This window comes from Burkholderia savannae, assembly GCF_001524445.2.
GTDB classification, from domain to species: domain Bacteria; phylum Pseudomonadota; class Gammaproteobacteria; order Burkholderiales; family Burkholderiaceae; genus Burkholderia; species Burkholderia savannae.
Genome location: NZ_CP013417.1, coordinates 3432163 through 3544938, shown reverse-complemented (window position 1 = coordinate 3544938; position 112776 = coordinate 3432163). Strand labels below are relative to the sequence as shown.

General features: G+C 68.6%; 106 protein-coding genes and 1 tRNA gene (1 of these 107 only partly in view). 48 read left to right on the top strand and 59 right to left on the bottom strand.

The window, feature by feature from the left end:
- Window positions 1-647, bottom strand: partial view of a S41 family peptidase gene (locus WS78_RS17375; RefSeq protein ID WP_059584361.1) — the start only. Its footprint begins 928 nt before the window's first position; only the first 647 of its 1575 coding nucleotides appear in the window; its start codon is at window positions 645-647; its stop codon lies beyond the left edge, outside the window.
- A gap of 204 nt (window positions 648-851) precedes the next feature.
- Complete coding sequence (gene gpmA, locus WS78_RS17370) at window positions 852-1604, bottom strand: 2,3-diphosphoglycerate-dependent phosphoglycerate mutase (RefSeq protein WP_038750561.1); 753 nt, start codon at window positions 1602-1604, stop codon at window positions 852-854.
- Between the two features lie 133 nt (window positions 1605-1737).
- On the opposite strand from gpmA, the gene WS78_RS17365 reads away from it, so the two are divergent.
- From WS78_RS17365 to WS78_RS17345, 5 genes are all read left to right on the top strand, one after another.
- Window positions 1738-2145 (top strand): rhodanese-like domain-containing protein, encoded by a 408-nt coding sequence (locus WS78_RS17365; protein ID WP_059584364.1) that lies wholly within the window; start codon window positions 1738-1740, stop codon window positions 2143-2145.
- An 11-nt stretch (window positions 2146-2156) separates the two neighbouring features.
- Window positions 2157-2417 (top strand): glutaredoxin 3, encoded by a 261-nt coding sequence (gene grxC / locus WS78_RS17360; RefSeq protein ID WP_038750555.1) that lies wholly within the window; start codon window positions 2157-2159, stop codon window positions 2415-2417.
- A 116-nt stretch (window positions 2418-2533) separates the two neighbouring features.
- Window positions 2534-3013: a protein-export chaperone SecB gene (secB, locus tag WS78_RS17355; protein ID WP_038750552.1), complete on the top strand. Its 480-nt coding sequence runs from the start codon at window positions 2534-2536 to the stop codon at window positions 3011-3013.
- A 25-nt stretch (window positions 3014-3038) separates the two neighbouring features.
- Window positions 3039-4037, top strand: coding sequence for an NAD(P)H-dependent glycerol-3-phosphate dehydrogenase (locus WS78_RS17350; protein WP_059584366.1), 999 nt, complete (start codon window positions 3039-3041; stop codon window positions 4035-4037).
- Window positions 4038-4185: 148 nt separating this feature from the next.
- Entirely contained in the window at window positions 4186-4719 is a 534-nt protein-coding gene (locus WS78_RS17345) for an O-acetyl-ADP-ribose deacetylase (protein ID WP_038750628.1), read from the top strand.
- Between the two features lie 343 nt (window positions 4720-5062).
- Here WS78_RS17345 and trmL read toward each other — a convergent pair whose 3' ends face one another.
- Together trmL and WS78_RS17335 are read right to left on the bottom strand one after the other, a co-directional pair.
- Window positions 5063-5533: a tRNA (uridine(34)/cytosine(34)/5-carboxymethylaminomethyluridine(34)-2'-O)-methyltransferase TrmL gene (gene trmL, locus WS78_RS17340; protein ID WP_038750547.1), complete on the bottom strand. Its 471-nt coding sequence runs from the start codon at window positions 5531-5533 to the stop codon at window positions 5063-5065.
- 54 nt (window positions 5534-5587) lie between these two features.
- Entirely contained in the window at window positions 5588-6364 is a 777-nt protein-coding gene (locus tag WS78_RS17335; protein WP_038750544.1) for a ComF family protein, read from the bottom strand.
- 84 nt (window positions 6365-6448) lie between these two features.
- Between WS78_RS17335 and WS78_RS17330 the strand changes: the two genes are divergently transcribed.
- From WS78_RS17330 to WS78_RS17295, 8 genes are all read left to right on the top strand, one after another.
- On the top strand, window positions 6449-7414 hold the full coding sequence (locus WS78_RS17330) for a methyltransferase domain-containing protein (protein WP_038750541.1): 966 nt from the start codon (window positions 6449-6451) through the stop codon (window positions 7412-7414).
- Window positions 7415-7649: 235 nt separating this feature from the next.
- Entirely contained in the window at window positions 7650-8126 is a 477-nt protein-coding gene (locus WS78_RS17325; protein WP_059584367.1) for a DUF2244 domain-containing protein, read from the top strand.
- A 49-nt stretch (window positions 8127-8175) separates the two neighbouring features.
- Window positions 8176-9753 (top strand): cytochrome c oxidase subunit II, encoded by a 1578-nt coding sequence (gene coxB / locus WS78_RS17320; protein WP_059584369.1) that lies wholly within the window; start codon window positions 8176-8178, stop codon window positions 9751-9753.
- Window positions 9754-9796: 43 nt separating this feature from the next.
- Window positions 9797-11404, top strand: a complete 1608-nt coding sequence (gene ctaD, locus WS78_RS17315) for a cytochrome c oxidase subunit I (protein ID WP_038750533.1) — start codon at window positions 9797-9799, stop codon at window positions 11402-11404.
- A gap of 71 nt (window positions 11405-11475) precedes the next feature.
- Window positions 11476-11616 (top strand): cytochrome oxidase small assembly protein, encoded by a 141-nt coding sequence (locus tag WS78_RS17310; RefSeq protein ID WP_004550920.1) that lies wholly within the window; start codon window positions 11476-11478, stop codon window positions 11614-11616.
- A gap of 21 nt (window positions 11617-11637) precedes the next feature.
- Complete coding sequence (locus tag WS78_RS17305; protein ID WP_059584372.1) at window positions 11638-12243, top strand: cytochrome c oxidase assembly protein; 606 nt, start codon at window positions 11638-11640, stop codon at window positions 12241-12243.
- 16 nt (window positions 12244-12259) lie between these two features.
- Window positions 12260-12463, top strand: a complete 204-nt coding sequence (locus tag WS78_RS17300) for a DUF2970 domain-containing protein (RefSeq protein ID WP_038750527.1) — start codon at window positions 12260-12262, stop codon at window positions 12461-12463.
- A 130-nt stretch (window positions 12464-12593) separates the two neighbouring features.
- Window positions 12594-13451, top strand: coding sequence for a cytochrome c oxidase subunit 3 (locus WS78_RS17295; RefSeq protein ID WP_006024431.1), 858 nt, complete (start codon window positions 12594-12596; stop codon window positions 13449-13451).
- 157 nt (window positions 13452-13608) lie between these two features.
- Here the strand turns inward: WS78_RS17295 and WS78_RS17290 are convergent, their stop codons facing one another.
- Window positions 13609-13818, bottom strand: a complete 210-nt coding sequence (locus tag WS78_RS17290) for a twin transmembrane helix small protein (RefSeq protein ID WP_004200193.1) — start codon at window positions 13816-13818, stop codon at window positions 13609-13611.
- A gap of 87 nt (window positions 13819-13905) precedes the next feature.
- Between WS78_RS17290 and WS78_RS17285 the strand changes: the two genes are divergently transcribed.
- The 5 genes from WS78_RS17285 (at window position 13906) to WS78_RS17265 (ending at window position 18030) form a co-directional block, all read left to right on the top strand.
- A complete protein-coding gene (locus tag WS78_RS17285) occupies window positions 13906-14619 on the top strand; it encodes an SURF1 family protein (protein ID WP_038750524.1) in 714 nt (237 codons plus the stop codon).
- A gap of 64 nt (window positions 14620-14683) precedes the next feature.
- On the top strand, window positions 14684-15325 hold the full coding sequence (locus tag WS78_RS17280; protein WP_038750625.1) for an SCO family protein: 642 nt from the start codon (window positions 14684-14686) through the stop codon (window positions 15323-15325).
- Window positions 15326-15368: 43 nt separating this feature from the next.
- Window positions 15369-16478: a COX15/CtaA family protein gene (locus WS78_RS17275; RefSeq protein ID WP_038750521.1), complete on the top strand. Its 1110-nt coding sequence runs from the start codon at window positions 15369-15371 to the stop codon at window positions 16476-16478.
- 12 nt (window positions 16479-16490) lie between these two features.
- On the top strand, window positions 16491-17393 hold the full coding sequence (gene cyoE / locus WS78_RS17270) for a heme o synthase (protein ID WP_038750518.1): 903 nt from the start codon (window positions 16491-16493) through the stop codon (window positions 17391-17393).
- A 19-nt stretch (window positions 17394-17412) separates the two neighbouring features.
- Window positions 17413-18030 (top strand): SCO family protein, encoded by a 618-nt coding sequence (locus tag WS78_RS17265; protein WP_038750515.1) that lies wholly within the window; start codon window positions 17413-17415, stop codon window positions 18028-18030.
- 232 nt (window positions 18031-18262) lie between these two features.
- Here the strand turns inward: WS78_RS17265 and WS78_RS17260 are convergent, their stop codons facing one another.
- The gene (locus tag WS78_RS17260) at window positions 18263-18553 is read right to left on the bottom strand and encodes a YciI family protein (RefSeq protein WP_038750623.1); all 291 of its coding nucleotides are present in this window, start codon (window positions 18551-18553) and stop codon (window positions 18263-18265) included.
- A 187-nt stretch (window positions 18554-18740) separates the two neighbouring features.
- Between WS78_RS17260 and WS78_RS17255 the strand changes: the two genes are divergently transcribed.
- From WS78_RS17255 to WS78_RS17205, 10 genes are all read left to right on the top strand, one after another.
- Entirely contained in the window at window positions 18741-20375 is a 1635-nt protein-coding gene (locus WS78_RS17255; protein ID WP_059584375.1) for a methyl-accepting chemotaxis protein, read from the top strand.
- Window positions 20372-20524: a permease gene (locus WS78_RS17250; protein WP_081989920.1), complete on the top strand. Its 153-nt coding sequence runs from the start codon at window positions 20372-20374 to the stop codon at window positions 20522-20524. Before WS78_RS17255 ends, WS78_RS17250 begins: the two co-directional genes overlap by 4 nt.
- Window positions 20525-21343: a MetQ/NlpA family ABC transporter substrate-binding protein gene (locus tag WS78_RS17245; RefSeq protein WP_038751611.1), complete on the top strand. Its 819-nt coding sequence runs from the start codon at window positions 20525-20527 to the stop codon at window positions 21341-21343.
- Window positions 21344-21602: 259 nt separating this feature from the next.
- Complete coding sequence (locus tag WS78_RS17240) at window positions 21603-22574, top strand: ABC transporter substrate-binding protein (RefSeq protein WP_059584377.1); 972 nt, start codon at window positions 21603-21605, stop codon at window positions 22572-22574.
- A gap of 244 nt (window positions 22575-22818) precedes the next feature.
- The gene (locus WS78_RS17235; RefSeq protein ID WP_059584381.1) at window positions 22819-23715 is read left to right on the top strand and encodes an ABC transporter permease; all 897 of its coding nucleotides are present in this window, start codon (window positions 22819-22821) and stop codon (window positions 23713-23715) included.
- Complete coding sequence (locus tag WS78_RS17230; protein ID WP_059584383.1) at window positions 23716-24510, top strand: ABC transporter ATP-binding protein; 795 nt, start codon at window positions 23716-23718, stop codon at window positions 24508-24510. It begins immediately after the preceding gene.
- Window positions 24511-25686: 1176 nt separating this feature from the next.
- The gene (gene ltrA / locus WS78_RS17220) at window positions 25687-27210 is read left to right on the top strand and encodes a group II intron reverse transcriptase/maturase (RefSeq protein WP_059582608.1); all 1524 of its coding nucleotides are present in this window, start codon (window positions 25687-25689) and stop codon (window positions 27208-27210) included.
- Between the two features lie 175 nt (window positions 27211-27385).
- Window positions 27386-28096, top strand: a complete 711-nt coding sequence (imuA, locus tag WS78_RS17215) for a translesion DNA synthesis-associated protein ImuA (protein ID WP_038751601.1) — start codon at window positions 27386-27388, stop codon at window positions 28094-28096.
- Window positions 28029-29504 carry a Y-family DNA polymerase gene (locus WS78_RS17210; protein WP_059575758.1) on the top strand — a complete coding sequence of 492 codons (1476 nt, stop codon included), beginning with the start codon at window positions 28029-28031 and terminating at the stop codon, window positions 29502-29504. Before imuA ends, WS78_RS17210 begins: the two co-directional genes overlap by 68 nt.
- 5 nt (window positions 29505-29509) lie before the next feature.
- Window positions 29510-32707 (top strand): error-prone DNA polymerase, encoded by a 3198-nt coding sequence (locus WS78_RS17205; protein ID WP_059575760.1) that lies wholly within the window; start codon window positions 29510-29512, stop codon window positions 32705-32707.
- 127 nt (window positions 32708-32834) lie between these two features.
- Here WS78_RS17205 and WS78_RS17200 read toward each other — a convergent pair whose 3' ends face one another.
- The 21 genes from WS78_RS17200 to WS78_RS17100 all read right to left on the bottom strand — a co-directional run bounded on the left by WS78_RS17200 (window position 32835) and on the right by WS78_RS17100 (window position 55607).
- On the bottom strand, window positions 32835-33656 hold the full coding sequence (locus tag WS78_RS17200) for a hypothetical protein (RefSeq protein WP_059575762.1): 822 nt from the start codon (window positions 33654-33656) through the stop codon (window positions 32835-32837).
- A gap of 43 nt (window positions 33657-33699) precedes the next feature.
- Window positions 33700-34896 (bottom strand): MFS transporter, encoded by a 1197-nt coding sequence (locus WS78_RS17195; protein ID WP_038751590.1) that lies wholly within the window; start codon window positions 34894-34896, stop codon window positions 33700-33702.
- Window positions 34897-35110: 214 nt separating this feature from the next.
- Window positions 35111-36112, bottom strand: a complete 1002-nt coding sequence (locus tag WS78_RS17190; RefSeq protein ID WP_059575885.1) for a fatty acid desaturase family protein — start codon at window positions 36110-36112, stop codon at window positions 35111-35113.
- A 74-nt stretch (window positions 36113-36186) separates the two neighbouring features.
- A complete protein-coding gene (locus tag WS78_RS17185; protein ID WP_059575764.1) occupies window positions 36187-37539 on the bottom strand; it encodes a diaminobutyrate--2-oxoglutarate transaminase family protein in 1353 nt (450 codons plus the stop codon).
- A gap of 43 nt (window positions 37540-37582) precedes the next feature.
- The gene (locus WS78_RS17180) at window positions 37583-38116 is read right to left on the bottom strand and encodes a hypothetical protein (RefSeq protein ID WP_059575766.1); all 534 of its coding nucleotides are present in this window, start codon (window positions 38114-38116) and stop codon (window positions 37583-37585) included.
- 26 nt (window positions 38117-38142) lie between these two features.
- The gene (locus WS78_RS17175) at window positions 38143-39234 is read right to left on the bottom strand and encodes an ABC transporter permease (RefSeq protein WP_059575768.1); all 1092 of its coding nucleotides are present in this window, start codon (window positions 39232-39234) and stop codon (window positions 38143-38145) included.
- Window positions 39227-40240 carry an ATP-binding cassette domain-containing protein gene (locus tag WS78_RS17170; RefSeq protein ID WP_059575887.1) on the bottom strand — a complete coding sequence of 338 codons (1014 nt, stop codon included), beginning with the start codon at window positions 40238-40240 and terminating at the stop codon, window positions 39227-39229. The genes WS78_RS17175 and WS78_RS17170 overlap by 8 nt, the downstream gene beginning before the upstream one ends.
- A 5-nt stretch (window positions 40241-40245) precedes the next feature.
- Window positions 40246-41313, bottom strand: a complete 1068-nt coding sequence (locus tag WS78_RS17165; protein ID WP_059575769.1) for a TauD/TfdA family dioxygenase — start codon at window positions 41311-41313, stop codon at window positions 40246-40248.
- Window positions 41310-41975 (bottom strand): class I SAM-dependent methyltransferase, encoded by a 666-nt coding sequence (locus WS78_RS17160; protein WP_059575771.1) that lies wholly within the window; start codon window positions 41973-41975, stop codon window positions 41310-41312. Before WS78_RS17160 ends, WS78_RS17165 begins: the two co-directional genes overlap by 4 nt.
- Before the next feature lie 40 nt (window positions 41976-42015).
- Window positions 42016-43167: a citrate/2-methylcitrate synthase gene (locus WS78_RS17155; RefSeq protein ID WP_059575773.1), complete on the bottom strand. Its 1152-nt coding sequence runs from the start codon at window positions 43165-43167 to the stop codon at window positions 42016-42018.
- A gap of 1 nt (window position 43168) precedes the next feature.
- The gene (locus WS78_RS17150; RefSeq protein ID WP_059575775.1) at window positions 43169-45040 is read right to left on the bottom strand and encodes an acyl-CoA dehydrogenase; all 1872 of its coding nucleotides are present in this window, start codon (window positions 45038-45040) and stop codon (window positions 43169-43171) included.
- Window positions 45037-46125: a 3-oxoacyl-ACP synthase gene (locus tag WS78_RS17145; RefSeq protein ID WP_038751568.1), complete on the bottom strand. Its 1089-nt coding sequence runs from the start codon at window positions 46123-46125 to the stop codon at window positions 45037-45039. Before WS78_RS17145 ends, WS78_RS17150 begins: the two co-directional genes overlap by 4 nt.
- Window positions 46126-46142: 17 nt before the next feature.
- Entirely contained in the window at window positions 46143-47702 is a 1560-nt protein-coding gene (locus tag WS78_RS17140) for an acyl-CoA ligase (AMP-forming), exosortase A system-associated (protein ID WP_059575777.1), read from the bottom strand.
- Between the two features lie 7 nt (window positions 47703-47709).
- Window positions 47710-48906, bottom strand: a complete 1197-nt coding sequence (locus tag WS78_RS17135; protein WP_038751563.1) for a PLP-dependent decarboxylase — start codon at window positions 48904-48906, stop codon at window positions 47710-47712.
- On the bottom strand, window positions 48896-49894 hold the full coding sequence (locus WS78_RS17130) for a beta-ketoacyl-[acyl-carrier-protein] synthase family protein (protein WP_038751560.1): 999 nt from the start codon (window positions 49892-49894) through the stop codon (window positions 48896-48898). Before WS78_RS17130 ends, WS78_RS17135 begins: the two co-directional genes overlap by 11 nt.
- Before the next feature lie 4 nt (window positions 49895-49898).
- Window positions 49899-50882 (bottom strand): ferritin-like domain-containing protein, encoded by a 984-nt coding sequence (locus WS78_RS17125; RefSeq protein WP_038751557.1) that lies wholly within the window; start codon window positions 50880-50882, stop codon window positions 49899-49901.
- A gap of 18 nt (window positions 50883-50900) precedes the next feature.
- Window positions 50901-51461: a hypothetical protein gene (locus WS78_RS17120; protein WP_038751553.1), complete on the bottom strand. Its 561-nt coding sequence runs from the start codon at window positions 51459-51461 to the stop codon at window positions 50901-50903.
- Entirely contained in the window at window positions 51458-52345 is an 888-nt protein-coding gene (locus WS78_RS17115; protein WP_059575779.1) for a hypothetical protein, read from the bottom strand. Before WS78_RS17115 ends, WS78_RS17120 begins: the two co-directional genes overlap by 4 nt.
- A gap of 32 nt (window positions 52346-52377) precedes the next feature.
- Window positions 52378-52626, bottom strand: a complete 249-nt coding sequence (locus tag WS78_RS17110; protein ID WP_038751547.1) for an acyl carrier protein — start codon at window positions 52624-52626, stop codon at window positions 52378-52380.
- 57 nt (window positions 52627-52683) lie between these two features.
- Window positions 52684-53760, bottom strand: coding sequence for a hypothetical protein (locus WS78_RS17105; RefSeq protein WP_059575781.1), 1077 nt, complete (start codon window positions 53758-53760; stop codon window positions 52684-52686).
- A gap of 80 nt (window positions 53761-53840) precedes the next feature.
- Window positions 53841-55607, bottom strand: coding sequence for an AMP-binding protein (locus WS78_RS17100; protein ID WP_059575783.1), 1767 nt, complete (start codon window positions 55605-55607; stop codon window positions 53841-53843).
- A 445-nt stretch (window positions 55608-56052) separates the two neighbouring features.
- Here WS78_RS17100 and WS78_RS17095 point away from each other — a divergent pair, with 445 nt between their 5' ends.
- The 6 genes from WS78_RS17095 (at window position 56053) to nagE (ending at window position 65051) form a co-directional block, all read left to right on the top strand.
- Entirely contained in the window at window positions 56053-56976 is a 924-nt protein-coding gene (locus WS78_RS17095) for a LysR substrate-binding domain-containing protein (RefSeq protein ID WP_038751542.1), read from the top strand.
- A gap of 615 nt (window positions 56977-57591) precedes the next feature.
- Complete coding sequence (locus WS78_RS17090) at window positions 57592-58326, top strand: GntR family transcriptional regulator (RefSeq protein ID WP_038751540.1); 735 nt, start codon at window positions 57592-57594, stop codon at window positions 58324-58326.
- 100 nt (window positions 58327-58426) lie between these two features.
- Entirely contained in the window at window positions 58427-59530 is a 1104-nt protein-coding gene (nagA, locus tag WS78_RS17085; protein WP_038751539.1) for an N-acetylglucosamine-6-phosphate deacetylase, read from the top strand.
- Window positions 59523-60530 carry an SIS domain-containing protein gene (locus WS78_RS17080; RefSeq protein WP_038751536.1) on the top strand — a complete coding sequence of 336 codons (1008 nt, stop codon included), beginning with the start codon at window positions 59523-59525 and terminating at the stop codon, window positions 60528-60530. The genes nagA and WS78_RS17080 overlap by 8 nt, the downstream gene beginning before the upstream one ends.
- A 25-nt stretch (window positions 60531-60555) precedes the next feature.
- A complete protein-coding gene (ptsP, locus tag WS78_RS17075; RefSeq protein ID WP_059575786.1) occupies window positions 60556-63168 on the top strand; it encodes a phosphoenolpyruvate--protein phosphotransferase in 2613 nt (870 codons plus the stop codon).
- A 104-nt stretch (window positions 63169-63272) separates the two neighbouring features.
- Window positions 63273-65051: an N-acetylglucosamine-specific PTS transporter subunit IIBC gene (gene nagE, locus WS78_RS17070; protein WP_059575788.1), complete on the top strand. Its 1779-nt coding sequence runs from the start codon at window positions 63273-63275 to the stop codon at window positions 65049-65051.
- A gap of 538 nt (window positions 65052-65589) precedes the next feature.
- On the opposite strand, the gene WS78_RS17065 is transcribed toward nagE, so the two are convergent.
- The 7 genes from WS78_RS17065 to rpoH form a co-directional block, all read right to left on the bottom strand.
- Entirely contained in the window at window positions 65590-68094 is a 2505-nt protein-coding gene (locus tag WS78_RS17065; protein WP_059575790.1) for a family 20 glycosylhydrolase, read from the bottom strand.
- 207 nt (window positions 68095-68301) lie between these two features.
- Entirely contained in the window at window positions 68302-68541 is a 240-nt protein-coding gene (locus tag WS78_RS35975; protein ID WP_152611627.1) for a hypothetical protein, read from the bottom strand.
- 702 nt (window positions 68542-69243) lie between these two features.
- A complete protein-coding gene (gene cydX / locus WS78_RS17060; protein WP_004550904.1) occupies window positions 69244-69342 on the bottom strand; it encodes a cytochrome bd-I oxidase subunit CydX in 99 nt (32 codons plus the stop codon).
- Between the two features lie 80 nt (window positions 69343-69422).
- Window positions 69423-70559, bottom strand: coding sequence for a cytochrome d ubiquinol oxidase subunit II (gene cydB / locus WS78_RS17055; RefSeq protein ID WP_038744474.1), 1137 nt, complete (start codon window positions 70557-70559; stop codon window positions 69423-69425).
- Window positions 70560-70590: 31 nt separating this feature from the next.
- Window positions 70591-72186, bottom strand: coding sequence for a cytochrome ubiquinol oxidase subunit I (locus WS78_RS17050; protein ID WP_059575792.1), 1596 nt, complete (start codon window positions 72184-72186; stop codon window positions 70591-70593).
- Entirely contained in the window at window positions 72176-72460 is a 285-nt protein-coding gene (cydP, locus tag WS78_RS17045; protein ID WP_038744485.1) for a cytochrome oxidase putative small subunit CydP, read from the bottom strand. Before cydP ends, WS78_RS17050 begins: the two co-directional genes overlap by 11 nt.
- A gap of 341 nt (window positions 72461-72801) precedes the next feature.
- On the bottom strand, window positions 72802-73737 hold the full coding sequence (gene rpoH, locus WS78_RS17040; RefSeq protein WP_038744472.1) for an RNA polymerase sigma factor RpoH: 936 nt from the start codon (window positions 73735-73737) through the stop codon (window positions 72802-72804).
- A 364-nt stretch (window positions 73738-74101) separates the two neighbouring features.
- On the opposite strand from rpoH, the gene WS78_RS17030 reads away from it, so the two are divergent.
- Window positions 74102-74671: an acyloxyacyl hydrolase gene (locus tag WS78_RS17030; RefSeq protein WP_059575794.1), complete on the top strand. Its 570-nt coding sequence runs from the start codon at window positions 74102-74104 to the stop codon at window positions 74669-74671.
- A gap of 41 nt (window positions 74672-74712) precedes the next feature.
- The gene (locus WS78_RS17025) at window positions 74713-75099 is read left to right on the top strand and encodes a nuclear transport factor 2 family protein (RefSeq protein ID WP_059575795.1); all 387 of its coding nucleotides are present in this window, start codon (window positions 74713-74715) and stop codon (window positions 75097-75099) included.
- 359 nt (window positions 75100-75458) lie between these two features.
- Here the strand turns inward: WS78_RS17025 and leuA are convergent, their stop codons facing one another.
- Entirely contained in the window at window positions 75459-77099 is a 1641-nt protein-coding gene (gene leuA / locus WS78_RS17015; RefSeq protein ID WP_038744470.1) for a 2-isopropylmalate synthase, read from the bottom strand.
- On the opposite strand from leuA, the gene WS78_RS38225 reads away from it, so the two are divergent.
- The gene (locus WS78_RS38225; protein WP_081989336.1) at window positions 76993-77256 is read left to right on the top strand and encodes a hypothetical protein; all 264 of its coding nucleotides are present in this window, start codon (window positions 76993-76995) and stop codon (window positions 77254-77256) included. The two genes, leuA and WS78_RS38225, sit on opposite strands and share 107 nt — an antisense overlap.
- Window positions 77257-77522: 266 nt before the next feature.
- Here the strand turns inward: WS78_RS38225 and ybiB are convergent, their stop codons facing one another.
- The 4 genes from ybiB to nirB are packed head-to-tail and all read right to left on the bottom strand — an operon-like array spanning window position 77523 to window position 84247.
- Entirely contained in the window at window positions 77523-78503 is a 981-nt protein-coding gene (ybiB, locus tag WS78_RS17005) for a DNA-binding protein YbiB (RefSeq protein ID WP_059575798.1), read from the bottom strand.
- The gene (locus tag WS78_RS17000; protein ID WP_059575801.1) at window positions 78500-81355 is read right to left on the bottom strand and encodes a nitrate reductase; all 2856 of its coding nucleotides are present in this window, start codon (window positions 81353-81355) and stop codon (window positions 78500-78502) included. Before WS78_RS17000 ends, ybiB begins: the two co-directional genes overlap by 4 nt.
- Window positions 81352-81747, bottom strand: coding sequence for a nitrite reductase (NAD(P)H) small subunit (locus WS78_RS16995; RefSeq protein ID WP_059575803.1), 396 nt, complete (start codon window positions 81745-81747; stop codon window positions 81352-81354). Before WS78_RS16995 ends, WS78_RS17000 begins: the two co-directional genes overlap by 4 nt.
- 55 nt (window positions 81748-81802) lie before the next feature.
- A complete protein-coding gene (gene nirB / locus WS78_RS16990) occupies window positions 81803-84247 on the bottom strand; it encodes a nitrite reductase large subunit NirB (RefSeq protein WP_038744466.1) in 2445 nt (814 codons plus the stop codon).
- 393 nt (window positions 84248-84640) lie between these two features.
- On the opposite strand from nirB, the gene maiA reads away from it, so the two are divergent.
- A complete protein-coding gene (maiA, locus tag WS78_RS16980; RefSeq protein ID WP_059575807.1) occupies window positions 84641-85285 on the top strand; it encodes a maleylacetoacetate isomerase in 645 nt (214 codons plus the stop codon).
- A gap of 111 nt (window positions 85286-85396) precedes the next feature.
- On the opposite strand, the gene ftsY is transcribed toward maiA, so the two are convergent.
- A complete protein-coding gene (gene ftsY / locus WS78_RS16975; RefSeq protein WP_059575809.1) occupies window positions 85397-86689 on the bottom strand; it encodes a signal recognition particle-docking protein FtsY in 1293 nt (430 codons plus the stop codon).
- Between the two features lie 255 nt (window positions 86690-86944).
- Between ftsY and rsmD the strand changes: the two genes are divergently transcribed.
- The 3 genes from rsmD (at window position 86945) to WS78_RS16955 (ending at window position 88510) form a co-directional block, all read left to right on the top strand.
- Complete coding sequence (gene rsmD, locus WS78_RS16970; protein WP_059575811.1) at window positions 86945-87571, top strand: 16S rRNA (guanine(966)-N(2))-methyltransferase RsmD; 627 nt, start codon at window positions 86945-86947, stop codon at window positions 87569-87571.
- Window positions 87572-87682: 111 nt separating this feature from the next.
- A complete protein-coding gene (coaD, locus tag WS78_RS16960; RefSeq protein ID WP_038744460.1) occupies window positions 87683-88183 on the top strand; it encodes a pantetheine-phosphate adenylyltransferase in 501 nt (166 codons plus the stop codon).
- A 63-nt stretch (window positions 88184-88246) separates the two neighbouring features.
- Window positions 88247-88510: a YfhL family 4Fe-4S dicluster ferredoxin gene (locus WS78_RS16955; RefSeq protein ID WP_038744459.1), complete on the top strand. Its 264-nt coding sequence runs from the start codon at window positions 88247-88249 to the stop codon at window positions 88508-88510.
- Between the two features lie 153 nt (window positions 88511-88663).
- On the opposite strand, the gene hisC is transcribed toward WS78_RS16955, so the two are convergent.
- From hisC to WS78_RS16915, 8 genes are all read right to left on the bottom strand, one after another.
- On the bottom strand, window positions 88664-89731 hold the full coding sequence (hisC, locus tag WS78_RS16950) for a histidinol-phosphate transaminase (protein ID WP_059575889.1): 1068 nt from the start codon (window positions 89729-89731) through the stop codon (window positions 88664-88666).
- Between the two features lie 78 nt (window positions 89732-89809).
- Window positions 89810-90415, bottom strand: coding sequence for an aminoacyl-tRNA hydrolase (pth, locus tag WS78_RS16945; protein WP_038744458.1), 606 nt, complete (start codon window positions 90413-90415; stop codon window positions 89810-89812).
- 123 nt (window positions 90416-90538) lie between these two features.
- Window positions 90539-91153 carry a 50S ribosomal protein L25/general stress protein Ctc gene (locus WS78_RS16940; protein WP_038744482.1) on the bottom strand — a complete coding sequence of 205 codons (615 nt, stop codon included), beginning with the start codon at window positions 91151-91153 and terminating at the stop codon, window positions 90539-90541.
- Window positions 91154-91316: 163 nt separating this feature from the next.
- The gene (locus tag WS78_RS16935) at window positions 91317-92273 is read right to left on the bottom strand and encodes a ribose-phosphate pyrophosphokinase (protein WP_038744457.1); all 957 of its coding nucleotides are present in this window, start codon (window positions 92271-92273) and stop codon (window positions 91317-91319) included.
- 46 nt (window positions 92274-92319) lie between these two features.
- A tRNA-Gln gene (locus WS78_RS16930) sits at window positions 92320-92396 on the bottom strand.
- Between the two features lie 54 nt (window positions 92397-92450).
- The gene (gene ispE, locus WS78_RS16925; protein WP_059575813.1) at window positions 92451-93332 is read right to left on the bottom strand and encodes a 4-(cytidine 5'-diphospho)-2-C-methyl-D-erythritol kinase; all 882 of its coding nucleotides are present in this window, start codon (window positions 93330-93332) and stop codon (window positions 92451-92453) included.
- Between the two features lie 34 nt (window positions 93333-93366).
- Window positions 93367-93996 carry a lipoprotein insertase outer membrane protein LolB gene (gene lolB / locus WS78_RS16920; RefSeq protein ID WP_059575815.1) on the bottom strand — a complete coding sequence of 210 codons (630 nt, stop codon included), beginning with the start codon at window positions 93994-93996 and terminating at the stop codon, window positions 93367-93369.
- Window positions 93993-95813: a tetratricopeptide repeat protein gene (locus WS78_RS16915; protein ID WP_038744454.1), complete on the bottom strand. Its 1821-nt coding sequence runs from the start codon at window positions 95811-95813 to the stop codon at window positions 93993-93995. Before WS78_RS16915 ends, lolB begins: the two co-directional genes overlap by 4 nt.
- Before the next feature lie 88 nt (window positions 95814-95901).
- Between WS78_RS16915 and mutM the strand changes: the two genes are divergently transcribed.
- Both mutM and mutY read left to right on the top strand, forming a co-directional pair.
- On the top strand, window positions 95902-96732 hold the full coding sequence (gene mutM / locus WS78_RS16910) for a bifunctional DNA-formamidopyrimidine glycosylase/DNA-(apurinic or apyrimidinic site) lyase (protein ID WP_059575816.1): 831 nt from the start codon (window positions 95902-95904) through the stop codon (window positions 96730-96732).
- Window positions 96733-96740: 8 nt separating this feature from the next.
- Window positions 96741-97847, top strand: a complete 1107-nt coding sequence (gene mutY / locus WS78_RS16905) for an A/G-specific adenine glycosylase (RefSeq protein WP_038744452.1) — start codon at window positions 96741-96743, stop codon at window positions 97845-97847.
- A 323-nt stretch (window positions 97848-98170) separates the two neighbouring features.
- On the opposite strand, the gene WS78_RS16895 is transcribed toward mutY, so the two are convergent.
- From WS78_RS16895 to kdsD, 11 genes are all read right to left on the bottom strand, one after another.
- Complete coding sequence (locus WS78_RS16895) at window positions 98171-98803, bottom strand: LON peptidase substrate-binding domain-containing protein (protein ID WP_038744451.1); 633 nt, start codon at window positions 98801-98803, stop codon at window positions 98171-98173.
- A 26-nt stretch (window positions 98804-98829) separates the two neighbouring features.
- Window positions 98830-99723 carry an RNase adapter RapZ gene (rapZ, locus tag WS78_RS16890; protein WP_006024491.1) on the bottom strand — a complete coding sequence of 298 codons (894 nt, stop codon included), beginning with the start codon at window positions 99721-99723 and terminating at the stop codon, window positions 98830-98832.
- A gap of 75 nt (window positions 99724-99798) precedes the next feature.
- Window positions 99799-100767, bottom strand: coding sequence for an HPr(Ser) kinase/phosphatase (gene hprK / locus WS78_RS16885; RefSeq protein ID WP_004195225.1), 969 nt, complete (start codon window positions 100765-100767; stop codon window positions 99799-99801).
- Between the two features lie 128 nt (window positions 100768-100895).
- The gene (ptsN, locus tag WS78_RS16880) at window positions 100896-101405 is read right to left on the bottom strand and encodes a PTS IIA-like nitrogen regulatory protein PtsN (RefSeq protein WP_059575819.1); all 510 of its coding nucleotides are present in this window, start codon (window positions 101403-101405) and stop codon (window positions 100896-100898) included.
- 233 nt (window positions 101406-101638) lie between these two features.
- Window positions 101639-101995 (bottom strand): ribosome hibernation-promoting factor, HPF/YfiA family, encoded by a 357-nt coding sequence (gene hpf, locus WS78_RS16875; protein ID WP_038744450.1) that lies wholly within the window; start codon window positions 101993-101995, stop codon window positions 101639-101641.
- Window positions 101996-102145: 150 nt separating this feature from the next.
- Window positions 102146-103654 (bottom strand): RNA polymerase factor sigma-54, encoded by a 1509-nt coding sequence (locus WS78_RS16865; protein WP_038744449.1) that lies wholly within the window; start codon window positions 103652-103654, stop codon window positions 102146-102148.
- A gap of 167 nt (window positions 103655-103821) precedes the next feature.
- Complete coding sequence (lptB, locus tag WS78_RS16860) at window positions 103822-104598, bottom strand: LPS export ABC transporter ATP-binding protein (protein ID WP_038744448.1); 777 nt, start codon at window positions 104596-104598, stop codon at window positions 103822-103824.
- Window positions 104595-105260 carry a lipopolysaccharide transport periplasmic protein LptA gene (lptA, locus tag WS78_RS16855; protein WP_059575821.1) on the bottom strand — a complete coding sequence of 222 codons (666 nt, stop codon included), beginning with the start codon at window positions 105258-105260 and terminating at the stop codon, window positions 104595-104597. The genes lptB and lptA overlap by 4 nt, the downstream gene beginning before the upstream one ends.
- A gap of 18 nt (window positions 105261-105278) precedes the next feature.
- Window positions 105279-105893: an LPS export ABC transporter periplasmic protein LptC gene (lptC, locus tag WS78_RS16850; protein WP_038744446.1), complete on the bottom strand. Its 615-nt coding sequence runs from the start codon at window positions 105891-105893 to the stop codon at window positions 105279-105281.
- 4 nt (window positions 105894-105897) lie between these two features.
- Window positions 105898-106437: a KdsC family phosphatase gene (locus tag WS78_RS16845; RefSeq protein ID WP_038744445.1), complete on the bottom strand. Its 540-nt coding sequence runs from the start codon at window positions 106435-106437 to the stop codon at window positions 105898-105900.
- Window positions 106437-107420, bottom strand: a complete 984-nt coding sequence (gene kdsD, locus WS78_RS16840) for an arabinose 5-phosphate isomerase KdsD (protein ID WP_038744444.1) — start codon at window positions 107418-107420, stop codon at window positions 106437-106439. Before kdsD ends, WS78_RS16845 begins: the two co-directional genes overlap by 1 nt.
- A gap of 126 nt (window positions 107421-107546) precedes the next feature.
- Here kdsD and WS78_RS16835 point away from each other — a divergent pair, with 126 nt between their 5' ends.
- The 5 genes from WS78_RS16835 (at window position 107547) to purU (ending at window position 112713) form a co-directional block, all read left to right on the top strand.
- Entirely contained in the window at window positions 107547-109556 is a 2010-nt protein-coding gene (locus WS78_RS16835) for a monovalent cation:proton antiporter family protein (RefSeq protein ID WP_038744443.1), read from the top strand.
- 96 nt (window positions 109557-109652) lie between these two features.
- Window positions 109653-110219, top strand: a complete 567-nt coding sequence (locus WS78_RS16830) for an adenine phosphoribosyltransferase (RefSeq protein ID WP_038744442.1) — start codon at window positions 109653-109655, stop codon at window positions 110217-110219.
- 79 nt (window positions 110220-110298) lie between these two features.
- Window positions 110299-110913 (top strand): LysE family translocator, encoded by a 615-nt coding sequence (locus tag WS78_RS16825; RefSeq protein WP_038744441.1) that lies wholly within the window; start codon window positions 110299-110301, stop codon window positions 110911-110913.
- 11 nt (window positions 110914-110924) lie between these two features.
- A complete protein-coding gene (locus WS78_RS16820) occupies window positions 110925-111776 on the top strand; it encodes an NUDIX hydrolase (protein WP_059575824.1) in 852 nt (283 codons plus the stop codon).
- A 55-nt stretch (window positions 111777-111831) separates the two neighbouring features.
- The gene (gene purU / locus WS78_RS16815) at window positions 111832-112713 is read left to right on the top strand and encodes a formyltetrahydrofolate deformylase (RefSeq protein WP_038744439.1); all 882 of its coding nucleotides are present in this window, start codon (window positions 111832-111834) and stop codon (window positions 112711-112713) included.
- Window positions 112714-112776: the final 63 nt, after the last annotated feature.

Sequence of the window (112776 nt, the reverse complement as noted above, 5' to 3'; positions counted from 1 at the left end):
GTCGTGCGCTCCTGGAAGCTCGTGATGCGGATGTACGCGTAGCCCGGATCGAGCAGCTTCATCTTCACGCTCTGCACGCGGATCACCGCGCGCGTGACCGTGACGGGGAACGTGCGGTCGTCGCTCTTGCGGAAGATCGTCAGCGTGACCTTCGTGCCGGGTTCGCCGCGCATCTGCTTGACCGCCTTGTCGAGCGTCATGCCGCGCACCGGGCGATCGTTGATGCGGGTGATCAGGTCGCCCGGACGGATGCCGGCGCGGAACGCGGGCGTATCTTCGATCGGCGAGATCACCTTGACGAGGCCGTCTTCCTGCGAGATTTCGATGCCGAGTCCGGCGAAGCGGCCCTTCGTCTGCTCCTGCAGCTCCTGGTAGTCGGTCTTGTCGAGATACGACGAATGCGGATCGAGGCTCGACACCATGCCCTTGATTGCCGCGGTCAGCAGCTTCTTGTCGTCGACGGGCTCGACGTATTCGCGCTTGATCTGCCCGAAAACTTCCGCGAAGAGGCGTAACTGGTCGAGCGGCAGCGGCGCGGCGGCCGTCGTGACGGCCTGCTGGGCCGACGCGGAGATTTGCAGCGTCGCGAAGACGCCGGTCGCGAGGCCCGCGGCAATCAGGCCGATGTTCTTCAATTTCATACGCATAGAGTCTGGTGCGGTCGGAAAGCGCGTGGCTGTCGCGGGAGCAACGGGACGGTCATAGGACGGTCAAGTATAACTGTTCGTCCGGATGCCTTGTGGATTGGGGCGAAACGGGGAACGCCAGCAAGATTCTGACAACGCCGCGCGAAACAGGTTCGCGCGGCGAGGTACGCGCACGGGCTGCCGCCCGCGCGCCGCGCGCGGCGATTACGCCGCCGACGCCTTGCCCTGCTGCGCGACGGCGGCCTGCGCTTTCGCGATCGCGTCCTGATCGCCGAGGTAGTAGTGCCGGATGGGCGTGAGGTTCTCGTCGAGCTCGTAGACGAGCGGCACGCCGTTCGGGATGTTCAGGCCGACGATGTCCGAATCGGAGATGCCGTCGAGATACTTGATCAGCGCGCGCAGCGAGTTGCCGTGCGCGGCGATCAGCACCTGCTTGCCGGCCTTCACCGCAGGCGCGATCGATTCGTTCCACAGCGGCAGCACGCGCGCGACCGTATCCTTCAGGCACTCGGTGAGCGGCAGCTGCTCGCGCGGCACCTTCGCGTAGCGCGGATCTTCGTACGGCGCGCGCTCGTCGGTCGGCTCGAGCGCGGGGGGCGGCGTGTCGTAGCTGCGGCGCCAGACCAGCACCTGCTCGTCGCCGTACTTCGCCGCGGTTTCCGCCTTGTTCAGGCCCGACAGCGCGCCGTAGTGGCGCTCGTTCAGCCGCCACGAATGGACGACGGGCACGTACATCAGGTCCATCTGGTCCTGCACGTGCCAGAGCGTGCGGATCGCGCGCTTCAACACCGAGGTGTACGCGATGTCGAACGTGTAGCCGGCTTCCTTCAGCAGGCGCCCCGCCTGCTGGGCTTCGCTGTTGCCTTGTTCGGTCAGGTCGACGTCGACCCAGCCGGTGAAGCGGTTTTCCTTGTTCCAGGTCGATTCGCCGTGGCGGATGAGAACGAGCTTGTGCATAGATGCTTGCGGTCGGTAGTGAGGAAGCGGTAGGCGCCGATGCGGACCCGGCTCGGGGGCGACATCGCGTAAAGCGGTTATTTTATAATGGCGGGATTGCCCTTTCCGATTTCTCTTTTTCGGCGGATTTTCCGTGACGTTCTTCACCGATTACACGAACCTCGCGCTCATCGCGATCCTGGTGGTTTCCGGCGGTCTTCTCGCGTGGCCCGCGCTGCGGCGCGGCGGCGGCGGGCTGTCGGCCGCCGAGGCGACCCAACTGATCAACCGCCGCAACGCGATCGTCGTCGATTTGCGCCCGTCGGCCGAGTACGGCGCGGGCCACCTGCCGTCGGCGCGCTCGATCGAATTCGGCGAGCTGCAGGCGAAGGCGGGCCAGCTCGCGAAGAACAAGGGCACGCCCGTGCTGCTCGTGTGCCAGAACGGCCAGCAGTCGCAGAAGGCGCGCAAGATCGTCGAGGAGGCGGGCTACCAGGACGTCCACGTGCTGCAGGGCGGCCTGAGCGCGTGGCAGCAAGCCGGCATGCCGGTCGTCAAATAAGGAGTGGCGAAGTGAACAAAGTGGTCATGTACAGCACGCAGGTGTGCCCGTATTGCATCCAGGCCGAGCGGCTGCTCAAGCTGCGCGGCGTCGAGCACGTCGAGAAGGTGCTGGTCGACAAGGAGCCGGAGCGTCGCGCCGAAATGATGGAGCGCACCGGCCGCCGCACCGTGCCGCAGATCTACATCGGCGACACGCACGTCGGCGGCTACGACGACCTGTCGAAGCTCGACCGCGAAGGCGGCCTGAAGCCGCTCCTCGAAGCCGCCTGACAAGGCGCAAGCCATCGCGCGGCCGCCGTCTTGCGCGCGGCGCGCGATCCACGCACGATCGCACCGGGCGTGCCGGAGGGTTCCGGCCGCCGCGAAAACATTTTTAGGGAGCCACCATGTCCGACGTCGAAAACCAACCGTTCTTCAACATCCAGCGCATCTACCTGAAGGATCTGTCGCTCGAGCAGCCGAATTCGCCCGCGATCTTCCTCGAGCAGGAGATGCCTGCCGTTGAAGTCGAAGTGGACGTGAAGGCCGAGCGCCTCGCCGACAACGTCTACGAAATCGTCGTCGCGGGCACCGTCACCGCGAAGGTGCGCGAGAAGGTCGCGTTCCTCGTCGAAGCGAAGCAGGCAGGCATCTTCGACATCCGCAACATCCCGGCCGAGCAGATCGATCCGCTTTGCGGCATCGCGTGCCCGACGATCCTGTTCCCGTACCTGCGCTCGAACATCGCCGATTCGATCACGCGCGCGGGCTTCCCGCCGATCCACCTCGCCGAGATCAACTTCCAGGCGCTGTACGAGCAGCGTCTCGCCGAAATCGCGCAGCAACAGCAGCAAGGCGGCGCGCCGAACGGCACGACGCTGAACTGAGCGTGAACGACGACCGGTGCTGAGCATGAAAGTCGCTGTCCTCGGCGCCGGCGCGTGGGGCACCGCGCTCGCGGCGCATCTCGCCGCGCGGCACGACACGCTGCTCTGGGCGCGCGACGCCGCGCTCGTCGCCGAGCTCGCCGCGCGGCGCGAGAACGCCCGCTACCTGGACGGCGTCGCGCTGCCGCCGGCATTGCGTTACGAGGCCGATCTCGTCGCGGCGCTGTCGCACGCGCAAGCGGACGACGCGCTGTGCGTGATCGCCGCGCCCGTGGCCGGATTGCGCGCGCTGTGCCGCGCGATGCGCGACACAGGCTGCGTGCCGGCTCACTTCGTCTGGGTCTGCAAGGGCTTCGAGGCCGACACGCGGCTGCTGCCGCACCAGATGGTCGGCGAAGAGCTGCCCGGGCATGCGAGCTACGGCGTGCTGTCCGGGCCGAGCTTCGCGCGCGAGGTCGCGCAGGGGCTGCCCGTCGCGCTGACGGTCGCCAGCGCGTCGGCCGCGTGCCGCGAGCGTACGCTCGCGGCGTTCCATCACGGCGCGATGCGCATCTACACGGGCGACGACGTCGCGGGCGTCGAAGTCGGCGGCGCGGTGAAGAACGTGCTCGCGATCGCAACGGGCATCGCCGACGGCCTGGGCCTGGGCCTGAACGCGCGCGCGGCGCTCATCACGCGCGGGCTCGCGGAGATGTCTCGCCTCGGCGTCGCGCTCGGCGGCCGCGCGGAAACGTTCACGGGCCTCACGGGCCTGGGCGATCTGATCCTCACGGCGACGGGCGATCTGTCGCGCAACCGGACGGTCGGCATGCAGCTCGCGGCCGGCCGCACGCTCGACGATATCCTGGCCGCGCTCGGCCACGTCGCCGAAGGCGTGCGGTGCGCGCGCGCGGTGTTGTCGATCGCGCGCGAGCGCGGGGTCGACATGCCGATCACCGAAGCGGTGTGCGCCGTGCTGTTCGACGGCGTCGCGCCGCGCGACGCGGTGAGCGGCCTGCTGCGGCGGGACGCGAAGGCCGAATAGGGCCCCGCGCGCCGAACCGAAACCAACCGCACCGAGCGAACGAGCGAACGCGGGCGCGCCGCATCGAGCGCCCGCTCTCGCTCGTCTGTGCGCTTGCGCCGCGCGGGCGTACGCTGTGCGTATCGCGATCAACTCGATGGAGGGCATCATGCCGAACATCGGTTCGACGTCGGTCGAAGCGCGCGTCGTCGACATCACGACGCTCGCGCTCGACGCGATCGTCAACGCGGCCAACGAGTCGCTGCTGGGCGGCGGCGGCGTGGACGGCGCGATCCACCGCGCGGCGGGGCCCGAGCTCGTGAACGAATGCGCGATGCTCGGCGGCTGCGCGACGGGCGACGCGAAGCTCACGCGCGGCTATCGTCTGCCCGCGAAGTACGTGATTCACACGGTCGGCCCGGTTTGGCACGGCGGCGGGCGCGGCGAGCCCGCGCTGCTCGCGTCGTGCTACCGGCGCGCGCTCGAAGTGGCGGCCGACGCCGGCTGCGCGTCGATCGCGTTTCCGGCGATCAGCTGCGGCGTGTATCGCTTTCCGCCGGACGACGCAACCGCGATCGCGGTGCGCACGGTCGCCGACGCGCTGGCCGGCGATCTGGCCGAGGCGAAATTCGAGCGCATCGTGTTCGCGTGCTTTTCCGACGCGATGCTCGATCTCTATCGCGCGGCGCTTGCGCGCGTTTGAGCGCGCGTTCGTGCGCCGCTTGCCGCCGCCGGCCGGTTTCGGCGTCGGCTTGCGGCCGACGTCCGGGCGAATCGACTGTCGAGCGGAGGCTGGCGGCGCGGCGCCGCGCAACGCGTGTCGACGACGTTCGCGCTCGGGTCATGTTCCGCGCATGAAGTATGCTCGCGCCGTCACGAAGCGACGGTCGCTGCGGCGTAGCTTCCGCCGGGCGAAAGCCGGCGAAGCGTCGCTGTCCGGCGTTTTATGCCGATCCGATCCCAATCGATCCGATTGCGCTTCGCCGTCACGACCATTCTCGCCGCCCCCGCGTTCGACAGAACGCGCCGGCCGGCCCGGCGCGCGCTCAAGCGCCGCCTTCGAACCCCGCCTGACGCCACGCCTCGAACACGACGACCGCGACCGTATTCGACAGATTGAGGCTGCGATTGCCCGGCCGCATCGGCAGCCGCACGCGCTGCCCGGCGGGAAAGCGCTCGACGAGCTCGGGCGAGAGGCCGCGCGTCTCCGAGCCGAACACGAACCAATCGCCCGGCTCGAATGCGCGATCGTGAAAGCGTCCCGCGCCGCGCGTCGTGAACGCGAACATCCGGGCGGGGTCGGGCGCTTCGGTCGCGACGAACGCTTCCCAATCCCGATGGACCCGCATCTGCGCGTACTCGTGATAGTCGAGCCCCGCGCGCCGCATCTTCGCGTCGTCGAGCGGAAAGCCGAGCGGCTCGATCAGATGCAGCCGCGCGCCCGTGTTGGCGCACAGCCGGATCACGTTGCCGGTGTTCGGCGGAATTTCGGGCTCGACGAGGACGACGTTGAACATGATTCGATCGGTGAAAAGCGTGTGAACGTTTAGCAGGCGCGATGCGGCGCGCCTTCAATCCTTCGCGGTGCGCAGCGCGACGAAGTTCGTCACGCGCCGCGCGCCCGCTTCCTTCAGTTTGCGCGCGAGCGCGTCGAGCGTCGCGCCCGACGTCATCACGTCGTCGACGACGCCGACGTGCAGCCCCGCAACCGGCCGCGCGATGTCGAACGCCGCCGCGACGTTCGCGCGCCGCGCGTCGAACGCGAGCCGCGATTGCGGCGCGGTGTTGGCGACGCGCGCGGCAAGCGTCGCGTCGGCGCGCACCTGCAGCGCGCGTGCGAGCGGCCGCGCGATCGCCCACGCCTGGTTGTAGCCGCGCTCGACGAGCCGGCGCGGCGCGAGCGGCACGGGCGCGATTACGTCGAGCGGCGGCGCGCCGTCGAGCGCGTCCGCCGCGAGCCGTGCGAGCCGCTCGCCGAATTCGCGGCCGAGCGCGAGCCGCCCGTGAAATTTCAAATCGAGCGCGAGGCCGTCGAGCGGCGCGCGGTAGTCGGCGAGCGCGAGCGTCGCGTCGAACGGCGGCGGCGTGCCGGCGCACGCGCCGCAGCGGTAGCGCATCGCGCCGCCCGGCGCGCGCGAGCCGGACAGAGGCAGCGCGCAGCGCGGGCAGCGCAGCCGCGCCTCGTTCCAATAGGCGGCGTCGCAACAGTCGCAAATCGTCCGATGTGACAAATTGCCGCACAACGCGCAGCGGTTCGGCAGCGCAGCAGCGAAAAAACGTGCCAGGACAATGCCCAGGCGCGACGCCGCCAAGCGTATGCCGCATCGCAAAACGGCCGGATTCGCCATCGTTCGGTTCCTGCGGAGGGGCCGCTTCGCTGAATGGCGCGAAGCGAGCGAGTATACTTCGGGCTCTTCGCCAGTGTGCCCGACATGTCCCCAGCTTCCGCAAAAACCAGCCGTCCGGCCTACGATCCCCGGCGCTTGCGGCGAATCTTCGACCGCCGAGCCGCCGCGTTCGACGCCGTGTCGTTCCTGCCGCGCGAAATCGCGCAGCGGATGCGCGAGCGCCTCGATTTCATCAAGGTGAATCCGGCTGGCGTGCTCGATGCGGGCTGCGGCACGGGCGACGATTTGCCGTTGTTGCGCGCGCGCTTTCCGGAGGCGCCCGTGTTCGGCGTCGACGTATCGGGCGGAATGCTCGCTCGCGCGGCCGCGCGCGACACGGCCGAGACGAGCTGGCGCCGCTTCCTGCCCGCGACGCTCACGAAGGCGCTCGGCCATCGCGGGCCGCGCGTCGCGCAAGCCGATTTTTCCGCGTTGCCGTTCGCGAGCGACGCGTTCGATTTCCTCTGGTCCAACTTCGCGCTGCATTGGCACGCGCGCCCCGATCTCGTGTTTCCCGAATGGCATCGCGTGCTGCGCGTCGACGGGCTGCTGATGTTCAGCACGCTCGGCCCCGATACGCTGCGCGAGCTGCGCGCCGCGTGCGCGGAGGCGGCGGCCGCGGCGGGCGAAGCGCGCGCCGTCGCGCGCGTGATCGATTTCGTCGACATGCACGATCTCGGCGACATGCTCGTCGAGAGCGGCTTCGAGATTCCGGTGATGGACCAGGAGACGCTGACCGTCACCTACAAGTCGCCCGATTCGCTGCTCGCGGACGTGCGCCGCCTCGGCGCGTATCCGTTCGAGCGGGGTGCGTCGGGGGGCGCGTCGCGCCGCCTGCGCGCGGCGCTGTACGACGCGCTCGAGGCGCGCCGGCGCGACGACGGCACGATTCCGTTGACGTTCGAGGTGATTTACGGGCACGCATGGAAGGCGGCGCCACGCGCGAGCGCGGAAGGCTTCAGCATCGTGCGCGTGCAGGACATCGGCAGAGGGCGGCCGAAGCGTTCGTGACGCGGTGAAGAGCGGTTTCGTTATGCCGGAAATTAACGGTCGCGGGCGGCTGGAAAAAGCCTCCTAAAATGGCCGGGAAGCTTGTCGCGCTTGGCTCGCCGGGCGATGGCCGTTTGCTTGTGGATGACTTTGAACCCGCCTATAATGCGACAGTTTGTCGTCCTGGGGGTCCTCACAATACAGGACGGCCGGCCCGATGCGGGCAAGCATCAGACGCCATTCGCGAGAGGCAGCGATGGAAGCAGCGAAGGGTTTGCACGACGCTGAACCGGTTCTCGCGGACTGGCTGATGAAGCGCAACTGTTCGGTGTCTCCGCGGCAATTCGTGGGGTTCTACGTTTCGCTCGCGGCGTTTTCGCTGTTGATCGCGATCCTGTTGTCGTGGCGCGGAGCGTGGCTCGTGCTGCCTTTCACCGGGATCGAGTTGCTGGCGGTGGGCGTCGCGTTTGCAATCTACGCGCGCCATGCGGTCGATTACGAGCGCATCCGGCTGTTTCCTCACCGGCTCGTCATCGAGCGGATGAGCGCGGAGCGGCTGACGCAGATCGAGTTGAACCCGCGCTGGGTGCGGGTCGAGCCGGGTGCGTCGCCGCGCGATCCAATCAAGTTGGTGTCGCGCGGAGAGGCCGTCGTGGTCGGGCAGCACCTCGCGCAATACCGGCGCGCGCAGTTCGCGCGCGAGCTGCGCGCTTCGCTTTCGCGCTGCGGCTGAGCGGGGCGGCCGGCTCGAGGCGGGCGGCCTGCGACGGGGGAGGGTTTGAATGGAAATTTTGGGTAAGGAAGCTATGAAAACAATCAAGCGAGCCCTCACGGGCGTGCTGGCATGCAGCGGGTTGCTCTTGTCCGGCGCCGCTCTGGCGGTCGGCGACAGCCCGGGCGGCCCCCGCGTCAACGAGATCAATCTCCAGCAGCCCGTGACGAAGATCGCAGAAGAGCTCTACGACCTCCACACGATGATGCTCATCCTCTGCACGGTGATCTTCGTCGGCGTGTTCGGCGTGATGTTCTATTCGATCTTCGCGCACCGTAAGTCGAAAGGCCACAAGGCCGCCAATTTCCACGAAAGCACCACCGTCGAAATCATCTGGACGATCGTGCCGTTCATCATCGTCGTGCTGATGGCGCTGCCCGCCACGAAGGCCGTCGTCGCGATGAAGGACACGACGAACGCCGACCTCACGGTCAAGGTGACCGGCTACCAGTGGAAGTGGGGCTACGACTACGTGAAAGGGCCGGGCGAGGGCATCAGCTTCCTGTCCACGCTGTCGACGCCGCGCAGCGAAGTGAACGGCCAGCAGCCGATCAGCGACACCTATCTGCAGGAAGTCGACAATCCGCTCGTCGTGCCGGTCAACAAGAAGATCCGCGTCATCACGACCGCGAACGACGTCGTCCACTCGTGGTACGTCCCGGCGTTCGGCGTCAAGCAGGACGCGATTCCGGGCTTCGTGCGCGACACCTGGTTCAAGGCCGAGAAGGTCGGCACCTACCGCGGCTTCTGCACGGAGCTCTGCGGCAAGGAGCACGCGTACATGCCGGTCGTCGTCGAAGTGCTGTCGGACGACGACTACGCGAAGTGGGTGAGCGCGCAGAAGGCGAAGCTCGCCGCCGGCGCGGTCGATCCGAACAAGGTGTATACGCGCGCCGAGCTGATGGCGCACGGCGAAGAAGTCTACAAGGCGAATTGCGCGGCGTGTCACCAGCCGAACGGCAAGGGCGTCGGCGCATTTCCGGCGCTCGACGGCGGCAAGATCGTCAATGGCCCGATCGCCGGCCACCTCGAGCAGGTGCTCAAGGGCAAGGGCGCGATGCCGTCGTGGGCGTCGCTGTCGGATCTCGACATCGCGGCGGTGATCACGTACGAGCGCAATTCGTGGGGCAACCATAAGGGCGATTCGCTGCAGCCGAAGCAAGTGGCCGACGCGCGCAACGGCAAGCTGCCGGAAGACGCGCAGCAGGCGGACGGCGGCGCGGCTGCGCCGGCGGCGGAAGCATCGGGCGCGGCTGCGCAGACGCAGGCCCAGGCGCTGCCGGCCGCGATCTATTTCGAGACGGGCAAGAGCGAGCTGCCGGCCGACGCGAAGGACGCGATCGCCGCGGCGGCCGAATATGTGAAGGCGCATCCGGACGCGAAGCTCGCGCTGTCGGGCTTCACCGACAAGACGGGCTCGGCCGACGCGAACACCGAGCTGGCCAAGCGCCGCGCGCAGGCCGTGCGCGATGCGCTGAAGTCGGCCGGCGTCGCGGAGGACCACATCATTCTGAAAAAGCCGGAAACGATCACGGGCGGGGCTGACGCGAAGGAAGCCCGGCGGGTCGAGATCGGCCCGGCGGCTTGACGTGTCGCTGTGTTTGTCGACGTATTCGCATTAGGAGATTCTCATGTCTAGCATCGGGCACGACGTAGCCGCGGGCCACGCGCACGACGACCACGCGCACGAAACCCCGCACGGCTGGCGGCGCTGGCTGTTCGCCACCAACCACAAGGATATCGGTACGCTGTACCTGCTGTTCTCGTTCATCATGTTCCTGTCGGGCGGCGTGATGGCGCTCGCGATTCGCGCCGAGCTGTTCGAACCGGGCCTGCAGATCATGCGGCCCGAGTTCTTCAACCAGCTGACGACGATGCACGGCCTCATCATGGTGTTCGGCGCGATCATGCCGGCCTTCGTCGGCTTCGCGAACTGGATGATTCCGCTGCAGATCGGCGCGTCGGACATGGCGTTCGCGCGGATGAACAACTTCAGCTTCTGGCTGCTGCCCGTCGCGGCGGTGCTGCTCGTCGGCTCGTTCTTCTCGCCGGGCGGCGCGACGGCGGCCGGCTGGACGCTCTACGCGCCGCTGTCGACGCAGATGGGCCCGGGCATGGACTTCGCGATCTTCGCGGTGCACATCATGGGCGCGTCGTCGATCATGGGCGGGATCAACATCGTCGTGACGATCCTGAACATGCGCGCGCCGGGCATGACGCTGATGAAGATGCCGATGTTCGCGTGGACGTGGCTCATCACGGCCTACCTGCTGATCGCGGTGATGCCGGTTCTGGCCGGCGCGATCACGATGGTGCTGTTCGACCGCCACTTCGGCACGTCGTTCTTCAACGCGGCGGGCGGCGGCGATCCGGTGATGTACCAGCACATCTTCTGGTTCTTCGGGCACCCCGAGGTGTACATCATGATTCTGCCGGCGTTCGGGATCGTGTCGCAGGTGATCCCGGCGTTCTCGCGCAAGCCGCTGTTCGGCTATAGCTCGATGGTGTACGCGACGGCGTCGATCGCGATCCTGTCGTTCATGGTCTGGGCGCACCATATGTTCGCGACCGGCATGCCGGTCACGGGCCAGCTGTTCTTCATGTACGCGACGATGCTGATCGCGGTGCCGACGGGCGTGAAGGTGTTCAACTGGACGGCCACGATGTGGCGCGGCTCGCTGACGTTCGAGACGCCGATGCTGTTCGCGATCGGCTTCCTGTTCGTGTTCACGATGGGCGGCTTCACGGGCCTGATGCTCGCGATGGCGCCGCTCGACATCCAGTACCACGGCACGTACTTCGTCGTCGCGCACTTCCACTACGTGCTCGTCGCGGGCTCGCTGTTCGCGCTCTTCGCCGGGTGGTACTACTGGGCGCCGAAGTGGACGGGCTGGATGTACAACGAGACGCGCGGGAAGATCCACTTCTGGGCGTCGATGATCACCTTCAACATCACGTTCTTCCCGATGCACTTCGTCGGCCTCGCGGGCATGCCGCGTCGCTATGCGGACTACCCGGCGCAGTTCACCGATTTCAACCAGCTTGCGACGATCGGCGCGTTCGGCTTCGGCCTCGCGCAGGTGTACTTCCTGTTCGCGGTCGTGCTGCCCGCGTATCGCGGCGGCGGCGAGCTCGAGCGCGCTTCCGACAAGCCGTGGGACGGCGCGACGGGCCTCGAATGGACGGTGCCGAGCCCGGCTCCGTTCCACACGTTCGAGCATCCGCCGACGGTCGAGTAACGGATTGACGGCGTTCGCCGCCCGCGTCGCGCGACGCGGGCGGCGGAAAACACGATCGAAGAATATTTCGCATGACCCGGAATTCACAAAAAAGACGAACGCCCGACGAGATTCGCGCGGGCAACAAGCGGCTGCTCTTGATCCTGCTCATCGTCGTCGCCGTTTTCTTTGTGGGTGCCGTCGTCCGGCAGTGGATCGCGTCCACGTCGTGACGCAGTATTGAGGAAGTCCTGATGTCGAAGTCCGACGCGAACGTCGATCGCGCGTTCAACCGGTCGATGCTCCTGAAGCTCGTCGTCGTGGCGGGGCTGATGTTCGGCTTTGGCTTCGCGCTCGTGCCGATGTACCGCGCGATTTGCCAGATCACCGGCATCAACAACTTGCTGCAGCGCGACGTCAGCGAGCGAGAGGCGAAGAATACGCAGATCGATTACACCCGGACGGTGTCGATCGAGCTCGACGCGAACGCGCGCGGCCCGCTCGGCTTCAAGCCGCAGCGCAGCAGCATCGACGTGCATCCGGGCGAGTTGACGACGGTCGTCTACGAAGTGACGAACGGGCAGGGCCGCACGGTGGTCGCGCAGGCGATCCCGAGCTATGCGCCGAAGCAGGCCACCGAGTTCTTCAAGAAGATCGAGTGCTTCTGCTTCACGCAACAGACGCTCGCGGCGAACGAGACGCGCGACATGCCGGTGGTGTTCGTGATCGATCCGAAGCTGCCGAAGGACGTGAAGACGATCACGCTGTCGTACACGTTCTTCGAGCTGAACACGCCCGCGCCCGCCGTGAAGAGCGCGGCGGGGCAGGCGGGCGGCGCCGCGGCGAAGCCTGCCGCGTGACATTGGGGAGGCGACGTTGGTGAGCGGAGCGAACAACAAGAGCACGTTCGTCCAGACGATCAAGGCGGTGATGTGGTCGTTCTTCGGCGTGCGCAGGCGGCGCGATCTCGAGGCGGACGCGACGCAGCTGAACCCGCTGCACGTGCTGGTCGCCGCGCTGATCGGGGCGGCGATCTTCGTCGGCGTGCTGATCCTGATCGTGCACGCGGTGGTCGGGTAGCAAGTGCGGATCGAAGCGGGCGCGCCGCCGTGCGCATTCGCGAGCAGAAAGCGAGGCGGCGCCGCGTGCGCCGCCTGAGAAATAAGCCGGATCGTTCCGGAACAAATTGGACTGAAGCGGAGAATCAAGCATGACCGGTCAAAACGAGAGCCCGTACTATTTCGTGCCGCACCCGTCGCAGCACCCGATCAGCGCGGCCATCGGCCTGCTGATCATGCTCGGCTCGTTCGCGCTGTGGGTCAACGGCGAGCCGTGGGCGCCCTACACGGCGCTCGTCGGCCTGCTGTGGCTGCTGTTCGTGCTGTATCACTGGTTCGGCGACGCGATCGCCGAGTCGGAAGGCGGAATGTACGGCAAGCGCGTCGACAAGTCGTACCGCTGGAGCATGAGCTGGTTCATCTTCTCCGAAGTGATGTTCTTCGGCGCGTTCTTCGGCGCGCTGTTCTATGCGCGCGAAATCGCGATGCATCAGCTCGGCAGCCTCGACTACAAGCTGATCTGGCCGGATTTCTCCGCCGTGTGGCCGAACGAAGGCCCGGGCGCGCTCGTCGGCCACTTCAAGACGATGGGCCCGTGGCCGATCCCGACCCTCAACACCGCGCTGCTGCTGTCGTCGGGCGCGACGCTGACCGTGTCGCACCACGCGCTGCGCGAAGATCACCGCGGCAAGGCGATCGCATGGCTCGCCGCGACGCTCGTGCTCGGCGTGTGCTTCCTGTTCCTGCAGGGCTTCGAATACTTCCACGCGTACAACGAGCTGAACCTGACGCTCGGCTCCGGCGTGTACGGCTCGACGTTCTTCCTGCTGACGGGCTTCCACGGCTTCCACGTGTTTCTCGGCGGCACGATGCTCGCGGTGGTGCTGGTGCGGATGATCCGCGGCCACTTCAAGCCGGATCACCATTTCGCCTTCGAAGGCGCCGCGTGGTACTGGCACTTCGTCGACGTCGTCTGGCTCGGCCTGTACGTCGTCGTCTACTGGCTGTAAAACGAAACGGCCCGCGCAGTGATGCGCGGGCCGTTTGCTTGGTTCGTCGGCGTTGCGATGCGCGCCGAAGCGCCGCGGGCCGACCAGTGCGCCGCCCCGACTTCGTCGGGCGGCGCTTTTGCTTGAATGGGCGGCATGCGTGCGGCGTTATGCCGCATCAGCGGCCGATCGGAATGCCGGTCGAATGAATCCAGCCCATCCAGTTCGCGAACAGGATGAAGAGGAACAGCGAGATCGACAGCCCGACCCGCATCGCGAGCGACCAGACCATCCGCTTCGTATGGCCGCGGTCGTGCATCATGAAATACAGCGCCGACACCATGCTGGCGATGATGAGTACGAAGGCGATCGGAACGAGAATGTGCATGAAGCAAACCGGTAACCGGCAGTTAGAGGAAGAAAAATTCATTATCGCATTTCGGTCGGGCGGCCGTCGCGCCCGGGGGGCGGCGCGATGAAGATTCGCTGGCTGCCCGCGCTGCTGATTCTCGCGGTGATCGCGGTGACGGTGCGGCTCGGTTTCTGGCAGCTCGATCGCGCGCATCAGAAGGAGGCGCTCGAGGCGCGGATCGCGCGCTACGAGCACGCGAATCCCGTCGACGTGCCGCGCGAGAGCGTCGCGCTGAAGGACATCGAGTTTCATCGCGTGCGCGCGGTCGGGCGCTTCATGCCGGAACTCGCGGTGTTTCTCGACAACCGGCCGTACAACGATCAGCCGGGCTTCTACGTCGTGATGCCGATGAAGCTCGCGAACGGCGGCTATGTGCTCGTGAATCGCGGCTGGCTGCCGCGCAATTTCGCGGACCGCACCGCGATCGAGCCGTTCGCGACGCCCGCGGGCGACGTGACGGTCGAGGGCATCGCGCGCGGCGACGCGTCGCGTGCGTTCGAGCTCGGCGAGGGCGGCTCGGCCGAGCGTCAAAAGATCCGGCAGAATCTCGACGCCGCCGCGTACGCGCACGAAACGGGCCTGCCGCTGCAGCCGTTCGTGATTCAGCAGACGAGCGACGACGGCGACAAGCTCGTGCGCGACTGGCCCGCGCCGACGACGGGCGTCGAGCGCAACTACGGCTACATGTTCCAGTGGTGGGGCATGGCGGCGGCCGCCGCCGGCTTCGGCCTGTATGCCGCGCGCCGCGCGGCGAAAAAGCAATCCGGCGACGCGTGAGCGCGGCGCAGGCGAGTCGCGCGGCGCCGCGCGACGTCCATCGTTTCAAGAGGTCTTTCTGGTGATGCAATCTTCCCGTCCGACGCAGCCGCAACGCGGCCAGCAAGCGGCACCCGCGCAGCGCGGTTCTTGGAAGCGCGGCCGCTGGGTGCTGCTCGCGCTCGCGCTCGTGTGCGCCGCGCCCGTGATCGCGTCGTATTTCACGTATTACGTGATCAAGCCGCGCGGCGGCGCAACCAACTACGGCACGCTGATCGAGCCGCAGCGGCCGATTCCGCCCGATCTGAGCGTCGTCGACGAGACGGGCAAGACGGTGCCGCTCGCGTCGCTGCGCGGCGTGTGGCTGTTCGTGATGGAAGACGGCGGCGCGTGCGGCGACGCGTGCGCGAAAAAGCTCTACTTCATGCGCCAGGTGCGCGCGACGCAGGCGGGCGAGCGGCACCGGATCACGATGGTGTGGCTCAAGAGCGACGCGGCGAACGTGCCGGCGGCGATCGCCGACGCGTATCCGGACACGCGCACGCTGCGCGCCGATCCGGCCGCGGTCGCCGCATGGCTGCCCGCCGACGCGGGCACGCAGGTTGCCGATCACCTCTATCTCGTCGATCCGAACGGCAACCTGATGATGCGTTTCCCGAAGAATCCGGACCCGAGCAAGATCAAGAGCGACGTGACGAAACTCCTCAAGTGGTCGAGCATCGGTTGAGCGCCGGCCGCGACCGGCGATAGAGGGTAAGAGAGAGATTCAGATGTATCTATTGCAACTCGGCCTGATCGGCCTCTGCATCGCGCTGCTGCCGCTGTCGTACGTGTGGGTGAAGGCCGACGACGACAAATTCCGCAAGCTCGTCTGGTTGACGACGTTCCTCACGCTCGATCTCGTGATGTTCGGCGGCTTCACGCGCCTGACCGATTCCGGCCTCGGCTGCCCGGACTGGCCGGGTTGCTACGGCACGTCGTCGCCGTTCATCGCGCACGCGGCGATCACGGCCGCGCATCAGGCGATGCCGACGGGGCCCGTCAGCATGACGAAGGCGTGGATCGAGATGATCCATCGTTATTTCGCGATGGCGATCGGCGTGCTGATCATCGCGCAGACGGTGATCGCCTGGGCCGCGCGGCTGCGCCGCAAGCCGCTTCACGTGTCGCCGTGGTGGCCGACGAGCCTGTTGCTGCTGATTCTCGTGCAGGGCGCGTTCGGCGCATGGACCGTGACGATGAAGCTGCAGCCCGTGATCGTGACGATCCACCTGCTGCTCGGCCTGGCGCTGCTCGGCACGCTCGGCTGGCTCGCCGCGCGCCAGACGCCGCTGCCCGCGCACGAGCCCGAGGCCGGGCGCCATCGCGCGGCGGCGCTCGCCGCGCTCGTGCTGCTCGTCGCGCAGATCGCGCTCGGCGGCTGGGTCAGCACGAACTACGCGGTGCTCGCGTGCACCGATTTCCCGACCTGCAACGGCGCGTGGATTCCGCCGATGGATTTCCGCAACGGCTTCCATCTGTGGCGCGCGCTCGGCATGACGAACGACGGCGACGCGATCACGCAGGACGCGCTCGTCGCGATCCACTGGACGCACCGGACGTTCGCGTTCGTCGTCGTCGCGTACCTGATCGCGTTCGCGCTGAAGATGCGCCGCTTCGCGTCGCTGCGGCGGCCGGCGAACGGCGTGCTCGCCGTCGTGGTGCTGCAGTTCGTCACGGGTTTGACGAATATCGTGCTGCAGTGGCCTTTGCCCGTCGCGGTCGCGCACAACGGGGGGGCCGCGATCCTGCTTCTCCTCGTCGTCATGCTAAACTTTCGCATCCTTTCAAGCCGTCCCGGCCGCGTCGCGCAACCCGCGCGCGACGCCGCGCCCGCGTGACGTTGACCTTACATGGACACCACACTTTCCCAAACGCCCGGTAGCCGCCTCTCCCAGTATCTGGCGCTGACGAAGCCTCGCGTCACGCAGCTCGCCGTGTTCTGCGCGGTGATCGGGATGTTCCTCGCGACGCCGGGGATGGTGCCGTGGAAAGTGCTGCTCGGCGGCACGGTCGGCATCTGGCTGCTCGCGGGCGCGGCGTTCGCGATCAATTGCCTCGTCGAGCAGAAGATCGACGCGATGATGCGGCGCACCGCGTGGCGGCCGTCCGCGCGCGGCGAGATCACGACCGCGCAGATCCTCGCGTTCTCCACCGTGCTGGGCGGCCTCGGCGCATGGACGCTCTACACGTTCACGAATCCGCTGACGATGTGGCTCACGATCGCGACGTTCGTCGGCTACGCGGTGATCTACACGCTGCTGCTCAAGCCGATGACGCCGCAGAACATCGTGATCGGCGGCGCGTCGGGCGCGATGCCGCCCGCGCTCGGCTGGGCGGCCGTCACGGGCGCGGTGCCGGGCGACGCGTGGATTCTCGTCCTCATCATCTTCGTGTGGACGCCGCCGCACTTCTGGGTGCTCGCGCTGTACCGCCGCAAGGACTACGAGAACGCGGGCCTGCCGATGCTGCCCGTCACGCACGGCGAGAAGTTCACGCGGCTGCACATCCTGCTGTACACGGTGATCCTGTTCGCCGTCACGATGATGCCGTTCATCTCCGGGATGAGCGGGGCCGTCTATCTGACGAGCGCCGTGCTGCTCGGCGCGATCTTCCTCGCGTATGCGTGGAAGATCTATCGCGACTATTCGGATGCGCTCGCGCGCCGCGCGTTCCGCTATTCGATCGTCTATCTGTCGTTGCTGTTCGCGGCGCTCCTCGTCGACCATTACGCACGTCCCGTGATCGGGATGTAACTCCAACGGTTCGATTGCAATGCTCAAATCCCTGTTCGCACGCCGCCGCGCGCAGCGCGGCTGGTTGTTCGCCTGCGCGCTCGCGGGCGCGCTGCTGATCGCGGGCTGCGACAAGCAGCCCGCATTCCAGAATCTCGACATCACCGGCAACACGCAATTCGGCAGCGACTTCGCGCTGCCGGACACGACGGGCAAGGTTCGCACGCTCGGCGAATTCAAGGGCAAGGCGGTTGTCGTGTTCTTCGGCTACACGCATTGCCCGGACGTGTGCCCGACGACGATGGCGGAGCTGTCGCAGGCGCTGCAGCAGCTCGGCCCCGACGGCAAGCGCGTGCAGGTGCTGTTCGTCACCGTCGATCCGGAGCGCGACACCGCGGCGCTTCTCGGCCAGTACGTGCCGGCGTTCAACCCGACGTTCATCGGCCTGCGGCCCGCCGACGAAGCGCAACTGAAGAAGGTGACGAAGGACTTCCGCGTGTACTACGCGAAGGTGCCGGGCAAGACGCCCGACAGCTATACGATGGACCACACCGCCGCGAGCTACGTGTTCGATCCGAACGGCAAGCTGCGCCTGTTCGTGCGCGACGGCCAGGGGCCCGGGCCGTGGGTCCACGATCTGAAGCTGCTGCTCGACTGACGCCGGAACGAGCGGCTGTCCGCCGATACGACACGCACCCCGAAGCGCCGGACGTTCCGTCCGGCCTTCGGGGTGTTCTTCATCGCGAGGGCCGCGTGCTCGCCGCGGCGGCTGCGAGCGCCGCGGCGAGCGTCGCGCGCACGGGGGTGTTCGCGCCGGGCAGCCGGTTCCGCTTTCCGGCGATTCGGCCCGCGTCGCGCATCTTCCCCGCGCTGGCCGATTCCGCGAGCGCTTACGGCAGCGCCGGCAGATTGACGCCCGGCGCGACGCGCGTCGTCCTGAATTCGGTGACGGCGTACGTGACGAGCCCCTCCGTGACGAACGGATCGGTTTCGAGGATCGCGTCGAGCTTGTCGCGGTCGATCCGCACCGCGAGGATCACGCCGCCGTCGCGCGGCACCTTCGGCCCGCACGCGACGAACACGCCGGCGTCGAATTGGCGCTGCAGATAGGCGCGGTGGCGTTCGAGCGCGTCGTCGATGCGCTCGAGCGGCGCGGTGTAGCGGATGTCGATCACGTACATGCAGACCTCGTCGAAAAGCGGCCGCGACGCGGTGCCGCGGCCGAGCCGACCTTGTAGCACAGCCTTCGCCGTCGCGCTTCCATTCAAGTTGTAAGCCGGCGTGCCGTAAATAGCGGCAGCGATCGTTCGCGGCCGGGGCCGCGGCGCGGACGGTGCGCAACGAACACGACACGGGAAGGCACACACGATGAACAGAATGAGCTTGAACCGCAAACTGTGGCTGGCGCTTGCGCTCGTATGGATCGGATTGCTGGGGGTAGGCGCGTGGAGCGCCTTCGAGACGCGCGCGACGATGCTCGCCGAGCGCAAGGAAGGGATGGCGAACCTCGTCGATTCGGCGGCGGGCGTCGTGAAGGCGTATCACGCGCTCGCGCAGAGCGGCAAGATGAGCGACGACGACGCGCGGCGCGAAGCGCTCGAGCGCTTGTCGGCGATGCGCTACGGCGATTCCGGCTATCTGTTCGTGATGGATTCGAAGCCGGTCGTGCTGATGCATCCGACGCTGCCGAAGCTCGTCGGCACGCAGGTCGGCGATTATCTGGACCCGGACGGCAAGCCGCTCTTCGTCACGATCCTGAACGCGGCGAAGGAGAGCGGGCGCGGCTTCGCCGAGTATCGCGGCCGGCTGCCGCACAGCGAGACGGCGGTGCCGAAGATCAGCTACGTGACGCGCTTCGCGCCGTGGGACTGGAACATCTCGAGCGGCGTGTTCGTGAAGGACATCGACACCGTCTACTACGAGACGCTCGTCGGCCACCTCGCGGTGGTGTTCGTGATCGGCCTCGTGATCACCGCGGCGATGCTCGTCATCATCCGCAACGTGCGCGCGAGCCTGGGCGGCGAGCCGGACGAGGCGGCCGCGCTCGCCGCGCGGATCGCGTCGGGCGATCTGAGCCGGCCCGTCGCGGTGCGCGCGGGCGACAAGTCGAGCATGATGGCCGCGATGCGCGACATGCAGGGCCGTCTGCAAGCGACGATCGGCGGAATTCGCCAGGCGGCGGAGTCGATCGCGGCGGCGAGCCACGAGATCGCCGCGGGCAACCACGATCTGTCGCAGCGCACCGAGCAGCAGGCCGCATCGCTCGAAGAAACCGCGGCGAGCATGGAAGAGCTGACCGCCACCGTCAAGCAGAACGCCGAGAACGCGCGGCAGGCGAGCGGGCTCGCGAACAGCGCGTCCGAGATCGCGCTGAAGGGCAACGACGTCGTGAGCCGCGTGATCGGCACGATGGGCGAGATCAACGACAGCTCGCAGAAGATCGCCGACATCATCGGGGTGATCGACGGCATCGCGTTCCAGACCAACATCCTCGCGCTGAACGCGGCCGTCGAGGCGGCGCGCGCGGGCGAGCAGGGGCGCGGCTTCGCGGTGGTCGCGGGCGAGGTGCGCTCGCTCGCGCAGCGGAGCGCGACGGCCGCCAAGGAGATCAAGCAGCTGATCGACGCGTCGGTCGAGCGCGTGCACAACGGCTCGGCGCTCGTCGGCCAGGCGGGCGAGACGATGACCGAGATCCTGCAGGCGGTGCGGCGCGTGACCGACATCATGGGCGAGATCGCGGCCGCGTCCGAGGAGCAGTCGAGCGGGATCTCGCAAGTCGGCCGAGCGGTCACGCAGATGGACGAAATGACGCAGCAGAACGCGGCGCTCGTCGAGGAGGCGGCGGCCGCCGCGTCGTCGCTGCAGGAGCAGGCGGCGCGGCTGCGCGAATCGGTGAGCGCGTTCCAGGTCGGCGACGGCGCGGCTGCCGGTGCGGGCGCGGCGGCGGGCGGCGGCCCGAGCGCGGCCCCATCGGCCGGCCGCGTCGAGCCGGCGCTCGCATGACGCAATCCCATACCTATATGAGCGGGATGTATTTCACAGCCTTGCGATCTTGTGACACCATCTGCGCTTTCGTCAGCGCGGCCCGGCCGGTCAGGCCGTCGCGCCCCCTCTATCGAGCCTGGATGGTTCTGCAAGCAAGCGAGACATAGATGAAGCGTCGCACTCTCCTGAAAGTTGTTTCCGCCGTCGCGGCCGGCGCGGCCGCCCTTTCCGTTTCCGTCGGCGCGCAGGCGCAGAGCAAGGTGGTCAAGGTCGGCACGGTCGCGGGCCCCGACGCGCAGGTCTGGCAGGTCGTCCAGAAGGTCGCGAAGGAGAAGCAGGGCCTCGACGTGAAGGTGATCGAGTTCAACGACTACGTGCAGCCGAACGCGGCGCTCGACGCGGGCGATCTCGACGCGAACAGCTTCCAGCACCAGCCGTACCTCGACAGTCAGGTGAAGCAGCGCGGCTACAAGATCGTGAGCGCGGGCCTCACGTACATCTCGCCGATCGGCGTCTATTCGAAGAAGTTCAAATCGCTGAAGGATCTGCCGGCGGGCGCGAAGGTCGCGCTGCCGAACGATCCGTCGAACGAGAACCGCGCGCTGCTGCTGTTGCAGACGCAAGGCGTGATCAAGCTGAAGGCGGGCGCGGGCACGGGCGGCAACAACGCGACCGTGCTCGACGTCGCCGAGAACCCGAAGAAGCTGAAGCTGACCGAGCTCGACGCCGCGCAACTGCCGCGCGTGCTGTCCGACGTCGATGCGGCGGTGATCAACACGAACTACGCGCTCGCGGGGAACCTGCAGCCGACCAAGGACGCGATCGCGCTCGAATCGCTGACGAGCCCGTACGCGAACCTGATCGCCGTGCGCGCGAAGGACAAGGATCAGCCGTGGGTGAAGAAGCTCGTGAAGGCGTATCAGTCGCCGGAAGTGAAGGAGTTCATCGCGAAGCAGTTCAAGGGCTCGATGGTCGCGTCGTTCTGAGCGCCGCCCGATAGCCTCGAATCGCCGGAAGGCCCGCGCATCGCGCGGGCCTTTTGCTTTGGCGAAGGCTCTTTGGGCGAAGCGGTGCGCGGGCCGCCGGCTCGGGCTCGTCGGTACTGTCCCGAAATATTGAATAGTCTGCGGAAATGGTATCCTCGGACGCTTGTCGCCGCGCCCGTTTTTCGGCGCGGCGGCGCGGGCCGCGCACGTTCCGGGGAGCGCGGCCCGCCTACCATTCAGAACCGGGGGAGACAGACTCATGAAACGATTCAAGATCGTTGCCGCTCATTCGATCGCGGCGGGCGTCGCGGCGTTCGCGATGCTCGGCGCGGGCGCCGCGCACGCGCAGACCGTCAAGGTGCTGTCGATCGTCGATCATCCGGCGCTCGACGCGATCCGCGACGGCGTGCGCGCCGAGCTGAAGGCCGAGGGCTACGGCGACGACAAGCTCAAGTGGGAATACCAGAGCGCGCAGGGCAACACGGGCACCGCCGCGCAGATCGCGCGCAAGTTCATCGGCGACAAGCCCGACGTGATCGTCGCGATCGCGACGCCCGCCGCGCAGGCCGTCGTCGCGTCGACGAAGAGCGTGCCCGTCGTCTATTCGGGCGTGACCGATCCCGTCGCCGCGCAGCTCGTCAAGGGCTGGGGGCCGACGGGCACCAACGTGACGGGCGTGTCCGACAAGCTGCCGCTCGACCGGCAGGTCGCGCTCATCAAGCGCGTCGTGCCGAAGGCGAAGACGGTCGGCATGGTCTACAACCCGGGCGAGGCGAACTCGGTCGTCGTCGTGACGGCGCTCAAGGAGATCCTCGCGAAGCAGGGGATGACGCTCAAGGAAGCGGCCGCGCCGCGCACCGTCGACATCGGCCCGGCCGCGAAGAGCCTGATCGGCAAGGTCGACGTGATCTACACGAACACCGACAACAACGTCGTGTCCGCGTACGAATCGCTCGTGAAGGTCGCGAACGAGGCGAAGATTCCGCTCGTCGCGGGCGACACCGACAGCGTGAAGCGCGGCGGCATCGCGGCGCTCGGCATCAACTACGGCGACCTCGGCCGGCAGACGGGCAAGGTCGTCGCGCGCATCCTGAAGGGCGAGAAGCCGGGCGCGATCGCATCGGAGACGAGCAGCAACCTCGAGCTGTTCGTGAACACCGATGCGGCCGCGAAGCAGGGCGTGACGCTCGCGCCCGATCTCGTCAAAGAGGCGCAGACGGTCATCAAGTAACGCGGGCGCGCGAGCCGTCGGAAGACGGACGACGCGGCTCGGTCGGCGCGCGCGGGCGGTCCCGACGGGCTGCGACGCGCGTCGGCGGGCCGCGACGAAGCGCGCAACGCGCGCGGCGGGCGGTCCGGGCCAGTCCGGGCCAGTCCGAGCCGGTCCGGGCGCGGCCGCCGCGCTTGCCGCGCGACGCCGTTCGCCGCGCCCCGTTCCGCCACGCGCAGCACGCTGCAACAGGATTTCCCCAACCATGTCCCTTTTCTCTCTTCTCGGCGCACTGGAGATCGGCCTCATCTTCAGCCTCGTCGCCCTCGGGGTGCTGATCTCGTTTCGCATCCTCAACTTTCCCGATCTGACCGTCGACGGCAGCTTTCCGCTCGGCGGCGCCGTCGCCGCGACGCTGATCGCCGCGGGCCACGATCCTTTCGCGTCGACGCTCGCCGCGATCGCCGCGGGCGCGTGCGCGGGCTTCGTCACCGGCTGGCTCAACGTGCGGCTGAAGATCATGGATCTGCTCGCGAGCATCCTGATGATGATCGCGCTCTATTCGGTGAACCTGCGGATCATGGGCCGGCCGAACGTGCCGCTCATCACCGAGCCCACGCTCTTCACGGTGCTGCAGCCCGACTGGGTGCCCGATTACGTGCTGCGCCCGGCGCTGCTCGCCGTCGTCGTCGTGATCGCGAAGCTCGGGCTCGACTGGTTCTTCTCGTCGCAACTCGGCCTCGCGATGCGCGCGACGGGCGCGAATCCGCGGATGGCGCGCGCGCAGGGCGTCGCCACCGGCCGCGCGACGCTCGCCGGCATGGCGCTGTCGAACGCGCTCGTCGCGCTCGCGGGCGCGCTTTTCGCGCAGACGCAGGGCGGCTCGGACATCTCGATGGGGATCGGCACGATCGTGATCGGTCTCGCCGCCGTGATCATCGGCGAGACGCTGCTGCCCGCGCGGCGGCTCTTCCTCACGACGCTCGCCGTCGTGCTCGGCGCGATCCTCTATCGCTTCTTCATCGCGCTCGCGCTGAACAGCGAGTTCATCGGCCTGAAGGCGCAGGATCTGAACCTCGTGACGGCCGTGCTCGTGACGGCCGCGCTCGTGCTGCCCGCGACGCGCAGGAAGCTGTTCGCACGCAAGACGGGAGGCGCGTAAATGCTGTCCGCACAAGACCTGAAGCTCACGTTCAATCCCGGCACGCCGATCGAGACGCGCGCGCTGCGCGGGCTGTCGCTCGAGATCCCGAACGGCCAGTTCGTTGCCGTGATCGGCTCGAACGGCGCCGGGAAATCGACGTTCCTGAACGCGGTGAGCGGCGATCAGCCGGTCGATTCGGGGCGCATCGCGATCGACGGCGTCGACGTCACGCGCAAGCCCGCGTGGGCTCGCGCGCCGCTCGTCGCGCGCGTGTTCCAGGACCCGATGGCGGGCACCTGCGAGGCGCTGACGATCGAGGAGAACATGTCGCTCGCGATGGCGCGCGGCGCGCGGCGCGGTTTTCGATCGGCGCTGAACCGCGCGTCGCGCGAGCTGTTTCGCGACAAGCTGCGGCTACTGAATCTCGGGCTCGAGAACCGGCTCACCGATCGCATCGGCCTGCTGTCGGGCGGGCAGCGGCAGGCGGTGAGCCTCCTGATGGCGTCGCTGCGGCCGTCGCGGATTCTGCTGCTCGACGAGCACACGGCCGCGCTCGATCCGAAGACGGCCGCGTTCGTGCTCGAGCTGACCGCGCGGATCGTCGCCGAGAGCAAGCTGACGACGATGATGGTCACGCACAGCATGCGGCAGGCGCTCGATTACGGCGAGCGCACGGTGATGCTGCATCAGGGGCAGGTGGTGCTCGACGTGTCCGGCGATGAGCGCCGCGGGCTCGACGTGCCGGACCTGCTGCAACTGTTCGAGAAGACGCGGCACGAGAAGCTCGACGACGACGCGTTGCTGCTCGGCTGACGGGCTGCCGGCGGCGGTGGGGCGGGGCCGACGCTTCGGCCGCGGTTCCGGCGGCGGGCAGCGGAGCGGCTGTGTCGTGGTTGTCGTGCGGGTTGTGCGGGTTGCGCGACGGTTGCGCGATCGATGGTTGCGCGGCGTGGCGGCCGTCGCGCACGGCGTTCCGGGCGGTCGACGAATGGGTGTGGCTTGCGGTTTGCGGCTCGTGGTTCGTGGGTTGTGGTTCGTGGCGCGCGGCCCGCGGCTTGCGACGAGGGCGAGCCGTTCGTTCGGGCTTCACGCGCGGCGGCTTCGTTCCGGCACGCGCGGCGGTGGCGGCTTCGTGCGCGCCGCGGCCACTGCGGTCACTGTCGCCGCTTTGCTCGGGCGGACGCCGCGGCCGGCCGGCGCGAGCGGTCTCGGGCGGCTGCCGGCGACGAACCTGCGGCGGTCGGGCCGGCGCGGCCGAGAGCGCATTGCGCGCGGTACGCGGCGGGTTCCGAATCGATTTTCCGTTCACTCCTCTGCCGAATGGCCGGTTTCGCATCGGTTGCTGTGCGTCGCGGATGCGTTGCCATATACTGTACAAACATACAGGTGCGACCTGAAAGTCGCTATCACAACTGTCTTGCCAATAGCAACCGGACAAGACCTGCTGTTCTGCCAGCAGTAGCCCACTCGATCGTGCGTCGCTGGTAACGGCGGGGTGCGGAGCATCGGGGACAACAACCGGGGCCGCGAGGCCTAGCCCGAGCCGCGAGGTGAAGGTGACACCTGCAAGCACCGATGCGGGAGCCGTAAGGGCTTGGATGGCATGGTTAACGGAAGTGAATTCTCGCAAGCGTCGTGAGCACAGTCCAGCCAAAGGTGCTGTCAGGCTGAGGGCAAAAGCTAAGCGATCGGGTGCATTCAGTCTGTAGTGGGTGCACGCAGAACATGGCATCGCCGGCGTAAAGAGGAAACCTTCGTCATCTCGTTGCGATAGCGGAACAGGGTAAGCCCATCCCGTCGCCCGTACCGGGCAGGCCAACCGCAAGGAAAGCTGGTGGCGGAGTGGGTAAAGGAGGTTGGAGAAAGCGAACGCCTGACCGTAATGGCCGGGATACGGGCTGAAACATCGCTCGACACGAAAGTGGGCAGACTTCCAACTGGTCTCTCATCACGAGATAACTTGCGTAATCTTTGAAGGCGAGAAAGCAAATGAACGAGCAGTCAACGTGTGCACTGGCCGACCAAGGTACGTCGTGGCACAGCATCGACTGGGACACGGCCCACACCACGGTCAAAAGAATGCAGGCACGTATCGTGAAGGCGACACAGGCCGGTCGCTGGAACAGGGTCAAGGCCCTGCAGCGGCTACTGACCACCTCGTTCTACGGCAAAGCGTTAGCCGTTAAACGAGTGACGGAAAACCAAGGCAAACGTACACCGGGCGTCGACAAAGTGCTTTGGTCGACCCCGGATGCCAAATACATGGCGATAGGTTCTCTGACACGGAGCGGCTATCAACCGCTGCCGCTGAAGCGAATCTATATACCCAAAAGTAACGGCAAGCTGCGTCCGCTGAGCATCCCCACGATGCGAGATCGGGCGATGCAGGCCCTACACCTGCTCGCCCTCGACCCCGTATCCGAAACGATCTCCGACGGGCAATCCTATGGATTCCGAAAAGAGCGATCTACTCATGACGCGATAGCACAATGCTTCATGAACGCCCGATACCACGGCAACCCAAAAGACCGGGGCGCACGGGTTTCGGCGCAGTGGATTCTCGAAGCGGACATCCGCGGCTGCTTCGACAACATCGACCACACGTGGCTCCTAAAGCACGTGCCGACGGACAAGGCCGTGTTGGCGAAATGGCTGAGGGCCGGTTACTTGAAGGACGGTGTATTCGCGAGGACAACCGAAGGGACGCCACAGGGCGGCATCATCAGCCCGGTGCTCGCCAACTTTGCGTTGAACGGGTTGGACAAGGTTCTATCGTCCGTCTTCAAATACCCGTCACATCGCATAGCCCACAAGGTCAATCTTGTGCGATACGCCGATGACTTCGTCATCACTGGAGTGAGCCGGGAAGTGTTGCAAGACACAGTTACTCCGGCAGTCACCGCGTTTCTTGCAGATCGGGGACTGGAACTCGCTCCGGAGAAGACGAAAATCACCCATCTGACAGAAGGCTATGATTTCCTTGGCCAGAACATCCGGCGATACGGCAAGAAGTTGCTTATCAAACCGGCGCGGAAGAACGTGCAGTCCTTCCTGCAAAAGGTTCGGGACATCATTAGACGGCTATGGTCGGCGCCGCAGCATCTGCTGATCGACGCCCTGAATCCTGTGATAACCGGCTGGGCCATGTATCACCGCCACGTTGTTGCTCAGGAGACCTTCTCGAACGTGGACAGCCATATCTGGTACGCAATATGGCAATGGGCCAAGCGACGCCACCCCAAGAAACCTCCGGAATGGGTACGACGACGGTACTTCCACCAAATCGGCCTGCGACGATGGGTATTCGCCGCCGCCACCGACCAAGTGGACGATAGCGGACATCCCCTGCTTCGGACGCTTCGGTCGGCGGCAAGCGTAACCATCGAACGGCATCCGAAAGTCCAGTCGGACGCCAACCCCTACGACCGTGAGTGGTACACCTACTTCGCGCAGCGTGCTGCGATCCGAAGTCGGGTCTCCCGCGCACACCGCAAGGGGAGCGGCCGCAGCTAGTACGCGTGCTGCCATAAAGCAGGTACACACGCCGGTCGGTACGTTGTGCCGCCGGGTTAGTTTAACCACTGGCCTTATAGAGGCTTGAGCCGTATGCGGGGAAACTCGCACGTACGGTTCTTAGGGGGCGGCGGCGCAGCAATGCGTCGTCGCTACCCGACTAATCGGCAATGCGATGTCCGCTTCCTCCCTTTCCCTCGAATCGCTGCATCCGTCGCTTTGGCGAGGCTCCCAACTCGCGCGCGGCGGCCCGCGTACGGTCGATACCGGCCATGCGGCGTTGTCGGCCGAGCTGCCGGGGGGCGGCTGGCCGCTCGGCGGGCTCGTCGAACTGCTCGTGCCCCACGCGGGTTGCGGCGAGATGCGCGTGCTTGCGCCCGCGCTCGCGGCGACCGGCAGCGCGCGGCGGCCGCTTGCGTTCGTCGCGCCGCCGCAGCCGCCGCACGCGTGCGCGCTCGCCAGTCTCGGCGTGCCGCTCGACGCGCTGCTGTGGTTGCGCGCGGACAGCGGCGCGAACGCGCTGTGGGCGGCCGAGCAGGCGCTCAAGACCGGCTGCTGCGGCGCGCTCCTGCTGTGGCAGCAGAACACGCGCGCCGATGCGCTGCGCCGCCTGCATCTCGCCGCCGCCCGTGCGGGCGATACGCTGTTCGTGATGTTTCGGCCCTTGGCCGCCGCGCGGCAGCCGTCGCCCGCGATGCTGCGCGTCGCGCTGCATCCGTCGCCGGGCGGCGTGTCGGTCGAGATCGTCAAGCGTCGTGGGCCGGCGCACGGCGAGCCGCTTTCGCTCGAATTGCCGTCGCCCATCGTGGAGGGCCGCTATGCGCGTCTTGCTCGGCATTCATCTGCCGCGCCTGCCGCTCGACGTGTGCGCGCCGTCGTCGCCTGACGGCGGCGACGGCTGCGCGGTGCTCGAGCAGGGCGTCGTGCTGATCGCCGATGCGGCCGCGCGTTCGCGCGGCGTGCGCGCCGGCATGAAGCGCGGCGGCGTGCTGACGCTCGCACCCGGCACGCGGCTCGTGGAGCGCGATCCGGCGCGCGAGGCCGACGCGCTGCGCGCGGTCGCGCTCGCGCTGTTGCGCTTCTCGCCATGCGTCGCGCTCGACGACGAAGCGACGCTCGTCGTCGACGTCGGCGCAAGCCTGCGGCTGTTCGGCGGCCTGCCGTCGCTGTGCCGGCAAGTGCGCGCGACGCTCGCCACGCTCGGCTACGCGGCGCGTCTTGCCGCCGCGCCGACGGGACGCGGCGCATGGCTGCTCGCGCGCGCGCCGGGCCGGCCGCGCACGCGGCGGCGGATCGTGCGGGCGGCATCGCTCGCGCGCGCGCTCGACGCGCTGCCGTGCGAGCTGCTGCCCGCCGCGCGTCCGTATGCCGGCTGGTTCGACGGCCTCGGCTGCCGCACGCTCGCCGACCTGCGCCGCTTGCCGCGCGCGGGGCTCACGCGCCGCTGCGGTCCCGCGCTCGTCGCCGCGCTCGATCGTGCGTACGGCGACGTCGCGGAGCCGCTCGCCTGGATGGCGGTGCCGCCCGTGTTCGACGCTCGGCTCGAATTGCCGGAGCGCGTCGAATATGCGCAAGCCGTGCTGTTCGTCGCGCGCCGGCTCGTCGTGCAGCTGTGCGGCTGGCTCGCCGCGCGGCAGTTGTCGCTGTCGGCGATGACGTTCGCGCTCGAGCACGAGCGCGGCCGCCAGGCGGTGCCGCCGACGTCGCTCGAACTCGCGTTCGCCGAGCCCGCGCGCGACGAGACGCACTTCATGCGACTCCTCGGCGAGCGGCTCGCGCGCGTCGCGCTGCCCGCCGCGGTGATCGCGGTGCGCCTGGCGGCGACGCGCGTCGAATCGGTCGCGCCGCCCGCCGACGATCTGTTTCCGGAGCCGGGCGGCACCCGCGAGGCGCGCGCGCGGCTCGTCGAGCTCCTGAGCGCGCGGCTCGGCGCGGACAACGTGCTGCGCGCGGCGCCCGTCGCCGATCATCGCCCCGAGGCGGCGAACCGCTGGCTGCCGCTCGGCGCGCCGGCGGGCAGGCCGGCCGTGCCGGGCGTCGCGGCTCCGCGTCCCGCATGGCTGCTCGACCAGCCGCTGCCGCTCGCGATGCGCGAGAACCGGCCGTTCTATCGCACGCCGCTCAGGTTCGTGTCGTCGATCGAGCGGATCGAGGCCGGCTGGCTCGACGGCCCGCTCGTCGAGCGCGACTATCGCATCGCGCAGGACGACGATGGCGCGTGCTACTGGGTCTACCAGGAGCGCGGCAGCGGCGCGGCGAGGCAGTGCTGGTTCCTGCACGGCCTCTTCGGGTGAGCGGCATGGATGCGGCATCCAAGATCCTGCCCGACTACGCGGAGCTGTTCTGCCGGTCGAACTTCTCGTTCCTGCACGGCACGTCGTCGGCGGACGAACTCGTCGAGCGCGCGGCGGCGCACGGCTATCGCGGCATCGCGATCACCGACGAATGCTCGCTCGCCGGCGTGCCGCGCATGCACGTCGCGGCGAAGGCGAAGGGGCTGCCGCTCGTCGTCGGCGCGTACTTCGACGTGACGCCGGACGACGCCGCGCCGGGCCACGATCCGGGCCCCGGCGCGTTCGGCCTCGTGCTGCTCGCGCGGAACCGCGAAGGCTACGGCAACCTGTCCGAGCTGATTTCGTGGCGGCGGATGGACGCGCCGAAGGGCACCTACCGGCTCACGCCGCGGATGCTGGCCGCGCCGCCGCCGGCGCTCGCGCATCTGCGCGGCGTGCCCGATTGCTTCGCGATCCTCGTGCCGACGTATCCGGCGCGCGCCGACATGCTCGACGCGCAGCTCGCGTGGTTCGACGCGCTGTTCGGCGCGCGCGCGCGGCTCGGGCTCGTGCAGCTGCAGCGCGCGCTCGACGGCGCGCATGGCGAGGCAGTCCGGGCGGCGGGCGAGCGGCGCGGAATGTGCGTCGTCGCGCTCGGCGACGTGACGATGCACAGGCGCTCGTGCAAGCCGCTGCAAGACGCGATGACGGCGATTCGGCTCGGCATGCCGATCGCCGAATGCGGCTACGCGCTCGCGCCGAACGGGGAGCAGCATTTGCGCACGCGCCATCGGATCGGGAAGCTGTTTCCGGCCGACGCGCTCGCGCAGACGTGCCGGATTCTCGATGCGTGTCGTTTCGAGCTCGACGAGCTGCGCTACGAATATCCGCACGAAATCGTGCCGGCAGGCTACACGCCGGCGAGCTATCTGGCGCAGGAAACCTGGGCGGGCGCGCGCGCGCGCTATCCCGGCGGCGTGCCGGAAACGGTGCGGAAAAGAATCGAGTACGAACTCGCGCTGATCGCCGAGCTCGAATACGAGCCGTATTTCCTGACGGTTCACGACATCGTCCAATACGCGCGCAGCAAGAACATTCTGTGTCAGGGGCGCGGCTCGGCGGCGAACTCGGTCGTCTGCTACTGCCTGCATGTGACCGAGGTGGACCCCGAGCGCAGCACGCTGCTGTTCGAGCGCTTCATCAGCCGCGAGCGCGGCGAGCCGCCCGACATCGACGTCGACTTCGAGCATCAGCGCCGCGAGGAAGTCATCCAGTATCTCTACGAGAAATACGGCCATGATCGCGCGGCGCTCGCCGCGGCCGTGTCGACCTATCGCCCGCGCGGCGCGCTGCGCGAGACCGGCAAGGCGCTCGGCGTCGATCCGATGCTCGTCGAGCGGGTCGCGAAGGAGCATCGCTGGTTCGACGGCAGCCGCGATCTGCTCGCGCGCTTCGAATCGGTGGGGCTCGATCCGGACACGCCGCTCATTCGCGAGTGGGCCAAGCTCGCCGCGCGGCTGCTGCGCTTTCCGCGCCATTTGTCGCAGCATTCGGGCGGCTTCGTGATCAGCCGCGGCAAGCTCACGCGGCTCGTGCCGGTCGAGAACGCGGCGATGGAGGGGCGGCGCGTGATCCAGTGGGACAAGGACGATCTGGAGGCGCTCGGGCTGATGAAGGTCGACGTGCTCGCGCTCGGCATGCTGTCCGCGCTGCATCGCGCGTTCGACATGGTCACCGCGTGGCGCGGCGGGCGGGACGGCAAGCCGTTCGGCATGGCGCACATCGAGCAGGGCGACGCGGCGACGTACGACATGATCTGCCGCGCGGACACGGTCGGCGTGTTCCAGATCGAATCGCGCGCGCAGATGTCGATGCTGCCGCGCCTGCGGCCGCGCGACTATTACGATCTCGTGATCGAGGTCGCGATCGTGCGGCCGGGGCCGATCCAGGGCGGCGCGGTGCATCCGTACCTGAAGCGGCGGCAGGGGCTCGAGCCCGTCACGTATCCGAAGGACGATCTGAAGCAGGCGCTCGAGCGCACGCGCGGCGTGCCGATCTTCCAGGAGCAGGTGATGCAGATCGCGATCATCGCCGCGGGCTTCACGCCCGGCGAGGCCGACGAGCTGCGCCGCGCGATGGCCGCGTGGAAGCGCAAGGGCAACATCGAGCAGTATCGGCGCAAGATCGTCGACGGCATGCGCGAGCGCGATTATCCGCCCGAGTTCGCCGAGCAGATCTTCGAGCAGATCAAGGGCTTCGGCGAATACGGCTTTCCGGAGAGCCATGCGGCGAGCTTCGCGCATCTCGTCTATGCGAGCAGCTGGCTCAAGTGCCACGAGCCGGCGATCTTTCTCGCGGCGCTCCTGAACAGCCAGCCGATGGGTTTTTATCCGCCCGCGCAGCTCGTGCAGGACGCGAAGCGCCACGGCGTGACGGTGCTGCCGATCGACGCGTCGGCGAGCGGCTGGGAAGCGTCGCTCGAAGCGCGGCCCGGCGCGGCGCCGCCCGGCGGGCAGCCGGCGGTGCGGCTCGGTTTGTCGCTCGTGCGCGGCCTGGGCGAGGACGCCGCGCGGCGGATCGAGGCGGCGCGCGCGGCGGGGCCGTTCACGAGCGTCGACGAGCTCGCGTGCCGCGCGCGCCTCGAGCGCCGCGATCTCGAGGCGCTCGCCGCCGCGAACGCGTTCGCGACGCTGGCCGGCAATCGCCGCGATGCGCTGTGGCAGGCGGTCGCCGCGGTGCCGGAGCGCGATCTGCTCGCCGCCGCGCCGATCGACGAAGCCGAGAAGCCCGCGCTCGGCGCGCCGTCCGAGGCCGACGACGTTTTCGCCGACTATCACACGATCGGCCTCACGCTGAACCGGCATCCGGTCGCGCTGCTGCGGCCCGCGCTCGACGCGCGGCGGCTGTCGTCCGCCGCGGCGCTGCGCGATCGCCGCAACGGCCAGCTCGCGCGCGCATGCGGGCTCGTGACCGCGCGGCAGATGCCGGGCACCGCGAAGGGCGTGCTGTTCGTCACGCTCGAGGACGAGACGGGCTGCGTGAACGTGATCGTGCGGCCGGAGCTGCTCGAGCGGCAGCGGCGCGAGACGCTCGATTCGCGGCTGCTCGCGGTGTCGGGCGTGTGGCAGTGCGAGAGCGACGTCCGGCATCTCGTCGCGCAATATCTCGAGGATCTGACGCCGCTCATCGCCGGCTTGCGGACCGAGAGCCGCGAGTTCCATTGACGCTCGCCGGCACACGCGGCGCGGCGGGCGCTTGCCGCGCGATCGCGATCCATCGATCCGGGCACCGCTCGCGGCCCGAAGGCGGCGCGCGATCTTCGTCAAGCGGCGCGGCGGCCCGCTCGCGCGCTCAAAGCGCGGCCGCGCATTCCTGCATGACGGCCGCCTTGCGGCGCAGATATTCGCGGAACAGCTCCGTCGACGATGCGGGATCGATCCGCACGTCCATCGCGTCGCAGAACGTCTTGACCGCCTGGACGGCATGCGCGAAGTGCGCGCTCTCGGTGCCGCCCGTATGAACCGTCACCCATGCGAGGACGAAGCGCACGCGCTCGGCAGGGACGTTCATCCGATGCTCGAACCATGTCTTGAACAGCGGATGGATGAACTCGACTTCGCCGTGCGTGTACACCTCGTGCACGAGCGTCGTGAGGAGGCCTTGCATCAGATCGCGGTTGCGCAGCCGCTGCCCGTCGGTCCAGTCCTTGAACGCCTGCGCGGCCGCGAGGCAGTTCGCCTTCAGCAGCCAGGCGTCGTCGCCGCAGATCGTCGTCGCCATGTTGTAGAACAGGTCGGCGTGCAGCGTGCCGCCGAGCGCGCCGAGATCCTCGTCGGTGATGCGCTGCAGGCTGCCGCATGCGTCGTAGAGCTTCGCCGACGCGGGCGACGCCGGATCGGAGCGCGCGAGGAGCGTCACGCGGTTCGCGAGGCCCGACACGCTCGCCGCCGAGTTGTTGGTCTTCGACCAGCTCGCGAAAAAGACGCGCAGCGCCTCCTTCGACGGCTTGCCGGACGTGAGCGCGTTGAACGCATGCTCGATGCGCGCGAGCGAATCCGCCTCGGCGTCGAACGCGTCGACGAGCGCGCGCTGGAGCGCGCCGGGCGCCATCCCTTCCAGCACGGGACAAACGATGTCGACAAGATTGGTTGGCGTGATGGTGATCGAGTTCATGCACGATTTCTCTCTGATGCGCATCGCTGCGGCTCTGGCCAGCCTAGCGCGATGTCGTAATGGATGATTGTCGAGTGCGCGTTGCGTCGATACCGCCCGGTTTCCAGAACGTGCACGCGGCGACCGCGGCGAGCAGGTGCGCGCACACGACGAGTGCGACGCAGCCTGCCCAGCCGAAGCGCTGCCATGCAGGAACCGGCAATACCGTTCCCACGCTGCCGCCCAGGTAATAGCACGACAGATAAAGCCCCACTGCGAATGTCCGGCCCTCGGAGGTCGAACGTGTGACGAACGCGCTCGCGGCCGTCTGGCCCACGAACACGCCCGTCGAACCTATCGCGAGCCCGAGCAGGATCACGGGCACGCCCGAATGAAGCGTCAGCAGCGCGCCCGCGACGCCGAGCCCGGCGGCGAGCAGCAGCAGATCCGCCGGCCGGCGCTTGCGCGACAGCCGCGCGGCCATCGGCGTGACGACGACGGCGAGCAGGAACACCGCGTAGATCGAGCCGATCGCCGCGGTGCCGAACCGATACGGCGGCTTTGCGAGATGGAGCCCGACGTACGTGAACGTCGTCACCTGCGAAAACAGGATGCACGCGCCGATGAAATACGACGCGAGCACCGGCCGGTTGCGGCCGAGCGCGCGCAGCGACATCGCCGATGGGGCCGCCGCGGGCGCCGTGCGCGCACGCGTGCGCGGCAGGCACAGATGGATCGCCGTGCCGGCGGCGAGCATCGTGTAGGCGAGCACGTCGAGCGCATGCGGCCAGTCGCTCGCCGCCGTCACGCCGTTGACGATGAAGCGCCCGCCGAAGCCGCCGAGCGTCGTGCCCGCGACGAAGAAGCTCGTCATCTCGGTTGCCGTGTCGCCCTGCCAGGTTTCGCCGATGTACGACACCGTGACGGCGAACAGCACCGGAATGACGATCCCCGTTGCGATCCGCCCCGCGAGGAATTCGGCGAACGAATCCGCATGCGCGGTCCAGAGCGTGGGCAGCGCGAGCAGCAGCGCGGCGAACGCGATGATCCGGTGTCGATCGAAGCGGTGCGTCAGCATGCCGACGAAAGGCGCCGTCGTCGCCATCGCGACCGTCGTGACCGTAATGCCGAGCGCGGCTTGCTCGATGTGCGTGCCGAACGTGGCCGCGATCTGAGGCAGGATGCCTTGCGTTGCATACAGGCTCAGAAAAGCCGCGCAGCCGCACATGAAGAGTGCAAAGCGTAGCGTGTTGGTCACCACGGTTCGTTTCGGATTCTGAAAGAATGACAGTCTCCCCCGAGAGCGCGTATCCGGGCCAATACCGAATTCCGACCGATTGATACCGCAGGCGCAATGACGCGGACCGGCTGCGGCTGCGGTTGCGGCCGCGGTCGTGTTCGCGCTCGTGTTCGCGGCCGCGCGGGCGCCGCGTTCGCGCGCGATCGATGCGTCCGTTCACTCGCCGCGGTCCGCGTCAGGTGAGCAGCGAGCGGACCATGCCGTGCTTCCTGCCGAGATAGGTGCGCCATAGCTGCGCTTTCTCGCGGAACGCCGGCTCCTGCATCAGCAGCGCATGCATTTTCGGCAGGTTGTAGAGCGGCACGCTCGGAAACAGATGGTGCGCGACGTGAAAGTTGATATTGAGCGGCGCGATCGCGAGCAGCTCGAGCCAGTTGCCGTCGACGTGACGCGTGCGTTCGAGCTCGTGGCCGGCCTTCTCGAGATCGTGCTCGGCGATCACGCGGATGCGGATGAACGCGAGCGACAGCGTGAACATCGGCAGCACCCACAGCAGCAGGAAATACGGCAGCAGGCCGAAGCGCGCGGCGAGCGCGATCGCGCCGATCCAGAACGCGACGAATTGCCGGCGCTCGGACGGCGTGAGCAGCTTTTCGCGGTTGCTGAGGACGCTGCTCCAGCCCGTCCAGCTGCGCAGCGTCGGCCACCATGCGCGCAGGTTCGCGCCGAACACGTCGCCGAGCAGGATTCGGCCGAACGCGGCGCGCGACTTGGGGAACGCGTAGTGCTCGTCCTCGACGAGGCGCGCCCAGTACGGATCGTTCGGCTTGTTCGTGAACAGATGATGCGGCAGATGGCTGCGCCGGTAGCACGACGTCACCATGCCGATCGGGAACGCGCACAGCCAGTTGCTGACGAGCTCGTTCGCACGGCGCGATTCGAAGAGGCGAAAGTGCGTCGCGTCGTGCATCACGATGCCGAGCGCATGCTGCTTGCATGCGAGATACACGTAGGCGGCGACGAGGCTCGCAACGACGGCGAGCCGCTGCGGCGCAGGCAGCACGGCGAACGCATGCGCGAGGCTCGTGCCGCCCGTCAGGCGCGCGACGAGCGCGATCGGCAACGCGAACGCGATCGCGATGCCGGCCCATTGCCGCGCGATCACCCACGCGCAGCGCCACGGCCGGATCGTGCTCAGCGCATGCGCTTCGGTCGCGTATTTCTTGCGGTAGTTCACGGTGTCGGTGGAGGCGGTTCCGGAAGACATGATCGTGTGTCCTTGAAAGTCGTGACGTACGCCGGCGATCCGCGTCACGCGAATTCGGCATGCGCGCGCTCGCCGAGCGCGGCGAAGCCGGCGTCGAGCGTGTCGAAGGCGAGATCGAGCTCGGCGATGCTGACGGTGAGGGGCGGCAGCAGGCGCACGACGGCGCCGTGGCGGCCGCCCGTCTCGACGATGAGCCCGTGCGCGAAGCAGTACCGCTTGAGCGCGCGCGCGAGCGCGGGCGCGGCGGGCCGCGCGCCGATCGCGTTCGGTTCGGCGTCGGGATCGACGAGCTCGATGCCCCACATGAGCCCGCGCCCACGCACGTCGCCGATTTCCGGATGGCGCGCGGCGAGCCATTCGAGCCGCGCGCGGACATGCGCCTCCTTTGCCGCCACGCCGGCGATCAGCCCTTCCGAGTCGATCACGTCGAGGCACGCGACGCCCGCCGCCATCGCGATCTGGTTGCCGCGGAACGTGCCCGCGTGCGCGCCCGCCTGCCAGACGTCGTAGCGCGCGTCGTAGACGACGAGCGCGAGCGGAAAGCCGCCGCCGATCGCCTTCGACAGCACGATCGCGTCGGGCCGGATGCCGCTTCGCTCGAATGCGAACATCGCGCCCGTGCGGCCGATGCCCGTCTGCACCTCGTCGATCACGAGCGCAATGTCGAGCCGTGCGGTCAGCGCGCGCAGGCCGGCGAGCCATTCGGGCGGCGCGGGAATCACGCCGCCTTCGCCTTGCACCGCCTCGACGATCACGCAGGCGGGCTTCGCGATGCCGCTTTCCGGGTCGCTCAGCATCGATTCGACGTAATGCAGCGATGCGGCCGCGGTCTGCGGCGCGCCGAGTCCGAACGGGCAGCGATATGCGTACGGATACGGCATCACGTGCACGTCGGGCATCAGCGAGGCGACCTTGTCCTTCGCGCGCAAGTTGCCCGTCAGCGCGAGCGCGCCCGCCGTCATTCCGTGATAGCCGCCGTGAAACGCGATCACCGAGCGCCGGCCCGTCGCCGTCTTGAAGAGCTTGATCGCCGCTTCGATCGCATCCGCGCCGGACGGGCCGCAGAACTGCACGCGCGCGTGCCGCCCGAACGCGGGCGGCAGGATCTCGAACAGGCGCTCGACGAAGCGGTGCTTGACGGGCGTCGTCACGTCGAGCATCTGCATCACCTGGCCGCTGCCGACGAACTCGCGCACGCGCTCGACGATCGCCGGATGGTTGTGGCCGGTCGCGAGCGTGCCCGCGCACGACAGGAAATCGAGGTAGCGGCGGCCGGCCGTGTCGGTGAGCACCGTGCCCGCGCCGTGCGCGAAAACGGTGTCGAAGGTTTCCGCATAGGTGCGCGCGCTCGATTCTCGGGCGCGGACGAAAGCGTAAGCGGGATCGACGTCTTGCATGGCTACCTCACGAAAAAAGGGCGGAGCGGGGCGGCCCCGCATTTCAGGCGAGCGGCGCGAGCGCGCCGCGCCGCAGCCGCTTGTGCAGCAGGATCAGCGCGATGACGGGCAGCACGCCGCCGAAGAGCGGGTCGTGACGATGCGGGAACGCGACGGCGAGCGCGACGCCGCCGTATGCGACCATCTTCTTGCAGAGCGCCTGCGCGAGTGCCGGATCGGCCGCGCCGGAGAACGCTTCGGGTGCGACGGCCAGGCCGATCGCGTGCGTCGCGAGCACGCAGACGAGCATCGCGGCCGACCCGAGCGTTTCGCCCCATGCGCGGCTCGCGTCGGCCGACACGAACGGCAGCGCCGCGCTGACGATCAGATACGCGTTCAGGCCGAGCGCGGTGCCGTGCAGCGGGCGGCGGCGCAGCAGCCACGCGGTGTGCGGCAGCGCGAGCAGCGCGCCCGCGAGCGCGGCGAGCCGCCAGTGCGCGTCGCCGTCGCCCGGCAGCGCGCGCATGACCAGCATGAAGCCGATCGCGGGCACGAACAGCACGGCGTTGCGCAGATAAGCGGTGATCAGATCAGGCATGACGCAATGGCCTCCTTCGATGTGTGTCAGTCTTGATGCCAGCGGAACGTCAGCGCGGCGCCGGCGAGGAACGCGAGCGTCCAGCCCGCGACCACGGCGAGCGGCCACGCGGCCTGCGCATAGCCGATGTCGCGGATGAACACGCCGCGCAGCGCGACGGCGAACTGGTTGGTCGGCAAAACGAGCAGCACGACGCGCAGCCAGTGCGGCGCGGCGCGCAGCGGGATCGTCAGATCGCTGAAAAACAGCAGCGGGAAATAGATCAGGTTGCACCACGCCTCGGCCGCGGCGACCGACCGCGCGCGGCTCGCGAGCAGCGTGCCGAGGCTCAGCAGCATCGCCGCGCCGAGCAGCACGATCGGGATCGCGCGCAGCGCGCGCACGCTCCAGAGCGGCAGCGGCACCTGAAACAGGTAGCGCGCGGCGAGCATCAGCGTCACCGCCGCGGCGAGCATCAAAAGCACGCGCGACACGATCAGCGACGCGAGGAACACGAAGCGCGACACCGGAAAGCACACGTACATCTTGAACGTGTTGCGCTCGCGCAGCGTCGCGATCGTCGTGGCGGTCGACACGACGCCGACCGACATGAACGCCATGATCAGGATGCCGGTCGCGAAGAATTCGCCGTAATCGAGCGGCGCGAGCGCATGGCCGTCGTTTTCGAAGCGGGCCCGGTACGCGGCGGGCAGGCCCGCCTCGGATGCCGCGCAGCGCACGAGCGCGATCTCGATCGTGCGCGCGGCGGCGCGCGCCGCGAGCGGGCCGTTGAAGTCGTATGCGACGCGCACCGGATCGGTCGCGCGCGTGGGCCAGATCACGCGCACGCGATCGCCGCTCGCCGCGCCCGCCGCGTTCGGCGCGACCACGCGGGCGCCGACCGTGCCGTTGCCCGCGAACGCGGCCTCGATCGCGGCGCGGCACGCGCGCGCCTGCGGCGCGGCGGCGTCGCCGTCGAACGCGAGCTCGACGACGCCGAGCGAGCTGCTCTTGCCGAACGCGACGAGCATCACGCTCATCAGCAGGATCGGAAAGACGAACGTCCAGAAGAGCCGCGCCTTGCTGCGCAATTGCCCGAGCAATTCATTGCGCGTGAGGATCAGAAAGACCTTAAGCATCCGTCGCTCCTTCGGTGCACGCGCGCAGCAGATCGCCCTCGTCGGTCGGCGCGAATTCGAAGTGCCGGATGCCCGCCGTCTCCATCAGCGCGCGCAGCGTGCGATCGAGCCCCGCGCGGCCGAACGCGCCGATCTGCCGCGGCGCCGGCGCGACGATGCGCTGCACGTGCGCGTCCCGCGCGAGCACCGCGCGCACGCGGTCCGCCTGCGCGTCGTCGTCGACGTGGATCAGCGCGCGAAATTCGCCGACCAGACGCCGCTTGAGCGCGTCCTTGCCGCCCTGATAGCGCAGCGCGCCGTCGCGCACCCACAGCACGTCGTCGGCGATGGCGAGCTCCTCGCCCGCGTGGCAGATCATCACGACCGTGATGCCTGCGAGCGGGCCGCGCAGCAGGTCGAGCACGCTGCGCGTCATCGTGCGGTCGAGGCCCGTGAACGGCTCGTCGAGCGCGACGAGCGCCGGGCGATGCGCGAACGCGATGAACAGATCGAGCCGTTGCCTCTGGCCCTTCGACAGCCCGCTGTACGGCTTCGCGCGCAGCTCGTCGATCGCGAGCGCCCGCGCGACCGCGGCGTCCTGCTTGCGGTACAGCGCGCGATGCACGGCGAGGATCTCGTCGACGCGCGCGTGCTCCGCGTATTCGACGCGCTGCAATTGCGCGCCGAAGCGCCGCAGCTCGCGCGTGTCGCGCATGAATCGCGCGGCCGGCACGCCGAGGATCGTCGCGCCCTCGAGCCGCGCGCGGCGAAAGCCGAACAGCGCCTCGAGCAGCGTGCTCTTGCCGGACCCATTCGGCCCGACGATCGCCGTCAGCGCGCCCGCGCGAAAGGCGATATCGGTCGCGTGGAACGCGAAGTCGCCCGCCTTCACGTCGATGCGGCGCGCGGCGAGCGCGCTGGCCGCTCGGCTCGGCGCCGCTTCGCGTTCGAGCGGGCCGGCGGCGGCGGCGTTGGCGGCGCCGTCGGCTTGAGCGGCCTCGACGGCCGGAAACGGAACAGGGTTCATCGCATTCAATCCATCATCGCGACCTGGATGTCGCGCGGGCCGCTGAACGGGTTGCGCCCGTGCGCGACGAGGATGTTGTCAAGCAGCAGCACGTCCTGCTCGTGCCAGCGAAACGCGGTTTCCTCGGCGTCGATCGCGTCGTAGACGGGATCGAGGTCCTCGGCGGGCATCGGCGATCCGTCGCCGTAGCGGATGTCGTACGGCAGCGCGGCGCGTGTCTTGTAGAACGATTGCAGCGCGCGCAGGATGGTCGGATGCACGACGCGCGCGTTGATGTGCTGCGTGCTCGCGTGGTTGAACCAGACCTCCTCGCCCGTGCGCGGATGCGCGACCGTCGCCGGGCCGACATGCGTGACCGTGATGCTGCCGTCCGGCAGCCACTCGAATTCGAGCTGCGTCGCGCGGCACAGCGATTCGACCTCGGCGCGCTCGTCGGTCATGAACGCGTCCTGCCAGCGCCGGTAGAACTGGTTGAAATGCGTGGGCATCGGCTTCGCCGAGAAATTGCGCCGGTACATCACGCCCTTGCTGCGGAACCGCTCGAGCGTGCGCGCGGGCAGGCGGCGCGTGACGGCGCGCATGTCCGACAGCGGCGTCTCCCCGCCGACGGGCGCGGCCTGCCGGCAGTAGAACGAGATGAGTCGCGGATAGCGCGACATGTACGCCTTCTCCTGATGCAGGCTCAGCTTGAACGGCGCGGGCAGCTGCGTCGATTCGTACACGTTGCCGTCGATCGCCTTGCGCGGCGACGCGCCCGCGATGTAGCCGAACGCGTGCGGCGCATAGAGATCGGTCATCGCGCGGAACGCGTGCGTGTCCGGCACCGCGAAGCCGCGCAGCAGGAGGCCGCCGTGCTCGAGCAGCAGTGCGTCGAAGTCCGCGCGATGCGCGTCGAACCACGCGAGCGCCGCGGCGCGCTCGGCGGCGAGCGCGCCGCCGTCGTGCGGCGTGATGACGAGCGGCAGCAGCGCGCGTTCGCTCCTGAAGCCGCACAGCACGCCGCGGCCGAGCCGCGCCTGCGCCTTCAGCGCCGACGCGTTCTGGAAGGTGATCGAATCCTGGATCTCGCTCATGACGGCAGCCCCGGTTTGGTGAGCAGAATCTCGAAGCCGAGCGCGCCCAGGCCGAACGGCGGGCTCGTCACGCTCGCGTGGCCGGCGAGGCCGGCGGCCGCGACGAGCGCGCGCGCCTCGGCGAGCGTGAGCTTTTCCTCGAGATGCGTCGGCGGATAGTTCGCGGCCGCGCGCATCTGCGTGAAGCGCTCGAGCAGCGCGGGCGGCGCGTCGCGGCGCATGTCGTGCACGACGCCGACGCCGCCCGGGCGCAGCGCGCGGAACATCTCGGTCAGGCTCAGCGCCTTGTCCGGCAGGTGATGCAGCGTCGCGCGGCTGACGGCCATCGCGAGCGACGCGTCGTCGAACGGCAGCGCGAGCGCGTCGCCGAGCTTCAGCTCGACGCGCTCCGCGAGGCCGAGCCGCGCGATGCGCGGCACGCCTTCGTCGAGCATCGCGGGATCGAGATCGACGCCGACGAAGCGCCAGTGCGCCATCGACGGGTCGGCCGCGAGCCGCACCGGCACGACGGCCGTGGCCGTGCCGATGTCGGCGAGCGTGCCGGGCGGCAGCGCGCGTGCGAGGTCGCGGATGCGCGCGATGAACAGCGCGTCCCACGGCGCGAGCGCCTCGGTCGCGAAGCGATCGTAATCGTCGGCGGGGCGCAGATTCTTGAGCAGCATGTCGGACTCTCCTTGAATCGCCAGCGGTTGAGAAAGGGCGCTACAGCCAGCCCACGGGGACGGCCGCGAGCATCCGGCGGGCGGTCGCGCTGTTCGCGCCGAACGCGGGCCGGCGGCGGCGTTCGACCGCGTGCGCGGCCATTGCGGCGATCCGCGCGCTCAGGCCGACGCCGATTCCCCATTGCGGCTCGGCGATGCCGAGGTCGAGGAGCGCCGCGCCCGTCGCGAAATCGATGTTCGGCTTCAGGCTCTTGCGCCGCAGCGCCTGGTCGCACGCCACGTCGAACATGTCGACGTAGCGCCCGCCGAAGCCCCACTCCGCGAAGAGCGCGCGAATGCGCGGCGGGCGCGGGTCCGCTTCGAAGAGCGGATGGCCGAAGCCCGCGAGCAGCGCGCCGGATTCGTCGAGCACGCGATCGATCGCGTGCCGCACGGCGGCGTCGAGCCCGGCCGGTTCCTCGTCGATCCGCCGCGCGACGGCGAGCAGCCACTGCATCGCGTTGCGCGCAGCGCCGACGTGATTCGGGCCGCTCGACATGAAGCCCGCCGCGATCGCTTGCGACAGCGACACGCCGGTGCCGATCGCGCAGCGCGGCACGAGCACGGTCGGCGTCACGTAGCCGAAGCCGCCGTGCCACGCGACGAGGAGCGCGTCGATCACGCGCTCGGCGTGCGGCGAGCCGGCGCCGCTCGCGCCTGCCGCGCGCAGCACGCGCGCCGCGTGGCTCGTGCCGGGATCGTCGACGCCTGATTGGCCGAGCGCCGCGCGCATCAGGTACGGCGCGCCCGCGAGGCAGCCGAGCAGCGTGTCGAAATCCGCGCCCCAGCCGGCCGCGACGGCGTCGTCGAACGGCGGCCGCTCGATGTCGCGCAGCAAGCCGGTCGCGGCGGCGAACACCATCTCCACGCCCGTTTGCGCGACGCTCGCGGCGGCGGCCGTCGACAGGTTGCCGCGCGCGAAGCGCGCGCCGTACTGCGCGAGCCGCGCGCGCAGCGCCGCGCTTTCGGACGGCGTGGGCAGCCGCTCGAACCACAGGTGCCAGAGCGCGTCCTCGAACGAGACCGCGCCGATCAGATCGTTCAGGTTGCGCTCGCGCACCCATAGTCCTTCGGGATCGAGGGTCACGCCGTCGATGTCGGTGCCGCGATAGCGGGTGGCCGGCCGTTTCAGCAGCTCAGGTGCGAGTCCCATGTCATTCGACCTCGGCGAGTTCTTCGGCGGTGATCGCGCACGCGATGTCCGGCAGCGCATCGATCGCGGCGGCGTGCTGGGCGGCGAGCGGAAGCAGGTTCGCGAAGCAGTAGCGGGCGGCCTTCGCCTTGCCGCGATAGAACGCGGCTTGCGCGGCGTCGGCCGCGACCGCGCCCTGCGCGAGGCGGCGCTCGGAGACGCAAGCAGCTTCGAGCAGCGACCATGCCGACGCGACGAGCCCGAACATCTCGAGAAAGCGCGTGTAGACCTGGCTGCTCGCGTGCATGTGGCCGTCCTGCACCGCGCGCGCGATCGACGCGAGCGCACGCTCGAGCGCGTCGGCGGCGTCGCGCAGCTGCGCGAACCACCCGGCGAACGATTCGGGCGCATCGGGCTCGATGCGCGAAAGGCCCGCATCGAGCGCGTCGCGGAAATAGCGCAGCAACAGCGGCTTGCGGCCGAAGCCGAGCTTCTCGCGCACGAGATCCTGCGCCTGGATGTAGTTCGTGCCTTCCCAGATCGACAGGATCTTCACGTCGCGCGCGTTCTGCTCGACGGGGCTCGCGTCCGTGTAGCCGACGCCGCCGTGCACCTGGATCGCGGTCTCGCAGATGCGCCACGCCTGATCGGAGATGAACGCCTTGCAGATCGGCGTGAGCAGCAGTTGCAGCTTGCGCTCGCGCTCGATATCGGCCGGGTCCGCGCCGGGCGTCGCCTCGAGGATCGCCGCGCGCGTCGCGGCCGCGGTCAGCTTGCCGAGCAGGCCGCGGCATCCTTCGACGCGCGCCTTCATGTCGAGCAGCATCCGCTGCACGTCGCCGTGCTCGACGATGCGCACGCGCGGCGCGGCGGCGTCCGACGCGGCGTCGATCCGCCGGCCCTGCACGCGGCGGCGCGCGTACGACACGGACTGCAGATACGCGCTCGACGCGACGCCGATTCCGAATAGCCCCGTGCCCATGCGCGCCTGGTTCATCAGCGGCACGAGCTGCAGCAGGCCGACGTTCCTGCGGTTGCCGAGCAGATGCGCGCGCGTCGTGCCGCTTCGGCCGAACACGAGATGCGTGTTCGCGCAGCCGTTCAATCCCATCTTGCGCGGCACCGCGACGCATTCGACGTGATTCGGTTCGAGCTCGCCCGTCGCCTCGTTGCGCCAGAAGCGCGGCACGATCAGGCACGACAGCGAGAACGAGCCGGGCGCCGCCGAGCCGATGCGGCCGAGAACGAAATACAGCGTGTTCTCGGTCAGGTCGTGCATGCCGGCCGAGATGTAGACCTTCTCGCCCGTCACCGCGTAGACGTCGTCGCCGAGCGGCGTCGCGGCCGTGCGCACGGCCGTCATGTCGGAGCCCGCCTGCGGCTCGGTCGCGCAGAAGCATGCGTCCCAGTCGTAGCGCAAGAGCGGCTTGCGCAGCGCCTTCTGCCCGGGCGTGCCGTGCAGCGTCAGCAGCTTGCAGGCCGGATGCGTGAAGCCGCCGTACGTCATGAACGACGGGTTCGCGCCCATCAGCATTTCGAACACCACTTGCTTGACGACCATCGGCACGTCCGCGTGCGGCGCGTCGCCCGCCTCGGCCGAGTGGCGGTCGAACAGCAGGCCCGCCCATTCGTCGCGAAAGCGCGGCCACAGCGCGTGGAAATCGGCGGGGATGCGCACCGTGCCGTCCTCGCGCAGCGAGCACGATTCGATGTCGCTCGCGCGATAGCTCTCGCCGATCTCGAGCGCGAAGTCGCGCGCGCGCTCGAGGAGGCGGTCGTAGTAAGCGCGGTCGTGCGTTCGGTACGGCGCGTGCGAGAGGAACGCCGTTTCGGCGTCGAACAGTTCCCAGAGAAAGAAGCGCAGTTCGCGCAGGCTGACTTGATAGGCGCTCATGACGGATACCGGGTTCGGGTGGACGGGGGCGCCGCGTGCGCGCCGCGCAGCTCGGCAACGAGCGCGCCGGCGCCGCCCGCGAGCGCGGTGTCGCAAAAGAGCGCGAGCCGCCGCTCGCCGGGCGCGAGCGACGCCTGCGCCCGCGCGAGCGCGCGCGGCGTATCGGCGGTGGACAGATGCTCGGCGCCGTCGCGCGTTTGCAGACGCGAAGGGGGAATCGCGAGCGCGTGCGCGAGCGCCGTGCGAAACGACGAGCCGAAGCCGCTCGGCGCGAAGCAGTCGATTTGCGCGGCGTCGACGCCCGCGTCGCCGAGCGCCGCGCGCGCCGCGTCGACGGTCGGCGCGATCAGCGCGCGTTCGAGCTCGGCGGGCCGCCGCGCCCACGGATCGGCGATCGCGTCGCCGTGTGCGAGCGCGTGGCCGAGCACGCGCGCGCCGCCGTTGCTGCCGCTGCCTTCTCCGCCGTCGCTTTCGCCGTCTCTTTCGGCGCTGCCGCCGCCGTCGTCCGCATCGGTGTCGCTCAGCAGGAGCGCGGCGGCGCCGTCGCCGTATGCGACGAAGTCGCCGTACGCGCGCAGAAACGGATATACCCATTTGTCCGCGGCGACGAACAGCATTCGGCCGCCGTGCCGCAGCAGGCCGCTCGCGAGCGGCAGCGCCGTATAGAAGCCGAGCGTGCCGCACTGGCCGAGCGCGAACGGCACGACGTGCTTCAGTTCGAGCGCATGCTGCATCCGGCCGGCGACGGATTCGCCCGCCTGCTCGTTGAGCGACGCCTGCGCGACGACGATGTGCGAGATCGACTCGCGCGCGCTCGGGCCCGCCGCGTCGACGACGTCGCGCACGGCCGCGAGCGCGAGATCCGACAGCGTCAGCCCGTCCGTCTCGACGGGCAGCGACGCGGGCGTGGAGCGCGACAGATGCGCGAACGCGTCCGCGTCGTAGTCGAGCCGTTCGTACGGCATCGCGAAGCGGATCGCGCTCGGCGTGAGCCGGCCGTCGTAGCGATAGCGGCCGGCCGCCTGCGCCGCGTCGACCGTTTGGCGGGACGGCTGCCGGATGGCGGTGTGATGGATCGTGAGCATGGTCTTGGTCACCTGATTCAGCCGAGCGCGGCCGCGCGCGGCTCGACGTCGAAACGCGACAGGTGGCCGCTTTTCAGCAGCGGCCTGTCGATCTTGCCGTTGGGGTTGCGCGGCAGCGGCGCGCCGGCGACGTCGATGTGCTGCGGCACCATGTACGACGGCAGCCGCGCGCGGCACGCCTGCATCAGCGCCTGCCGGCATTGCGCGGGATCGCCGCGGCCGTACACGCATGCGACGATCGCCTGGCCGAGCGTCGGATGCGGCACGCCGAACGCGACGGCTTCGAGCGTCTGCGCGCACTCGAACAGGATCTCTTCGATCTCGGTCGGGCTCACGCGATAGCCGGACGTCTTGATCATCTCGTCGGCGCGCGACACGAAGTAGAGAAAGCCGTCCGCGTCGCGCTTCACGATGTCGCCGGACCACACCGCGACGTCGGCGAGCGAGACGGGATGGCGCGCGTGCGGCAGCGGCCGGAAGCGCTGCGCGGTGAGCTCGGGCGCGTTCCAGTAGCCGAGCGTCACGAACGCGCCGCGATGCACGAGCTCGCCCGGCTCGTCGGCGTCGCACTCGCTGCCATCGGCGCGCAGCACGAGGATCTGCGCGTTCGGCACGGCCTTGCCGATCGAGCCGGGGCGCGCCGCGGCCTCGTCGGGCGGCAGGTACGTCGAGCGGAACGCCTCGGTGAGGCCGTACATCAGATACGGCGCGGCGTTCGGAAAGACCCGCCGCAGCCGTTCGAGGAGCGGCGCCGGCATCGTGCCGCCCGTGTTCGCGAAGCGGCGCACGGCAAGGCGCGGGCCGTCGGGCCACGCGAGCGCGGCGAGCTGCATCCACAACGGCGGCACGCCGGTGATCGACGTGACGCCGACCTGCGCGCACCACGCGGGCACTTCTTCGGCGCGCAGGAAGTCGAGCGGCGCGTAGCACGCGTGCGCGGCGAGCGCGCTCGTCAGCTGGCTCAGGCCCGCGTCGAAGCTGAGCGGCAGCGCGCCGAGGATCACGTCGTCGTGTGCGAGCCGCTGGTAGGCGGCGACGCTCTCGGCGCCCGCCGTCAGATTGCGGTGCGACAGCACGACGCCCTTCGGGCGCCCGGTCGACCCGGACGTATAGAGGATCGCGGCCGGATCGGAATCGACGGCGAGCGCGTGGCCCGCGTAGTCGTTCGCGTCGGGCAGCGCGGCGACGTCGTCGACCCGCCAGCAGACGAGCGCGGCCGGCCGCGCCGCGAGCCGCGCGAGGCGCGGCGCGGTGGTGACGAGCAGGCGCGCGCCGCTGTCGGCGAGGATGTGCAGCACCTGATGGTCGCGCAGCTGCGGATTGATCGGCACGATGATCGCGCCCGCGAGATTCGCGGCGAGCATCGTCACGATCGTTTCGTACGCTTTCGGCGCGTAGGTCGCGACGCGCTCGCCCGGCTCGATGCCGGACGCGGCGAGCGCGGCGGCGACGCGGCGCACGTCGGCCGCGAGCTGCGCGTAGCGCACGCGCCGCCGCGGATCGGCGATCGCGATGCCGTCGGGCCGCTGCGTCGCGGCGGAGTCGAGAAGATCGACGAGTCGGATGTGCGGATTCATGGCGCTCTCATGCCTGACGGATATAGACCTGAGCCGGCTTGTGGGACAGGAAGCCGCTCACGGTGTACGAGTGGTGATAGGCGCCGCACTGCGAGAACACGACGAAGTCGCCCGGCTGCGGCAGCCGCGGATGACGCTCGAGCCGGCCGATCACGTCGGCGCGGTTGCAGGTGTTGCCGACGAACGTGACCGGCAGCGCGTTCGGCGCGCGATGCGCGTCGGCGGGGCTGGCCGGCACGAGCGTCGGCGCCTCCCAGGTTTTCAGGACCGCCTCCGTCTTCGCGAGCAGGAAGTTGTGGCTCATGCCGCCGTCGCACACGGCGATCACGCGGTCGTCCCAGACCTTGACGGCGCGCACGCGCGTGACGAACACGCCCGCGTTCGCGAAGATCGCGCGGCCCGCTTCGTGAACGAGCGTGTAGCGTTTCGCGAGCGGCGCGATGCGCGCGCGATAGCGCTCGAAGGTCGCGTCGTCATGGCCTTTCTCGGAAAAACCGCCGCCGAGGTTCAGATGCGTGACGGGCGCGCGCACGAGCGATTCGATCTGCTCGGCGAGCTGTGCGAGCGCCCATGCGAGATCGGCCGAATCCGCGTCGCCGCCCTTCGTCGGCCCGGCGCGGAAGTTGCCCGAGCCGACGAACGTGTGCAGGCCGGCCACGCGGCGGCCCGCCTGAGTGAGGAGGTTCGCCATGCCGAGCGCCTCCGCGGGCGTCATGCCGAAATGGTCGCGCAGCGACTTCGGCGCATGCGCGCCGAGCAGCGCGCCCGCGTTGATCCGCAGCATCACGTCCTCGGTCTCCTTGCCGGACGCGAGCGCGACGAAGCGGCGCACCATGTCCGGCCCGTCGAGGATGAAGTGGCAGCGCGACGCGATGCCCGCGCGCATTAGCGCGTCGCCCATCGCCGGGTTGTTCAGGTACTTCACGTGCTTGCCGCGCCCGACGACGGTGTCGAGCTCGCCCTGGCTCGCGAGCTCGATGCCGTCTTCGAACGCGTGCGCGCAGCGCAGGAACAGATCCGCGTGCGAGTTCGCCTTCAGCGACACGACGACGCGCGTGCCGAGCGCCGCGCGCAACGCGGCGTAGCTCGCGAGCACGCTTTGCGGGTCGAACACGTAGCAGGGCGTGTCGAGCCCTTCGAGCCAGTCGGCGTGGTCGGCGTCGGCCGCGGCGCGCGGCGCGGTTCCGATCGTGTCAATGTTCATAGGCCTCGGGGGGAGTGGACGACGAATCGGCGGCGAGCGGATGCAGCGCGACGGCGGCGAACGCGCCGACGTTCGACTGCATGACGCCCATCACGTGCAGGCCCGCGTCGAGCGCGGCGAGGCCGTCGTCGGCGAGATTGATGGCGAAATCGGAGCAGCACACGTGGCCGCAGCGCGCGACGTTCTCGCCGAACAGCCGCTCGGTGGGCACGCGCAGCGCGCGGCAGAGCGCATGCCAGCCGCGCAGATCCGTGTTGATCGGCAGGATGCGCTCGTAGCCCGTGATCGGCCGGCCCGTCAGCGCGCACGCGGCGTCGACGATCCGGTGCGTATGCAGCCATTCGGTCGAAATCATCGTGCGCTCGACTTCCTTCGCCGAGTCGGAGCCCGGATACCACGCGGCCTGGTTGCGCAGCGCGATGCCGCCGACGCGATTGCGGCGGCTGTTGCGGGTCACGAGCAGGCATGCGGCGCCGTCGCCCTGGATGCCGGAGAACTGGCGCAGGCGGGTCGCTTCGTCGTACGCGCGGTCGGCCGACACGACGAGCGCCGACTGCGCCTGCGGATACGCGGCGAACAGCGCGTCGATCATGCGGATCGCCGCGGCGATCGACGCGCAGTTCAACTGCGCGATCGATCCGCTCCATAGCGGCCGGATGCCGTGCGCGTGCGCGACTTCGTAGAGCAGGCTGCGCGGCGGTGCGGGCATGCTGAAAGTCTGCGTGTGCACGTGCACCATCAGATCGATCGACGACGGCGCGATGCCCGTCGCGTCGACGAGCGCGCCGACCGCGCGCGACGCGAGCTCGACTTCGCTCGTCTGCGGCGCGGCATGGAAGAAGCGGCAGCCCGATTCGAGGATCGCGTCGACCTGCGCGCGCGGCCACGCATGGCGGGCCGCCCATGCGTCGATGTCGATCGCCGCGTCGGGCAGCTCGTATGCGGCGGCGTCGATGCCGATCCAGTGGTTCGCTTGATCTTGGCGCATGGCGTCACAGGTCCATCGCGAGCGGCATGTCTTCGTAGTCGATCACGTCGAGCTGCTCGAAGGTCCGGCGCACGCGCGGCGTCAGCAGGCCGATCTCGCGGATCGTCGGCACGAGGCGGCGGAAGATCGAGCGGCGCAGCGCGCGCGACACCTCGGATTCGCGCACCATCTGCGCGCACGCCTGCTTCGAATAGCCGAGCGGCTCCCAGATGTCGTCCGCGCACAGGTGCTCGTACAGCACCGACGCGCCTTCGCTCACGAACTCCTCGCGCTCCTTCAGCTCGGCCGACGTCATGTCCGAATACACGCGGGCGAGCGTGAGCCGGCCGACCGCGAAGTGGCGCGCCTCGTCGCGCTGGATGCGCGCGAACAGATCCTTGACGAACGGATCGGTGCTGAACGCGACGACGGTCTGGAACGTCGACAGCGCGATCCCCTCGACGAGCACCTGCATCCCGAGGTTCGTGATGTCGAGCGCGCTCGACGTGACGGTGTCCTTCAGCAGCCCTTCGAGCGAGCGGCTCATCGGATAGCGCACGCTGATCTTCTCGTTGACGAGCTTCGCGTACGCTTCGACGTGGCGCGCCTCGTCCATGATCTGCGCCGCCGCGCACAGGCGCGCGGACAGGCTTTCCTCGGCGCTCGCGAGCTTCGACGCGCAGATGAGCGCCGCCTGCTCGCCATGCAGGATCTGCGACAGCAGCCACCCCTGCCAGTGATGGCGCATCTCCGCGCGCTCGGCGGCGCCGAGCTTGTGCCACAGATCGGTGCCGAACACGAGCAGCATGCCGTCGGGCATCCCGAGCGGGTTGTCGGGGTTCAGCGTCACGTTCCAGTCGATGTCGCGGTTGACGTCCCACTGGGCGGCCTTGGCCTTGTGATACAGGTTCGTCAGCGCGGTCTCGCGATATTCGTAGTCGCTCATCATCAGCGCGTCGACGGGCATCGACCAGCGATGGCCGCGGGCGGCGTCTTCGTACGGTTGCATAGTGGCTTCCATGTTCGGTTAGGCAAAACGGGCGTCCGGTCGGACCGGGCGGCGGGCCGCGCCGCCGTCGGCGCGCGCGAGCCGCACCGCGTAGCGCGGCCAGTCGCGCAACAGCGCGGCCTCCAGCGTGTCGAGCCGCTCCTCGCTCGCGCTGGCGAAGGCGAGCGTGTTGTCGCCCGGGTAGTCGAGATCGCGGCGGATTCGGTCGACGATGCCTATGCCGGGCCGAGCCTCGACGCGCGACCAGAACGCCATCTGCGAGCCGAGCCCGCTGCCGATCAGCACGCGCGGATCGAGCAGGTTCGCGGGCAGCGCGCCGTTGTACGGCATCCGGAACCGGACGTACACGCGCGTATCGGCGCCGAGCGCCTGCCACAGCGCGTCGACGAGCTCCGACATGAAGCGCGCGTACTGCGTGTGGTCGAGCAGCACGGGGGCGGTCGAATCCGGCTGATACGCGGCGAGGCGCGCGTAGTCGTCGGTGGTGGCAGCGGGGATGCCGTAGCTCGACGCGCGCACGAGCACGGGTGCGCGGGGCGCGCGTTCGAGCCGGTAGCGGCGAGTGGCGAAGTGCGTCATGCCGGGTCCAGGCGAAAGCGTGCGTCGGCGCCGTACGCGATCTCGGCGATCGCGAAGTAGCCGTTGAGCGCGAGCGAGCCGACGATCGCGCGCGCCGCGGCCGGCGCGCCGGGCGCGCAGCGATGCAGCAGCAGCGAGATCCATGGGTCGCTGCCGAACGCGTGGCCGAAGCGTGCGTGGCCGTCCGGATGCACGGGCGCGTCGCCCAGGCACTTGAGCAGCGCGCGGCGCGACGCCTCCTTGAAGAACGGCGGCGCGACAGGCGTGCCCGGCCGTGCGCGGCCGAACGCGGCAAGCGCGCGGCCCAGCATCGCGAGCGCGTGCGCGGGCGGCGCCGCGCCCAGATGCAGCGGCCAGTCGGCGCCCGGCGCGACGTCGAGCGCGAGCGTGCAGATGCCGAAGCCGGATGCGCCCCATTGCGGATGGCTCAGCCAGTAGCTGAAGCGATGGATGTCGACGTCGACGATCTGCAGCAGCAGCCGTCGCGTGCCGGTATGCATCGCCTTGCCGAGCGTCTCGCGCAACACGTAGCCCCAGCTCGCGCACTCGTAGCCGTGCGTGAGCCAGTCCGCGGCGCGCGGCCCGTGCGATGCGATCGCGTGGGCGAACGCGGCATGATGCGGCGAGTCGTCCATCAGCAGGCCGGACAGGATCGTCGAGCACACCACGTAGTCGTCGATCGCGTCGCCCGCGCGCGCGGAACCGGCGCACGCCAGCGCCTCGCGCCCGAGCAGGCGGCCGAGCCGCGCGGCGGCGTCCAGCAGGTCGTCGACGCCGCCCGCGGCGGGCGCCGCGACGCGCCGGTAGGCGAGCGCGCGCACCTGCAGGCGCGCGGCGGTCAGCGTCGTCGCGGCGGGTTCCGGAATGGGGGCGAGCTCGATCATCGCGGCCTCGTGTGCTGCTTTCGCGCCGCGCGTCAGGCGGCCGTCTGCGATGCGCGCAGTTCGGCGTCGAGCTGCGCGAGCGTCGTGTATTGCGTGATGTTCAGCGCTTCGGGATCGATCGAGCCGTACAACTGCTCGCAAAAGACGATCAGCTCGACGATGTTCAGCGAGTCGATTCCGAGCTCGCCGATGCCGACGTTGGTTTCGACGGCCTCGACGTTCAGGATCTTCGCGACCTCGCGTGCGAGAAGGGGCAGCGTTTCAGTGGCGGGCGTGCTCATGACGGTTTCCTTTTTCGAGTAGAGAGACAACACGGCGAAACAACGATGAACGACGGATCAGGCGCGTTTCGCGCCCATCCGGATTTCGTAGTAGCAGCGGTATGCGCTGCCTTCCATCTTCGACAGCGCGAGCAGGTCGCGCTGATCGTCGAAGCGGCGCACCGCGCCCTGGCGCACCAGCTCGCCGAGCAGCTCGTTCGCGGCGAACTTGAGCGCGAGCACGCGCTGCACGCTGTCGGCGCCGTACACGGTCGAGCGCGACTGCGTGCGCGCGCCTTGCGCGACGAACCGCCAGACCGATTCGTGCGCGGGCGACAGCGCGAGCCGGTCTGCGCGCGCGAGCCAGCCGACGTGCGCCATCAGCGCGCGCACGAAATAGGGGCGCACGATCGTCAGATACTTGTTGAACACGTTCGGGCCGCCGATGCGCAGGCGATCCTCGGGCGTCGTCTCGACTTCGCCGCGCACGTTGCCGAGCTGCAGGCCGCCTTCGAGGAACGGCTCGCCGCATGCGGCGCGCTCGAGCGTGCGGTACTGCTCGGGCCACACGAGATAGGCGGCCGGCATGAACGCGCCCGGCGCGCGCACGGCCACGAGCCCGATGCTTTCGCGATGCGCCTCGATGCCCCACACCTTGTCGATCGCCAGCACCGTGCGGCCGTTTTCGCCGCGCACGGTCGAGCGCCAGCCCGCGAGCGCGGGGCCGCCGACGTCGCTCATCAGAAAGCGCAGATGGTGGCCGGCCGCGCGGTGCGCCTCGACCTTCGCGTCCTGCTCCGGCGTGAGAAAGAGCGTCGACATCACGCGCGAGAAGCCGCGCATGAACGGCTTGAAGTGCGGGGCGAAGCCCTCGCGCGCGATTCGCTCGAGCGTGGCCTCGGTCTCGGCCGATTGCTCGTAGCGCAGCGGCGTGGTCGCGCGCGCGGCGTCGGCCGGCTCGGCCGGGGTGCGCGGCTGCGCGATGATCATGTCGCTGTCGAGCAGGCGCGTCGCGCTCGCGCGCAGCAGCGCGTCGAGCGGCGCGGGCAGCGCGCCGAACGCTTCGAGGCGGTCGCGGATCGGTTGCGCGGCGAGCGCCGGCAGATCGGCGGCGTCGAGGTGCGAATGCGTGTCGGGCAGGGTGTCGAGCATCATGGGCAATCGGGTTCGGGCATGCGTTGATGAACGTCGTATGTGGGCGGCGCGCGAGAGGGAGGATCGCGAGGCGGCGGCCGTCATGGCTGCGGGGCGAGGCGCTCGACGCCGGGCAGGCGCGACGGCGGCGGCGCGATTTCGCGCAGCTCGCCGCTCATGAACATCGCGCGCGCCTTCAGCCGTTGCGGCTTGCCGCTCGTCGTGCGCGGCAACGCGCCCGGCTCGACGAACGCAATGCGTTGCGCGCAATAGCCGAGCCGCTGCTGCATGCGCGTCTGCAACTCGGCGCGCGAATCGCTGTTGACGCGATTCGCATGCGCCTCGACGAGGACGACGAGGTTCTCGGTGCCCTGCGTTTCGTCGTGGATGCCGACGGCGATGCACGCGCCCTTGTAGACGGCCGGATGGCCGTCGATCGTCTCCTCGATCTCGTGCGGGAAGTAGTTGGTTCCGCGAATGATGATGATTTCCTTCTTGCGGCCGAGGATGAAGAGCTGGCCGCCGCTCACGTAGCCGATGTCGCCCGTCGCGAACCAGCCGTGCGCGTCGAACGGTTGCGGCGCGGGGGCGTCGGCGCTCGGCAGGTAGCCCTGCATGACCGATGCGCCGCGGATGAAGATCTCGCCCGTGTCGCGTTCGGCGACGGCGCGGCCCTGCGCATCGCGGATTTCGTAGGCCATCTGGTCGAGCGGCGCGCCGACGGCGAGCAGCGTGTCGGTCGCGCCGGCGTGGCCGTCGGGCACGGGCGTCGCGCGGTGATGCTGCGCGAGCGCCGCGGTGTCGATGCGATCGGCGATCACGTGCGCGAACGCCCGAGTCGCCGGCGCGTCGATCGAGCGGTGCAACGTGACGGCGAGCGTCGCTTCCGCCATGCCGTAGCAGGGCTGCAGCGCCGACGCATGGAAGCCGTACGGCGTGAACGTCGCGGCGAAATCGGCGAGCGTCGCGCGGTCGACCCGTTCCGCGCCGACGAGGAACGTGCGCAGATGACTGAAGTCGGCGTCCTCCATCGCCGCCGCGTTGAAGCGGCGCACGCAGTAGCGCAGCGCGAAGGTCGGCGCGACGGCGATCGTCGAGCGCGTGTGCGCGATGCGCTTGAGCCAGCCGAGCGGGTTGCGCACGAAGCTCATCGACGGCATCAGCCGCAGCGACGTCCCGTAGTACAGATGCAGCAGCAGGCTCACGAGGCCCATGTCGTGATGCAGCGGCAGCCAGATCACGGTGTTGTCGGCGGCTTGCTTGCTGTAGCCGCACGCGTTCGCGATGCCCGCGATGTTGCTCTCGACGTTGCGGTGGCTGATGATCGCCGCCTTCGGATGCGACGTCGAACCGGACGTCAGTTGAATGTGGTGCGTATCGTCGCGGCCGCGCGGCGCGAGGCGCGGCTCGGCGCCCGTCGACGCGGCGCGGAGGATGCCGACGTCGATCACGCGCGCGCCCGTGCCGCGCAGTTGCGCCTCGAGTTCGGCGACGTGCGCGGATGCGGTGAACACGAACGTCGGACGATAGAGCTGGCAGGCGACCTCGAGCACTTGCGGGCTCGCGCCGTTCGCGCGCTTGAGCGGCGCGGGCACCGTGCACGGCACGACGCCCGACAGCACGCAGCCGACGAGCAGCGCGAGATAGTCGTTCGTCGCGGGCAGCGCGAGGAGGGCGAGATCGCCCGCGCGCGCGCCGAGCGCGTTCAACGCGGCGCTCATGCGCAAGCCCGCCTCGCTCAGTTGACGATAGGACAGCACGTGCTCGATGCCGCTCTCGTCGAGCGTGCCGATGCCGTGCGCGCGGCAGATCAGCCCCTCTCCGAGCGGAGCCAACAGCTTGTCGATCAGCGACGAGGAATCGCGCATTGACTGCCCCTTTATTAAAAATCCGCTAAAACTCGATTTGCAATAATTAATTCGGATTGTTTGGCTTATTGGCCTGTTTTCCTGACAATTTCCATACAAAAAATGAAATGTCGGGTCCGAATTTCATTTGCGACACGCGTGGCGGCGAATTTCGGTCAATGAAACATTCGCTGCCGGAATGGTGGGCGGCGTTGTGTCGATCGCAATAAAACCGCGCTGGAAGGCCGATCCGGCTGCATAGTGGGCAGGCTTCGATCGCCGGAGGCGAATTATCGTGCGTAACGGACACGCTAAGAAAACTGTACAAACGTCTAGCGAAAATTAAGGTATAAATGGTTGTCGAATTTCTGAAATATCGATAACTGTTGACGAGGCGTAGTCTCGCCCAATAAGGCCGATTAATGCCAATACCGAATTGCGACAGATTGATACTTGGAACGAAAAGATGATCGATCTACGACGTTTGCGCTATTTCATCGTCGTCGCCGAGGAGCTTCATTTCGGCAAGGCGGCGCAGCGGCTGCATCTCGCGCAGCCGCCGCTCACTCGACACATTTCCGCGCTCGAAGGCGAACTCGGTTTGCGCCTGTTCGATCGCTCGACGCGCTCGGTGAAGCTCACCGCCGAAGGCGAACTGTTTCTTCCGCACGCACGCGACGTGCTCGACGCGGTGCATCGCGCGGAGGCCGCGTCGCAGCGCGCGGCGCTCGGCAAGGAGGGCAAGGTCGCGCTCGGCTACACGAGCTCGGTGCCGCTTTGCGATGCGTTCGGCACGCTGATCCGCAATTTCGCGCGCTCGTTTCCGGACATCGAGCTGTCGCTCGTCGAGGCTTCTTCCGCGCAGCAGAGCCGCAGCATCAAGGAGGGCCTGCTCGACATCGGCATCGGCTGGAAGAATTCCATCGACGACTACGAGGGATGCAGGGTCAAGACGATCGCGGCCGAGACGCTCGTCGTCGCGGTGTCCGAAGAATGCGGGCTGGCGGACGAGGCGTCGCTGTCCGTCGATCGTCTCGCGGACGAGCCGTTCGTGCTGTTTCCACCGGGCTACGGCTCGACGCTCGACCGCAAGGCGTTCGACCTTTGCGCGGCGGCGGGCTTCACGCCGCGGCGCGGGCCGAGCGCGTCGCAGATGACGACGATGATCGCGCTCGTCGCGGCGGGACGCGGCGTCGCGATCGTGCCCTCGGCCGTCTCGACGCTGCGCAAGCCGGGCGTCGCATACGTGCCGCTCATCGACGATTCGGCGTTGATCGAGCTGGTGCTGATGTGGCGCGAGGCGGGACTGTCGCTTGCCGCGCGCTCGTTCGTCGAATGGCACAAGGCGCACGTGACGCAGCGTATCGAGAGCGCGGTCGGCGTCGAGTGACCGAGGCGCGCCGCACGCTGCCGAGCGTTGCGGCCGGCTCGCGGCGGCTCGCGGCCCTCCGGCGCGCTCGCTTGCCGCGGGAAGCGTCCGTCACGCTCGCCGCCCCGTGAGTCCGATACGGCGCATGTCGCACACGTCGCACAGGTCGCACACGCCGCGCCGCTCGCGGCTTCCTCCATTCGTCCTCCTTCTTCGTCTCGCTTCGCCCGGGCACCCGGGCCGCGCGTCGGCCCACGAGGCACGGCCCGGATCGTCGCGGGAATCGCCGATGCGCCGCTCCGCTTTCGCCGCGCGACGACGTCATCCGACGCGGGCCGCGAGCGGCGTCCGCCGTACATACCAGTACGGATGACTGGTTCTATTTCGGTCTCAATCGAACGGCTTCCCAAACCGGTTGGCGCATCTGACGCACGTCAACGAGGCTTCACGCCATCGGGTAAATACCTAGCCCAAAACGCTTTGTAAATAAAGGGTTTGAGCGTGCCGTCTCCCTTGTCTGGCAACCGTTTCCGCGATTTCCGGCGGGCCGCCGGCGATAAATTGACTGGTATTATTTTGGTTATATAATGGCCTCGCTTTCGGACGACGCCCTTCCGTTTTCGCACCCGGAGACCTATGGATATCGGCTGGTCGGCGCTGACGCCGGACGCTCGCAGCGACACCCCGCTCTACTTGCAGCTCGCCCGCAATCTCGCCGGCGCGATTCGCGGCGGCGCCTGGCGCGCCGGCGAAGCGCTGCCGTCGGAGCGCGGGCTGTCGGCGGCGGCGGGCGTGTCGCGGATCACGGCGCGCCGTGCGCTCGCGCTCCTCGTCGAGCAGGGCCTCATTCGCCGCGTGCGCGGCGCGGGCAGCTTCATCACGCCGCGCGTCGCCGATCCGCTGTCGCGGCTCGCCGGGTTCACGACGAAGATGCGCCAGCGCGGGTTCGCGCCCGATTCGGTGTGGCTCGCGCGCAGCCTGTGCGCCGCGAGCCGCGACGAGATCGCGCGCTTCGGCCTGTCGCCCGGCGCGACGGTCGCGCGCCTCGAGCGGCTGCGGCGCGCGGACGGCGTCGTGATGGCGTACGAGCGCTCGACGCTGCCCGCGACCTGCGTGCCCGAGCCGCAGGCGCTCGAAGGCTCGCTGTACGACTACCTGCAGTCGCATGGTGTCGAGGTGGTGCGCGCGTCGCAGCGTTTTCGCGCGGTGAACGCATCGGCCGACGTCGCGCAGTGGCTCGGCCTCGCGCCGGGCGCGGCGCTCCTCGTCATCACGCGGATCGGTTACGGCGCCGATCGGCGGGCGATCGAAGCGACCGAAACCTATTGCCGCGACGACTATTACGATTTCGTCGCCGAGCTGAAACGCTGACACGACAGACTGTCCGCGGCGGCCGGGACGACCCGCAAACCCTCTCGCAAGCAGTAAGCAGCACCGATCCCATACGCATCACCAGATATCAGAGAACGTCATGCTGACCGGAAACATACTGACCTCCGAAGGCTGGATTCACGGCTCGCTCGAGTTCGAGAACGGCCGGATCACGGCGCTGTCGGGCGACGCGGCCGATCCGTCGAAGAACGACGCGCAATACGTCCTGCCCGGCTTCATCGATCTGCACGTGCACGGCGCGGGCGGCGCGGACGTGATGGAAGGCGGCGACGCGATCGAGACGATCGCGCGCACGCACGCGCGCTACGGCACGACGAGCCTGCTCGCGACGACGATGACCGCGCCGCGCGACGAGCTGATGCGCGTCGTCGCGGAGCTCGGCGACGTCGCGCGCGTGCGCACGCCGGGCGGCTCGCGCGTGCTCGGCGTGCATCTAGAAGGCCCGTACATCAATCCCGGCAAGCTCGGCGCGCAGCCGGACGCGGCGGTGTCCGCGGTGCTCGACGAGGTGCTGAAGTACCTGTCGATCGCGCCGATCCGCGTCGTCACGCTCGCGCCGGAAATCGCCGGCCACATCGAGATCATCTCGGAGATGGCCGCGCGCGGCGTGCGCGTGCAGCTCGGCCATTCGCTCGGCACGTACGACGACGCGGTCGCCGCGCTCAAGCACGGCGCATGCGGCTTCACGCACCTGTTCAACGCGATGTCGCCGCTGCATCACCGCAATCCCGGCATCGTCGGCGCGGCGCTCGCGCACGCCGAGTACGCGGAGATCATTCCCGACCTGCTGCACGTGCATCCGGGCGCGATCCGCGCGGCGCTGCGCGCGATTCCGCGGCTGTACGTCGTGACTGACAGCACGTCGGCCACCGGCATGCCCGACGGCGAATACCGGCTCGGCAGCCAGCGCGTGACGAAGTGCCTCGGCGGCGTGCGTCTGGCCGACGGCACGCTCGCCGGCAGCACGCTGACGATGGACCAGGCGCTGCGCAATCTCGTGTCGCTCGGCCTGCCCATCGCCGACGTGTCGAACCGGATGTCGCGCTACGCGGCCGATTACCTCGGCGTCGCCGATCGCGGCCGCATCGAGCGCGGCGCGTGGGCCGACTTCGTCGTGTTCGATCGCGAACTGAACCTGACTGCGACCTACGTCGAAGGAGAATCGATTGTCGAATATGCTTAACGAGGCGCGCGAGTCGGCGCGCGTCGTCGCCGCGCAGCTCGCGGACACGCGCCGCGTCGAGGCGCTCGCGCTTCATCTCGCCGCGCACGCGCCGCAAGTCGCGCTGACCGTCGCGCGCGGCAGCTCCGATCACGCGGCGAGCTACTTCGCGAGCCTGACGATGAGCCGCCTCGGCGTGCCCGTCGCGTCGCTGCCGATGTCGGTCGCGACGCTGCAGCAGGCGCCCCTCAAGGTGCAGGGCCAGCTCGCGCTCGCGTTCTCGCAATCGGGCAAGAGCCCGGATCTCGTCAACACGATGACGGCGCTGCGTGAAGCGGGCGCGCTTACCGTCGCCGCGGTCAACGTGCTGCCGTCGCCGCTCGCCGACGCGTGCGAGCACCCGTTGCCGCTTCTCGCGGGCCCGGAGCTGTCGGTCGCCGCGACGAAGAGCTACATCGCGATGCTGTCGCTCGCCGCGCAGCTCGTCGCGTTCTGGCAGCGCGACGCCGCGCTCGTCTCCGCGCTGCGCGGCCTGCCCGACGCGCTCGAGCAGGCGGGCCGGCTCGACTGGTCGAGCGCCGTCGGCGAGCTGCGCGACGTCGAGCGGATGATCGTGATCGGCCGCGGGCTCGGCCTCGCGATCGCGCAGGAGGCGGCGCTCAAGCTGAAGGAAACGTCGGGCATCCAGGCCGAGGCGTTCTCGAGCGCCGAAGTGCGGCACGGCCCGATGGAGCTGATCGACCGCGACTATCCGCTCCTCGTGTTCGCGCCGCCCGGGCCCGAGCAGGAGGGCCTGCTGCAGCTCGCGCGCGACATGCGCGCCCGCGGCGCGCGCGTGCTGCTCGCCGCGCCCGCGGGCATGCCCGATGCGACGCTGCCGCTCGCGCGCACCGCGCACGCGGCGCTCGATCCGATCGCCGCGATCCTGTCGTTCTACGTGATGGCGGCCGAGCTCGCGTCCGCACGCGGCCGCGATCCCGATGCGCCCCGCCATCTGCACAAAGTCACCGAAACACACTGACGATCACCGACGAGACGAAACAGCCATGAGACGCGCCGAGGAGTCACAGTTGAAGCATGCATCCCACGACCAGATCGTGCTGGTCTCTCCCTTGACGGGCCCCGTCGTGCCGCTCGCCGACGTGCCCGATCCCGTGTTCGCGGGCGGCATGTTCGGCGACGGCATCGGCGTCGATCCGCTCGAGGGCCGGCTCGTCGCGCCGTGCGCGGGCATCGTGTCGCACGTCGCGCGCACGGGCCACGCGGTGACGATCGCGGCCGACGGCGGCGCGGAGATCCTGCTGCACATCGGCATCGACACGGTCGAGCTGAACGGGCTCGGTTTCTCGACGAAGATCGCGGAAGGCGCGCGCGTCGCGGCGGGCGATCTGCTGATCGAATTCGATCAGGACGCGATCGCGCGCGCCGCGCACAGCCTCGTGTCGGTGATCGCGATCGCGAATTCGGACGCGTTCGAAGTCGTCGGGCGCGCGGGCGCGGGCGTCGTGAAGGCGGGCGAGACGATGCTGCTCACGCTGCGTGCGCGCGGCGCGGCGGCGGGGGCAGTCGCCGGCGCGGGTGCGGGTGCAGGTGCGGGTGTCGCGGCGGGCTCGGCCGATGCCGCCGACGCGCGCAAGTCGATCACGCTCACGCAGCCGGGCGGCCTGCACGCACGGCCCGCCGCGCGCGCGCGGGAAGCGGCGCGCGGGCTCGACGCGCACGTCGAAGTGCATTTCGAAGGACGCAAGGCGGCGCTGCAAAGCGTCGTCGGATTGCTCGGCCTCGGCGCGGGCGAGCACGCGACGGTCGAGCTCGTCGCCACGGGCCGCGACGCCGCGAAGGCGGTCGAGCTGGTGGCGAGCGAGCTGCTGCGCGAAACCCACGGCGAAGCCGAGGAGAAGCCGGCGCGCGTCGTGTCGCCCGCGCCCGTCGTCACGGGCATCGGGCGCGCGCCGCTCGATCCGAACACGCTCGCGGGCGTGTGCGCGGCGCCCGGCATCGCGGTCGGCGCGCTCGTGCGCGGGGACGATGCCGACATCACGCCGCCCGAGCTCGCGAGCGGCACGCCCGCGGCAGAGAGCCGTCTGCTCGACCGCGCGCTCGCCGCCGTCGATGCGGAGCTCGAGGCGACGGTGCGCGAAGCGTCGCAGCGCGGCGCGATCGGCGAAGCGGGCATCTTCGCCGTGCATCGCGTGCTGCTCGAGGACCCGGCGCTTGTCGACGCCGCGCGCGATCTGATCAGCCTCGGCAAGAGCGCGGGCTTCGCGTGGCGCGAGACGATCCGCGCGCAGACGGCCGTGCTCGCCGATGTCGACGACGCGCTCCTCGCCGAGCGCGCGGCCGATCTGCGCGACATCGACAAGCGCGTGCTGCGCGCGCTCGGCTACGGGAGCGCGACCGTGCGCGAGCTGCCCGCCGAAGCCGTGCTCGCGGCGGAGGAGTTCACGCCTTCCGATTTGGCGTCGCTCGATCGCGAGCGCGTGACGGCGCTCGTGATGGCGCGCGGCGGCGCGACCTCGCATGCGGCGATCATCGCGCGCCAGCTCGGCATTCCGGCGCTCGTCGCGGTGGGCGACGCGCTCTATGCGATTCCGGAGCGCACGCAGGTCGTCGTCGACGCGAGCGCGGGCCGCCTCGAATATGCGCCGACCGCGCTCGACGTCGAGCGCGCGCGCCACGAGCGGCAGCGTCTTGCCGGCGTGCGCGAGGCGAACCGGCGGATGTCGGGCGAAGCGGCGGTCACGCGCGACGGTCACAAGATCGAAGTCGCCGCGAACATCGCGACGCTCGACGACGCGCGCGTCGCCGTCGACAACGGCGCCGACGCGATCGGCCTGCTGCGCACCGAGCTGATGTTCATCCATCGGCAGGCCGCGCCGACGACGTCCGAGCATCAGCAGAGCTATCAATCGATCGTCGACGCGCTGCAAGGCCGCACCGCGATCATCCGCACGCTCGACGTCGGCGCGGACAAGGAAGTCGATTACCTGACGCTGCCGCCCGAGCCGAACCCGGCGCTCGGCCTGCGCGGGATTCGTCTCGCGCAGGTGCGCCCCGATCTGCTCGACGATCAGCTGCAGGGCCTTCTCGCGGTGAAGCCGTTCGGCTCGGTGCGCATCCTGCTGCCGATGGTGACGGACGTCGGCGAGCTCGTGCGCATCAGGAAGCGCATCGACGATTTCGCGCGCGCGATGGGCCGCGCGCAGGCCGTCGAAGTCGGCGTGATGATCGAGGTGCCGTCGGCCGCGCTCCTCGCCGATCAGCTCGCGAAGCACGCGGATTTCCTGTCGATCGGCACGAACGACCTCACGCAATACACGCTCGCGATGGACCGCTGCCAGGCGGATCTCGCGGCGCAGGCGGACGGCCTGCATCCGGCCGTGCTGCGGCTCGTCGACGCGACCGTGCGCGGCGCGCAGAAGCATGGCAAGTGGGTCGGCGTGTGCGGCGCGCTCGGCGGCGATCCGGTCGCGGTGCCGGTGCTCGTCGGCCTCGGCGTGACGGAATTGTCGGTGGACCCGGGGTCGGTGCCGGGCATCAAGGCGCAGGTGCGCCATCTCGATTACCAGCTGTGCCGACAGCGCGCGCAAGACCTGCTCGCGCTCGAATCGGCGCAGGCGGTGAGGGCAGCAAGCCGCGAAATCTGGCCGGCGGACTGACGCACGTCCGCCGTCCGGGCAATCGCGCGCGTTCGAAGCGCGTTTCAATCAACAGAGCCGATCAATTATTCAACGACGAGACACGATAAGGATTGGAGGATCGAATGGACGGGAATCCGTTTCTGAAAATACAGAGCCTGGGCAGGGCGTTGATGCTGCCGATCGCGGTGCTGCCGGTGGCGGGCATCCTGCTGCGCCTCGGGCAGCAGGACGTGCTCAACATCAAGATGATCGCCGACGCGGGCGGCGCGATCTTCGACAACTTGCCGCTGCTCTTCGCGATCGGCGTCGCGGTCGGCTTCGCGAAGGATAACAACGGCGTGGCGGCGCTCGCGGGCGCGATCGGCTATCTGATCGAAGTCGCGATCATGAAGGACATCGATCCGAAGCTGAACATGGGCGTGCTGTCCGGGATCATCGCGGGCGTCGTCGCGGGGCTGCTGTACAACCGCTACAAGGACATCAAGCTGCCGGACTACCTCGCGTTCTTCGGCGGCAAGCGCTTCGTGCCGATCATCACGGGGCTCGCGTGCGTCGTGCTCGGCATCGTGTTCGGCTACGTGTGGCAGCCGGTTCAGCACGCGATCGACGCGGTCGGCCAGTGGCTGCTGACGGCGGGCGCGATCGGCACGTTCGTCTACGGATTCCTGAACCGTCTGCTGCTCGTCACGGGGCTGCACCACATCATCAATTCGCTCGTCTGGTTCGTGTTCGGCACGTTCGCGCCGGCGTCGGGCGGCGCGGCGGTGACGGGCGATCTGCACCGCTTCTTCGCCGGCGATCCGAGCGCGGGCAGCTTCATGGCGGGCTTCTTCCCGATCATGATGTTCGGCCTGCCGGCCGCGTGCCTCGCGATGTTCCACGAAGCGCCGAAGGAGCGCCGCGCGGTGGTCGGCGGCCTGCTGTTCTCGATGGCGCTCACGTCGTTCCTGACGGGCGTGACCGAGCCGATCGAATTCAGCTTCATGTTCCTCGCGCCGGTGCTGTACGTGATCCACGCGGTGCTCACGGGCTTGTCGCTCGCGATCTGCCAGTTGCTCGGCGTGAAGCTCGGCTTCACGTTCTCGGCGGGCGCGATCGACTACGTGCTGAACTACGGGCTGTCGACGAAGGGCTGGATCGCGATTCCGCTCGGCCTTGCGTACGGCGCCGCGTACTACGGCCTGTTCCGCTTCTGCATCCGCAAGTTCAACATGGCGACGCCGGGCCGCGAGCCGGCGGGCGCCGACGCGCAAGTGCAGTCGTTCGCGTCGGGCGGCTTCGTCGCGCCGACGGCGGGCGCCGCCGTGCCGCGCGCGCAGCGCTACATCGCGGCGCTTGGCGGCGCGGCGAACCTGTCGGTCGTCGACGCGTGCACGACGCGCCTGCGTCTGTCCGTCGTCGATCCCGGCAAGGTGTCCGAAGCGGATCTGCGCACGATCGGCGCGCGCGGCGTGCTCAAGCGTGGCGGCAGCAGCGTGCAGGTGATCATCGGGCCGGAGGCGGACCTCATCGCCGACGAGATTCGCACGACGCTCGGCAGCGGTGCGGCGTCGTCCGCGCCGGCGGCTGCCGCGTCGGCGGCCGCGGCCGCGACCGGCGCTGCGGCATCGGCCGCTGGCGCGCAGGCGGGGCCGCTCGATCCGGAGCCGACGCGCTGGCTCGCGGTGTTCGGCGGCGCGACGAACGTCGCGTCGCTCGACGCGGTCGCGGCGACGCGCCTGCGTGTCGTCGTGCGCGATCCGTCGGCGGTCGATCGCCAGCGCCTCGCGACGCTCGACGTCGCGTGGGTCGCGAGCGACACGTTCCACATCGTTTGCGGCCCGGCGGCGGCGCGCTACGCGCAGCAACTGGCGGTGCGCCTGCCTTCGACGGACGGCGGCGCGGCGGCGCAGCCCGCCTGACGCGACGACGTGGGTCGGCCGAATCCGCGGCGCGGGTTCGGTTCGAGCGCGCCATACGGGAAACGGCTTGCGGCTGTCGCAAGCCGTTTTTTCTTTGACGCGGCGTTTCGCGCGGGTCGTTTTCGCGCTTCGGGCGTTGAACGTTGGAGGCGCACCTCGCACCTCGCACCTCGAAGCTCGCACCTCGAAGCTCGCACCTCGAAGCTCGCACCTCGAATCTCGAGGGTCGAAAAGCGAAAAGCGAAAAGCGAAAAGCGAAAAGCGAAAAGCGAAAAGCGAAAAGCGAAAAGCGAAAAGCGAAAAGCGAAAAGCGAAAAGCGAAAAGCGAAAAGCACACCCCGCCCGCCGACGTCACGACCTCCTGCGTCCCGAGCGCAACCGAACCGTGGGCCGCGGATTCGCCGAAGACCGTCCGCGCGGCGCGCACGGCATTGTGCGTCGACGAGCGGTGCGACGCGGCAAATCGCCGGCGACTTGCGAGACGGACGGCGCGCGGCGAGCCGGGCGACGCGCACGCGGCGCGCCGCCCGGCCGCCCGTCATTCGCCCGTCAGCGTGAAGGTGGGCTTGCGATACCCGATGCCCGCGCGCTCGAGCTTCGGCAACTCGCGTTGCTTGAGCACCGTCGCGAAGCCTGCCCAGTCGCGTTCGAGCGCGGCCGTGTCGACGTGGTGCGTGTCGCCGAGCTTGTAGCGCACGCCGGCCGCGTACGGCAGCTCCCAATCGGCCTTGTGCCACGCGCGCTCGGCGAGCGCGAGCAGGCGCGGATACACCATGTATTCGAGGAACTGTCCGTTGCGCATCACCTCGCCCCATGCCTGCCCCTGGATGCCCTCGATCCGCGGCGCCGCGCCCGCGCTCGTCACGTCGAACGGATTGCCGTCGCGATCGCCGAACACCTCGGCGTTTTGCGGCAGGTTCTCCGGCGCGAGCGAGAACACCTTGTACTCGTCGGTCGCCTGCGAGCCCCAGTAGTAGCCGCGCTCGCGCGGATTGCGCGTGTACGGAAAATCGAAGTACAGGTAGTCGGGCAGCGCGAGCACCGTCCGGTAGCCCTTCGCGCTCAGGTCGCGCGCGCTGTCGGACGCGCCCCAGAAGATCGTGTCCCACAGCGACACCATCACGCCGCGCGTGCTGAAATCCTGCGGCCCGTTCGCGTGCTTGATGCCGTCCTGCCACGCGGCCATCGTGCCGATCCCGTTTGCGTTGACGACGGCGCTCACCTGTTTCGCGAAGCGCGTCGGCAGCTCGTCGATCGACTTGATCTCGCCGCGCCGAAAAAGCGCGGCGCACGCCGGAGAGCGCGCCCACGGCTTGTCCTGCGCGGCGAGATCGACGCGGCCCTTGCCCGGATCGGCGCCTTCGAGCGGCTGGAAGCCCGCGCCGAGCAGGATGTTCTTCGCTTCGTCGCCGCCGTAGTGCCAGATCCGCAGCGGCGCTTGTGCGTCCGCGTGCATCGACGCGATCTCGCGGATCACCTTCGACGCGAAGTTGAGCGCGCCCGGCACGCACGGGTTCAAGTCGCTGCGCCGGTCGTAGAACTGGACCGTCAGCAGGTTCGACGTGTCCTGAGGATCGAGCAGGCGGTACGCGTTCGCCTCCCGCTCGCGGCCCGCCGCGTGCAGGCGGCGATAGCGCGCCTCCATCGACACGACGGCCGCGCGCGAATGCGCGGGCATGTCGATCTCGGGAATCACGTCGACGAAACGGTCGGCCGCGTAGCGCAGCAGCGCGATGTAGTCGTCGCGCGTCAGGTAGCCGCCGCCCGACTGGTTGTCCGGCCCGGAGCCGAGCTGCGGCAGCAGGCAGCGCGTCTCGCTCGGATCGTGGCAGCGGCGCGCGCCCACGTCGGTCAGCTCCGGCAGGCCCGGAATCTCGATGCGCCAGCCTTCGTCGTCGGACAGGTGCAGATGCAGCCGGTTGAGCTTGTATGCGCTCATCTGGTCGATCAGGCGGCGCAGCGTCGCCGGCTGCTTGAAGTTGCGCGCGAGATCGACGTGCATGCCGCGATGGGCGAAGCGCGGCGCATCCTCGACGAGCATCGCCGGCACCGTTCCTCCGCCCGCCGGCACGAGCGAGAAGAGCGTCTGCACGCCGTAGTAGAGCCCCGCGCGATCGAAGCCTTCGACGAGCACGCCGCGCGGCCCGATCGCGAGCCGGTAGCCGCCCGGCGCCGCGACATCGGCGGGCAGCCGGCGCGGCGCGACGATGCCCCAGACGGGCGTGCCCGCGCCGCCTAGGCCGAGCGTGCCCGCGCGATCGCGCAGCGCCGCGACCTGCGCGAACGAAAGCTCGGGCAGCGTCAGATCCACGCCGCGCAGATCGAGCGCGCCGGGCAGCGCGCGCTGCCGCTTCACGCTCGGCAGCGCGCGGTTCGCGACAGGCTGCGCGGCGGCGGGCGGCGCGTTGCCGGGCGAGTTGCTCTGCGCGTCGGCGGGCAGCGTTTCGACGTAGCGCAGTTCGTCGTCGGTGTCGTCGTAACGCAGCACCGCGGGCGGCGCGCCGTCGACGACGACGTACGGGCGCGGGATCACGTCGCTGTAGCGCCGCAGCCAGTATTCGGCGACGAACGGCAATTCGATCCGCTCGCCCTGTGCGAGCTTGATCGTGCCGGGCTGCGGCGTCAGCTCGTACAGGTCGCCCGTCAGGTGGCGCAGAGTGAAGCCCGGGCGGTCGATCCTGAGCAGCCGGCGAATGCTGTGCAGATAGAGCCGCCAGCCGCCGTCGGTGATCTGCGGATGGCCGCGGTTCTGCAGGATCAGGCGGCCCGTCGCGCAGCTCGCCCAGTCGGCGCCGAGGTTGGCGCACGGCACGCCCGCCGACGCCGCGTGATTGTTGTCGACGGCGACGCGTACCGCGAGGCCGTTCGCCAGCAGCGCCGCGAGCTCGGCGGGCGTGGCGGCCGTGTGGGCCGTGTGGGCGTTGGCGGTGACGGCGGCCGTGCGGGCGTCGGCCCGCGCGGGCAATTGCGCGGGCGAAGCCGCGGGCGATAGCGCCGCCGCGGCGAGCAACACGGTGCACAGGGAATGCGAGATTCGGTTCATGGGAATTCCTTGGAAAAAAGCGGTGATACGACGCCGTGGAAATACGTCGCTGCGATCGGGTCTTTCAAGGAAGCTGCGAAAAGGGGGCGCGGATGCCGCGCGCGAGCGAACGAGGGGCGAAGCGTTCGCGCGCGTTCGCCCGTCACGGGTCGGATTCGGGGCGGTCGTGCCGGTCGGGGCGGCGACGGCGCGCGGGCGTGCGCGTGCTCATGCACGACGTGCGGCCGCGCAGCCGCGGGACGCGAGGCTTGCCGCGATGACGAAGGCTTCGAGCGCGAGATGCGCGGGCCGCGCGGCGCGCGCCGCCGACGATGCGGGACGCACTGCCGGCGAGCGTGCGGCGGCATGGGGGCGAGTGGCGGCGCGCGAATCGAAGCGACGCGCGCGGGCCCGCCCGAACGGGGTGGCAGCGACGATGCCGGCCAAACGGAAACGGGGATTCTTCATGTCTCCTCCACCGGTGTGGATGCGGCCTGTGAGCGACCGTGTGAAAAGATCTTATGAAACCTTCGATTGGTGTTCAAGTGGTATCAATTTGGAATCGGATTGGCATTGAGTTTGATAAAAAGGGGGGGATTGAACGGCGTGTTGGCGGGCGCGTTCGGCGCGCCTGAAACGCATGCGCCGGCATACGCCGGCATGCGCCGTCGCGTTGCGGCGAAGGCAGGCAGATTGCCGACGAAGCGCCGTTCAGGTCAGCCGGTGAAGGGAAGGGGGCGGCGCAGGACGAAGGCGGGAACGGCATGCGTGCGGACAGGAAGCCGATGCGCGGTTCGTCCGCCGCAAGAAAATAGCCGGAAAGCGACGCGCCGGAACGCGCGGCGTCGCGTCGCCGCGGGCCGCGAGCGGTGGGCGCGACGAAGACGTCGTCAGCCCATACGCGCCGCGGCCGACGCGCGGCGACGATCCGCGCCGAGGGCGCATTTTTCGTGCGCGCACGGCAAGAAGCAAAAAGCCCTCGTACGAGGCGAGGGCGTGTCCTGCTTCATGGCGACGCGCGCTTTGCATCCGGAGCGAACCAGCGCCGGACGCACGACGCAGGACGCACGACGCACGACGCACGACGAACGACGAACGACGACATCCGCTCGCGTCCGCCGCACCGCCGCGTCGCCGCCGCGCTGAACCGGCCCGACGCGCGCGCGGCGCTCAAGCGTCGCGTTTCTGCCGCGCTTCGAGCCACATCGCATTGATGATGCCGAACGCGAGCGCGACGCCGATGCCGAGAATCCAGCTGAAGTACCACATGATCCGACTCCTTCGAAACTTGCGACAATCTTGCGAAAAGCCGGCCGCACGATGCGGCGTACGCGGCGGCCGGCCGGACATCAATACATCGAGTGCCGGTTTTCCTCGAGCGCGCGCGGCGTCACCTTGCCGCGCAGCACGCGATACACCCAGCCGGTGTAGAGCAGGACGATCGGCAGGAACACGATTACCGCGACGAGCATCACTTCGAGCGTGAGCCGGCTCGACGTCGAATCCCAGACCGTCAGGCTGCTCTTCGGATCGAGCGACGACGGCATGATGAACGGGAACATCGAGAAGCCCGCCGTCAGGATCACGCCGGTGATCATGAGGCCCGTGCAGATGAACGCGGTCTTCTCGAGCTTCGAGCCGGCGAGCAGCATCGCGAGCACGCCGCCCGCGATGCCGACGACGGGCGCGGCGATCATCCACGGATACAGGCCGTAGTTCACGAGCCAGAGGCCCGGGGCCGCGGAAACCTGCTTGAGGAGCGGATTCGCGACGGTGTCGACGGGCGCCGCCTGCGTGATCTCGAAGCCGCCGATGAACGATGCGATCAGCGCGCCCGCAAGCGCGAACAGCACGACGGCGACGAGCGACGACACGCGCAGCGCGATCGACGCGCGCTTCGCGATCGCGCCGTCCGTCTTCATCTTGACGAACGCGGCGCCGTGCGCGACGAGCATCGTGAGGCTCACGAGCCCGCAGAGCAGTGCGAACGGATTCAGCAGCGCCCAGAAGCTGCCGTGATAGGTGACGCGCATGTCGGTGTCGAACGCGAACGGCACGCCTTGCAGCAGGTTGCCGAACGCGACGCCGAACACGAGCGCGGGCACGAAGCCGCCCACGAAGAGCGCCCAGTCCCACCCCGCGCGCCAGCGCGGATCGTCGCGCTTGCTGCGGTAGTCGAAGCCGACGGGCCGGAAGAACAGCGCGAACAGCACGAGCAGCATCGCGAAGTAGAAGCCCGAGAACGACGCCGCGTAGACGAGCGGCCACGCGGCGAACATCGCGCCGCCCGCGGTGATGAGCCAGACCTGATTGCCTTCCCAGGTCGCGCCGACCGTGTTGACGATGATGCGGCGCTCGTCGTCGGTCTTGCCGAGGAACGGCAGGAGCGCGGCCGCGCCCATGTCGAAGCCGTCCGTCAGCGCGAAGCCGACGAGCAGTATGCCGACGAGCAGCCACCAGATCACTTTGAGAGTTGCATAGTCCATGACGATTCCTTGTGCGAATTCGATGGCGGCGTCAGGCGGCCGAGCCGGCGACGGCCTGGTCGAGCCGGCGCTTCTCCTGTTCGTGGTGATAGCGGCCGGTGTGCAGCGACGACGGGCCGAGCCGCGCGTACTTGAACATCAGCGTGATCTCGATGATGAAGAGCGCCGTGTAGAACACGATGAAGCCCGCGAGGCTCAGGTACAGATCGGTTGCGGTGAGGCTCGACGCGGACAGGTGCGTCGGCAGGATGCCCGCGATCGTCCACGGCTGGCGGCCCACTTCGGCGACGACCCAGCCGAACTCGGCGGCGAGCCACGGCAGCGGAATCGCCCACACCGCGTAGCGCAGGAACCAGCGGCGGTTGTCCTGCAGCAGCTCGCGGCGCGCGCAGAACCAGAACGCGGCGATGAAGGTCGCGAGGAACAGGAAGCCGAGGAACACCATGATCCGGAACGAGAAGAACACGGGCGCCACGGGCGGAATCGTCTGCTTGGCCGCGGCCTTGATCTGCTCGGGCGTCGCGTCGGTCACGTTCGGCGTGAACTGCTTGAGCATCAGGCCATAGCCGAGATATTGCTTGTGCTGGTCGAAGGTCGACTTCGTCTCGGCGCTCGTGTCGCCCGCCTTCAGCTTCTGCAGCGCGCCGTACGCGATCATCCCGCTCTGGATGTGCTCTTCGCTGCGCTTGGCGAGCTCGCGCAGGCCGATCACCGGCTCGTCGATCGAACGCGTCGCGATGAGGCCGAGCGCATACGGGATCTTGATCGCGTAGTCGGTGCGCTCCTCGGCCTGGTTCGGCAGGCCGATCAGCGTGAACGACGCGGGCGCCGGCTGCGTTTCCCATTCGGATTCGATCGCGGCGAGCTTGATCTTCTGCACTTCGCCCGTCGTGTAGCCGGATTCGTCGCCGAGCACGATCACGCACAGCGTCGACGCGAGGCCGAAGCCCGCGGCGACCGCGAACGAGCGCAGCGCGAAGTCGGTGTCGCGCTTCTTCAGCAGATACCACGCGGACACGCCGAGCACGAACATCGCGGCCGTCACGTAGCCGGCCGACACCGTGTGCACGAACTTCACCTGCGCCACCGGGTTGAAGATCACGTCGAAGAGGTTCGACAGCTCCATGCGCATCGTCTGGTAGTTGAATTCGGCGCCGACCGGGTTGTTCATCCAGCCGTTGGCGACGAGAATCCACAGCGCGGACAGGTTCGAGCCGAGCGCGACGAGGAACGTGACGATCAGGTGCTGGACCTTCGACAGGCGGTTCCAGCCGAAGAAGAACAGGCCGACGAACGTCGATTCGAGGAAGAACGCCATCAGCCCTTCGACGGCGAGCGGCACGCCGAAGATGTCGCCGACGTAGTGCGAGTAGTACGACCAGTTCGTGCCGAACTGGAATTCGAGCGTGATCCCCGTCGTCACGCCCATCGCGAAGTTGATCCCGAAGAGCTTGCCCCAGAACTGCGTCATGTCCTTGTAGACCTGCTTGCCGGTCATCACGTAGACGGACTCCATGATGACGAGCAGCCAGGACATGCCGAGCGTGAGCGGGACGAAGAGGAAATGGTAGAGCGCTGTGATGCCGAACTGCAGACGCGACAGATCGACGACTTCGCTACTTATCATGGCGGTCTCCCTGAGTGGGTGCGTATGGCGTCGCCGACAGCAGCTTTGCTGCGACGACGGCAGGCGGCAACGACATGTGCTCGGCCTGCGGATGGTTGAAGAATGCGTACTTGAGCGCGACGAGCAGGATCAGCTTGAAGAGCAGCACGATCGAGAGGTCGCGCGCGAGGGTCGGGCCACGGGCCCAGGCGGCGACCCGAGCGCGCCAGCCCGCCCGAGGGGCGGGCGGCGTGTCGTGGGGCGACGCCTTTTTGTTGACGAGAGTCAAAGCCATGATGTCCGGGATAACGCGGTTGGCGCAAAACTGGCCGGTCTCGTGACGCGTTTCGCATACGCGCTGCATCTGTTGGCCGGTCCTCCCAATTGTAGGAGGCGTCCCGGAAAACCCTTAGTGCCGCGCTGCGGCACTCCGTCGCGAAGCGATCGCAGAAACTTGAGCTGGCTCAAGATCTGCGCGAATCGCGATGCGCCGGATGAAATTTTTCATAATGTTGGTCAAGCATGCGCGCGTCGCGCACGGTTTCGCGGCACACAAAAAAGCCCGCTGTCGTCGGACAGCGGGCTTTTTCGTTTCGGCGCGGCCGCGGCGGGCCGGATGTTCGGGTTTGAGCGCGCTTACGCGTACGCGGCGAGCGCCGTGCGCATCTTCTTCATCGCGCTCGCTTCGATCTGGCGGATGCGCTCCGCCGATACGCCGAATTCGGCGGCGAGGTCGTGCAGCGTCGAGCCGCCCGAGCCGTCGTCGTCGACGTTCAGCCAGCGCGCCTCGATGATCCGGCGGCTGCGCGCGTCGAGCGATTCGAGCGCGCGCGCGATGCCGTCCGTCTGCAGCATGTCGCGCTGACGCGCGGCGAGCACGGCGGTCGGCTCGTTGTGCGAATCGGCGAGATAGGCGATCGGCGCGTACGACTCCTCGCCGTCGTCGATCTGGCCCTCGAGCGCGACGTCGCCGCCCGACAGGCGGGTTTCCATCTCGGCTACTTCCTCGCGCTTGACGTTCAGCTCCTGCGCGAGGCCGTCGATTTCCTCCGGCGTGAACGCCTGCGTGCCCTTCTTGTGGCTGCGCAGGTTGAAGAACAGCTTGCGCTGCGCCTTCGTCGTCGCGACCTTCACCGTGCGCCAGTTGCGCAGGATGTATTCGTGAATCTCGGCCTTGATCCAGTGGATCGCGTACGACACGAGGCGCACGTTCTGGGCGGGATCGAAACGCTTGACCGCCTTCATCAGGCCGATGTTGCCTTCCTGGATCAGGTCGCCGTGCGGCAGGCCGTAGCCGAGATAGTTGCGCGCGATCGACACGACGAGCCGCAGGTGCGACAGCACGAGCCGGCGCGCGGCGTCGAGGTTGTTGTCCTCGTGGTATTCGGTCGCGTACTGACGCTCTTCCTCCGCCGTCAGCAGCGGAATCCGGTTCACGGCCTGAATATAGGCGTCGATGTTGCCCAGCTGGCCGGGCAGCATCGAGTGGGATGCGAGCGCCAGCGAGCCTGCCGATGCGGCCTTAGCGGACGCCGGGCGCAAAGTGTTCGGAAGGGTCAATGCGTTGCTCACGTAGAAAACTCCTTTGGAATCAGGGACGAGCCCCATTGCCGGGGCGATTCCTCGATGAATCTTAGCACTCCATCTAGCGGAGTGCTAATCCTTAGAAGGAACAGGGTCGTCGGAGTTCCCGAATTGCTATCGCTTTTGAGGGGGCGATAGCTCTTTCTGCGGCACTGCCCGCGCCCGCTGTCCGTAAGTGTTTGTTTTACGGGCATTTCAGGTAAAGGTTCCTGATTCTTGTCAATTCGGCAGAAAACCATTTCGTCAGACGGTGCCGATCGAAAAAGTCCTTTACCATAAGATGCTGTTCTCTCGAGCCCCAGCGTGTGAATTGCGGCGAGGCTCTATTCAACCAGAGAAGTTGGAGAAAGAGATGAACGATAAGAACGGCGGTCGGGCGGGGCGGATCATCGTGCAGATCGCAGTGGCAACGGCGCTCGCCGGCGGTTCCGGGGCCGCCTTCGCGGATCGCTGGGGATTGCAGCTCGGCGGCGGCGTCGCCGATCACGACATGAAGAAGGGCGACATCGGCGTGGTCTGGGACCCGAACTGGACCTGGTGGGAAATCGGCGGCTGGCACTTCGCGTTCGTCGCCGAGGGGCACGTGTCTTACTGGCGCTATACCGGCGATCACGCGATCAACGACAGCGTCTGGGAAGTCGGCGCGACGCCGATCATACGATTCATCAAGAGCGCGGGCTACGTGCGGCCGTTCGTCGAGGTGGGCGCCGGCGTGCGCTTCCTGTCGCATCCGACGATCTCCCAGAACTATTCGATGTCGACGTCGTTCCAGTTCGCCGACATGGTCGGCATCGGCGCGCAATTCGGCAATCGTCAGCAGTATCAAGCGGGTGTCCGTTTACAGCACGTGTCGAACGCGGGTATCAAAGACCCGAATCCTGGTATAAATTTCAGCCAGCTCTACGTGCAATACAACTTCTGATCGGCGCGCCGGACGCGCGCATGCAGTCGAGGAGCATGGCGATGGCGGCAAAGGTGATCGATGCGATTCGCGCGCTCGAGCGCGACCGGTTTCGTGCGATGGTCGACGGCGACGGCGAGGCGCTCGACGCATTGCTGTCCGACAACGTCTATTACGTGCACACCAACGGCAAACGCGAGACCAAGCAGCAGTTCATCGACGCGATCACGGCAGGGCGCCGTCGCTATCGGCAGATCGAGATCCAGTCGCAGGAAGTGCTGCCCGTCGGCGATGCCACGTGCGTCGTCGCGGGGCGCGCGCTGATCGAGATGGAGACGAACAACGGCGGCCTCGTGTTCCCGATCGCCTACACCGCGATTCAGACGCAGGAAAGCGGCCGCTGGCGGCTGCTCGCATGGCAGGCGACGCGCTGCGCGACCGAGGGCTAAGGCCCCGTTTATTGCCGTTTCTTCGCCCCGCTATCGGCGTGAACGGGCCATGGGCGCGAAGCACGCGTTCGTCCGCCAGCCCGCACGCAACTGCCGCCTGCAATCGCCGCCTGCTTTTGCGCCTCTTTCCTGGTCCTTTCTCGACCGTTTTTCTCAGCCGTTTTTCTCAGCCGTCGTTCTCGGCCGTTCTTCCGGCCCCTCGTCGGGGCCCTTCGTCGCCGTGCGGTTTCGTGAGCCGCCCGGCGTGCGCCGGCGCGCCGCGGATCGCGCGTCGCACCGGTTGTCGCGCGGCGGCGTGCGCCGCGCGAGGTTCGTCCGCCTGTCGTCCGCCTGTCGTTCGCCCGCCGTTGCGCGCGGCGTCAGGCGGCCGCGCGCCGCTCGTCGCAGCTCCACGCCGAGCGGTTGATCGCGCTCGCGACCGCATCCGTCGCGGCCGCGACCGGATCGCGATGCACGCCGGCGCCGTGGCGCAGCGCGGCGTCGCCGACCTTCGCGCCGACGAACACCACGGTGTCGCCGCTCGCGGTGCGCTCGACTTCGCACGACGCGACGCCGATCGCGACGCCCGCCGCCGCGGCGAACGCGGCCGCGGCCTGCCGCGCCGCGCCTGGCGCGTCGTCCGCGCGAGCGAGCGCGATTTCGCGGTCATGCCAGCTCGCCGACGCGCCCGCGCGCGCGGCGGGGCCCATCGTCCGCAGGTATTCGCGCGTGAAGAGCTCGCAGATCGCGTCGCCCGTCACTTCTTCGCCCGAAGCGTCGGCGAGCGCCTGCACCGCATGGCTGAATTCGATCTGCACGCGGCGCGGCGGCGCGAAGCCCATGCCGCGCTCGAGCAGGTACGTCGCGCCGCCCTTGCCGGACTGGCTGTTGACGCGGATCACCGCGTCGTAGCTGCGGCCGAGATCGGCGGGATCGATCGGCAGATACGGCACTTCCCAGATCGCGTCGGGCTTTTGCTGCGCGAGGCCCTTGCGGATCGCGTCCTGATGCGAGCCGGAGAACGCGGTGAAGACGAGGTCGCCCGCGTACGGGTGGCGCGGATGCACGGGAATCTGGTTGCAGCGCTCGACGACGCGGCGCACCGCGTCGATGTCCGAGAAATCGAGCCCCGGATCGATCCCCTGCGTGTAGAGGTTCAGCGCGAGCGTGACGAGATCGACGTTGCCCGTGCGCTCGCCGTTGCCGAACAGGCACCCCTCGATGCGGTCCGCGCCCGCGAGCAGCGCGAGCTCGGCCGCCGCGACCGCGGTGCCGCGATCGTTGTGCGGATGCACCGACAGCACGATGCTGTCGCGGTAGCCGAGATTGCGGTCCATCCATTCGATCTGGTCGGCGAACACGTTCGGCGTCGCGGCCTCGACGGTTGCGGGCAGGTTCACGATCATCTTGTGATCGCGCGTGGGCCGCCAAGTCTGCGCGACCGCGTCGCAGACCTCGCGCGCGAACGACAGCTCGGTCATGCTGAACGTCTCGGGCGAGTACTGGAACGTCCAGTGCGTGCCGGGGCGCGCCTGCGCGTGCGCCTTGATGATGCGCGTGCCCTCGACCGCCAGCGCCTTCACGTCGTCCTTCGACATTCCGAACACGATGCGGCGGAACGACGGGCAGATCGCGTTGTACAGGTGCACGATCGCGCGCGGCGCGCCTTCGAGCGCATCGAACGTGCGCGCGATCAGATCCTCGCGCGACTGCACGAGCACTTCGATCGTCACGTCGTCGGGAATGCGCCGCTCGTCGATCAGCTTGCGCACGAAATCGAAGTCGGTTTGCGACGCCGACGGAAAACCGACTTCGATCTCCTTGAAGCCGATCGCGACGAGCATCTCGAAGAACTCGAGCTTCTGCTCGATCGTCATCGGCTCGATCAGCGACTGGTTGCCGTCGCGCAGATCGGTGCTCATCCAGATCGGCGCGCGCTCGATCGTGCGGCTCGGCCATCGGCGTCCGTTGATGCGGACGGGTTCGAACGGTCGGTATTTGTCGGCGGGGTTGCGCTTCATCGTTGCCTCGGGCGGTCAAGTCGCGAGCGAAGACGGACGGCATGACGCGCCGGTGGGCGCCGCCTGCGCACGTGCATGCCCGATGGCACGACGACGCGGAATCTTCGCGATTCGCCCGTCGGATCGACGAACGAAAGCTGACGACTACGGGTTGTAAAAAACTGCGAGAAAGAAACTGCGGGGAACTGCTAGGGGAGGGACCGCGCCGGGACGACGCGGCGCCACGACAGCTTTACGCTAGTCGTAGCGATAGCGGCCGCGCTAGGCGGCCGGAGGTAATTCGGAGGGTGTTCTGGAAGGAACGCATGGCGACAACTCTATGCGAAGTCGACGGCGGCTGTCAATCGTCGGGGTATTCGAAGGCGGCGGGCGGCATGTCCGGGGGCGGCGCGCCGCCCGCCGGCGCTCCGAGGCTCATTCGGCTCATTCGACGATCCGCGCGAGCCGCACGATCGTCTCGACCTGCGTCGCGACCGCGTCCGGAATCGGGATCTCGCCGCGCATCACGGCGTCGGTCCACGCGGCCGTCGTCGCCGCGTCGCGCGACGCGGGCAGCTCGACGGGCGGCGCGTCGGGCGACGAGCGCACCGGTTCGACGACCGTCTCGCACCGGCCGTCGTGCAGCCAGTCGACCTGCACCTGGCGGCGCGTGTCGGCGACCGCCTCGCCCTCGGTGCCGCGCGCGAGCAAAGCGCCGCCCGCGCCGGCCGCCGGGTGTTCGCGGAACAGCTCGACGAGGCTGTCGCGATACGGCGGATGCGTGTAGTTCACGAGCCGCAGCCCGGCGGGCTCGAACGGCTGCAGCAGCTTGACGACCGTGTGCGTCGAGTTGCGCACGCCGAGCACGCGCCGCAGCGCGAGGAGCCGCGCGAGCTGCGGCGCGAGCACGTCGATCGGCGCGAACGCGGCGCGGCGCTCGGCGAGCGTGTCCTCGATTTCGTCGTGCGACCCGCCGGGCGCAATCGCCAGCTCGGTGAAGATCTCCGCGCTCGTCACGCGGCCCGGGTCTTCCGTCACGCCGTGCACGAGCACCGGCACGCCCTCGCGCGCGAGCAGCAGCGCGAGCAGCGGCACGAGATTCGGCTGCCTGCGCGCGCCGTTGTAGCTCGGGATCGATACCGTGTGGAACGCGGCGTCCTGCACGTGCAGCGGCTCGAACGACGCCTGCGCGGCGGCGAGCATCGCCGCGAGCTCGGCGGCCGTCTCGCCCTTGAGCCGGTACGCGATCAGGATCGCGCCGAGCTCGACGTCGGATACGTGCCCGTCGAGCATCGCGCGGTAGAGCGCCAACGCGTCGTCGTACGGCAGCGCGCGTGCGCCGTTCGGTCCGCGCCCGATCTCCTTGATGAAGCGGGCGCACGGGAAGTGGTCGGGCAGGGCGGCGTTGGCGTCAGTTTCGGTCATCGAGGGGAAGGGGCCGCGGCCGTCGCGGTTTCGGCGATCAGGCGGCGCAGCTCGGGTATGCAGGAACCACACTGAGTACCGCATTTGAGCCGTTCTTGCAAGTTCGCGAGCCGCTCGCCGGGCGCCGCGGACGGCGCATCGGCCGTCAGCACGGCGCCGATCTCGCGCTCGCTCACGCCCACGCAGTTGCAGATCGTGCGGCCGCGCGCGGGCGCCGTTTGCAGCGGCACGCGGCCCGCGAACAGCAGCAGGCGGCCGAGCGCGCCGACGCCCGCGCCGCTCTCGACGTACTCGCGCAGCGCGGCCGCGCCGTCCTCGGTCGCGCCCGCCGCGCCGGCGACCGAGAACGCGACGAGCGCGCCGTCGACGATTCGCACGCGCCGGCCGGTGCCGCGCCGCGCGTCGCCGTAGCTCATCACGTCGGCCGCTTGCGCGGGCAATTCGAAGAGCGCCTCGATTTCGCGTTGCAGCTCGGCGGGCGCGGGCTCGTACGCGGCGACGCGCCACGCGAGCCCCGTGTAGCCGTCGGTGCCGAACGGCACGCAGCTCGCATACGGGAAGCGCGCGAAGAACGCGCGCGCAGCCCGCTGGCGCGCGAGCATCGCGTCGGCCGGCACGCGCGCGGCGATCAGCCAGCGCCACGGCAGGTCGGCCTTCAGCAGCTTGATCGCCGCGTGCTTGAGCTCGGGCTGCTGCGAGTACGGATCGCGCGCGGGCGTCGTGAGCGCGTTGATGCCCATCGCCGCACGATTGCCCGCGACGCCCGACACGTATTCGTCGCCCCAGTGCATCGGCGCGAACGCCTGACCGGGGCCGATCGCGTCGTCGGCGCGCGCGGGCAGGAGCGCGCTGCCGCGCCGCGACGTCAGGTGGACGAAGTCGTGCGGGCCGAGCGCGAGCCGGGCGCAATCGCCGGGATTGAGCTCGACGCAAGGCTGCGGCGCGTGTGCGAACAGTTTCGCGACCGAGCCGGTGCGGCTGCCGCCGTGCCATTGGTCGCGCAGGCGGCCCGTCGTCAGCGCGAAGCGGTAGCGCGCGTCGAGCGCCTCGGCGACCGGCTGATACGGCGCGGGCACGAAGCGCGCGCGGCCGTCTGCGGTCGGAAAGCGGCCGTCCGCGTACAGGCGCGCGAGCCCGCGCTCGGCGCCCGCCGGAAACGGCCATTGCTGCGGGCCGTCGCGCGCGAGCAGCGGCCACGACAGCCCGCCGATGTCGCAATCGCGGCCGACCGTCGTCGCGCGGTGTTCGTTCCACACGGCTTCGGCGTGCGCATGCGCAAAGAGGGTCGGGCGGCCGGGCGCGAGCCGCGCTTCGAGCCGGCGGCCCACGTCGGCGGCGATTTGCCAGTCGGCGCGCGCGTCGCCGTACGGCTGCGTCGCCGCGCGCACGCGTGAAATGCGCCGCTCGGAGTTCGTCACCGTGCCTTCCTTCTCGCCCCACGTGGCCGCGGGCAGCAGCACGTCGGCGTAAGGCGCGGTGCCCGTGTGCGCGTACGCGTCCTGCAGCACGACGAACTCCGCGCGTTCGAGCCCCGCGCGCGCGACCGTCTGGCTCGGGATCGAGTGCGCGGGGTTCGTGCAGACGATCCAGATCGCCTTCAGCGTGCCCTCGGCGAGCCGCTCGAACATCTCGACCGCGGTGAGGCCCGGCTTCGCCGGCAGATCGGGCACGCCCCAGAGGCGCGCGATTTCCGCGCGGTCGGCCGGGTTCGCGAGATCGCGGTGCGCGGACGCGAGCGTCGCCATGCCGCCCACCTCGCGGCCGCCCATCGCGTTCGGCTGGCCCGTCAGCGAGAACGGCCCCGCGCCAGGCTTGCCGATCTGGCCCGTCGCGAGATGCAGGTTGATGAGCGCGACGTTCTTCGTCGTGCCGGTCGCCGACTGGTTGAGCCCCTGGCAGTACAGCGACAGCGACGGCCCCGCGCCGAACCAGCGCGCGGCCTGCACGATGTCGTCCGCGCGCAGCCCGCAAACCTGCGCGGCCGCGGCGGGCGTCGCGTCGCGCACCGAGTCGCGCAATGCGTCGAAGCCTTGCGTGTGCGCGCCGATGAACGCGGAATCGAGCGCGCCGTCCCAGATCAGCACGTGCAGCATCGCGTTGAACAGCATCGTGTCGGTGCCGGGCTGCAGCGCGAGATGCAGCGTCGCGTCGCTCGCCGAATCGGTGCGGCGCGGATCGGCGACGATCACCTTCATCTGCGGATTGCGCGCGCGCGCCGCTTCGAGCCGCCGGTACAGGATCGGATGCGCGTACGCGGGATTCGCGCCCGCGATCAGCACGGTGCCCGCATGATCGAGGTCCTCGTAGCTGCACGGCGGCGCGTCTGCGCCGAGCGTCTTCTTGTAGCCGACGACGGCCGAGCTCATGCAAAGGCGCGAGTTCGAATCGATGTTGTTCGTGCCGACGAGCCCCTTCGCGAGCTTGTTGAAGACGTAGTAGTCCTCGGTCAGCAGCTGGCCGGAGATGTAGAAGCCGACCGCGTCCGGCCCGTGCTGCTCGACGATGCGCGCGAAGCGCAGCGCGACGTGATCGAGCGCGTCGTCCCACGACACGCGCGTGCGCGCCGCGTCGCGCGACAGGCGCAGCTCGGGATGCGTCGCGCGCGTCTGCGCGTAGCGCTCGGGCGTCGCCGTCAGATGCAGCGTGCTGCCCTTCGAGCACAGGCGCCCGAAGTTCGCCGGATGCTCGGGGTCGCCGCGCACGCCGACGATCCGGTCGCGGCCGTCGGCGTCGCGCCGGGTCTCGATCACGACGCCGCAGCCGACGCCGCAATAGCAGCACGTCGAGCGCGTTTCGCGCACGGCGTCGGGCGTGTCTTGCGCGGCGGGCTGCGCGAGCGTCTCGATCGTCATGCGGCGGCGCCCGGCGACACGAGCGCGACTGGCTGCGGCGCGCTGTCGATGCCGAGCGTCGCGAGCTCGGCGCGATCGAGCAGCACCGCGTCGCCGTCGCGCTTCACGCTGAAGACGGTCGTGCAGCCGTCGTCGGGCGGCAGCGCGCAGCCGCTCGCGAACGCGAGGTTCAGGCCGTGCAGCGGACACGTGACCTGCTCGCCGTGGACGATGCCTTGCGACAGCGGGCCGCCCTTGTGCGGGCAGCGGTCGAGCAGCGCGAACACCGCGTCGCTCGCGGTGCGAAAGAGGGCGATCGGCGCGCCGGCGTCACGCGTGAGAACGCGTGCGCCGAGCGGCGGGATGTCGTCGAGCCGGCAGACGGCGATCCATTCGGGTTGCGTGGCGGACATGATTCGAATTCCTTGCTGATTGACTGGGCTCGGATGCGGCGCGATGCGCGGCGTCTCACGCATCGGCGGGCGCGACCGCGATCGGGATGAACTGGCGCAGATCGACCCGCGCGTCGTTCGTGTCGTGCCACGGATCGGGCTCGTCCTTCAACGCGAACTGCAGGCGCTCCCAGAGCGCGCGGCGGTTGTCGGCGTCGTCGAGCACGCGCGCCTTCACGTGATCGATGCCGACGCGCTCGAGATAGTGCACGGTGCGCTCGAGATACCAGCCTTCCTCGCGATAGAGCTGCAGGAACGCACCCGCGTATTCGAGCACTTCCTCGTGCGTCTTCACCTTGCAGAAGAACTGCGCGACCTCGGTCTTGATGCCACCGTTGCCGCCGACATAGATCTCCCAGCCCGAATCGACGCCGATCACGCCGACGTCCTTGATCCCCGATTCCGCGCAGTTGCGCGGGCAGCCGGACACCGCGAGCTTCACCTTGTGCGGCGCGTACATCCGCCACAGCGCGCGTTCGAGCTGCTGGCCCATCAGCGTCGAATCCTGCGTGCCGAAGCGGCACCATTCGGAGCCGACGCAGGTCTTCACCGTGCGCAGCGCCTTCGCGTACGCGTGGCCGCTCGGCATGCCGAGATCGCGCCACACGCCGGGCAGATCCTCCTTCTTCACGCCGAGCAGGTCGATGCGCTGCCCGCCCGTCACCTTGACGGTCGGGATCGCGTACTTGTCGACGACGTCCGCGATCCGGCGCAGCTCGCTAGCGGTCGTCACGCCGCCCCACATCCGCGGCACGACCGAATACGTGCCGTCCTTCTGGATGTTCGCGTGCGCGCGTTCGTTGATGAAGCGCGACTGCGGATCGTCCTTCGCGTCGTGCGGCCAGGTGCTGATGCAGTAATAGTTGAGCGCCGGGCGGCAGCTCGCGCAGCCGTTCGGCGTGCGCCATTCGAGAAAGCGCATCGCGTCGGGCACCGACAGCAGCTTGTGCTCGCGAATCGCCGTGCGTACTTCGGCATGCGTATGATCGGTGCAGCCGCATATGGGCTTCGCCTTCGGCGACGCCGAGTAGTCGCCGCCCAGCGTCGACATCAGGATCTGCTCGACCAGGCCCGTGCACGAGCCGCACGATGCGGACGCCTTCGTGTGCTTGCGCACGTCGTCGAGCGTGAAGAGGCCCTTTTCCTTGATCGCCGAGACGATCGTGCCCTTGCACACGCCGTTGCAGCCGCACACCTCGGCGTCGTCGGCCATCGACATCGCGCGCGTCGCGCCGCTGTGGCCGGTGTCGCCCAGGCTCGTTTCGCCGAACATCAGCGTGTCGCGGATGTCGGCGATGTTGCGGCCTTCGCGCAGCAGCCTGAAGTACCACGCGCCGTCCGCCGTGTCGCCGTACAGGCACGCGCCGACGATCTTGTCGTCCTTGACCACGAGCTTCTTGTAGACGCCCGCGATCGGGTCCGACAACGTGATGTCTTCCGTGTCGCCGCCGCCGAGGAAGTCGCCCGCGGAGAAGAGATCGATGCCCGTGACCTTGAGCTTCGTCGACGTGACCGAGCCGGCGTAGCGCCCGATGCCGAACTGCGCGAGATGGTTCGCCGCGACCTTCGCCTGCTCGAAGAGGGGCGCGACGAGGCCGTACGCGATGCCGCGATGGCTCACGCATTCGCCGACCGCGTAGATGCGCGGGTCGTAGGTCTGCATCGTGTCGCTGACGACGATTCCGCGGTTGCAATAGAGCCCCGCGCTTTCGGCGAGCGCCGTGTTCGGGCGGATGCCGACCGCCATCACGACGAGGTCGGCCTTGCATTCGCCGCCGTCCTTGAAGCGCACCGCGCGCACGCGGCCGCTTTCGTCGCCGACGAGCGCCTGCGTTTCCTTCGGCATCAGAAACGTCAGGCCGCGCGCCTCGAGCGACGCGCGCAACAGGCTGCCCGCGGTCGCGTCGAGCTGGCGCTCGAGCAGCGTCGGCGCGAGGTGAACGACCGTCACGTCCATCCCGCGCAGCTTCAGGCCGTTCGCCGCTTCGAGGCCGAGCAGGCCGCCGCCGATCACCACCGCGTGCGTGTGCCGTGCGGCGGCGTCGATCATCGCCTGCGTGTCGGCGATGTCGCGATAGCCGAGCACGCCGTCGAGATCCGCGCCCGGGATCGGCAGCATGAACGGATTCGAGCCGGTCGCGAGCAGCAGCCGGTCGTACGCGGCCTCGGTGCCGTCCTCGGCGATCACGGCGCGCTTCACGCGATCGATCTTCACGATCTTCTTGCCGACGTGGAGCGTGATGCCGTGCGATTCGTACCACGCGTAATCGTTGAGGACGATCTGCTCGAGCGTCTGCTCGCCCGCGAGCACGGGCGACAGCAGAATCCGGTTGTAGTTCGGATGCGGCTCGGCGCCGAACACCGTTATGTCATACAGATCGGGCGCCAGCTTGAGCAATTCTTCGAGCGTGCGCACTCCGGCCATGCCGTTGCCGACCATCACCAGCTTCATCTTCCGCATCGGGGATCTCCTGACTGGGCCGCTTGTCGTGGGGGCCCGTGATCGATTCACGGAAAATAGCAATCGCCATGCCACTTTTTATTTGGCCGCTATTTAAAAGGAAGGCGGGGGATCGGGCGGCGATCGCGCGCGTGCGCGTGGTGCGCCGGCGCACGGCTGGCGAGCCGTTTCGCACGCGAAGCGTGCATCGCGGCGGCGACGCACCAGCAAAGTGCCGCCGGATCGGCGGCGCGAAACCGGCGCGGCGCGAGCCGCGTTACACTTTCGGCCGTTGCCGCGGCGTTCGGCTCGACGACGCCGGCGGGCGCCCGCAACGCGGCGGCGCGTTGCCCGCCGCCCGTCGCGCGCGAACGCCGGCGAGAAGATCGACGATCGAGACTATGAGGGACACTGATGAAGCTCTATAGCTATTTCCGCAGTTCGGCGGCGTTTCGCGTGCGTATCGCGCTGTATCTGAAGAAGCTGCCGTTCGACTACGTGCCGGTGCATCTGCTGCGCGACGGCGGCCAGCAATTGACGGACGAATATCGCGCGCTCAACCCCGACGCGCTCGTGCCGACGCTCATCGACGGCGATTCGCCGCTGCAGCAGTCGCTCGCGATCGTCGAATATCTCGACGAAGCGTATCCGGACGTGCCGCTGCTGCCGAAGGCGCCCGTCGACCGCGCGTACGTGCGCGCGATCGCGCTGCAGGTCGCCTGCGAGATTCACCCGCTCAACAATCTGCGCGTGCTGAAGTACCTGAAGCACACGCTGAAGGTCGACGACTACGCGAAGGACGCGTGGTATCGCCACTGGATCGAGGACGGCTTCAAGACGCTCGAGACGCGTCTTTCGAGCGACCCGCGCACGGGCAAGCTGTGCTTCGGCGATACGCCGACGCTCGCCGATCTCTGCATCGTGCCGCAGGTGTTCAATGCGCAGCGCTTCTCGATCGGCCTCGAGCGGTTCCCGACGATTCGGCGCATCCACGATCACGCGATGACGCTCGACGCTTTCAGGGCGGCCGCGCCCGCCGCGCAGCCGGACGCCGAGTGAGCGCGGCGTCGGCCGCGCGCCCATGAAAAACGGGCGCCTCGGGGCGCCCGTTTCGTTGCGTGGCGGGCCGGATCGCCGGAATGGCGACCGGCTGGCGCCGCGCGGCGCGGATTAGCCGAGCAGCGCGTCCGAGAATTCCGCCGCGCTGAACGGCTGCAGATCCTCGACCTTCTCGCCGATGCCGATGAAATACACCGGAATCGGCCGCTGCCGCGCGATCGCGGCGAGGATGCCGCCCTTCGCGGTGCCGTCGAGCTTCGTGACGATGAGGCCCGTGAGGCCGAGCGCGTCGTCGAACGCCTTCACCTGCGTGAGTGCGTTCTGGCCCGTGTTCGCGTCGATCACGAGCAGCACCTCGTGCGGCGCGCCGTCGTGCGCCTTGCCGATCACGCGCTTCACCTTCCGGAGCTCCTCCATCAGATGCAGCTGCGTCGGCAGGCGGCCCGCGGTGTCGGCCATCATCACGTCGATGTTGCGCGCGCGCGCGGCGCTGACCGCGTCGAAGATCACCGCGGCCGGGTCGCCGCTCTCCTGCTGGACCACCGTCACGTTGTTGCGCTCGCCCCAGATCGCGAGCTGTTCGCGCGCGGCCGCGCGGAACGTGTCGCCCGCCGCGAGCATCACCGACTGGTCGAAGCTCTGCAGATGCTTCGCGAGCTTGCCGATGCTCGTCGTCTTGCCCGCGCCGTTCACGCCCGCGATCATCATCACGAGCGGCTGCGCGCGCCCGAGCACGAGCGACTTCTCGAGCGGCTCCAGCAGATCGACGAGCAGGTCGCGCAGCGCGTCCTTCACCTGCTGCGGATCGGTGAGGCGGCCCGTGCGCACCTTTTCGCGCAGCGCGCCGAGCAGATGCTCGGTCGCGTCGACGCCGGCATCCGACATCAGCAGCGCCGTTTCGAGCTCCTCGTAGAGCGCCTCGTCGATCTTCGTGTTGACGAACACGTTCGTGATGCTCGAGCTCGTCTTCGAGAGGCCGGACTTCAGCCGCGCGAGCCACGATTTCTTCGCGGTCGGCTCGGGCGCGGGCGGCGGCACGATCTCGACCGTCTCGACGACGCCGTCGCGGCCGTTCGCCGACGGCGTGACCGTCATCACGACGGACGGCGCGGGCTCGGCGGCCGCGCGGGCCGGCGTGGCGGCGGGCGGCTGTCGGACCGGCGATTCCGGCGCACTGACGGAAGGGGCGGCAGGCGGCGTTGCGGGCGCGGGCGTCTGTGTGACGGCGCGCGACGGCGCCTCGTCGCGCGGGAGCGCAGCGGCGGGGGCGGCGGGCGCATCAACCCGCGCGGCCTCGGACGCGGCCGGGCCGCCGGTGTCGTCCTGCGGCGCTTCGGGCGCTTGCTGCGGCTCGGCCGGTGCGGCGTCGGGCGCTTTCTTGAATCGTTTGAAGAAGCTGAACATGGTTTCGCTTGCGGAAGAGGCGGCGCGCGGCGCCGGGTGCGCCGGTCGGCAGGGCTTGGTGAGCGAGCCCGGCGGCGCGCGTGCGGCGTGCTCGCGCGCCGGAAACGGGACATTTTATCAGGCGCCGGGGCTTCGCCGCGCGGCAGCGGCATGGCCTGCGCGCCGCTTGTGGTAACGTGCGCGTCATCGCGGCGCATCGCGCCGCTTCCGATCGGTTGATTCCGTTTCCAACGTTTCCGTCACGAATTCTTCGGTATGTCCCGTTCCTCTTCGGCGCGGCCGCCGGCGCAGCGAGCCCCAGCGGCCGGCCGCGGCAAGCCGCACACGATCCGCATCATCGGCGGCGACTGGAAGCGCACGCCGCTTCCGGTGCTCGACCTGGACGGCCTGCGTCCGACGCCCGACCGCGTGCGCGAGACGCTCTTCAACTGGCTCGGCCAGGATCTCGAAGGCCGGCGCTGCCTCGATCTGTTCGCGGGCAGCGGCGCGCTCGGCTTCGAGGCCGCGTCGCGCGGCGCGGCGAGCGTCGTGATGGTCGAGCGCCATCCGCGCGCCGCGCAGCAGCTTCGCGCGCTGAAGGACAAGCTTGCCGCGCGCGCGATCGAGATCGCAGAAGCCGACGCGCTGCGCATCGCCGCGGGCCTCGCGCCGCGCTCGTTCGACATCGTGTTCGTCGATCCGCCGTTCGGCGACGCGGCCGCGTTCGCGCGCGCGCTCGCGCTCGCGCCGGATCTCGTCGCGCCGGGCGGCTATCTGTATGTCGAGACGGGCGCGCAGCTCGATGCGTCCGCGCACGCGTCGCTCGCCGGCTGGCAGGTGACGCGGCACGGCAAGGCAGGCGCCGTCCACTATCATTTGCTGCAACGCGAAAATGATGAATAATGCGCGTTCCAAACGAGGCGCCGCGCGCAGTCGCGACGTGCGCCCATGTCGGCGGCCGCGCGCGACGCGCATGGCCGTGACCCCAATTGGCTCGATGACAGGAGGAGCGACATGGTAGTCGCCGTGTACCCGGGTACGTTCGATCCGCTCACGCGAGGCCACGAGGATCTCGTTCGGCGCGCGTCGAGCATTTTTGATACGCTGGTCGTCGGCGTCGCCGACAGCCGCGCGAAAAAGCCGTTCTTCTCGCTCGAGGAGCGTCTGAAGATCGCCAACGAGGTGCTGGGCCATTACCCGAACGTGAAAGTGATGGGCTTCACCGGGCTCTTGAAGGACTTCGTGCGCGCGAACGACGCGCGCGTGATCGTGCGGGGCCTGCGTGCGGTGTCGGATTTCGAGTACGAGTTTCAGATGGCGGGGATGAACCGCTACCTGCTGCCGGACGTCGAGACGATGTTCATGACGCCGTCGGACCAATACCAGTTCATCTCGGGCACGATCGTGCGCGAGATCGCGCAGTTGGGCGGCGACGTCAGCAAGTTCGTGTTTCCGTCGGTCGAGAAATGGCTGACGGAGAAGGTGGCCGCGATGGCCCAGGAGCCGTCCGCGTGAGCGCCGCGCGCGCGGCAGGCGGCCCGAAGCGGCCGGCCGCGCGCCGGCGGAAGTGAGACCAGTATGGCTTTGATGATTACCGACGAGTGCATCAATTGCGACGTGTGCGAGCCCGAGTGCCCGAACGGCGCGATTTCGATGGGCCCGGAGATCTACGTGATCGATCCGAACAAGTGCACCGAGTGCGTCGGCCATTTCGACGAGCCGCAGTGCCAGCAGGTGTGCCCGGTCGAGTGCATTCCGCGGGACCCGAGTCGTCCCGAGACGAAGGACCAATTGATGGCGAAATATCGCGCGCTGATCGCGGCGGAGAAGAACGGCGCGTGATGCGCCGCGGCGATTGACGGGCGAAGCGCGCCGGCGCGGAAAGGCGGCGGCGGGCTGTCCGCCGCCGTACCGTCGCCGCCATCGGTTTCGCTCGTGTTCGTACGTGTTCGTACGTGTTTGTGCGGTTCGTCGCGAGTCCGTGCCGGCGAGCCGCTACGCGAGCAACTCGCGCAGCGCCGCGACGAGCGTGTCGCACTCGGCGTCGGTGCCGACCGTGATGCGCAGGTGCTGATCGATTCGCGGCAGCTTGAAGTGCCGCACGAAAATCTCCCGCTGCTTCAGTTGCGTGGCAAGCGTCGCCGCATCATGGCGCGGGTGGCGCGCGAACACGAAGTTCGCCGCCGACGGCACGACGTCGAAGCCGAGCGCGGCCAGCGCGCCGACGAGCCGCTCGCGGCTCGCGATCACCCGCTTTCGCGTGGCCTGGAACCACGCGTCGTCCTCGTAAGAAGCCTGCGTCGCGGCCTGCGCGAGACGATCGAGCGGGTAGGAGTTGAAGCTGTCCTTCACGCGCGTGAGCGCATCGATCAGCGCGACGTCGCCGAACGCGAAACCGACGCGCATGCCGGCGAGCGAGCGCGCCTTCGACGCGGTATGCACGACGAGCAGGTTCGGGTAGCGGGAGATCAGCGACACGGCCGATTCCGCGCCGAAGTCGACATACGCCTCGTCGATCACGACGACCGAGCTCGGATTCGCGGCGACGATCCGCTCGATGTCGGAAAGCGGCAGCGCGCGGCCCGTCGGCGCGTTCGGGTTCGGGAACAGCACGCAGCCGGCGTCGTCGAGATAGTCGTCGACGACGATCGAGAAATCGTCGGCGAGCGGCACCGTCTCGCACGCGACGCGATAGAGCCGCGCATAGGTCGGGTAGAAGCTGTACGTGATGTCCGGGAAGCGCAGCGGCTTGTCGTGCCGCAGGAGCGCCTGGAACACGTGCGCAAGCACTTCGTCCGAGCCGTTGCCGGCGAACACCTGCTCGGGCGCGACGCCGTGATGCGCGGCGACCGCCTCGCGCAGCTTGCGCGCGACGGGGTCCGGATAGCGGCGCAGCGCCTCGCCCGTGTCGCCGAGCTCGCGCCGGATCGCGTCGACCGCGCGCGGCGACGGCGGATACGGGTTCTCGTTCGTGTTCAGCTTGACGGGATGCGCGAGCGCCGGCTGCTCGCCCGGCACGTACGGCTCGAGTTGATGGACGATGTCGCTCCAGTAACGGCTCACCACGTGGCTCCTGATGCGGTAAAACAACCAGCTTAACCGATGCGCGCGCGGCGCGAGAAGGCGGGAAGAACGCCCGACTCAGGCGCCGTTGCGATGCAGCTGCATCATCGCGCGCTCGGTCTCGCCCTTGACGACGGTGGGCATCACGGCGAGCGCGCGTTCGATCGCGGCGTCGATCACGTCCTGCTCATCCTTGCGCGGCGGCTTCAGCACGAAGTTCGCGACATCGGGTTTCGCGCCCGCGCGCGCGCTTTCGGGAATCAGGTCGCGCGGATGGCCGATGCCGATCCGCAGCCGCCAGTACTGCTGCGAAGACAGATGCGCGGAGATGTCCTTGAGGCCGTTGTGGCCACCGCTGCCGCCGCCGAGCTTCAACTTGACCGCGCCGGGCGGCAGGTCGAGCTCGTCGTGCGCGACGAGGATTTCGTTCGGCAGGATCTTGAAGAAATGCGCGAGCGCGACGACCGATTGGCCGGAGCGGTTCATGTACGTCTGCGGCTCGAGCAGATGCACTTCCTCGCCGTGGAGGCGCGCTTTCGCGTAGAAGCCATGAAAGCGCCGCTCGTCGCGCAGCGTCGCGCCGGCTTCGCGCGCGAGCTGGTCGACGAGCCAGAAGCCTGCGTTGTGGCGCGTCGCGGTGTATTCCGCCCCGGGATTGCCGAGGCCGACGATCAGTTTGATCATGATGAACGCTTGCCCGTCAGGGCTCGCCCTGGCGGGCTGCAAAAATGAAAAACCCGCCGGGCAAGCCGCGGCGGGTCGTCGACCGTCGTGCGAAACGGTTCGAAAGGCGGGTTCGAAGGGCGCTTAGGCGGCCGGCGTTTCGCCTTCGCCCGCAGCCGCTTCTTCCGACACGGCGCCAGCCGGGATCGTCGCCGAAGCGACCACCGGGTTTTCCGCGTCGCCGTGCGCGGTCAGCGCGACGCCGTTCGGCAGCGCGATGTCCTTCGCGTGCAGCGACTGGCCTGCTTCGATCTTCGACAGATCGACTTCGAGGAATTCCGGCAGGTCGGCCGGCAGGCACTCGATTTCGATTTCCGTCACGACGTGCGACACGACCGCGCTCGACAGCTTCACGGCCGGGCTCGTTTCCGCGTTCAGGAAGTGCAGCGGCACCTTCGTGTGCAGCTTCTTCTTCGGATCGATGCGCTGGAAGTCCACGTGCAGCACGAGCTGACGGAACGGGTGGTATTGCACGTCACGCAGCAGGACGCGTTGCGACTTGCCGGCCACTTCGAGGTCGAGGATCGACGAGTGGAAGGCTTCCTTCTTCAGCGCGTGCCACAGCGCGTTGTGATCGAGCTCGATCATTTGCGGGGCGGTTTCACCACCGTACACGATACCCGTGGTCTTACCGGCGTTGCGCAGGCGGCGGCTCGCACCCGTACCTTGCTGTTGGCGCTCGAAAGCGACGACTTTCATGTGTTTCTCCATTTGCTGCCCGCGACCAGGCAGTAAAACGGGGCCCCGCGACTGCATGAGGCCCCCGATCGAATGGCCGGGGGTTCGTCGGTCCCGGCCGATTGTGCAAAAAGCGAAGCTCGTCGCTTCGCTTTTGCGCTAAACCACTTTGCGGCGGATCGCTTTACGATTCCGCGAACAGCGACATCACCGAATCGCCGCGGCGAATCCGCGAGAACGTTTCGGCGAGAAGGCCCGCGCTCGACAGCGAGCGGATCTTCGGGCACGAGAGCGATTCGGCGGACAGCGGAATCGTGTCGGTGACGACGAGCTCGTCGAGCGCCGAGGCGGCGATCCGGTCGCCCGCGCCGCCCGAGAGCACCGGGTGCGTCGCGTACGCGAACACCTGCTTCGCGCCTCGCTCCTTCAGCACTTGCGCGGCCTTGCAGAGCGTGCCCGCCGTGTCGACCATGTCGTCCATGATCACGCAGGTGCGGCCTTCGACTTCACCGATGATGTTCATCACTTCGGCGACGTTCGCCTTCGGACGGCGCTTGTCGATGATCGCGAGATCGCAGTTCAACTGCTTCGCGAGCGCGCGGGCGCGCACGACGCCGCCGACGTCCGGCGACACGACGAGCAGATCCGAGTAGTTCTGCTTGCGCAGGTCGCCCAGCAGGATCGGCGTCGCGTAGATGTTGTCGACGGGGATGTCGAAGAAGCCTTGAATCTGGTCGGCGTGCAGATCCATCGTGATGATCCGCTCGACGCCGGCGATTTCCAGCATGTTCGCGACGACCTTCGCGGAGATCGCGACGCGCGCCGAACGCGGACGGCGATCCTGGCGCGCATAGCCGAAGTAGGGGATGGCGGCGGTGATCCGGCCTGCGGATGCGCGCTTCAACGCATCGACCATGATCATCAGTTCCATCAGGTTGTCGTTCGTCGGCGCGCACGTGGATTGCAGGACGAAGACGTCCTTGCCGCGCACGTTTTCCTGGATTTCGACCTGGATCTCGCCGTCGGAGAAACGGCTGACCATCGCTTTGCCGAGGGGAATACCAAGAATTTTGACGACTTCCTGAGCAAGCGCGGGATTGGCGTTGCCAGTAAAAACCATCAGGCCGTCATGGCTGCTCATCGTGCACCTGCTTCGGGCTTAGGCGGGAAATGCGGGAAAGAAATTTTGGCAGGGGAGGAAGGACTCGAACCCTCGCATGCCGGAATCAAAATCCGGTGCCTTGACCAACTTGGCGACTCCCCTACACTTAACTTTGAGCTCCACCGGAAGTGTAGGCCATCCGATGGCGCAAAAACTTTATGACGCGAAAGCGAAGAGTGGATGCTCACTCAAGCTCTCGGCAATTGCGCTGTTCCAGCCGGCCGGCAGTTTGGCTTGCGCCGCTTCTGCTTCAGCCTTGCTCCTGAACGCTGCAAACACGCTAGCTCCAGAGCCGGTCATCCGCGCGGGGGTCAGATTATAAAACCATTCGACCACCTTTGCAACTTCCGCGTACTTGCTCGTCACAACTTGCTGCATGTCATTCCGGCCGAAGCTGTCCGGCCATCCTGCGTCGCGGCTTTGCTGTGCAAGAAAGTCCGTAATTGTGATGGGCTTTGAATCCCTTGTCAACGATTTATCGGAGAAAATCGCTGCGGTCGGAACATGAACCCGTGGCGTCACAACCAGGAACCAACGAGCCGGCAATTGTACCTGCTGCAATGCTTCTCCGATACCCTCCGCGAACGCATTTTTGCCGAACACGAAAAAGGGCACGTCGGCGCCGAGCTTCACCGCGAGCGATTGCAGTTCCTCTCGCGGCAAATCGAGTTTCCACAGGCGGTTGAGCGCAAGCAGCGTCGTCGCCGCGTCCGAGCTGCCGCCGCCGAGGCCCGCGCCCATCGGCAGGCGCTTGTCGATCTCGATGTCGACGCCGGCTTCGACGCCCGCGTGCGCCTTCAGCAGCGACGCCGCGCGCACGACGAGATCGGTTTGCTCCGGCACGCCCGGCACGTCGGTTTTGCGTGACACCTTGCCGTCGTCGCGCAGCGTGAAATGCAGCGTGTCGCCCCAGTCGAGCAGCTGGAATACGCTTTGCAGTTCGTGATAGCCGTCCGGGCGGCGGCCCGTGATGTGCAGGAACAGGTTCAGTTTCGCCGGGGCGAGGCAGTCGCGCAGCGAGCGGGTCGTATCGGTCATGCTTGAGGAAACGTTGTCGGGCAAAAGCGCGCGTTCAGCGGTCGAGCACGAGCTTGATGTCGAGCGGCGGCGTTTGCCGCACCAGGTTGATGCGCTTCACGCCGGCGGCGGGCGCATCGGCGTACGCGATGTAATCGATGGTCCAGCCGTCCTGGCGGATCTCCTTGATCCGCGTGCCGTCCTGCGGGTCGCGCACCGTCGTCGCGGGCGTCGCCGGCGCGGGCGTGGGCAGCAGCCAGTAGCGCAGGCCGTCGAGCGGCAGCGCGAAGCCGAGCGCGCGCTGCATCAGCTCGCCGACGTCGGGCGCGTATTGAGGCTGGCGATTCGGCAGTTCGAGCGACGCGCCGCTCGGCGCCGACTTCACGACGGCCAGCGTCTGGCCGAGCGGGCTGCGCAGTTCGAGCGACACGCTCGCGTCTTGCTCCTGCCAATCGAAATTGCCGTAGACGTTGCGCGGATTGCCGAGCTGATCCTGGTACTGGACCGCGAAGCGGCCCGTGTAAGCGCGGTTCTGCTCGGTTTGCAGCGCGTTCGGCGCGATGGAGGCGCTCGCTCGCTCGGGCTGCGTCGCGCAGCCGGCGAGCGCGATGGCGGCCGCCGCGGCGAGGACAAAGCCGCGCGCGGCGTGCGCACGCGACCGGGCAAAACGCGGCGTCGTCATCAAAGTCCGTTCACCTGAAAGCGCTTGAGCGTCTGCACGAGCGTATCGTTGTCGGGCTCGAGCTTCTGCGCGGCGCGCCACGCGGCGCGCGCTTCGTCCTGCGCGCCGCTTTTCCACAGCACTTCTCCGAGATGCGCGCCGATTTCCGCGTTCGGCTGCAGGTCGTAAGCGCGCTTCAGGACCTTCGTCGCGCCTGCCGTGTCGCCGAGGCGGTACTTGATCCAGCCGAGGCTGTCCATGATGAACGCGTCGTTCGGCGCGAGCGAGCTGGCCTTCTCGATCAGCTTATCCGCTTCCTGCAGGCGCAGATTGCGATCGGCGAGCGAATAGCCGAGCGCGTTGTATGCCTGCGGATTGTCCGGCTGCGCGCGCATCAGCAGGCGCAACTGCTGCTCCATCATCGTGTACTGGCCGATCTTCTCGCAGGCCATCGCGTAGTCGTAGCGCAGATCGGGATCGTCCGGGTAATCCTCGACCGCCTGCGCGAGCCGGTCCGCAGCTTCCTTGTAGCGCTTCGACGTGAAGAGGATCGACGCGTCGGTGCGCGCGATCACCGCGGCGTCGCGCGGGTCGGACACCTGCAGGTTAGCGAGCAGCTTGCGCGCCTCGTCGACCTTGCCCTGCTTCTGCAGGAGCTGCGCGCGCGTGACCTGCGCGGGCACGTATTGCTGGCTCGATTCGTCGACCTTGTCGAGCCATTGGCCGGCGAGCGCATCGTTGCCCTGGTCGAGCGCGATCTGCGCGAGATAGACGTACGCCTGGCCGACGTCCGCCCCAGGCTTCTTCTGCGCGACCTTCACGTATTGCTTCAGGTACTTGGTCGCGTCGTCGAGGTGCTTCTGCTGGATCTTGATGAGCGCGATCGCCATGAGCGGCGTCGGGTCGCCCGAATCGTTGCGGCGCATCGCGTCGAACTGCTTCTGCGCGTCGTCGAGCCGATCGTCGGCGAGGTAGAGCTGCGCGAGCGCGAGGCGGCCGTCGCGCGATTTCGGATTCTGCTGGACGAACTTCTCGAACGATTCGATCCCGGTCGCGCGCTCGCCCGGACCCATCTGCGACAGCATCAGCGCGGCCGGCAGATAGTCGGGCTTGAGCCGCAGCGCCTCCTTCAGCGATTGCGTCGCGCCGTTCTTGTCGTCGGTCGCGAGCTGCTGGCGCGCGATCGCGATCCGCGCCTCCGGCCGGTTCATATCGTTCTTCAGCAGATCCTGAAGCACCGTCAGGCCGCCGACGCGGTTCGGGCCGCGCGCGAGCAGCGCCTGCAGCGCGATGATCGCTTCGCCGCGGTTCGCGCCCGTCGCGCGCGCGAGCTCCTGCGCGAGCATCGGCTGCGCGTCGGCCGGCTTGCCGCCGAGCACGAGGAGCGCGGCGTCGACCTGCGCGGCGCGGGGCGAATCCGGCGAATACTCGCGCCACAGATTCGCGGCCGTCAGCGCGTCCGCGGGGCTCTGCGCGGCGAGCGCGATCTCGGTCGCGCGCTGGGCCATCCGCGGATCGCGGGTGTCGCGCGCGAGCGCGAGGTAGGTCTGGTACGCGGGGGCCGGGAGATTGCGTTGCAGCGCGACCTCGGCCGCGAGCACCTGGTAGACGATCTGGCTCGTCAGCGAGACGTTCGGCAGATCCTTCTGCTCTTCCGGCAGCATCGACGCGAACGCGGCCCGAGGGGCGTCGTCGCCTGCGTCGTCCTGCGCGTGAGCGGGGAACGCGGCGAGCGCCCACGCCGCGACGAGCGCGGCGCCGATCGCGCGGCGCACCGGGACGGCGCGCGGGCCGCGCGCAGCGGCAGGGCGCTTCTGGGACAGCTTCGAGGGCAAGGTCATGGAAATCCGTTCAATGTTTCAGCCGATTGTAACGCGCTCGCTACAATACGCGCACCAATGCCATTAGCCAGATAGAGACCCGTAAAACATGCCAGAGTTGCCGGAAGTCGAGGTTACGCGCCGAGGCATCGAGCCGTTCGTCGCCGGGCGACGCGTGAAGCGCGTCGACGTGCGCACCGCGATGCTGCGCTGGCCCGTGCCCGCGGGCTTCGCCGAGATGCTGAAGTCGCGCGAGGTGCTGAGCGTCGAGCGGCGCGGCAAGTACCTGCTGTTCGAAGTCGACGCCGGATGGTTCATCGTCCATCTCGGCATGACAGGCACGCTGCGCGTGCTGCCGAACGACGCGCCGCCGCCCGCGCCCGCGAAGCACGATCACGTCGACTGGATCTTCGACGAGTTCGTGCTGCGCTTTCGCGATCCGCGACGCTTCGGCGCGGTGCTCTGGCATCCGCGCGACGCGGGCGACGTGCATGCGCATCCGCTTCTCGCGAGCCTCGGCGTCGAGCCGTTCTCGGCCGCGTTTACCGGCGAGCTCCTTTACAAGCGCACGCGCGGGCGCAAGGTGGCCGTCAAGCAGGCGCTGCTCGCGGGCGACATCGTCGTCGGCGTCGGCAACATCTATGCGTCCGAGAGCCTCTTTCGCGCCGGCATCCGGCCGACCGCGGCGGCCGGGCGCGTGTCGCTGCCGCGCTACGAGCGCCTCGCCGAGGCCGTGCGCGCGACGCTCGCCGACGCGATCGAGCGCGGCGGCAGCACGCTGCGCGACTTCGTCGGCAGCAACGGCGAAAGCGGCTACTTCCAGCTCGACTGCTTCGTCTACGATCGCGCGGGCGAGCCGTGCCGGGTGTGCGGCTCGCCGATCCGCCAGATCGTCCAGGGTCAGCGGTCCACTTATTTTTGTCCGAATTGCCAGCGTTGAAATAAATCTTGAAACCGCCCCGCATTCCCCCCGCGCCGCCCGCCGTCACGCCGCTTCACGCCGCCTTCGCGCCGACGCTGATCGCATGGCAGCGCAAGCACGGCCGTCACGACCTGCCGTGGCAGAACACGCGCGAACCGTACCGGATCTGGCTGTCGGAGATCATGTTGCAGCAGACGCAGGTGTCGACCGTCGTGCCGTACTACGTGCGCTTTCTCCAGCGCTATCCGGACGTCGCCGCGCTCGCGGCCGCGCCGATCGACGACGTGATGGCGCTCTGGGCCGGGCTCGGCTACTACTCGCGCGCGCGCAATCTGCATCGCTGCGCGCAGGCGGTCGTCGAGCTGCACGGCGGCGCGTTCCCGGCGTCGCCCGAAGCGCTCGCCGAGCTGCCGGGCATCGGCCGGTCGACGGCCGCGGCGATCGCGTCGTTCGCGTTCGGCGCGCGCGCGACGATCCTCGACGGCAACGTGAAGCGGGTGCTCGCGCGCGTATTCGGCGTCGAGGGCTTTCCGGGCGACAAGCGCGTCGAGAACGAGATGTGGGCGCTCGCCGAGTCGCTGCTGCCCGATGCGGCCGAACAGGCCGACGTCACCGCGTACACGCAGGGCTTGATGGATCTCGGCGCGACGCTTTGCGTGCGCGGCAAGCCCGATTGCGCGCGCTGCCCGTTCGCGGGGGACTGCGCCGCCGAGCGAAGCGGGCGGCAACGCGAACTGCCCGCCGCGCGCCCGAAGAAGGCGGTGCCGACGCGCCGTACGTGGATGCTCGTGCTGCGCGACGGCGACGCGGTGCTGTTGCAGCGGCGTCCGCCCACGGGCATCTGGGGCGGTTTGTGGAGTCTGCCCGAAGCGGACGGCGACGCCGCGCTCGCGCGGCGTGCGCGCGAATTAGGCGGCGCGGCGCTCGCGGCACTCGCGCCGTTCACGCATACGTTCACGCACTTCAAGCTCGAGATCGAGCCGAGGCTCGCCGAGCTCGCCAGCGCGATGGGCGGCGCGCTGCAGGCGGCCGACGACGAGACGGCATGGGTTGCGCTCGACAAGCTCGACGCGTACGGCGTGCCGGCCCCGGTGCGCAAGCTGCTCGACGGGTTGAGCGGGTCGTTGCTTTAGGCGGGGAGCGGTCGCGCGGACACCGAGGGGGCAGGCGATTCGATGCGGCGAACACGTGCGGCGAAAACATGTGACGTCGACGGCGAAGCGCAAGGGCGGCGGCCGCGTCCGGCTCGCTTTCATCGCGGGGCGACGGCGCTTGCCGGGATTGCCGTGATTACCGCGAGCGTCGTGCGCGAACGCGTGAGTTGCGCGGACGAATCGAGCATTCGATCGGGCGCGCGCACGCGGCTCGTGCCTGGAACGCCGATAACGGCAACGACGCCGAACGCATCAGGTCGGCTTGCCGCGATGCCCGCGGGGCAACCGCGCGCATTGCGCGTCTACAGCCAGCCGTGACGATTCAGTTCGCGATGAACCGCGTCGATTCGCGCGCCGACGTCGGGAAACTCCATCAGCTTCTGCCGCGCGCGCAGATCGAGCGGCAGCACTTCCGCGAGCCGGTTCGACACCCACGTCGGATCGCCGAAGCGAAACGGCTCGACGAACGGCAATTCGGCGTCGGATTTGCGCAGGACGTCGACGATCCGCTCGAGCGCTTCCGCGCATGCGCCGAATTGCGCGAGCGCTTCGTCGCCTTCGAGCGGGATGTCGTCCTGCATCGGCTCGGCGATGCCCACGAGGAGGCCGTTCGCCTCGACCCGATGCGACAGCAGCTCGAAGCGCTGCGTGCCGATCGTGCGCAGGAACAGCATGCCGAATTCGCCGGTGTCGCATTCGACGATGCGCGCCATGCAGCCGATCGTCTCGGGCACCGATACTTCGCCTTCCTGAGCGACTTCGGGGCCGCTCTTCAGCAGGCACACGCCGAATGGCGCCTCGTCGCGCATGCACGCGCGCGCCATGTCCAGATAACGCGCCTCGAAGACTTTCAGGGGCAACTGTCCGCCCGGAAACAACACCGTATGCAGTGGAAACAGCGGCAAATCGATGAGGGTGGTCGACAGAGAGGACATGGCGGGCACGCGAAAAGTGAGCGGCGCTAGGTGACGAGCCGCGACGACGCGTCCACGGCGACGGGCGCGTCACGATGCCGCACGATCACGTTGGCCTGCCTCGAAAGACGCGCGGCGAGCGTCTCCGCGAGGAACACCGACCGATGCTGGCCGCCCGTGCAGCCGATCGCGACCGTCAGGTAGCTGCGATTATCCTCGCGGAAATGCGGCAGCCACTTGACGAGAAACGACTCGATGTCGTCCAGCATTTGATGGACGACAGGCAATGCGTCGAGAAACGCGACGACAGGCTGGTCGACCCCGGTGAGCGGGCGCAGCTCGTGGTCATAGTACGGGTTCGGCAGCGCGCGCACGTCGAACATGAAATCGGCGTCGAGCGGCACGCCGCGCTTGAAGCCGAACGATTCGAACATCAGCACGAGATCGTCGTTCTTCTGCTCGATGAAGCGCTTGACCCACGTGCGCAGCACGTTCGCGCGCAGATTGCTCGTGTCGATCTGGTGGCCGAATTCGGCGAGCGGCGCAACGAGATCGCGTTCGCGCTCGATCGCCTCTTCGAGCGATACGAGGAGGCCCACGTCCGCGTCGTGCGACGGCGAGCCCGACAGCGGATGGCGGCGGCGCGTCTCGGAGAAGCGCTGGATCAGCGCCTGCGTGCTCGCGTTCAGGAACAGCACGCGCACGTCGTGCTCGCGCGACAACGCGCGGATGAGGCCGGGCATTTCGTCGAGCGATGCGCTCGAGCGCGCGTCGATCGCGACGGCGAGCCGGTTCTGGCCTTCGTTGGCGAGGTAGCGGGCGAGCTCGGGCAGCACGTGCGGCGGCAGATTGTCGACGCAATAGTAGCCCGCGTCCTCCAGCGCGTTCAGCGCGACGGACTTGCCGGAGCCGGAGATGCCGGTGATGAGGACAATGCGCATGGAAAGAGAAAATCCTGACGTTTCATCATAGCACCGGCTCGTTGCGCCAGCGTGGCGAGCGGGAGCCGGCGCGGGTTACACGAGCTTGCCGGGAAACTGGCTGTCCGGGTCCTGCATCGCGAGGCGCTGGCGGTCCATGAAGTCGCGCAGCGTGTCGATGCCGCGCAGCTGCAAGATCGTGTTGCGCACCGCCGCCTCGACGAGCACCGCGAGGTTGCGGCCCGCCGCCACCTGGATCGTCACCTTGCTGATCGGCAGCCCCAGCACGTCGACCGTCTGGCTTTCGAGCGGCAGCCGCTGGAACTCGCCGTCCGGCCGGCGCACGAGTTGCACGATCAGCTTGAGCTTCATCTTCCGGCGCACGGCCGTTTCGCCGAAGATCGTCTTGATGTCGAGGAGGCCGAGGCCGCGCACTTCGAGCAGGTTTTGCAGCAGCGGCGGGCAGCGCCCTTCGACGAAATCGGGGCCAAGTCGGACGAAGTCGACCGCGTCGTCGGCGACGAGCCCGTGGCCGCGGCTGATCAGCTCGAGGCCGAGCTCGCTCTTGCCGAGGCCCGAATCGCCCGTCAGCAGCACGCCCATTCCGAGGATGTCGAGGAACACGCCGTGCAGCGTCGCGCGCGGCGCGAGGATGCGCGACATGTAGAGGCGCAGGCTGTCGATTACCGCGGCGGCCGACATCGGCGTCGTGAAGAGCGGCGTCGACGAGCGCGTGCAGCGCAGGACGAGCTCGGGCGGCGCGGCGGCGCCGCCGGCGACGACGAGGAACGGCGGCTCGAGGGCGATCAGCTCGGCCATGTGGCGCGAGCGGTCTTCGTCGGTCTGGCGCTGGTAGTAGTCGATTTCGGCTTCGCCGAGCACCTGAATCCGGTTCGGGTGGATCAGGTTCAGGTGGCCGACGAGGTCGGCGCTCGACGTCGCGTTCGCGACCGTATCGGCGGAAAACCCGCGTTCCCAGCCTTCATGCCCCGTCAGCCAGCTGAGCTTCAGCATGGCTGCGTTGTCGTCGAAGATGCTCTGGGCGTTGATGCTGGACGTATCCATGAGTCCGTCACTCCAAGGAGCCGGCGCCCGGACGCTGCAACGACGGTTGCGGCGCCGGCCCGGCGGCGGGCGGCTCGACTCGGCGGCGCGGGCCGCGACGCAATGGGGAACGAACCGCCCCGATCAGCTTAAGGTTGCCACTGAGTCAGGAGTTGATGCAACTCGTCGCGATCCGGTTCGGTGTGCAGACGCTCGCGAGTGTCGCGGTCGGACAGCAGTTGGGCAATTTCGGAGAGGATTTCGAGATGCGCCTGCGTCGCCTGCTCGGGCACGAGCAGGAAGATCAAGAGCGACACGGGCTGGCCGTCCGGCGCCTCGAACGGGATCGGCTCGGCAAGCCGCACGAACGCGGCGAGCGGGTGCTTGAGCCCCTTGATCCGGCCATGCGGAATGGCGACGCCTTCGCCGAGGCCCGTCGAGCCGAGCCGCTCGCGCGCGAACAGATTGTCGGTGACGGTGCTGCGGGCGATGCCGTTCTGATTCTCGAAGATCAGCCCGGCTTGTTCGAAGACGCGTTTCTTGCTGGTGACGGAGAGGCCGACGACGACGTTCTCCAAAGGCAGGATTTTGGCTAGGCGATTCATGTTGGCAGGCATAGGGGCGGCCTGGGGTCTCCTCGCGGCGGACTGATTTTCCATGTCGGTCAAAAAGGACGGCGTTTGGCGACGGAGACCTGTGAAGCGCGGCGAACCGGTTCATCGCCCCCGATAATAACCGACACATTATAGAGCACTGCAGACGGCGCCGCGCACCGTGCAAAGCGCCGGGAATCGCCCGGGCGCCGCACATGCGCGCGTCGCGCCACAGCGGTTTGCACAATAAAAAACCGCCCGTCGAGGCGGGCGGTTCGGCCGGCGCTGTCGCGCCGCGCTCATTGCGGCGGAAGTTCGATCTGTTCGACGGCCTGATGCTTGATCGGCTCGTGCGCGTGCGTCTGCAGGCGCTCCATGTGCTTGACGACCTGGCGGTCGAGCTTGTCGATCAGCAGATCGATCGCCGCGTACATGTCGCCGTTCGCGCTTTCGACGAAGATATCCTTTCCCTTCAGATGCAGCGTGATTTCCGCCTTTTGCCGCTTGTCCTTCTCCTTGTGGTTGTCGACCGTGAGGATCACAGCGCCATCAATGACCTGATCGCTATGCCGTAGCACCCTATCGAGCTTGGTGATCACGTATTCGCGGATAGCAGGCGTGACTTCGAGATGGTGTCCACTGATCTTCAGGTTCATAGTGCTTCTCCAAGCTAATGACCACCTTCCGCATAGAGGCGGCATGCCTGCCGGTTCCGCTTGCCGCCGCTCGGCGCGCGAGCGAATCGGTCGGCAGGCTTTGCCGTCGACTATGCGGCGGCCGGAAAACACCCGCCGCGTGGCGACGGGCTACAAAGACTTGCGCAGATTCACCGCCGGGATCTTGAGGGCTTCGCGATATTTGGCAACCGTGCGGCGCGCGACCACGAACCCTTGTTCCGCTAGCAGCTCGGCTATACGACTATCCGAAAGAGGGGATTTGGGGTCTTCGGCTCCTATCAGTTGTTTGATGAGGGCGCGGATGGCCGTCGACGACGCGGCACCTCCGGTGTCTGTCGAAACGTGCGATCCGAAGAAGTACTTAAATTCAAGTGTGCCGAACGGGGTCAGCATGTACTTGCCGGTTGTCACACGGGAGACAGTCGATTCGTGTAGGCCCAGCGTATCAGCTATTTCCCGCAAAACCAAGGGGCGCATCGCAATTTCGCCGTGCGCGAAGAAATTCTTCTGACGTTCGACAATCGCCTGCGCGACGCGCAGGATCGTCTCGAATCGCTGCTGAATGTTCTTGATCAGCCAGCGCGCTTCCTGCAGTTGCTGCTTGAGCGAGCCCGTGCTCGGATCGCCGCGGCTGTTGCGCAGGATGTTCGCGTACAGGTGGTTGATCCGCAGCCGCGGCACGACTTCCGGATTGAGTTCCGCCTGCCAGTTCTGGCCCGTCTTCTTCACGATGATGTCGGGCACCACGTAGTCCGCTTCGGCCTTGCCGTACGCCGCGCCGGGGAACGGCTCGAGCGAGCGGATCAGCGCGTGCGCGTCGCGCAGTTCGTCGTCGGTCGCTTTCAGTTGCTTGCGCAAGCGCGTGAAATCGCGCGCGGCGAGCAGCTCGAGATGCTGCGACACGATATCGAGCGCGAGCGCGCGCGTAGGGGACGGATCGAGGCGCAGCAGCTGCAGCTTCAGGCACTCGGATGCGGAGCGCGCGCCGACGCCGGCCGGATCGAAGCTGTGCAGGAGCGCGAGCGCCGCGCTCAGTTCGTCGACGTCGACTTCGAGCTCCGCCGGCAGATCGGAAAGCACTTCATCGAGCGGCGCCGCCAGATAGCCGTCGTCGTCGAGCGATTCGATCAGGAACGTGACGAGCGCGCGATCGCGCGGGCTCGCCTGCGTGACGCGCAGTTGCGCCATCAGATGGTCGCGCAGCGAGGTCGACGTTTCGTGGATCTGCATCGGCGGCAGATCGTCGTCGTCGGAGGCGGCGGGCGAGCGGCCGAAGTCGTCGAGGTTCCATTGGTTCGCGTCGCCGCTGTCGGCCGAATAGCTGTCGTATTCGTCGACGCCGGCGGGCTCGTCGCGCTCGGTGCGCTCATTCGTCGCACTCGTGCCGTTCGACGCGCCCTGCATCGGCTCGGGTGCGGGCGACGCGGGCGTCTGCGCGATCACCGAGCCGTCGGCCGCGACGCGCAGCGGGCTCGCGATCCAGTCGTCGTCGTTTTCGAGCAGCGGGTTCTGCGCGATCGCCGTCGCGACTTCCTGTTGCAGTTCGAGCGTCGATAGCTGCAGCAGCCGGATCGACTGTTGAAGCTGGGGCGTGAGCGCGAGATGCTGCGACAGGCGGAGTTGGAGGCTGGCTTTCATGGCAAAAAGGGAGTCATGCCGGAAGTTTGCCACGAGGGCGGCGCGTTGAGGCATTCGGGATGACGCTTGGCGCGCGAATGCGCACGCCCGGCGCATGCCGAACGTGCGGAGGGACGGCGCGGATCGCGCCTGGGAAAGGACGGCCGCGGGATCGTGTCCCGCGCCGCTCACATGCGGAAGTGCTCGCCGAGGTAGACGCGCCGCACGCTTTCGTTTTCGATGATTTCCTTCGGAGCGCCGGACGCGAGCACCGAGCCGTCGCTGATGATGTACGCGTGATCGCAGATGCCGAGCGTCTCGCGCACGTTGTGATCGGTGATCAGCACGCCGATATTGCGCTGCTTCAGGAACTTCACGATCTTCTGGATTTCGAGCACCGCGATCGGATCGACGCCCGCGAACGGCTCGTCGAGCAGAATGAAGCTCGGGTTGCTCGCGAGCGCGCGCGCGATCTCGACGCGGCGGCGCTCGCCGCCCGACAGCGACAGCGCCGGATTGTCGCGCAGGTGCGCGATCTGCAGCTCTTCGAGGAGCGCCTCCGCGCGCGCGCCGATCTCGTCCTTGGACAGCCGCTTGCCGTTGTCGCCGTGCTGCAGTTCGAGCACCGCGCGGATGTTCTGCTCGACGGTCAGCTTGCGGAACACCGACGCTTCCTGCGGCAGGTACGACAGGCCGAGCGACGCGCGCTTGTGGATCGGCATCAGGCTGATCGGGCTGCCGTTCAGCGAGATGTCGCCCGCGTCGAGCGGCACGAGGCCGACGATCATGTAGAACGACGTCGTCTTGCCGGCGCCGTTCGGGCCGAGCAGGCCGACGACTTCGCCGCTCTTCACGTCGAGCGATACGTCCTTGACGACGGTGCGCGAGCCGTAGCGCTTCTTCAGGTTGCGCACGACGAGCGAGCTCGACGTGCCGGCCGGCTGGCGATTGGGGAGCGCGTTCACGGGTTCGGTGCTCCCTGCAGGCTGTTCGACGGCGAGAGCTGCGCGGGGCCGCCGGACAGCGGCGCCGGGCCGCTGTTCTTCGGCGTCAGCATCGCGCGCACGCGCCCGCCCGGGTTGCCCGGCGCGACGACGTCCTTGCCGCCGCGCGCGGTGTAGAAGTCGCGCTGGCCGTCGTAGGTGATCACGCTGCCGTGAACCGTGTCGGCGACGGTGGACAGGCCTTGCAGGCGGCGCACGGTCGCGTTCGTCGTCAGCGTGGTCAGATCCTGCTTGCCGTCGTAGTCGATTCGCTCGGCGTCGCCGTCGATGTATTCGTCGAGGCCTTCGCGCTTCTGGCGAAACGATGCGTGCTTCTTGCCGGAGGCCGTCGCGGTCGCGTACTGGTAGCCCTGCGCGTCCTGGCGCACCTCGACGCGGTCGCCCTTGATCAGGATCGTGCCCTTCGTGATGACGACGTTGCCCGTCGCGACCGTGACCTGCTTCAGGTCGTCATAGGTCAGGTTGTCCGCTTCGACGTTGATCGGCTTGTCGCGGTCGGCCTTTTCGGCATGGGCTGCGGGCGCGACGCCCGCGAGCGGCGCCGCGACGAGCGCCGCCGCGAGCACCGCGCGGACGACGCGGCGTGCGCCGCTCTGGAATAAACAAGGGAACGATTCGTTCATGCAGTCCCGCGTGGTGAGTTACTTGGGTTGGCCTGGAGCGCCGCCGGACGCGTCGGAAGAGGCGATCGTGCCGCGCACGTTGCCGTAGAGTTCGATGACTCGGGTGACGTTGTTGTACTTCATCCCGGCGGCGGCGTTCGCGATCGACAGGCCGCGCTGAAGTTTAACCGGCTTTTCGGTCTCGATCACATCGTCGTTGACCAACACCCGGAAATGCTCGGAATCCGCCTGCATCGGCGGGTCGCCCGCGCCCGCCGCGCGTACGATCCGCGCTTCGTCATACAAATCGACGATCGACACGTCGCCGTTGACGACGCCGCGCTTGGCGGTCGCGGTCACGGTCGGCTTGCCGGGCTGGAACGCGCGCAGCGCGGGCTGAGTCAGGTCGCTCGTCTCGTCGTCTTCGTAGTGGACGAGGCCCGCCGCCGCCAGCCGGTACTGGGTCGAGCCCGTCTGGTCGAGCTCGGTGACGGAGAAATTGTCCGCGAAATAGTCGGGCGTGTGCGATTTCGGCCGCACGACCGCCTCGCCGGGCGGCGGCAGCGTCGCCTGCAGCAGCCAGTACGTGCCGCCCGCGAGCGCCGCCATCGCGACGAGCGGGATCATCGAAGTCAGCCGGAATTTGCCGTCCATCCGCTCAGACTCCGCAGGCGGCCGCGAGCAGCGCGTCGTAGCGGTGCTGCGCGCGCAGGATCGCGTCGCACACTTCGCGCACCGCGCCGTGGCCGCCGCGAGCCTCGGCGACCCAGTGCGCGCGCGCGATCACGTCCGGATGCGCGTTCGCCGGCGCGGCCGCGAAGCCGCAGCGCAGCATCACCGCGAGGTCGGGCCAGTCGTCGCCCATGTAGCCGCACTCGGCGGCCTCGAGGCCGAGCGCGCGCAGCAGCTCGCCGAACACGGCGAGCTTGTCCTCGACGCCCTGATGCAGGTGCGCGATCCGCATTTCCTTCGCGCGCGCGGCGACCGCTTCCGAGCGGCGGCCGGTGATGATCGCGGTCGCGACGCCGGCTTCGCCGAGGAGCTTCACGCCGTGGCCGTCGAGCGTGTTGAACGACTTCATCGTGTCGCCCGTCGCGGTGAAATGGAGGCCGCCGTCGGTCAGCACGCCGTCGACGTCGAAAATCATCAGCTTCACGCGGCTCGCGCGCTCGGCCGCCGTGACAGGGGGCGCGGACATCAAATCACCTTCTTCGAGAACAGATCGTGCATGTTGAGCGCGCCGATCAGCGCGCCCCGCTCGTCGACGACGAGCATCTGGTTGATCCGGTGGCGCTCCATCAGTTCCACCGCCTCGACGGCGAGGTGATCCGGCGCTATCGTGCGCGGATTGCGCGTCATTACGTCGGCGATCGGCAGGCGGCGGAAGTCGCCGTCGCGCTCGAGCACGCGGCGCAGATCGCCGTCGGTGAAGATGCCGGCCACGCGGCCCGCGTCGTCGACGACGGCCGTCATTCCCATCCGCTTCGCGGTGATCTGGAAGAGGGCGTCGGCGAGCGTCGCGCCGAGCGGCACGGCGGGCACCTCGTCGCCCGTGCGCATCACGTCGCGCACGTACGTGAGGAGGCGCCGGCCGAGCGCGCCGCCCGGATGCGAGCGCGCGAAATCGTCGGAGCCGAAGCCGCGCGCGTCGAGCACCGCGACCGCGAGCGCGTCGCCGAGCGCGAGCGCGGCCGTCGTGCTGGCCGTCGGCGCGAGGTTCAGCGGGCACGCCTCCTTCGCGACGCCCGCGTTCAGGTGGACGTCGGACAGCGTCGCGAGGCTCGACGCCGGGCGGCCCGTCATCGCGATCAGCTTCGCGCCGAGGCGCTTGATGAGCGGTAGGATTGCGACGAGCTCCTCCGATTCGCCGGAGTTCGAGATCGCGATGAACACGTCGTCCTTGGTGACCATGCCGAGATCGCCGTGGCTGGCTTCGGCCGGGTGAACGAAAAACGCGGGAGTGCCGGTGCTGGCGAGCGTCGCGGCGATCTTGCGGGCGATGTGCCCCGATTTGCCGATCCCGGACACGACGACGCGGCCGCGGCAATTCAGAAGCAGCCCGACCGCGGCGACGAATTCGCCGTCGAGCTGGTCGGCGAGCGCGCGCACGGCGTTCGCCTCGATGTCGAGCACGTCGCGGGCGAGCGCGAGCGCCCGATCATCATTGATTTTCGCTATCATGCGCGGAGTATAGCAAAGGCGTTTGTTCGCCGCGCCGGGCCCCTTGCGCCCATCTTCCCGAGTAGTCTCCCGGCCCAACCCGGCGTCCGTCATGCGGCGCCGACGACGAACGAGGACGCTTCGCCCGTGATTTCCCCGCTCGAAATGACGCTTCTGCTGCTGCTTGCCTCGGTGGCGGGCGTCGTCGTGTTCCGATCGCTGAACCTGCCGCCGATGCTCGGCTATCTGACGGTCGGCATCCTGGTCGGCCCGCATGCGCTGGGCTTCGCGGCCGATCTCGAGCGCGCCGAGCACCTCGCCGAATTCGGCGTCGTGTTCCTGATGTTCTCGATCGGCCTCGAGTTCTCGTTGTCGAAGCTGCGCGCGATGCGCCGGCTCGTGTTCGGGCTCGGGCTCGCACAGGTGCTCGGCACGATCGCGGTCGCGCTGCTGCTCGGCGCGCTCTTCGAGCGCTGGATGCATATCACGTGGGAAGGCAGCGTCGCGCTCGGCGGCGCGCTCGCGATGTCGTCGACGGCGATCGTCTCGAAGATGCTCGCCGAGCGGCTCGAGATCGAGACCGAGCACGGCCGCAACATCTTCGGCGTGCTGCTGTTTCAGGATCTCGCCGTCGTGCCGCTGCTCATCGTGATCGCCGCGTTCGGCGGCGAGTCGTCGAAGGATCTCGCGATGTCGCTCGGGCTCGCGGCGGTGAAGATCGTCGTCGCGCTCGCGCTGCTGCTGATCGTCGGCCAGCGCTTCATGACGCGCTGGATGAACGTCGTCGCGCGGCGGCGCTCGCAGGAGCTGTTCGTGCTGAACCTGCTGCTCATCACGCTCGGCGCCGCGTTCATCACCGACCGCTTCGGGCTGTCGCTCGCGCTCGGCGCGTTCATCGCCGGGATGCTGATCTCCGAGACGCCCTACCGGCATCAGGTGGAGGAGGACATCAAGCCGTTTCGCGACGTGCTGCTCGGCCTCTTCTTCGTGACGACCGGGATGCTGCTCGACCCGAGCGTGATCTGGCGGCATCCGTTCCTCGTGCTCGCGTTCTTCGCCGGCCAGGTGCTGCTCAAGAGCGTGATGATCACGGGGCTCGCGCGCGCGTTCGGCGCGACGCCCGGCGTCGCGATGCGCACGGGGCTCGGGCTCGCGCAGGCGGGCGAATTCGGCTTCGTGCTGTTGAACCTGATCCTCGATCGGCATCTGGTCGACGCGACGCTCCTGCAGTCGATCCTCGCGTCGATGCTGCTGTCGATGCTCGCCGCGCCGTTCCTGATCCAGAACGCGGACCGGATCGTGATGCGGCTGTCCGCGGCCGAATGGATGCAGCAGTCGCTGCAGATGACGCGGATCGCCACGCAGAGCATCAAGCAGAAGGGCCACGTGATCATTTGCGGCTACGGCCGCGCCGGGCAGAACCTCGCGCGGATGCTCGAGCAGGAAGGGATCGCGTACGTCGCGCTCGACCTCGATCCGGACCGCGTGACGGCCGCCGCCGCGGCGGGCGAATCGGTCGTGTTCGGCGACGCGGCGCGCCGCGAGTCGCTGCTCGCGGCGGGCATCCACCGCGCGGCGGCCGTGGCCGTCACGTACGCGAACACGCCGTCCGCGCTGCGCGTGCTGCACAACGTGCACGAGCTCGAGCCGACGCTGCCCGCGATCGTGCGCACCGTCGACGACGCCGATCTCGAGAAGCTGCTCGCAGCCGGCGCGACCGAGGTGATCCCGGAGATCGTCGAAGGCAGCCTGATGCTCGCGTCGCACACGCTCGTGCTGATGGGCGTGCCGATGCGGCGCGTCGTGCGGCGCGTCGAGGAGATGCGCGACGAGCGCTACAGCCTGCTGCGCGGCTACTTCCACGGCGCGGACGACGCGGACGACGACGACCACGAGCAGGTGCGGCTACAATCGGTGCCCGTCGACGCGCGTTCGGACGCGGTCGGCCGCTCGCTGGCCGAGCTGGGGCTGTTCGCGCTCGGCCTCGAGGTGACCGCGATCCGCCGGCACGGGATTCGCGGCGTCGAGCCTGACCCCGAGACGAAGCTGCGCGCGAGCGACATCGTCGTGCTTCGCGGGCTGCCGGAAGCGCTCGCGGAGGCCGAGGAGCGGCTGTCGCGGCACCGGCGCGACGGCGGATCGGCCGCCGCGGCATGAGGCCGCGCGGCCGCTGATTTTTTGGCGTGGTTTTGGGGTAGTCGAGCGATCGGCGGGCGGCGCGAGATTCCGGCGCCGTTTTTTTCGGAGATTTTCATGATGTCCACGTCGTCGGACGCGCAGCTCGATTCCGTCGAGTTCATTCGCAGCCGCATCCGCACGGTGCCGAACTGGCCGCAGCCGGGCGTGATGTTCCGCGACATCACGCCGCTTCTGCAGAGCGCGAAGGCGCTGCGCGTGCTCGTCGACCTGTTCGTCGAGCGCTACGTCGACGCGAAGCTCGACTACATCGCCGGCCTCGACGCGCGCGGCTTCATCATCGCGCCGATCGTCGCGTACGAGCTGTCGGTCGGCTTCGTGCCGATCCGCAAGGCGGGCAAGCTGCCGTACAAGACGCAGCGCGAGTCGTACGCGCTGGAGTACGGCACCGCGGCCGTGGAGATTCACGAGGACGCGTGCCGGCCGGGCGAGCGCGTCGTCATCGTCGACGACCTGATCGCGACGGGCGGCACGATGCTGGCGGGCAAGAACCTGCTCGAGCGGCTCGGCGCGGTCGTCGTCGAAGGCGCGGCGATCGTCGATCTGCCGGATCTCGGCGGCTCGGCGCTGCTGCGCCAAGCCGGCCTGCCGCTTTATACCGTGACCGAATTTTCCGGACACTGAGCGCGGCGCGCCGTCAGCCCATCCGGTTCAAGTTGCAGTCAACGCCAGTTCATCGTCCACCGATACAAGCGAGCTCACGATGCCGAACTTCATGCTGTTCCTCGCCACGTCGATCGCGATTACCGTCGCGCCCGGCCCCGACAACCTGCAAGTGCTCGCGCGCGGCATCTCGCAAGGCCGCGCGGCCGGCGTCGTCGCGGCGCTCGGCTTCGCGTCGGGCGTGCTGTTCCATACGACGCTCGCCGCGTTCGGCGTGGCCGCGCTGCTGCGCTCGTCGCCCGTCGCGTTCCATCTGCTCAAGCTCGCGGGCGGCGCGTATCTGATCTGGATCGGCATCAAGGCGCTGCGCAGCAAAGGCCTCGCGACCGCGCACGAGCGCGCGCCGCAGCCGCTGTCGACGATCTTCCGCCAGAGCGTGATCGGCAACCTGCTGAACCCGAAGGTGACGCTCTTCTTCGTCGTGTTCCTGCCGCAGTTCGTCGATCCGCACGGCGCGCAGCCCGTTGCGCTGCAGATGCTCGAGCTCGGCGCGCTCTTCATGGCGCAGACGGCCATCGTGTTCTCGGTGTTCGGCGCCGGCGCGGGCGTGATCGGCACGTGGCTCAAGCGCCGCCCGCGCGTGGGCGTGTGGCTCGACAGGCTCGCGGGCGCGGCGTTCATCGCGCTCGGCCTGCGTGTCGCGCTGAAGGACTGACGGAGCGCGCGATGACGTTTCCGTGCATCGCCGCCGCGCGCCGCTTCGATCCGGCCGCGCACGTGCCGTTCCGGATCGCCGGCCGCCGGGTCGGCTGGCTGCGCCGCGACGACGTCGCGTGCCTTGCGCGCTGGCCCGACGTGTTCGAGTTTCCGGCGGGATGCGTCGAGCTCGCCGCGCGCTACGACAGCGTCGACGCGCGCAGCATGGCGCTCGCGAGCCCGATCGGCGCGCTGGCGGCGGAAGGCGCGATTCCCGGCTGGCGCGACGAGATCTACGCGATCCGCAACCGTTTCGACGATCCGCCGCTTGCGTACATCGAGCGGGCGGCGTCGCGCTTCTTCGGTACGATGACGTACGCGGTGCATCTGAACGGCGTCGTAGAATACGCGCCTTCGGCGCCGCTCGCGATGTGGCTCGGCCGCCGCAGCGCGACGAAGGCGACCGATCCGGGCATGCTCGACAACGTCGTCGCGGGCGGCATCGGCTGGGGGCTCGGGATCGAGGACACGATCGCGAAGGAATGCTGGGAAGAAGCGGGCATTCCGGCCGAGCTCGCCGCGCGCGCGATTCCCGGCCGCGTCGCGCACGTGCTGTGCTCGCTGCCGGAAGGCACGCAGGCCGAGCAGATCTTCGTCTACGATCTGCCGCTGCCCGCCGATTTCGCGCCCCACAATCAGGACGGCGAAGTCGCCGAGCATCTGCTCGCCGGCGTCGACGAAATCGTCGCGTGGCTGCGCGCGGGAGAAGCCACCGTCGACGCGAGCCTCGCGATGCTCGACAGCCTGCTGCGCCACCGCGCGATCTCGCACGACGACGCGCGCGGGCTCGACGCGCTGTTCGCGCCGCCGCCGCTCGGCTGAGCGCGGCACGAATCCATTGTTCGCAAGATTAGAGTAAGAGAAGGGAGTCCCGGTCATGTCGGCCGATCACAGCTTTATCCTGAAACTGTCGTGCCCGGACCGGCGCGGCATCGTTCACGCGGTCTCGGGCTTCCTGCTCGAGCGCGGCAGCAACATCCTCGATTCGGCGCAGTTCGGCGACAGCCGCACCGGCGAATTCTTCATGCGCGTGCATTTCGAGCAGACGGGCGGCGCGCCCGCCGCGGCCGCGCTCGACGGCCTGCGCGCCGAGTTCGCGCCGCTCGCCGAGCAGTTCGCGATGCGCTGGGAGCTGCACGACGCGTCGGTGAAGCCGCGCGTCGTGATCCTCGTGTCGAAGATCGGCCATTGTCTGAACGACCTGCTGTTCCGCTATCGCACGGGCCAGTTGCCGATCGAGATCTCGGCGATCGTGTCGAACCACAAGGATTTCTATCAGCTCGCCGCGAGCTACGACATCCCGTTCCATCACTTCCCGCTCGCCGCGGGCGCGTCGGCCGACGCGAAGGCCGCGCAGGAGGCGCGCGTGTTCGAGGTGATCGACGAGCATTCGGCCGATCTCGTCGTGCTCGCGCGCTACATGCAGATCCTGTCGTCGAACATGTGCGAGCGGCTCGCCGGCCGCGCGATCAACATCCATCATTCGTTCCTGCCGAGCTTCAAGGGCGCGAAGCCTTATTACCAGGCGTTCGACCGCGGCGTGAAGCTGATCGGCGCGACCGCGCACTACGTGACGACCGATCTCGACGAGGGCCCGATCATCGAGCAGGAAGTCGAGCGCGTCGATCACAGCATGACGCCGGACGAGCTGACGGCCGTCGGCCGCGACGTCGAATGCGTGACGCTCGCGCGCGCGGTCAAGTGGCACGTCGAGCATCGGATCGTGCTGAACGGCACGAAGACGGTGGTGTTCCGCTAAGCGGGCCGCGTGCGTCTTCCGGCCGGTCGGCGTGCGTCGGCTCGGCTGCGGGAGGCGCGCGCC

What these genes read in the sequence shown, in the direction of transcription:
- gpmA (WP_038750561.1), bottom strand. Translation starts at nt 1,604, where the DNA reads ATGCACAAGCTCGTTCTCATCCGCCACGGCGAATCGACCTGGAACAAG.
- secB (WP_038750552.1), top strand. Translation starts at nt 2,534, where the DNA reads ATGTCCGACGTCGAAAACCAACCGTTCTTCAACATCCAGCGCATCTAC.
- WS78_RS17350 (WP_059584366.1), top strand. Translation starts at nt 3,039, where the DNA reads ATGAAAGTCGCTGTCCTCGGCGCCGGCGCGTGGGGCACCGCGCTCGCG.
- WS78_RS17345 (WP_038750628.1), top strand. Translation starts at nt 4,186, where the DNA reads ATGCCGAACATCGGTTCGACGTCGGTCGAAGCGCGCGTCGTCGACATC.
- trmL (WP_038750547.1), bottom strand. Translation starts at nt 5,533, where the DNA reads ATGTTCAACGTCGTCCTCGTCGAGCCCGAAATTCCGCCGAACACCGGC.
- WS78_RS17335 (WP_038750544.1), bottom strand. Translation starts at nt 6,364, where the DNA reads ATGGCGAATCCGGCCGTTTTGCGATGCGGCATACGCTTGGCGGCGTCG.
- WS78_RS17330 (WP_038750541.1), top strand. Translation starts at nt 6,449, where the DNA reads ATGTCCCCAGCTTCCGCAAAAACCAGCCGTCCGGCCTACGATCCCCGG.
- WS78_RS17325 (WP_059584367.1), top strand. Translation starts at nt 7,650, where the DNA reads ATGGAAGCAGCGAAGGGTTTGCACGACGCTGAACCGGTTCTCGCGGAC.
- coxB (WP_059584369.1), top strand. Translation starts at nt 8,176, where the DNA reads ATGGAAATTTTGGGTAAGGAAGCTATGAAAACAATCAAGCGAGCCCTC.
- ctaD (WP_038750533.1), top strand. Translation starts at nt 9,797, where the DNA reads ATGTCTAGCATCGGGCACGACGTAGCCGCGGGCCACGCGCACGACGAC.
- WS78_RS17310 (WP_004550920.1), top strand. Translation starts at nt 11,476, where the DNA reads ATGACCCGGAATTCACAAAAAAGACGAACGCCCGACGAGATTCGCGCG.
- WS78_RS17305 (WP_059584372.1), top strand. Translation starts at nt 11,638, where the DNA reads ATGTCGAAGTCCGACGCGAACGTCGATCGCGCGTTCAACCGGTCGATG.
- WS78_RS17295 (WP_006024431.1), top strand. Translation starts at nt 12,594, where the DNA reads ATGACCGGTCAAAACGAGAGCCCGTACTATTTCGTGCCGCACCCGTCG.
- WS78_RS17290 (WP_004200193.1), bottom strand. Translation starts at nt 13,818, where the DNA reads ATGCACATTCTCGTTCCGATCGCCTTCGTACTCATCATCGCCAGCATG.
- WS78_RS17285 (WP_038750524.1), top strand. Translation starts at nt 13,906, where the DNA reads ATGAAGATTCGCTGGCTGCCCGCGCTGCTGATTCTCGCGGTGATCGCG.
- WS78_RS17280 (WP_038750625.1), top strand. Translation starts at nt 14,684, where the DNA reads ATGCAATCTTCCCGTCCGACGCAGCCGCAACGCGGCCAGCAAGCGGCA.
- WS78_RS17275 (WP_038750521.1), top strand. Translation starts at nt 15,369, where the DNA reads ATGTATCTATTGCAACTCGGCCTGATCGGCCTCTGCATCGCGCTGCTG.
- cyoE (WP_038750518.1), top strand. Translation starts at nt 16,491, where the DNA reads ATGGACACCACACTTTCCCAAACGCCCGGTAGCCGCCTCTCCCAGTAT.
- WS78_RS17265 (WP_038750515.1), top strand. Translation starts at nt 17,413, where the DNA reads ATGCTCAAATCCCTGTTCGCACGCCGCCGCGCGCAGCGCGGCTGGTTG.
- WS78_RS17260 (WP_038750623.1), bottom strand. Translation starts at nt 18,553, where the DNA reads ATGTACGTGATCGACATCCGCTACACCGCGCCGCTCGAGCGCATCGAC.
- WS78_RS17255 (WP_059584375.1), top strand. Translation starts at nt 18,741, where the DNA reads ATGAACAGAATGAGCTTGAACCGCAAACTGTGGCTGGCGCTTGCGCTC.
- WS78_RS17250 (WP_081989920.1), top strand. Translation starts at nt 20,372, where the DNA reads ATGACGCAATCCCATACCTATATGAGCGGGATGTATTTCACAGCCTTG.
- WS78_RS17245 (WP_038751611.1), top strand. Translation starts at nt 20,525, where the DNA reads ATGAAGCGTCGCACTCTCCTGAAAGTTGTTTCCGCCGTCGCGGCCGGC.
- WS78_RS17240 (WP_059584377.1), top strand. Translation starts at nt 21,603, where the DNA reads ATGAAACGATTCAAGATCGTTGCCGCTCATTCGATCGCGGCGGGCGTC.
- WS78_RS17235 (WP_059584381.1), top strand. Translation starts at nt 22,819, where the DNA reads ATGTCCCTTTTCTCTCTTCTCGGCGCACTGGAGATCGGCCTCATCTTC.
- WS78_RS17230 (WP_059584383.1), top strand. Translation starts at nt 23,716, where the DNA reads ATGCTGTCCGCACAAGACCTGAAGCTCACGTTCAATCCCGGCACGCCG.
- ltrA (WP_059582608.1), top strand. Translation starts at nt 25,687, where the DNA reads ATGAACGAGCAGTCAACGTGTGCACTGGCCGACCAAGGTACGTCGTGG.
- imuA (WP_038751601.1), top strand. Translation starts at nt 27,386, where the DNA reads ATGTCCGCTTCCTCCCTTTCCCTCGAATCGCTGCATCCGTCGCTTTGG.
- WS78_RS17210 (WP_059575758.1), top strand. Translation starts at nt 28,029, where the DNA reads ATGCGCGTCTTGCTCGGCATTCATCTGCCGCGCCTGCCGCTCGACGTG.
- WS78_RS17205 (WP_059575760.1), top strand. Translation starts at nt 29,510, where the DNA reads ATGGATGCGGCATCCAAGATCCTGCCCGACTACGCGGAGCTGTTCTGC.
- WS78_RS17200 (WP_059575762.1), bottom strand. Translation starts at nt 33,656, where the DNA reads ATGAACTCGATCACCATCACGCCAACCAATCTTGTCGACATCGTTTGT.
- WS78_RS17185 (WP_059575764.1), bottom strand. Translation starts at nt 37,539, where the DNA reads ATGCAAGACGTCGATCCCGCTTACGCTTTCGTCCGCGCCCGAGAATCG.
- WS78_RS17180 (WP_059575766.1), bottom strand. Translation starts at nt 38,116, where the DNA reads ATGCCTGATCTGATCACCGCTTATCTGCGCAACGCCGTGCTGTTCGTG.
- WS78_RS17175 (WP_059575768.1), bottom strand. Translation starts at nt 39,234, where the DNA reads ATGCTTAAGGTCTTTCTGATCCTCACGCGCAATGAATTGCTCGGGCAA.
- WS78_RS17170 (WP_059575887.1), bottom strand. Translation starts at nt 40,240, where the DNA reads ATGAACCCTGTTCCGTTTCCGGCCGTCGAGGCCGCTCAAGCCGACGGC.
- WS78_RS17165 (WP_059575769.1), bottom strand. Translation starts at nt 41,313, where the DNA reads ATGAGCGAGATCCAGGATTCGATCACCTTCCAGAACGCGTCGGCGCTG.
- WS78_RS17160 (WP_059575771.1), bottom strand. Translation starts at nt 41,975, where the DNA reads ATGCTGCTCAAGAATCTGCGCCCCGCCGACGATTACGATCGCTTCGCG.
- WS78_RS17155 (WP_059575773.1), bottom strand. Translation starts at nt 43,167, where the DNA reads ATGGGACTCGCACCTGAGCTGCTGAAACGGCCGGCCACCCGCTATCGC.
- WS78_RS17150 (WP_059575775.1), bottom strand. Translation starts at nt 45,040, where the DNA reads ATGAGCGCCTATCAAGTCAGCCTGCGCGAACTGCGCTTCTTTCTCTGG.
- WS78_RS17145 (WP_038751568.1), bottom strand. Translation starts at nt 46,125, where the DNA reads ATGCTCACGATCCATCACACCGCCATCCGGCAGCCGTCCCGCCAAACG.
- WS78_RS17140 (WP_059575777.1), bottom strand. Translation starts at nt 47,702, where the DNA reads ATGAATCCGCACATCCGACTCGTCGATCTTCTCGACTCCGCCGCGACG.
- WS78_RS17135 (WP_038751563.1), bottom strand. Translation starts at nt 48,906, where the DNA reads ATGAACATTGACACGATCGGAACCGCGCCGCGCGCCGCGGCCGACGCC.
- WS78_RS17130 (WP_038751560.1), bottom strand. Translation starts at nt 49,894, where the DNA reads ATGCGCCAAGATCAAGCGAACCACTGGATCGGCATCGACGCCGCCGCA.
- WS78_RS17125 (WP_038751557.1), bottom strand. Translation starts at nt 50,882, where the DNA reads ATGCAACCGTACGAAGACGCCGCCCGCGGCCATCGCTGGTCGATGCCC.
- WS78_RS17120 (WP_038751553.1), bottom strand. Translation starts at nt 51,461, where the DNA reads ATGACGCACTTCGCCACTCGCCGCTACCGGCTCGAACGCGCGCCCCGC.
- WS78_RS17115 (WP_059575779.1), bottom strand. Translation starts at nt 52,345, where the DNA reads ATGATCGAGCTCGCCCCCATTCCGGAACCCGCCGCGACGACGCTGACC.
- WS78_RS17110 (WP_038751547.1), bottom strand. Translation starts at nt 52,626, where the DNA reads ATGAGCACGCCCGCCACTGAAACGCTGCCCCTTCTCGCACGCGAGGTC.
- WS78_RS17105 (WP_059575781.1), bottom strand. Translation starts at nt 53,760, where the DNA reads ATGATGCTCGACACCCTGCCCGACACGCATTCGCACCTCGACGCCGCC.
- WS78_RS17100 (WP_059575783.1), bottom strand. Translation starts at nt 55,607, where the DNA reads ATGCGCGATTCCTCGTCGCTGATCGACAAGCTGTTGGCTCCGCTCGGA.
- WS78_RS17095 (WP_038751542.1), top strand. Translation starts at nt 56,053, where the DNA reads ATGATCGATCTACGACGTTTGCGCTATTTCATCGTCGTCGCCGAGGAG.
- WS78_RS17090 (WP_038751540.1), top strand. Translation starts at nt 57,592, where the DNA reads ATGGATATCGGCTGGTCGGCGCTGACGCCGGACGCTCGCAGCGACACC.
- nagA (WP_038751539.1), top strand. Translation starts at nt 58,427, where the DNA reads ATGCTGACCGGAAACATACTGACCTCCGAAGGCTGGATTCACGGCTCG.
- WS78_RS17080 (WP_038751536.1), top strand. Translation starts at nt 59,523, where the DNA reads ATGCTTAACGAGGCGCGCGAGTCGGCGCGCGTCGTCGCCGCGCAGCTC.
- ptsP (WP_059575786.1), top strand. Translation starts at nt 60,556, where the DNA reads ATGAGACGCGCCGAGGAGTCACAGTTGAAGCATGCATCCCACGACCAG.
- nagE (WP_059575788.1), top strand. Translation starts at nt 63,273, where the DNA reads ATGGACGGGAATCCGTTTCTGAAAATACAGAGCCTGGGCAGGGCGTTG.
- WS78_RS17065 (WP_059575790.1), bottom strand. Translation starts at nt 68,094, where the DNA reads ATGAACCGAATCTCGCATTCCCTGTGCACCGTGTTGCTCGCCGCGGCG.
- WS78_RS35975 (WP_152611627.1), bottom strand. Translation starts at nt 68,541, where the DNA reads ATGAAGAATCCCCGTTTCCGTTTGGCCGGCATCGTCGCTGCCACCCCG.
- cydX (WP_004550904.1), bottom strand. Translation starts at nt 69,342, where the DNA reads ATGTGGTACTTCAGCTGGATTCTCGGCATCGGCGTCGCGCTCGCGTTC.
- cydB (WP_038744474.1), bottom strand. Translation starts at nt 70,559, where the DNA reads ATGGACTATGCAACTCTCAAAGTGATCTGGTGGCTGCTCGTCGGCATA.
- WS78_RS17050 (WP_059575792.1), bottom strand. Translation starts at nt 72,186, where the DNA reads ATGATAAGTAGCGAAGTCGTCGATCTGTCGCGTCTGCAGTTCGGCATC.
- cydP (WP_038744485.1), bottom strand. Translation starts at nt 72,460, where the DNA reads ATGGCTTTGACTCTCGTCAACAAAAAGGCGTCGCCCCACGACACGCCG.
- WS78_RS17030 (WP_059575794.1), top strand. Translation starts at nt 74,102, where the DNA reads ATGAACGATAAGAACGGCGGTCGGGCGGGGCGGATCATCGTGCAGATC.
- WS78_RS17025 (WP_059575795.1), top strand. Translation starts at nt 74,713, where the DNA reads ATGGCGGCAAAGGTGATCGATGCGATTCGCGCGCTCGAGCGCGACCGG.
- leuA (WP_038744470.1), bottom strand. Translation starts at nt 77,099, where the DNA reads ATGAAGCGCAACCCCGCCGACAAATACCGACCGTTCGAACCCGTCCGC.
- ybiB (WP_059575798.1), bottom strand. Translation starts at nt 78,503, where the DNA reads ATGACCGAAACTGACGCCAACGCCGCCCTGCCCGACCACTTCCCGTGC.
- WS78_RS17000 (WP_059575801.1), bottom strand. Translation starts at nt 81,355, where the DNA reads ATGACGATCGAGACGCTCGCGCAGCCCGCCGCGCAAGACACGCCCGAC.
- WS78_RS16995 (WP_059575803.1), bottom strand. Translation starts at nt 81,747, where the DNA reads ATGTCCGCCACGCAACCCGAATGGATCGCCGTCTGCCGGCTCGACGAC.
- nirB (WP_038744466.1), bottom strand. Translation starts at nt 84,247, where the DNA reads ATGCGGAAGATGAAGCTGGTGATGGTCGGCAACGGCATGGCCGGAGTG.
- maiA (WP_059575807.1), top strand. Translation starts at nt 84,641, where the DNA reads ATGAAGCTCTATAGCTATTTCCGCAGTTCGGCGGCGTTTCGCGTGCGT.
- ftsY (WP_059575809.1), bottom strand. Translation starts at nt 86,689, where the DNA reads ATGTTCAGCTTCTTCAAACGATTCAAGAAAGCGCCCGACGCCGCACCG.
- rsmD (WP_059575811.1), top strand. Translation starts at nt 86,945, where the DNA reads ATGTCCCGTTCCTCTTCGGCGCGGCCGCCGGCGCAGCGAGCCCCAGCG.
- coaD (WP_038744460.1), top strand. Translation starts at nt 87,683, where the DNA reads ATGGTAGTCGCCGTGTACCCGGGTACGTTCGATCCGCTCACGCGAGGC.
- WS78_RS16955 (WP_038744459.1), top strand. Translation starts at nt 88,247, where the DNA reads ATGGCTTTGATGATTACCGACGAGTGCATCAATTGCGACGTGTGCGAG.
- pth (WP_038744458.1), bottom strand. Translation starts at nt 90,415, where the DNA reads ATGATCAAACTGATCGTCGGCCTCGGCAATCCCGGGGCGGAATACACC.
- WS78_RS16940 (WP_038744482.1), bottom strand. Translation starts at nt 91,153, where the DNA reads ATGAAAGTCGTCGCTTTCGAGCGCCAACAGCAAGGTACGGGTGCGAGC.
- WS78_RS16935 (WP_038744457.1), bottom strand. Translation starts at nt 92,273, where the DNA reads ATGAGCAGCCATGACGGCCTGATGGTTTTTACTGGCAACGCCAATCCC.
- ispE (WP_059575813.1), bottom strand. Translation starts at nt 93,332, where the DNA reads ATGACCGATACGACCCGCTCGCTGCGCGACTGCCTCGCCCCGGCGAAA.
- WS78_RS16915 (WP_038744454.1), bottom strand. Translation starts at nt 95,813, where the DNA reads ATGACCTTGCCCTCGAAGCTGTCCCAGAAGCGCCCTGCCGCTGCGCGC.
- mutM (WP_059575816.1), top strand. Translation starts at nt 95,902, where the DNA reads ATGCCAGAGTTGCCGGAAGTCGAGGTTACGCGCCGAGGCATCGAGCCG.
- WS78_RS16895 (WP_038744451.1), bottom strand. Translation starts at nt 98,803, where the DNA reads ATGTCCTCTCTGTCGACCACCCTCATCGATTTGCCGCTGTTTCCACTG.
- rapZ (WP_006024491.1), bottom strand. Translation starts at nt 99,723, where the DNA reads ATGCGCATTGTCCTCATCACCGGCATCTCCGGCTCCGGCAAGTCCGTC.
- hprK (WP_004195225.1), bottom strand. Translation starts at nt 100,767, where the DNA reads ATGGATACGTCCAGCATCAACGCCCAGAGCATCTTCGACGACAACGCA.
- ptsN (WP_059575819.1), bottom strand. Translation starts at nt 101,405, where the DNA reads ATGGAAAATCAGTCCGCCGCGAGGAGACCCCAGGCCGCCCCTATGCCT.
- hpf (WP_038744450.1), bottom strand. Translation starts at nt 101,995, where the DNA reads ATGAACCTGAAGATCAGTGGACACCATCTCGAAGTCACGCCTGCTATC.
- WS78_RS16865 (WP_038744449.1), bottom strand. Translation starts at nt 103,654, where the DNA reads ATGAAAGCCAGCCTCCAACTCCGCCTGTCGCAGCATCTCGCGCTCACG.
- lptA (WP_059575821.1), bottom strand. Translation starts at nt 105,260, where the DNA reads ATGAACGAATCGTTCCCTTGTTTATTCCAGAGCGGCGCACGCCGCGTC.
- lptC (WP_038744446.1), bottom strand. Translation starts at nt 105,893, where the DNA reads ATGGACGGCAAATTCCGGCTGACTTCGATGATCCCGCTCGTCGCGATG.
- WS78_RS16845 (WP_038744445.1), bottom strand. Translation starts at nt 106,437, where the DNA reads ATGTCCGCGCCCCCTGTCACGGCGGCCGAGCGCGCGAGCCGCGTGAAG.
- kdsD (WP_038744444.1), bottom strand. Translation starts at nt 107,420, where the DNA reads ATGATAGCGAAAATCAATGATGATCGGGCGCTCGCGCTCGCCCGCGAC.
- WS78_RS16830 (WP_038744442.1), top strand. Translation starts at nt 109,653, where the DNA reads ATGATGTCCACGTCGTCGGACGCGCAGCTCGATTCCGTCGAGTTCATT.
- WS78_RS16825 (WP_038744441.1), top strand. Translation starts at nt 110,299, where the DNA reads ATGCCGAACTTCATGCTGTTCCTCGCCACGTCGATCGCGATTACCGTC.
- WS78_RS16820 (WP_059575824.1), top strand. Translation starts at nt 110,925, where the DNA reads ATGACGTTTCCGTGCATCGCCGCCGCGCGCCGCTTCGATCCGGCCGCG.
- purU (WP_038744439.1), top strand. Translation starts at nt 111,832, where the DNA reads ATGTCGGCCGATCACAGCTTTATCCTGAAACTGTCGTGCCCGGACCGG.